Consider the following 115343-nt stretch of genomic DNA (forward strand, 5'->3'; position numbering starts at 1 on the left):
CCTATATCCTGGTATTCCGTTTCCTGTACCAGGTGAGCTTCCAGCAGTTCGCGGACAATCTTGGTGATACTGGCCGGCGCCAATTGCGCCCGCTTGGACAGTTCAATACGCGATATCGGGCCATACTTGTCGATCAGTCGGTATACCGCCCCGGTATTGATTTGCTTAATTTGATCGATATGTCCTGGCTGACCGTCGGCAATCACAAACCTGGCTCCTACTCTTTATGGTTATCGCTGCTACCGCATTTCTATTTTTCACGCTGCAAAATAAAAAACTGAGGGCATGGTGGGGCTTTTCATCAAAGCCGTCAAATATTTGCTTCGTTATGTGATTTAATGCACAAACTGCAAATATTATCTGTTAAGCATTAACGAAATCAGCGTCTGTGCCGCGGATTTTAACGGCCGATTACGGGCGGTAACCAACCATACCTCGGTAATCGCATCGCTCTCGGCCAGCGGCAGATATTTCACCCCGTCGACTTTGATGCGCATAAAAGAGGCGGGAAGAATGGAAACGCCCAGCCCGGATGAAACCAGACCGACAATGGTCATGGCTTCGCCGACTTCCTGGGTGATATAGGGGTGAATACCGTACCGTTTCAATAACGTCAGCGTTTCATCATATAAAGCCGTGCCGACGGTGCGCGAAAAGAAAACGAAAGGCTCATTAGCCAATTGGCGAATACCGAGCGGCCCGTTTGACTGCCCGGCCAGCGGATGTTCCTCATGCACTACCGCAACCAGTGCCTCGTGCAGCAACAGTTGATGTTCAAGGGCGTCCGGAAGCGGATTATTACGCATCACGCCAATATCGAGCTTGCCGTTCAACAAGGGTTCGATCTGCTGCTTGGTGTTCAGTTCCATCATTTGGATATGCACCTGCGGAAAGGATTGGCGAAAGCGCAGCAGACTGCGGGACACTTTTTTGATAAAGGGCGCCGATGAGGTAAACCCAATCGTCAGCTCCCCTGTTTCACCGCGCTCGATGCGCGCGGCGCGCTCCGCCGCCTGGTTGACCTGAGCGATAATGGACCAGGCTTCTTTTAAAAACATGTCGCCCGCCGGCGTCAGACGCACATTACGGTTATTACGCTCCAGCAATCTGGCCCCCACCTGCTCTTCCAGAATCTGTATTTGCTGGCTGAGGGGCGGCTGCGAAATCAGCAATTTCTCCGCCGCGCGGCCAAAATGCAGTTCTTCGGCAACGGCAATAAAGTAACGCAGATGGCGTAATTCGATATTCATATTTTATAAGTATCAATTATGATTATTAATATATTATACAAAATAATATAGCTCTTCTATGATCGCCGTATTCATTCTTTTCCTAAATCTGGATTTATTTTGAGTACCCCGTCATCTCCGGCATCGCCCGCTATGCCCATTTCTATTAACACCGATGTGGAAGCGCTTTCACCCAAACCTATCGCACCCGGCAAATCACCTTATATCAAACGCGGCACGCCGCAGTTTATGCACGTTACCTTGGCGTTATTTTCCGCCGGCTTCGCCACTTTCGCCCTGCTTTACTGCGTACAGCCCCTATTGCCGCTTCTTTCGCAGGATTTCGCCATTTCTCCGGCCGCCAGCAGTCTGTCGCTTTCGGTATCAACGGTCACGCTGGCGATTGGGCTGCTGTTTACCGGCCCTCTTTCCGATACCGTAGGTCGCAAGAACGTGATGGCGGTCTCGCTGATGCTGGCCGCCGCCTGCACGCTTATTTGCGCCTTTATGAGCAGTTGGCAGGGGGTGCTGATTATGCGGGCGATGATCGGCCTATCGCTCAGCGGCGTGGCGGCCGTCGCCATGAGTTACCTGAGCGAAGAGATCCACCCCAGCGTGCTGGCTTTCTCCATGGGGCTTTATATCAGCGGTAATTCCATCGGCGGCATGAGCGGACGTCTGGTGAGCGGCGTATTGAGCGACTATTTTCCCTGGCGGGTTGCCGTGGGGACGATCGGCGTTCTGGCGTTAATCGCCGCATTAACCTTCTGGAAAATTTTACCCGACTCCCGTCATTTCCGCGCCGGCTCTTTGCGTCCCAAAACCCTATGGCTGAATACGAAACTGCACTGGCACGACGCCGGATTGCCGTTACTGTTTTTGCAGGGCTTTCTGCTGATGGGCTCGTTCGTTACCCTCTTCAACTATATCGGCTATCGCCTGCTGGAATCGCCTTACCTGCTTAATCAGGCGATTGTCGGCCTGCTGTCGGTGGTTTTCCTGACCGGCAGCTACAGCTCTCCTAAAGCAGGGGCATTGACTTCCCGCTACGGCCGCGGGCCGGTGCTCGGCATTTCCATCGGGCTGATGCTGCTGGGACTGGGCGTTACCGCCCTAAGCCCTTTGCCGTGCGTGTTTATCGGCATGATGCTGTTCGCCGCCGGCTTCTTTGCCGCTCATGCCGTCGCCAGCGGCTGGATTGGTCAGCGCGCGCGCCGGGCCAAAGGCCAGGCTTCATCCATGTATCTGTTCTGCTACTATCTCGGATCCAGTCTGGCCGGAACGCTGGGCGGCGTATTCTGGCACGCTTACGGCTGGGCGGGCATCACCGCCTTTCTGAGCACCCTGCTGCTGGTCGCCCTGGCGGTCAGTTTCCGCCTGAAACACTTGGCCTGATCTCACCCCCTACTCGATTAATCCTGCCAGGCGAACCAAATCACGGTTGCCGCCGGCGGGGATTGGTATTATAACCATTAGTATGTTGTAACTAAGATGGATAGTGTCATGGATCGCTATACGCTGATTGACCGCATGCACCGTTGCTTTACTACGCTGGAAGAAAAACTGGCCCTGATGCAGACGCAGTTTGCCGGGTTCAGGCTGTTGGTAGGCCGGGTTTATTCCCTGCCCGATATCGCAAAAGGCGCCGAGCACGACGCCATCACGCAAATCTCCGTACAACAGTACGTCGGCCAGCAAGCGCGTGAATTAGGACTGGCGCATTTTCGACGCCTGTTTATCCACCACTACCCGGAGACCATCAGCAGCAAAGCCGCCATCCGGCTTCCCGGCGCGCTCTGTTTTTCCGTCGATCATCGCCAGTATCAACAGGCGCAACGCCTTATCGCCGATATCAATGAGCTGAAGAAAGCGCTGGAGCAGATAGTGACCGTAGAGTCGGGGCTGGAACCTGAACAGCGCTTTGAGTTTGTGCATACCCATCTGCGCGGGCTGATCACCCTAAGCGCCTACCGAACGCTGACGCCGATCGTCGACCCGACGTCGGTACGCTTTGGATGGGCGAATAAACATATCATCAAAAATATGTCGCGCGCCGAACTGCTGGAGAAACTGCAAAAAAGCCTGCAAGCCGGCAGAGGCCCGGCGCCGTACAGCAAGGAACAATGGGCGGGATTAGTGGAGCAAGAGATCGAAACCCTATTGCGATTGCCGCCACGGGCGGCGCTAAAAATAAAGCGCCCGGTTAAAGTCCAGCCCATCGCCAGAGTCTGGTACGCGCAACGGCAAAAGCAGGTGCAGCATCCCTGCCCGTCTCCGCTGTTAGTGCTGTGCCGGCAAGAGAGCGGCGGCGAAGTTCCGGTTATCGGCGGGCTGAATAACTATGACGCCGACAACATCAAGCATAAACATAAACCGCAGGCGACGCCGCTGCGTTTGCTGATCCCCCGTCTGCACCTGTATACCGACGCGCCGTAAACGACGCCTGCCGCAGATCGCTCCCCGGCAGGCAGGCAAACAAACGAGTAGCGCAATCAGCTTTTCAGGCTGCCGACCATATCCTCAGGCCGTACCCACTCATCGAACTGCTCTTCGGTGAGATACTCCAGCTTCAGCGCGGAGGCTTTCAGCGTCAGCCCTTCCTTATGCGCCTTTTTGGCGATTTCAGCGGCTTTGTCATAACCGATATGGGTATTCAGCGCCGTAACCAGCATTAGCGACTCGTTCAACAGTTGGTCGATACGCTCACGATTCGGTTCTATGCCGACGGCGCAGTGGTCATTGAAGCTTTTAATGCCGTCAGCCAGCAGACGGACGGACTGCAGGAAATTATGAATCACCAGGGGGCGGTAAACGTTGAGTTCGAAGTTGCCCGAAGCGCCCCCGATATTGACGGCGACGTCATTTCCCAGCACCTGGCTACTCAGCATGGTAACCGCTTCACACTGCGTAGGATTGACTTTACCGGGCATGATGGAGCTGCCGGGTTCATTTTCCGGAATGCTCAGTTCGCCGATGCCGCAGCGCGGCCCGGACGCCAGCCAGCGCACGTCATTGGCAATCTTCATCAATGACGCCGCCAACCCTTTCAACGCGCCGTGTCCGTGAACCAGCGCATCGCAGGTGCCCAGCGACTCGAACTTGTTCGGCGCGGTGACAAACGGCTGGCCGGTGAGGCGCGCCAGTTCGGCGGCGACGCGCACGGCATATTCCGGATGGGTGTTCAACCCGGTGCCGACGGCGGTTCCGCCCAGCGCCAGTTCGGCCAGATGGGGCACGCTGTCCCGGATATGCTTCAGGCTGTGTTGCAGCATCGCCGCCCAGCCGGAAATTTCCTGTCCCAGGGTTAACGGCGTGGCATCCTGCAGATGGGTGCGGCCGATTTTCACGATGTCTTTAAATTTTTCCGCTTTCGCCGCCAGCGTCTGATGCAGTACCTTCAATTCAGGGATAAGGTGTTCATTAATCGCCACCACCGCCGCGACGTGCATCGCCGTAGGAAAAACGTCGTTGGAACTCTGGCTTTTATTGACGTCGTCATTGGGGTGGACCAGCCGGTTGCTCCCCCGCTCCCCGCCCAGCAGTTCGCTGGCGCGGTTTGCCAGCACTTCATTCATATTCATATTGCTTTGGGTGCCGGAACCGGTTTGCCAGATGGCCAACGGAAACTCGCCGCCATGCTTGCCGGCCAGAACCTCATCGGCGGCCTGTATAATAGCGTTGCCGCGATCAGCCGGAAGCAGTTTCAGGTCGATATTAACGCTGGCGGCGGCGCGTTTGGTCTGTGCCAGCGCATAAATCAGCGCCCGCGGCATTTTTTCTTCTGAAATGCGAAAATGCTCAAGCGATCGCTGCGTCTGAGCGCCCCATAAGCGGTCGGCAGGAACGTCAATCGGCCCCATTGAGTCTTTTTCAATACGCGTCGTTGTCATTACCTTTTCTCCTTATCATTCTGAATGATGAAAGTTGCACTGCCTGGAATAGTGACACATAAAACATTAACATGGTGTGAGCCGATGCCGCGTATTCATCACCAATCACTTTATTAACTATTGGAATTATTTTAATCGGCGGTTATATAACCTCAGGAATCCATCATGCAAAAAATGCTCAATCGCGTCCAGCACTACGCCTGGGGCAGCAAAAACGCTTTAACTGAGCTATATAGCATTGAAAATCCTAGTAATTTACCAATGGCTGAATTATGGATGGGCGCCCATCCGAAAAGCAGTTCCCACGTCATTGATGAAAAAGGCAACGAGCGCAATCTGCGCGAAGTGATTGCCGCAAACCTCCCCTCGCACCTTGGCGCGGCCGTGGCGCGGCGCTTCGGCGAATTACCGTTTTTATTTAAAGTGCTGTGCGCGGAGCAGCCGCTTTCCATTCAGGTGCACCCCAGCAAATCCGCGGCGGAACAGGGCTTTGCCAGGGAAAATGCGGCGGGTATTCCATTGGATGCCGCCGAAAGAAACTATAAGGATGCCAATCACAAGCCGGAACTGGTGTTTGCGCTCACCCCTTTTCAGGCGCTGAACGGCTTTCGAGAATTATCTGAAATTGCCGCGCTGTTAGCGCCGGTCGCCGGCGCTCATCCCTCTATTAGCGCTTTTTTGCAACAGCCGGACGACAAAAATCTCGCCATGCTGTTTGCCAACCTGCTGAGCATGAGCGGCGAGCAAAAAGAGCGCGCGCTGGGGGTATTAAAAGCCGCGCTGAACAGCCAGCAGCATGAACCCTGGGCAACGATTCGGGACATTACGCGCTTTTATCCGCACGACAGCGGTCTGTTTTCCCCCCTGTTGCTCAATGTCATTACGCTTCAGCCGGGCGAGGCGATGTTTTTATACGCCCAAACGCCGCACGCTTACTTAAACGGCGTGGCGCTGGAGGTCATGGCGAATTCCGACAACGTGCTGCGGGCAGGTTTAACGCCGAAGTACATTGATATTCCAGAGTTATTGGACAACGTGGATTTTGTCGCCAAACCCGCCGCCGATTTATTGACCTCCCCCATCAGACTGGGAAATGAGCTAAGCTTCCCTATTCCGGTGGACGATTTCGCCTTTTCGCTGCATAACCTGAGCGATGAAACGCAAACGCTCAGCCAGAGCAGCGCCGCTATTGTCTTCTGCGTCGACGGCCAGGCGTTACTGCAAAACGATCGGCAGCAAATCAGGCTCAAGGCGGGCGAGTCCTGCTTTATTTCCGCCGGTGAATCGCCGGTATGGGTTCAGGGACAAGGACGCATCGCCCGCGTATTTAATCGGTGATGACCGGTATATATACCCTCTCGCCTTGAAGAATCGGGGCGTGTTTTTAAATAAAAGGATAAATAAAAATGAAGAAGTCGTTAATTGCCGCCGGCGTTATCATCGCTCTGGGTGCCGTCTGGACAGGCGCATCCTGGTACACCGGTAAACAGCTGGCTCAGCATATTGATGAATTTACCGACGATATCAATGCACAACTCAAATCCGCCTATCCGGACGCCGGACTGAAACTGGTGTATCGCGATTATCAGGGCGGCATTTTCAGCAGTAAACTGGCCTATGTGCTGCAAGCCGACGGTTCCGCCAAAGGGACGCGGCTACTCGCCCCCGGCGAGGAGATTGTTCTCAATGAGTCGGTTTCTCACGGTCCGTTCCCGTTAGCGCAGCTCAAGCAGTTTAATCTGCTGCCGGCGATGGCGTCGGTGCATAGCGAACTGGCGAATACGCCGGTGGTTAAACCGCTGTTCGATCTTACCGGGAATAAACCGTTTATCTCCGCTGAAACCCGCGTGGCCTACAGCGGCGATACCCGTTCAGAGGTGACGCTGCTCCCGGTCGAGCATCAGGTCGACGATCGGAAATTTTCCTTTAGCGGCACCGAACTCCGGTTGGACGTCGCCAGTGACTTGCGCAGCAGCGCGCTGGCGGGAACCGTTAATAACCTGCTGGTGGAAAAGAAAAATCCATGGGGTGAAACCGAGCAGGTCATCATCAATGATTTTTCGCTTGATACGGCCAACCGCAAAGGTAAATTCGACCTTAACCTGGGCGACGGCAAGGTGACCGTCAAGAGCTTGAAATTTACCGTTGAAGGCGGAGAACCGGTTACGCTGAATAATTTCGCGGTACAAAGCAGCGTCACTGAAGATGAGAAGAATCTGGCGGGGAAATTGTCCCTGACGCTGGAATCACTGACCGTCAGCGAGCGTAATCTCGGCTCGGGGAATCTGCATCTCACCTTCTCCGGACTTGACGGCGAAGGCACCAAGCGTTTTGCCGCCGAGTATCAGAAAAAAGTTCAGCAACTTTTGCAGAATGCGCAAATCCTGGATCCTGATAGCTACCAACACGAAATAGCCATGGTTTTTCTGCAACATTTGCCTGATTTACTGAAAGGCAACCCCAATATAACCCTCTCCCCGGTCAGTTGGAAAAACGCCAAAGGAGAAAGCACCTTCACGCTGGCGCTGGACTTGACCGATCCCTTGCAGAACGCGGCGAAAGCAACCGATCCGACCGCTTCCGATGAAGAAAAAATCATCCGCCAGTCGCTCAACAAGCTGGATGCCCGATTGAACGTGCCGTTGGCCATGCTGGCGGAGCTGATGGTGCAGGCCGGGCAACAACAACCGGTAAACGATGAAGAGAAGGCGCAAGCCGATAAAATGGCGCTGCAACAGGCGCAGATGATGGCAAGTATCGGCCAGATGAATCAGGTTACCGTCACCAAGGACAATGCCATCACCAGTTCGTTGCAGTATGCCGACGGCCAGGTTGATTTCAACGGCAACAAAATGTCCCTGGCGGACTTTATTGCGCCCTTTATCACCATTCCCGGCGAAAGCGATGAAGCGCCGCAGGAACCACAGGTGCCGCCCCTCGCGCCGCCCGCGCAGTAACCGGCAAAACCGGTGGCGGCTTTAGGCCGCCGCCGGCGTTGTTGTCCGCCCCGGCTGTTCCCGTTAAGAGATTAAGCATGCAAAAATACCAAACATTGATGGAAGAACGTCAGAGCGCCATCTACTTTAGCGCGGTTATCGCCGCAGGCGTGACCGCCCTGTTGCTGCCCGGTACGGAAAAACTGGACGTGGCGATCAATCCGGCGCTGGCATTGATGCTGTTCGTCACTTTCCTACAGGTGCCGTTAACGTCGCTAAAACGCAGTCTGACCCGGGTACGCTTTCTTGGCGCCCTGCTGGCGGCCAATTTTATCGTTATACCGCTGTTCGTGGCCTGCCTTATTCCTTATTTCCCCGCCGACCCGCTTATCCGACTGGGCATGCTGCTGGTGTTGCTCGCCCCTTGTATCGATTACGTGGTGACCTTCTCTCATCTCGGCCGCGCCGATGCGCCGAGTTTGCTGGCCGCCACCCCCGCGCTGCTGGTGGCGCAAATGCTGGCATTGCCGTTTTACCTCGGACTGTTTCTCGGCCGGGAAGCGGCCGGGCTTATTCATATCGCGCCGTTTTTCCACGCCTTTATCTGGCTGATTGCGCTTCCCCTGCTGCTGGCCGGACTGGTGCAATGGGGAGCGTCCCGCCTGCCGGCTGTGGATAAGTTCGCCGACCGCCTCGGTTTTCTGCCGGTTCCCGCCACCGCGCTGGTGTTATTCGTGGTGGTGATTTCCGTTATTCCCCAGCTAAAAACCACCTGGCCGATGGTGCTGAGCGCCGTTCCGTTCTATGCGCTGTTCGCTATCATCGCTCCCGTATTGGGATGGTTGACGAGCAAGGTATTCCGCCTTGCGCCGGCTGGCGGGCGGGCGGTGGCCTTCAGCGCCGGGACGCGGAACTCTCTGGTGGTTTTGCCTTTGGCGCTGGCCATCCCCGGCGCCATCCCGCTGCTGCCGGCCATTATCGTCACCCAGACCCTGGTGGAACTGTTAAGCGAGCTGATTTATATCCGGGCGATCCCCAGGCTGACCGCGCCGCCATCCCGCTTATCCGACTGAATTTGCCGTTGCCGGCATTTGTTTTTATACTTCACCGCACTTAACGGGCCACGGCCCGGCTTACTGATACCAAGAGTACTCCATGATTGATTTGCAACTCCCGCTAACGGATCTTCACCGCCACCTGGATGGTAATATCCGGGCACAGAGCATCCTGGAACTGGGCCGCCAGTTCAATATCGCCTTACCCGCCAATGACCTGGCCTCACTGCGCCCTCATGTTCAAGTGACCAAAACCGAACCGGATTTGCTGAGTTTTCTACAAAAGCTGGATTGGGGCGTTGCCGTTCTGGGATCGCTGGATGCCTGCCGCCGCGTCGCTTATGAAAATGTTGCAGACGCCGTCAACGCCGGGCTGGATTATGCGGAGCTGCGTTTCTCCCCCTACTATATGGCGATGAACCATCGGCTGCCGATTGCCGGCGTGGTGGAAGCCGTAATTGACGGCGTGACCGCGGGCAGCCGCGATCTCGACATTGATATCCGTCTGATTGGCATTCTGAGCCGCACCTTCGGCACCGAGGCCTGCCAGCAGGAGCTGGATGGCCTGCTGGCCCATCGCGACCGTATTGTCGCCCTCGATCTGGCCGGCGATGAGCTGGGGTATCCCTGCGAGCTTTTTTCATCGCACTTCCGGCAGGCCCGTGACGCCGGCTGGCGCATTACCGTGCACGCCGGAGAAGCCGCCGGTCCTGAAAGTATCTGGCAGGCCATCAACCAGCTGGAAGCCGAGCGGATCGGCCACGGCGTTACCGCGATTATCGATACCGGACTAATGGCGTATATGGCGGAAAACGGCATCGGTATTGAATCCTGCCTGACCTCCAATATCCAGACCAGTACGGTGGAGTCGCTGGATCGGCACCCGCTGTTGCATTTTCTGCGTCACGGTATTCCCGCCACGATTAATACCGACGATCCTGCCGTACAGGGCATCGAAATCCGCAACGAGTATCAGGTTGCGGCGCCCTTGGCCGGGTTGACCGCCAAAGAGACCCGGCGGGCGCAGGAAAACGGATTGGATATCGCCTTTATCAGTGAACAGGAAAAGCAACGGCTGCGGGAGAAAGTACTGCGTAAACGGGGCGCGGCGGCGTCCTCGCGGGCATAACGCATCACCGTCGTCCCCGCGGTTGTAGGCGGGGACCTGCTTGTGCAAGCGGTTCGGTGTCGCTGAGATCCCCGCCTGCGCGGGGATGACGGATTTGGAGTGGCTACTTTGTCAACGCTCTGTGGCGGCATAGGCCGCCCTATTTTTGCTCCACTCCGCTCGCCGTTTTTCCCGTCGCAGCGGATGCCTGTTCGGCGCGCGTTATCCTATTGGCGTAGCGCTGCGCCAGCGCCGCGCACACCATCAGTTGGATTTGATGGAAAATCATCAGCGGCAATACCATCACTCCCACCGTCGCCGCCGGAAACAGTACGCTGGCCATCGGAATGCCATTCGCCAGGCTTTTCTTCGAGCCGCAGAATACGATGGTGATCTCATCGGCGATATTAAAGCCCAGCTTGCGCGCCGCCAGCGTATTCACCACCAGCACGATGGTCAGTAAAACGATGGAAATCCCCACCACCGCCAGTAACGACCAGCCGTTAATCTGGCTCCAGATCCCCTGCACCACGGCTTCGCTGAAAGCGACGTAAACCACCAGAAGAATTGATGACCGATCGGTAATATTGATTAATTTACGATGGCGATCCACCCATCGGGCAATCAGCGGGCGGGATAAATGACCCGCCGCAAAGGGCACCATCAGTTGCATGATAATGGAACCGATGGCGTGCAGCGTATCGGTCTCCGCGCCGCCCTGCGTATGCATCAGCAGGCCGACCAGAATCGGCGACAGAAATACGCCCAGGATACTGGAAGCCGAGGCGCTGCAAATCGCCGCCGCGACGTTGCCCCCGGCCATCGAGGTGTAGGCAATGGCCGACTGTACGGTCGCCGGCAAGGCGCACAGGTACAGAAAACCGAGGTAGAGCGTCGGCGTCAATACTGCCGGCACCAGAACACTCATGCCCATCCCCAGCAGCGGGAAGAGTAAAAAGGTGCTGGCGAACACCACCAGATGCAGACGCCAGTGCCCCATCCCGGCGGTAATGGCTTCCCGCGACAGTTTTGCCCCGTGCATAAAAAACAGCAGCGCGATGGCGGCCGTGGTCAGGTATTCAAAAAAGACCTTTGCGGCGCCTTCGCAGGGGAAAAACGACGCGGTGATCACCACTAAAACCAAAACCAGCAAAAATTTGTCGATACGCAATCGCTGTAGCCACCCCATTATTCATCCTTTTCTTTTTTACGCCCGATTGAAACAGCACAGGCGATCCTGAGATCGCCTGCTTAAACCGAACGTTAACTATCTGCGATAAAAATCGACAAATCTAGCTATTTTTCAGCGTCATCACTTTTTTCTGCTGATGGGATATCAACCCCACTTCTATCAGTTCCATTACCTGGATAGCCTGGTGAACCGTTACCGGATTCTCTCCCTTGCCGTTTAACGCATCGCGGATCGCCGCATAATAAGCCGGGTAGTCGCCGGCAAGGGTCGGCACGGCCTGATCGGCCACCACGCCGTCATGATGCAGCGTCAACACCCCGTCGCGCCGATCCTGTCCCCAGTTTTCCTGCGGCGGACGCTCACCGGCTTTCAGCCGTTCTTCCTGCGGATCGAGGCCGAATTTGACGAAGCTGCCGCGCGTGCCGTGGACGATATAACGCGCCGACGGCGCCGCCGCCAGCATGCTGGCATGCAACACCACCCGGCGCTGAGGATAAATCAGGATGGCGTGGAAATAGTCCGTCGCTTTACTGCCGGGGCGCAGCTGCGCCAGATCGACCTGAATGGCGACGGGCAGTCCAAATAGCTGCAAAGCCTGATCCAGCAGGTGCGGCCCCAGGTCGTACCAGATACCGCTGCCTTCGCTGCCGTCTTCGCGCCAGCGCTGACGGACTTGCGGCCTAAAGCGGTCAATATGGGACTCCAGGTAGACCACATCCCCCAGCGACCCGTTATGCAGCAAATGTTTCAGCGTCAGGAAATCGCTGTCCCAGCGGCGGTTATGAAACACCGACAGCAGCCTGCCGGTATGCTCCGCCACCAGCCCCAGCTCATGGGCCTGTGACAACGTCACGGTAAACGGTTTATCCACCACCACATGCTTGCCCGCTTCCAGCGCCTGCTTGGCCAGTGGGAAATGGGTGTCATTCGGCGTGGGAATAACAATAAGATCGATATCCGGATCGTTGAACAGCGTTTGCGGATCGCTAGCAACCCTGATTGTCGACCAGTCGGCGCGGACTTTATCCGCATTGCTGCTGGAAATCGCCGCCAGCTCCAGGCCGGGCGTCCCGGCGATAAGCGGCGCGTGGAACGTTTTACTCGCATAGCCGTATCCCAGTAACCCGACACGAACGTTATCACTCATGAATCTTCCCCCTTGGCCGCTTCAATTGGTGATGTGAACTCAGTATAGCACCGCGAAGACGGCCCATTTAACGGGGATTTTCTCATTTCGCCCCTTGACTACCTCCCGGCGATTTTTGTCGTTCGGTCCTCCCACGGCGTCGTTTCCGGCGTTTTCGCCGCGGGATAGTTGATTTCGCTGCTGCGGCGGCGGAAATCGCTCGGGCTGACGCCCACACGTTTACGGAACACTCGTGAAAAATAGAGCTGGTCGTCATAGCCGACCACCCGCCCGATATTGGCGATGGACTCCTGCGTGGTTTGCAACAGTAGCTTAGCGCGGATCACCCGCTGATCTTCCCGCCAGCGCAAAATATTGATGCCGACCTGCTCGCGAAACAGGTGCGCCAGCCGCGACGGCGACAGGCAGACGTGCCGGGCCACCTCGTCGATACGCAACTCTCCCGCCAGATTGCCGGTGATAAACTGGCAGGCTTCGATGATGCGCGGGTCGATGATTTTTTGCGGGCTCTGCGGATCTTCTTCCATCGCCCTTAACAGCAAGCGCTCAAGCAGGTTCATCCCCAACTCTTGCGAGAAGCGCCGCCCTGAACGCTGCGTCTGTTCAATATTGGCGAACAGGCGATCGAACTCCAGCAACAGCGGGTTATTTGGCAGGCTCAGACGCCCGACGCCGCAATGCCGGGTATGCCATTCCAGCCAGTCGGCCCAGTAGGCCCGCGGGCGGAAATAGACCCAGCGGTGATACCAGCAGTCGCTGTCCGGCGAGCGGCCGTAAAAATGCGTCGATTTGGGTGGAAACAACAGCAAATCGCCGGGATTGCAATAAAAGGCGTCGTCACCGGCAAAAACCTGTCCCTGCCCTTTGATGGTGAGATTAATGATGTAGCCCTTCATGCCGTCAGGACGATCGATAAAGAAGTCGAGCGGACCATCCGCCAGGATCGGCGTCAATCCGGCGACCAGGTAGGCGTTAAATGCGTAACCCGGCAGTAACGGATTAGACTGGGATTCATGCGCCACACGGTGATACATCCAACCTCCGGAACTTTATCCAACGATGGGTCGCGCAAGCGCGCCCGCCTGCGCGGGCATTGCGGCGGCGCTTACAGGGTCTTCTTGGCCAGCTGTTTGTAGCGGTCGAAAATCACCGCCGTCAGCAGAATCAAACCGCGCACCACGTATTGCGAAAACGGCGAAATATTCAACAGGTTCATCGCATTTTCCACCGTCCCCAAAATCAGCACCCCGGCGACGACGTAGGAAATCTTGCCGATGCCGCCTTTTAACGACACGCCGCCCAGCACGCAGGCGGAAATCACGATCAGTTCATAACCGATGGAGGTCATCGGCTGGCCGCTGGTCATGCGCGATGCCAGAATAATGCCCGCCGCCGCGGAGACCAGACCGGAAAGCGCGAAGATGATGATTTTGGTGCGCACCACCGGCACCCCCGCCAGACGCGCGGCTTCTTCATTTCCGCCGATCGCCAGCGTATTGCGCCCGAAAGTGGTTTTATTCAGCAACAGCCCGAAGAGGATCATGCAGATCGCGGTGATCCAGATGGGCGCCGGCAGCCCCAGCCAGTTGGCGTAGCCCAGCGCAAAGAAACGTTCGTCTTCAATGCCGACCGCTTTACCGTCCGAGATAATATAAGCCAGTCCGCGGGCGATCTGCATCGTGGCCAGCGTGGTGATCAGCGCGTTGATCCTGAGCCGGGCGATGATAAAGCCGTTAAGCAGGCCGAACGCCACGCCCAGCAACAGTCCGGCGCCCACGCCCAGCCACAGGCTTTGCGTGATATTGATCGCCACCGCCGTGGTCACGCCGGCGCAGGCGATAATCGAGGCGACGGAAAGGTCAAAATCTCCGGAAGCCAGGCAAAACAACATGCCGCAGGCCACCATGCCGGACATGGATATCGCCAGTCCCAGACCTTTCATATTGATAAAACTTGCGAAATTGGGCACAAAAATCGCGCACCCCAGAAACAGTACGGCAAAAACCACCAGCATGCCGTAGTTATCCCAAATGCGGGATATCCCGGAACCGGCTTTCCCCTTCTCCGGGGTCGTCGCCGCATCCTCATTGGACGGCAGAATTTTACTTGTTGGCATAGCTTTACTCCTTGGCGGTCAGGCAACCGCGGCTTCGATATCGGGGGTTCGCAACATTGCCAAACTCAGCACTTTCTGCTCAGTGGCCTCATCGTGGAGCAGTTCGCCGGATACCGCGCCTTCCCGCATCACAATAATGCGGTCGGCCAGTCCGAGCACTTCCGGCAGGTCGCTGGAAGCGAACAGCACGGCAATGCCTTGCTTCGCCAGCTCATAAATGACGTGATAGATTTCGTGCTTGGCGCCGACGTCGATGCCGCGCGTCGGCTCGTCCAGCAGGATGACTTTCATCTCTTCCGACAGCCAACGCCCCAGAATGGCCTTCTGCTGATTACCGCCGGAAAGATTCATCATTAGTTGCGCCGCGCTGGGGGTTTTAATATTCAGCGCCTGAATGCGCTTGGCCGCATTCTCCTTTTCCCAGCGGTTATTAATGATAAAGCCGGCCTTCAGGCTTTTGCGCCGCGCGCTGATGTTGATATTGTCGCGCACCGAATGCACGGCGATGATCCCCTCGGACTTGCGATCTTCCGGGCACAGCATCACCCCCTGGCGGATGGCGTCAATGGGCGACGTCACCGTCAGCGGTTTGCCATCCAGCAGCACCTGTCCGCCGGTGATGCGGGTCGCGCCGAATATCCCCTTCAGCAGTTCGCTGCGCCCGGCGCCCACCAGGCCGAACAGCCCGACGATTTCCCCTTGCCGCACCTGCAGCGACACCGTCGATTTCACCCCAGGCGCTTTAACCTCCCTCAGCGTCAGCCGCTCCTCGCCGTGAGGACGCGGCGCATAGCCGTAGATATCCCCCAGGTTTCTGCCCACCATCGCCTGCACCAGCGATTGATGATCCACCTGGCGCATATCGTCGAAGGTGCGCACATAGCGGCCGTCTTTAAACACGGTGATGGCGTCCCCCAGGGCGAAAATCTCCTCCATGCGGTGCGACACGTACAAAATCACCCGCCCTTCGCCGCGTAATTCGGCGATCACCCGAAACAGTTGTTCGATTTCGCGGGCGGATAACGAACTGGTGGGTTCGTCAAAAGCGATGATTTTGGCGTTACGGGCCAGCGCCTTGGCGATCTCCACCATTTGCCACTGGCCGATGGAAAGGTATTTAAGCGGCGTGTCGGGATCGATATCCAGTCCCAGGTGTTCAAGCTGCAGTTTGGCCTCATAACGCAGTAGCGAATAATTCACCATGCCGTACTTGTGCGGCAGTTGGCCAAGGTAAATATTCTCCGCCACCGTCATTTCCGGCACCAGATGCAACTCCTGATAAATAATCGCCACGCCGGCATTCAGCGCATCCATGGTGTTATTGAAGCGCGCCGGCCGCCCCTGGATATGGATTTCCCCGGCGGAAGGCAAATAGTTACCGCTCAGGATTTTCAACAGCGTGGATTTACCCGCCCCGTTTTCCCCCATCAAACCGTGGATCTGCCCCGCCTGGCAGGAAAAGCTGATATCCGCCAGCGCCTTGACGCCGGGAAACTCCTTGCCGATGCCGTGAAACGACAAATAGGGTGACTGTACCGTCATTTTCGTTTCCTCATAGTTAACCACTCGCCGTCGCGCCGGTCGTCCCCGCCGCAGCGGAGACGGAAACCGGCGGCAAACGCACGGACCTCCCTGTCCCGCCGGCCGTTACAGCAGACCTTTTTTCTCCAGTTCGACCTTGAAGTTGTCGCGGGTGATCAGCACCACATCGGTAACTTCGGTGAATTTTTGCGGTTCCACGTCTTTGGTTACCCACTCATTCAGCATCTGGATGCTTTTATAACCGTGGATATCCGGGCTGGGCAGCAGTGAACCGTAGAAACCGGTGGCCTGTCCTTTCGACAGTTCGCTCACCGCATCCACCCCGTTGATACCGATGCCGATTACGTTAGGCGCCTTGAACCCCTGACCTTCCGTCGCCCGCACGCCGCCCAGCACGGTGTTATCGTTCATGCCGACAATCAGCCAGTTCTTCACGCCGGGATGCTGAACCAGCATCGAGTTGGCGGCGTCAAACGCCCCGGGAATATCGTTGGATTTGGTGGGAACCTGATAGATTTGCTTTTCCGGGAAACCGGCGGCTTTCAGCGCCTCCATCGAACCGGTGGTGCGGCGCCGGGCGGTATCCAGCTCATTGGAGGTAATCGCCATCACCGCGGTTTCCGCCACCTTCCAGCCGCGTTTATTCATTTCGTTCCACAACTCCTGCCCCTGGCGCTCGCCAATTTTGCTGGCCGCCATCATAACCAGCGGCACCGAGTCCATCGGCTCGCCTCTGGCATTAACGAACTGATCGTCCACGGCGATGACCTTCAGGTCGTAGCTGCGCGCCTTGGCGACGATCGCCGCTCCTAATTTGGGGTCGGGGGTACAGATCACGAAACCTTTCGCCCCGCTGGCCGCTAGACTATCAATGGCATTAAGCGTTTTTTCGCCGTCCGGCACGGCGATTTTGATCACCTCGAAACCGAGATCTTTTCCCGCCTTGTCGGCAAATTTCCATTCCGTCTGAAACCAGGGTTCTTCCGGCTGTTTAACCAGAAATCCCAGCTTCAATGTGTCGGCGATAGCCGATTGTGACATAACTGCGGCCAGCCCAATCGTCGCCAGCAGCTTAGTGAATTTATGCATGATGTTCTCCGCTATAGTTATTTTTTACACGTCAGAGGATCCTGGATGTGTAATCGGTTCCATTAAGGCATTTCCGGTCGGGGTAAAGGAAAAGCACGGCGTTGGTGGCACTCCTTTACTCAGCAGCATTCAGACGCTGTATGTTTTAGCGGTTATTTTCAGCAAGAATATCGAGCGTTATCACATCCCCGAACAACGACAGGTTTGTGCATATATTTAGCAAATTTAACCGGTCATTAACTTTTGACGAACATCACACAATGACGGCGAGCGGCAGAAAAATGCATACTTCCAGCTAACCGCTCCTCACGCCCCTCGTTATGCCCGCCTATCGTATACGGCTATAAACAATGGCGGAATTGACGGGAGCGGAGCGATGAATGCGGACGCGATTACTTTGGGACTCGACTTTGGCAGTGATTCGGTACGCGCATTGGCCGTTGACTGCCGGAGCGGGCAAGAATTGACCACTGAGGTGGTGTATTATCCGCGCTGGCGCGCCGGGAACTATTGTCAGCCGGCGAATAACCAGTTCCGCCACCACCCGCTGGATTATATTGAGTCGCTGGAGCAGGCCGTGCGCGCCGTGGTGGAACGACTGAGCGCGGCGCAGCGCCGGCGGATCGTCGGCATCGGCGTCGATTCCACCGGCTCCACCCCCGCCCCCATCGACGAACAAGGGACTGTTCTGGCCTTGCGCCCCGAGTTTTCCGCCAACCCCAACGCCATGTTCGTGCTGTGGAAGGATCATACGGCAATAGAAGAGGCGGAAGCGATCACTAGCCTGTGCCGCAGCGGCCGGTTTGCGGATTACACCCGCTATATTGGCGGCGTCTACTCATCGGAGTGGTTCTGGGCCAAAATACTGCACGTTTCACGCCAGGATGCGGCGGTGCGGCAGGCCGCCGTCTCCTGGATCGAACTGTGCGACTGGGTGCCCGCCCTGCTCTCCGGCACCCTGGCCCCCGGCGACATCAGACGCGGCCGCTGCGCCGCCGGGCACAAATCGCTGTGGCACCCCGACTGGGGCGGCCTGCCGCCCAAAACCTTCCTGCACGCGCTCGATCCCCGCCTGAGCGAAAAACTGCAATACCCGATGTTTACCGACACCTGGACCGCCGATGCGCCCGTCGGCGCCATCACCGCCGAATGGGCCGCGCGGCTCGGCCTGCCGGAAAGCGTGGTTATCGCCGGCGGCGCCTTTGACTGCCACGTCGGGGCCGTTGGCGCCGGGGCGCAGCCCTATACCCTGGTTAAGGTGATCGGCACCTCGACCTGCGACATCCTGATTGCCGATAAAGCGCGCATCGCCGATCGCACGATCAAGGGGATCTGCGGCCAGGTGGACGGCAGCGTGGCGCCCGGCCACATCGGGCTGGAAGCCGGGCAGTCCGCCTTTGGCGATATGTACGCCTGGTTCGGCCGCCTGTTGAGCTGGCCGCTGCGCCAGGCGATCGCCGATGACCCGCAGTTGAAGCTCCCTTTGCAGGCCGCAGAAGCCGGCCTGCTTGAGCGGCTCACCCACGCCTGGGCCGAAAACCCCTCGCTGGATCATCTGCCGGTGGTGCTCGACTGGTTTAACGGACGCCGCACCCCTTTCGCCGACCAGCGGTTAAAAGGCGTTATCGCCGACCTTAACCTGGGCACGGACGCGCCGACGCTGTTCGGCGGCTTTATCGCCGCCACCGCTTTCGGCGCCCGCGCCATTATGGAGTGCTTTGAAAGCCAGGACGTGCCGGTCGACAACATTCTCGCGCTGGGCGGCATCGCCCGCAAATCCCCCGCCATCATGCAGGTGTGTAGCGATGTGATGAATCGCCCACTGCAAATTGTGGCCTCCGACCAGTGCTGCGCGCTGGGAGCGGCCATCTTCGCCGCCGTCGCCGCGGGCGTCCATAGCGATATCCCCAGCGCGCAGCGGCGGATGTCCAGCGGCGTCGAGCAAACGTTGACGCCGGATAGCCGGCGCGTCGCCCACTATCAGCGGCTTTATGAGCGCTACCAGCAGTGGTGCCGCGCCGCTGAACCGGCTTACGGCGCCCGGTTCAATACCGACGCGTAATGTCTTCATTTCCCGCCGGGAATAAACAGGAGTAACCATGGATCACTTTACATCCCTTGAAGTCTGGTTCGTTATCGGCAGTCAGCACCTTTATGGGGCGGAAACCTTACGTCAGGTAAAGGATAATGCGGAAAAGGTCGTCGCCGGTCTGAATCAGGACGCGCGCCTGCCGGTCAGGCTGGTGCTTAAACCGCTGGTAAAAACCGCGGACGAAATCGGCGCGCTGTGCCGCGACGCCAACCATCAGGATAGCTGCATCGGTCTGCTGGTCTGGCTGCATACCTTCTCCCCCGCCAAGATGTGGATCGGCGGGCTCAGCATTCTGCATAAGCCGTTACTGCAATTCCATACCCAGTTCAACGCGCAAATCCCCTGGGACACCATGGATATGGATTTTATGAACCTGAACCAGACCGCCCACGGCGGCCGGGAGTTCGGCTTTATCGGCGCGCGCATGCGTCTGCCGCACCAGGTGGTGGTCGGCCACTGGCAGGATAGCCAGGCCCATCAGCGCATCGCCAAATGGATGCGGGTGGCGGCGGCGATCCAGGAAAGCAAAGGGCTGAAGCTGGCCCGCTTTGGCGACAACATGCGCGAAGTGGCGGTCACCGAGGGCGATAAGGTCGGCGCGCAGATCCGCTTCGGCTATTCCGTCAGCGCCTGGGGGCTGGGGGATTTGACCAGCGTGATTGATGCCGTCTCCCAGGGCGATATCGCTACGCTTATTGAAGAGTACGAAGCCAGCTATCAATTGACGGATGCGGTAAAGCTCCATGGCCCCAATCGGCAAAACCTGTTGGACGCGGCGCAAATCGAGCTGGGGATGCGGCGTTTTCTGCAGCAAGGCGGCTATAAGGCCTTCACCACTGATTTTGAAAACCTGTATGGACTAAAGCAGTTGCCGGGGCTGGCGGTACAGCGCCTGATGCAGCAAGGCTATGGTTTCGGCGGCGAAGGCGACTGGAAAACCGCCGCCCTGTTGCGCATCATGAAGGTGATGGCGGAGGGCTTGCCCGGCGGCACCTCGTTTATGGAGGATTACACCTACAACTTCCAAAACGGCAACAATCTGGTGGTCGGTTCCCATATGCTGGAAGTCTGTCCCAGCATCGCCAAAGAGCAGAAACCCATTTTGGACGCACAGCATCTGGGCATCGGCGGCAAAGCCGATCCCGCGCGGCTGATTTTCTCCACGCCGCCCGGTCTCGCCCTCAACGCCAGCGTTATCGATATGGGGGGACGCTTCAGAATGCTGGTCAATCTGGTGGATACCGTAGAACAGCCCCATCCGCTGCCGAAACTGCCCGTGGCGCGCGCCATCTGGCAGGCCCGTCCGTCGCTGGAGGTGGCGGCGGAAGCCTGGATATTGGGCGGCGGCGCGCACCACTCGGTGTTCAGCCAGGCGCTGGAGGTGGATTATCTGCGCCTGTACGCCGAAATGCAGGATATTGAATTACTGGTGATTGACGACGATACCCGGCTTCCGGCTTTCAAAGACGCGCTGCGCTGGAACGAGGCGTATTACCGGCTCGGCGGTCGCTATTAGCCCGCTGCCTGCACTGCAATCTGCAACCTTCTGCCATTATGCCCGCGTAAGCGGGCCTTTTCCCCCCTCGTACCGCCGCTTATCCCCCACCTCGCTATTTGCCTGAGTTTCAGCAAGGCGGCCTCTCGCCCTGAACTTAAGGCCGCACCTGGAAGAATTGGCTTCTGGCGGCAGGCGATTTGCTTTAGGATGGCCCTTTGCGCCTCTTTTACGGCTCGGACGGCAAATTTACTCAGGTTTCGCCTATATACCTACTTTGGGTATGTTGTCGAAAGCCTGATAATACCCGATAATATGCGGGTTTTATTTTTTAGGCAGAGTAATGACCGAATTCGCATTGTTATTCGTTAGCGCCCTTCTGGTGAACAATTTCGTCCTGGTGAAGTTTCTGGGGCTGTGTCCGTTTATGGGCGTTTCCAAACGGTTGGAGACGGCCGTAGGCATGGGTCTGGCCACCACCTTCGTGATGACGCTCGGCTCCATGTTCTCATGGATCGTCAACGAATTCGTCCTGGTGCCGCTCGATATCCTTTACCTGCGCACCATGGCGTTCATTCTGGTGCTGGCCGTGGTGGTGCAGTTTTCCGAACTGGTGGTGCGCAAAACCAGCCCGGAGCTTTACCGCCTGCTGGGTATTTTTCTGCCGCTGATCACCACCAACTGCGCCGTGCTGGGGGTGGTATTGCTCAACGTCAATATGGCGCACGGTTTTCTGCAATCAACCGTATACGGCTTCGGCGCCGCGGCCGGTTTTTCTTTGGTGATGGTGCTGTTTGCCGCCATCCGCGAACGGCTGACCGTTTCTGACGTTCCCGCCCCGTTCCGCGGCTCTTCCATCGCCCTGATTACCGCCGGGCTGATGTCGCTGGCCTTTATGGGCTTTACCGGCCTGGTGAAATTCTGATGACGGCTATCTGGATCGCCGTTGCGGCACTCAGTTCGCTGGCGCTGTTTTTCGGCGTCGTCCTCGGCTACGCGTCGCGCCGCTTTCAGGTGGATGAAGATCCGGTGGTGGAACAGGTTGAAGCCATGCTGCCGCAAAGCCAGTGCGGCCAGTGCGGCTACCCCGGCTGCCGGCCCTATGCCGAAGCGGTTTCCCTGAACGGCGAAAAAATCAATAAATGCGTGCCCGGCGGCGAAGCGATGATGCTGAAACTGGCCGAGAAGCTGAATATCGATCCCCAGCCGCTCGACGGCGACGGCAGCGTGCTGAAGCCGCAACGAAAAGTGGCCTGGATTGACGAAAGCAACTGTATCGGCTGCACCAAATGCATTCAGGCTTGCCCGGTGGACGCCATTGTCGGCAGTACCAAAGCGGTGCATACCGTGGTCAGCGATCTGTGCACCGGCTGCGATCTGTGCGTCTCACCTTGCCCTACAGACTGCATTGAACTGCGGCCCGTTGCCCCGACACCCGAAAACTGGAAATGGGATCTCAATACTATTCCGGTACGCGTTATTCAAGTAGAACACCATGCTTAAGCTGTTTGCCTCCCTGAGAAAAGACAGGATCTGGGACTTCAACGGCGGAATTCATCCGCCGGAAATGAAAACGCAGTCCAGTCAGGTTCCGCTGCGCGCCATACCGCTGGCGGAGCAGTTTATTATTCCGCTCAAACAACATCTCGGGCCGGAAGGCGAGCTGTGCGTGCAGGTTGGCGACCGGGTGCTGCGCGGCCAGCAACTCACCCGGGGAAAAGGCCGGACGCTGCCCGTCCATGCGCCGACGTCGGGCACGGTAAGCGCCATTCGTCAGCATATGACGGCGCATCCGTCCGCGCTGCCGGAGTTAAGCGTGATCCTTAGCGCCGATGGCGAAGACCGCTGGTGTGAGCGCCATTCCTTGAGCGATTATCGCCAACGCTCCGCGGCTGCCCTGCTCGCCCACCTGCATCAGGCCGGGATTGCCGGCCTGGGCGGCGCGGGGTTTCCTACTGCGGCCAAATTGCAGGGCGGCATGCGCGGCATCGAAAACCTGATTATCAATGCCGCGGAGTGTGAGCCCTATATCACCGCGGACGATCGTTTGATGCAGGAGCATGCGGATGAAATCGTTCAGGGCATCGATATTCTGGCTTATCTGCTGCAACCGCAGCGCATCCTGCTGGGCATCGAGGATAACAAACCCGAGGCCATTGCGGCGCTGCGCCGGGCGCTGCGCTCGCGTGGCGATATCCTGTTGCGCGTTATCCCGACCAAATACCCTTCCGGGGGCGCCAAACAGCTCACCAAGATTCTGACGGGCAAGGAAGTCCCCTTTGGCAAACACTCCGCGACGATTGGCGTACTGATGCAGAACGTCGGCACCGTCTTTGCCATCAAGCGCGCCGTTATCGACGGCGAACCGCTTACCGAGCGGGTGGTGACGCTGACCGGCGAAGCATTGCGCCGGCCGGGAAACGTCTGGGCGCGCCTGGGCACCCCGGTACGTCATTTGCTGAACCACGCCGGATTCCACGTCACTCATCGGCCGATGGTGGTGATGGGAGGTCCGTTGATGGGATTTACGCTGCCCTCGCTGGATGTGCCGGTGGTTAAAATCAGCAACTGTATTCTTGCGCCGTCGGAGGCGGAAATCGAACCGACGGCCAAAGAGCAGTCCTGTATCCGCTGCAGCAAATGCGCCGATGCCTGTCCGGCGGGATTATTGCCGCAGCAGCTGTACTGGTTCAGCCGCGGGCAGGAACATGAAAAAGCGCGCGATCATCATCTGTTCGACTGTATCGAATGCGGCGCCTGCGCCTATGTTTGCCCCAGCAACATCCCGCTGGTGCAGTATTACCGCCAGGAAAAGGCGGAAATCCGCGCGAGTGATGAGGAAGCGCGGCGCGCAGCGCAAGCCAAGATTCGTTTTGAGGCCAAACAGGCGCGGCTTGAACGTGAAAAACTGGCGCGCGAGCAGCGGCATAAGCAGGCCGCCGCCGGCGTGACCAACAGCGACAAGCAGGCCGTTCAGGCCGCGCTGGAAAGAATACGCAATAAGCAGTCGGCGGAACAAGCCCCCGCCCAATCGGTTATCGAGATCGTGCCCGACCAGCAGCCGGATAACAGCGCGGTGATTGCCGCCCGCGCCGCCCGCAAGACACAGGCGCAAGCCAATCAGGCTGCCTCCTCAGAGGCAGCCGACCCGCGCAAAGCCGCCGTCGCCGCAGCCATCGAGCGGGTGAAAGCCCGCAAGGCCGCCCAGCAGGCACAGGCCAACGGCGCACCGCCGCCCGAAACAACAGACGACGCAGCAGAGCCGGTCGACCCGCGCAAAGCCGCCGTCGCCGCGGCCATCGAACGAGTGAAAGCCCGCAAGGCCGCCCAGCAGGCGCAGGCCAACGGCGCACCGCCGCCCGAAACAACAGACGACGCAGCAGTTGAGCCGGTCGACCCGCGCAAAGCCGCCGTCGCCGCGGCCATCGAACGAGTGAAAGCCCGCAAGGCCGCCCAGCAGGCACAGGCCAACGGCGCACCGCCGCCCGAAACAACAGACGACGCAGCAGTTGAGCCGGTCGACCCGCGTAAAGCCGCCGTCGCCGCGGCCATCGAACGGGTGAAAGCCCGCAAGGCCGCCCAGCAGGCGCAGGCCAACGGCGCACCGCCGCCCGAAACAACAGACGACGCAGCAGAGCCGGTCGACCCGCGCAAAGCCGCCGTCGCCGCAGCCATCGAACGGGTAAAAGCCCGCAAGGCCGCGCAAGCTTTATCGAAGTCTCAAGAGGAATAAATGGCTTTCAAGATCGCGAGTTCACCGTTTACGCATAATCAGCAGCGCACTCAGCGCATTATGCTGCTGGTGATCATTGCCTGTATTCCCGGCATGCTGGCCCAGTATTATTTTTTTGGTTACGGCAATCTGATTCAGGTACTGCTGGCGGCGGCCACCGCCCTGGTTAGCGAGTCAGTGACATTGTCACTTAGGAAGTTTAACGTTCGCACCACGCTGGCCGACAATTCGGCGTTACTGACGGCCATTCTGCTCGGCATCAGTCTGCCGCCGCTGGCGCCCTGGTGGATGGTGGTTATGGGTACCGCGTTCGCCATCGTCATCGCCAAGCAGCTCTACGGCGGCCTGGGCCAGAATCCGTTTAATCCGGCGATGATTGGCTATGTGGTACTGCTGATCTCCTTTCCGGTGCAGATGACTAGTTGGTTGCCCCCCGCGCCGCTGCAAAGCTTTCCGCTCGGCTTCCATGATACGCTGCTGACCATTTTTAGCGAGCATACGCCGGCGGGATATACGGTGTCACAGCTGATGCAAACGGTTGACGGCGTCAGCCAGGCGACCCCGCTGGATACGTTTAAAACCGCGTTGCGTTCGGGCCATTCACCCGAGGATATTTTTCGGCAGCCGCTATTTTCCGCTACCGTGGCCGGGATGGGCTGGCAGTGGGTTAACCTCGGTTTTCTGCTTGGCGGGCTGTTCCTGCTGCAACGGGGAACCATCCGCTGGCATATCCCGGTCAGCTTTTTGCTGACGCTGACGCTATGCGCCTCGCTGGGCTGGATACTGTCGCCGGAAAAATGCGCGCCGCCGCTGCTGCACCTGCTTTCCGGCGCCACCATGCTGGGGGCGTTTTTTATCGCCACCGACCCGGTTACCGCCTCCACCACCAATCGAGGCCGGCTGATTTTTGGCGCGTTGATCGGCCTGCTGGTCTGGCTAATCAGAACCTACGGCGGTTATCCTGATGGCGTCGCCTTTGCGGTACTGCTGGCGAATATCACCGTGCCGCTGATTGATTATTACACCAAGCCGCGCGCTTACGGTCATCATCGCTAAGGAGTTATCATGTTCGCTACGATGCGCCGCCATGCGACCACGCTGGCCATTTTCGCCGCCGGCACCACCGCGCTTACCGCCGTGGTCAACAGCCTGACCGCGCCGACCATCGCACAGCAGACGGCATTGCAGCAAAAGAGGCTGTTGGATCAAGTGGTTCCCGCCGAGTTATATAATAACGACATGCAGCGGGAATGTTACATTGTCACTGATTCGGCCCTTGGTACCGCCTCCGCCCAGCGGGTTTTCATTGCCCGCAAAGACGGTGCGCCCGTCGCGGCGGCGGTGGAAAGTATTGCCCCGGACGGCTATTCCGGCGCCATCTACTTACTGGTCGGCGCCGATTTCAACGGCAACGTGCTGGGCGCCCGCGTTACCGAACATCACGAAACGCCGGGATTGGGTGATAAGATTGAGGTGCGCATTTCAGACTGGATTACGCGCTTTAGCGGCCAAAGCGTGCAAAATAGCCATGATGCCCGTTGGGCGGTGAAAAAAGAGGGCGGCGCGTTCGATCAGTTTACCGGCGCCACCATTACGCCGCGCGCCGTGATCAACAGCGTAAAACGCAGCACGCTGTACCTGAAAACGCTGCCTGCGCAGCTTAATTCCCTGCCCGAATGTGGAGAGAATCAATGAGTGAAGCCAAACATCTGCTGATCCAGGGATTGTGGAAAAACAACTCGGCGCTGGTGCAGTTGCTCGGACTGTGCCCGCTGCTGGCGGTCTCCTCGACCGCCACCAACGCCCTGGGGTTGGGACTGGCGACGACGCTGGTGCTGGTTCTCACCAACGTCGCCGTTTCCGCGCTGCGGCGCTGGGCGCCGGCTGAAATCCGTATTCCGATTTACGTCATGCTGATCGCCGCGGTGGTCAGTACGGTACAAATGCTGATCAATGCATACGCCTACGGGCTGTACCAGTCGCTGGGCATCTTTATTCCGCTCATCGCCACCAACTGTATCGTTATCGGCCGCGCGGAGGCTTTCGCGGCTAAAAATCCGGTGGGGATTTCGGCGGTGGACGGTCTGGGTATGGGGCTGGGAGCCACCAGCGCCTTGTTTGTCTTAGGCGCCCTGCGCGAGGTTCTCGGCAACGGCACCTTGTTCGACGGCGCCGATTTGCTGCTGGGTGACTGGGCCAAAGCGTTGCGCATCGAGGTGATGCATCTGGAGTCGCCGTTCCTGCTCGCCATGCTTCCTCCCGGCGCCTTTATCGGACTGGGGCTGCTGCTGGCGGCCAAATATCTGATTGATGAAAAAATGAAACAGCGCAAGGTTAACGCGGCGACAGAGGTTAAAGCCGCATCGACGGGAGTAATCAGGGAAACGTTATGAATAAACTCAAACGGATTGAGATTTTAAGCCGGCTGCGCGCCAATAATCCCCACCCCACGACGGAGCTGAAATTCGCCACGCCGTTTGAACTGCTGATTGCGGTTTTGCTTTCCGCGCAGGCGACCGACGTCAGCGTCAATAAAGCGACCGCCAGGCTCTACCCCGTAGCGAACACCCCGGAGGCCATGCTGGCGCTGGGGGTTGACGGCGTAAAGGCCTATATTAAGACCATCGGCCTGTTTAACGGTAAAGCCGAAAATGTGATTAAGACCTGCCGCATACTGATAGAACGGCACCACGGCCAGGTGCCGGAAGATCGCGCGGCGCTGGAAGCCTTGCCCGGCGTGGGCCGCAAAACCGCCAATGTGGTGCTCAATACCGCGTTCGGCTGGCCGACCATCGCCGTGGATACGCATATTTTCCGCGTCTGTAACCGCACCGGCTTCGCGCCGGGCAAAAACGTCGAACAGGTTGAAGAAAAGCTGCTTAAGGTGGTGCCGGCCGAATTCAAGGTTGATTGCCACCACTGGCTGATCCTGCACGGACGATACACCTGTATTGCCCGTAAGCCGCGCTGCGGCTCCTGCCTGATCGAAGATCTGTGCGAATACAAAGATAAGGTTTACGCCTGAGTAAATGCCCGCCTGAGCGGGCATGACACTCCGGCTGCCGGTTACTTCACCGGCAGCGCGATATCTTTAAACATCGCTTCGATTTCGTCATTGGAACGCAGCGCCACCGCGCTATCCACCACGTCGCGCGTCAGGTGCGGCGCGAATCGCTGAATAAAGTCATACATATAACTGCGCAGGAAGGTGCTGCGGCGGAAGCCGATTTTGGTGGTGCTGTAGCTAAAAATACCGTTCGCGTTAATGGTCACCAGATCCGTTTCTATCTGCGGATCCACCGCCATATTGGCGATCACCCCGACCCCCAGCCCCAGACGAACGTAGGTTTTAATCACGTCGGCGTCCGTAGCGGTAAACACGATGCGCGGCGTCAGCCCGGCGCGGTTAAAGGCCGTATCCAGCTCCGAACGCCCGGTAAAGCCGAAGGTGTAGGTCACTATCGGATAAGCGGCCAGCTCTTCAATGGTGATATCGGTCTTAGAGGCCAGCGGATGGTCCGGCTTCACCACCACGGCGCGATTCCAGTGGTAACACGGCAGCATGATTAAATCATCATAGAGGTGCAGCGCCTCGGTGGCGATGGCGAAATCCGCCGTTCCCTTGGCCACGGCTTCCGCTATCTGCGTCGGCGACCCCTGATGCATATGCAGCGATACCCGGGGGTAACGTTCGATAAATCCTTTAATCACGGCGGGTAACGCATAGCGCGCCTGGGTATGGGTGGTGGCGACATACAGCGAGCCTTTGTCCGGGTATGTGTGCTCCCCGGCGACGGCCTTGATGGCGTCAACTTTTGACAGGACTTCACGCGCAATACGAATGACTTCCTGTCCGGCCGGGGTCACCTGCGTCAGATGCTTGCCGCTGCGGGCAAAGATCTGAATCCCCAGCTCATCCTCTAACATTCTGACCTGTTTGCTGATCCCAGGTTGAGAGGTGTACAACCCTTCCGCGGTAGAAGAAACATTCAGGTTGTGATTAACAACTTCAACAATATAACGAAGCTGTTGCAGTTTCATAATTTATCCCATTATTAATTGAATTATGCGCACGGCATCCAAAATTCTGACGATGTTCCCTTTTCTGAAATATGCTGTTGCACCGTTGTCGTCTGGTGCATATTTTCATCAATTAATGTCATTTAATCATAAAAATAGTTTTTATATAACCACCATCGGATGGTGTTGCGCAAGAAAGCGTCGGTTCAGGAAAATTATCACCGATGGCGCAAGAAGCCAACACGCCGCCACGCGCAAGAATAGAGGGTATCGCAGCGGATGATTATCCTCTCGGATAAATCGCGCTCTCCTTACCCAGATCAAAAAAGCCAGCCTAAAAAGGCTGGCTTGGTACGCAATAAGCGGCTAAGGCGTGACTATTTCTTGCCTTCCACCCACTTGCCGTCGATATAGAACGCCGACCATCCGGTCGCTTTGCCCTCTTTTTCCGAGGAGACATATTGCTGTTTGGTCTTACGGCTAAAGCGCACCACCGTCTTGTTGCCGTCTTTATCGGCAACCGGCGCATCCGCCAGGTAACGCAGTTTCTCCGGCAGGCGATCTTTAAAGCGTTTCAGCTCTTCTACCAGCGGCGCGCGCGTCTCGCGGGATTTCGGGAACGTATTGGCCGCCAGAAAAACGCCGGCCGCACCGTCACGCAACACGAAATAGGCATCGGACTTTTCACACGGCAGCTCCGGCAACGGAACCGGATCTTCTTTCGGCGGCGCCACTTCGCCGTTGCGCAGAATTTTGCGCGTGTTGCTGCAGGCGTCGTTGGTGCAGGCCATATATTTACCAAACCGGCCCATTTTCATATGCATTTCCGCACCGCATTTTTCGCACTCCACCACCGGGCCGTCATAGCCTTTGATGCGGAACTCGCCGGCTTCGATTTCGTAGCCGTCGCACACCGGGTTATTGCCGCAGACGTGCAGCTTGCGTTGATTATCAATCAGGTAGCTGTCCATCGCCGTGCCGCATTTGCCACAGCGCCGCCGGGCGCGCAGCGCATTGGTTTCGGCCTCATCCCCTTCCAGCACGTTAAGCACTTCCGCTTCCGGGATCAGGTTGATGGTGGTTTTGCAACGCTCTTTCGGCGGCAGCGCGTAACCCGAACAGCCGAGGAACACCCCGGTACTGGCGGTACGGATACCCATTTTGCGTCCGCAGGTCGGGCAGTCGATGCTGGTCAGAACCATCTGGTTGGGGCGCATACCGCCTTTTTCAGGATCCTGCTCCGCCGTTTCCAACTGCTGGCTGAACTCGGCGAAAAACGCGTCCAGCACCGCTTTCCACTGCGCCTGATTATTCGCCACCTGATCCAGGCTGCTTTCCATGCGCGCGGTGAAATCGTAGCTCATCAGTTCACGGAAGTTCTCTTCCAGACGGTCGGTGACGATCTCGCCCATTTTTTCCGCATAGAAGCGACGATTCTCCACCCGAACGTAGCCGCGATCCTGAATGGTCGAAATAATCGAGGCGTAGGTGGATGGCCGGCCGATGCCGCGTTTTTCCAGCTCCTTGACCAGCGACGCATCGCTGTAGCGGGCGGGCGGCTTGGTAAAATGCTGCCCCGGCAACAGCTTCTGCAGCGCCAGTCGCTCGCCGACGGCGACGGTCGGCAGCGTGCGATCTTCATCATTCTTGCGCAGCGCCGGCATCACTTTCGTCCAGCCGTCAAAACGCAGGGTGCGCCCTTTGGCGCGCAGTTGATAACCCGCCGCCTCAACAATCAGCGTGGTGGAATCGTATTGCGCCGGCGTCATCTGACAGGCCACAAACTGCCGCCAGATCAGTTGATACAGCTTCTGCGCATCCGCTTCCATATCCTTAAGATGCTCGGCAAGCACTTTCACATCGGAAGGACGGATGGCTTCGTGCGCTTCCTGCGAATTCTCTTTGCTACTGTAGTGATTGGCGGCGTCCGGCAGATAGCGTTTACCGAATTCATCGCCGATATAGCCGCGCACCATGCTCAGCGCATCCTGGCTAAGGTTGGTCGAGTCGGTACGCATATAGGTGATGTGGCCCGCTTCATACAGCCGTTGCGCCATCATCATGGTTTTTTTCACCCCGAAGCCCAAACGGGTGCTCGCGGCCTGTTGCAGCGTGGAGGTAATAAACGGCGCCCCCGGCTTGCTGCTGGTGGGTTTGTCTTCCCGCTCCGCCACCGCATAATCAGCCTTTTCCAACAGGCTGACGGCGGCTTGGGTCTGGGTTTTATTGACCGGCTTGAACGGCTTGCCGTTATAATGCGTGACCTGCATCTGCAGTTGGGTGTCGCTGCCCGCCAGTAGCTCGGCGTGCAGCTCCCAGTACTCTTCCGGCACAAAGGCCTTGATTTCACGCTCGCGGTCGACCACCAGCCGCACCGCCACCGATTGCACCCGTCCGGCGGATAACCCGCGGGCAATCTTTTTCCACAGCAGCGGCGAAACCATATAGCCCACCACCCGATCCATAAACCGGCGGGCCTGCTGCGCGTTAACGCGGTCGATATTCAGCTTGTCCGGATTCTCAAACGCCTGGCGGATCGCATTCTTGGTGATTTCGTTAAACACCACGCGGCTGAAACGCTTATCGTCGCCGCCGATGATTTCCCGCAGGTGCCAGGCAATGGCTTCCCCTTCGCGGTCAAGGTCGGTCGCCAGATAGATATGACTGGCGTTTTCCGCCAGCGTTTTCAGTTCGGAAACCACTTTTTCCTTACCGGGCAGAATTTCGTAATCGGCTTTCCAGCCGTGATAGGGATCGACGCCCATGCGGTTCACCAGCGCGGACTTCTCATCCTTTTTGACGGCTTTTTTGGTTTTGTCTTTGGTTGAGTCCGCGCTCTTTTTACTGGCTGAGCCACTGGTCGGCAGATCGCGCACATGACCGACGCTGGATTTAACCACGTAGTCATTGCCTAAATACTTATTGATCGTTTTGGCTTTTGCCGGGGACTCAACTATAACGAGAGCTTTACCCATATGTACTATTACCTGCTGGATTCTTCTGAAAATCAGATATCTTTTGGAGGCACCCGCCGCAGTGACAAGGGCGGATACTCGATTAATTATCGGTTACGGCGCCGTTCGCTTATCCGTTACAGGTGAGCGTTTCCACCCAAATAATCTTCCGTAACCCGCATGTTCGGTCTGAATAGTAACGCCTTTATTGCAACAACGGATAAACACGGACTGCTTTGACGTAAAGAATTTATTCCACTGACCGCGCAAAATCCCACACTCTACCTGATAAATGTCGTCACGCAACTTAATTAGCATGGAAAAGCGGTTTTAGCCACCCGACGGTGAACTCAGTATCGGCAGGCAAGTGACTAAAACTTAGTGCATTTGTGATAAAATCCGCCGCAGAAGCACCATTTTGGATAGCGTTCGAACCGTTATGGCGTCCTCTTTTCCATAACCTGGACGCAGGCCCGATACACGCGCTATCGCTTTAAAAGCGACCTGGGAGTAGGTAATAAATGTCCGATGAAATGCAGTTTAGCGTAGAAAAATCACCTATCGACCGCCAGACCCTGCTGGCCGAAGCCAATGCCATTATCAAGAGTCATGACGACTATCTGCACGGCATGGCGGCCGATGATGTCGAGCAGAAAAACGGCGTGCTGGTTTTCCGCGGCGAATTTTTTCTCGATGAAAACGGTTTGCCGACGTTAAAAACCACCGCCGTGTTCAATATGTTCAAGCATCTGGCGCATGTGCTGTCGGAAAAATACTATCTGGTCGATTAACGACGGCGCCCGCGATAACCCGCGGGCGCCGGACGGTAACATTATGCGGCCGCCTTGATTACAACAGCGGATTATTGCCGCGCTGCCACCAGCGCAGCATCAGCCGTTCAAGGGTGTCGCCGCTGCTGCCGGTCAGCCGATCCAGCAGGCGCTTACGCCGCGTGTAGCGCACGCTAAGCACTTCGTGATTGGCCATTTCGGCGATCAGCAGATCGTCGCTGGTGCCGATCGCGTCAACCAGCCCCAGATCTTTGGCCTGCGTACCAAACCAGTGCTCGCCGGTCGCCACCGCGTCAATATCCAGCGAGGGGCGCATCTGATGAACAAACTGCTTGAACAGGCCGTGGGTAACATTTAAGTCTTCGCGGAATTTCTCCCGTCCCTGCTCGGTATTTTCACCGAACAGCGTCAAGGTACGTTTAAACTCCCCGGCGGTGTGCAGCTCAACGTCGATATCCTTGTTTTTCAGCAAACGGTTGAAGTTGGGGATCTGGGCGACCACGCCGATTGACCCGACCACGGCGAAGGGCGCGGCGACAATACGGTCGGCGACGCAGGCCATCATATACCCGCCGCTTGCCGCCACTTTATCCACCGCCACCGTCAGGCGAATGCCGCCCTGGCGCAGCCGTTGCAGTTGCGAAGCGGCCAGACCGTAGCCATGAACCACCCCGCCCGGACTTTCGAGGCGCAACAACACCTCATCCTGCGGCTTGGCCACCGCCAACACCGCCGAGACCTCCTCGCGCAGCGAACTCACTTCGCCGGCGTCCATGCTGCCGTTGAAATCCAGCACGTACAGGCAGGGTTTGGCGCTTTTTTCCTCGCCGCGCCTGGCGCGCCGTTTTTCTTGTTTGGCCCTGGCTTTTTCTTTCTTCTTTTCTTGTTTGGACAACAGCTTGCGCTCAGCGTCGCCCAGGTACGCCATGCGCATCTCCCGCTGCATATCGCGGTACTGCTCGCCCAGGTTAACCACCTGTAATTCGCCTTTGCGCTGACGTTTACGCTGTGTCGCACCGACGGCCAAAATCACCAGCGCCGCAATAAATACGACGATGGTGAGCACTTTAGCCAGGAATAAACCGTACAGAGAAAGTAATTCCACAAATACCGCCCTCATTGACTGAGTATTAATATCATCTTGATTATGCTAACCAACCTGGTGGCCGGCATCATACGCCAAACCTTTAAGCTAGCGTAAGACAGGCAATATGGCGATGTTATTCACCCTATCGCGCCGCTTTCCGCTGCTTTTTAACGCAACCGCGCCAAGAAATGGCGCCAGTCTCATTGAAAATACCGGCTATTTAAGGCATAAAACCCGTCAACTCATCCTATTTATCGGATGCCTTTTCAGCCAGATGCCGTGGCTGCGCGTTAACGATTCGCTTTACCAAAGGTATCCGCTCCGTCTGTAAGAGGAATTACCCTTGTACTACACGCCTCAAAACGACCTGCTGCAACAGAAAATCATCCTGGTCACCGGCGCCGGTGACGGCATCGGTCGTGAAGCCGCGCTTACCTACGCCCGCTTCGGCGCCCGCCTTATTCTGCTGGGCCGTACCGAAAGTAAACTTCAGGCGGTTAAGCAACGAATTCAGGAAGAAAACGGCGCGCAAGCGCACATTATCGTCTGCGATATGTTAACGACCAATTCGGCGCGGTTCTTTCAGCTAGCCGATGAGTTGGCCCAGGTGACGCCCCGTCTGGACGGCGTACTGCACAACGCCGGGCTGCTGGGGGAGATTGCGCCGATGGCGCGGCAATCGGCGGATATCTGGCACGATGTAATGCAGGTGAACGTCAACGCCACCTTTATGCTGACCCAGGCGTTGCTGCCTCTGCTGCTGAAATCCCCCGGCGCGTCGCTGGTGTTCACCAGTTCCAGCGTGGGCCGCCAGGGGCGCGCCGACTGGGGCGCCTACGCGGTATCGAAATTCGCCACCGAGGGCATGATGCAGGTATTGGCGGACGAGTACCGCCAGCAGAATCTGCGGGTAAACTGCATCAATCCCGGCGGGACGCGCACCGGCATGCGCGCAGCGGCATTTCCCGATGAAGACCCGGAGAAACTGAAGACCCCTGCGGATATCATGCCGCTCTACCTTTATCTGATGGGCGACGACAGCCGCCGTAAAACCGGTATGAGTTTCGATGCGCAGCCGGGCAGAAAATCAGGCCCGGCCGAATAGTCAGGAGAAAATGCGGCATGAGTGATGAACGTCACCAACAACGTCAGCAACGTATAAAAGAAAGGGTCGATGCCCGCATCGCCGCCGCCAGCGAAATACGCGGCATCCTGATGATTTTCACCGGCAATGGCAAAGGGAAAACCACCGCGGCTTTTGGCACCGTTACCCGCGCCGTGGGGCATGATTTACGGGCCGGGGTTATCCAGTTCATCAAAGGCGAGTGGCCGAACGGCGAAAAAAACCTGCTGCAAAAACACGGGGTGGAATTTCAGGTTATGGCTACCGGCTTTACCTGGGAAACGCAGAATCGCCACACCGATACCGACGCCGCGCACAAGGTTTGGCAGCACGGCAAACGCATGCTGGCCGACCCGCAGTTGGATCTGGTGGTGCTGGATGAACTGACCTATATGATCAGCTACGGCTACCTGGAACTGGAAGAGGTGGTGAACGCCCTGCGCCATCGCCCGGCGGGACAAACGGTCATTATCACCGGGCGGGGATGTCATCGCGATTTGCTGGAGATGGCGGACACCGTCACCGAGATGCGGCCGGTAAAACACGCCTTTGAGGCCGGCATCAAGGCGCAGCAGGGGATCGATTGGTAACGAACCAGGCGGTTGCCGGCGAACCGTCGCCCTGTTCCCCTCCCGGCCTTACCCTTGCCCTGTCTCTTAGTCACATATACTGTTAACGGTATATGTGAGTTCAGCGCTATTTCGTGCGCTAGAAGGCCGTCATTTCTCTGCTATATCGCAGCACGCGCCCGACGCAGGGTGGTTCAAGCGCCACCACCCTCCGGACCCGGGCTGTGGCTGAAATCACGTCGCTGACGCGATGCCTTCGGCGGTCGCCCCCTTTCCCGAACCGCCAGTGACGGAATACTCGTCTCATCCCTGAGACTCGCCCTACCGGGCCAGCGCAAGCGCTGTTCAAAAACGCTCCCGGCGTTTTTGTCCGACGCGGCACTGGCTTGCGCCGCTTCCCTGCGGCGCATTCGCGGGGTCGTCCACCTCAGCGTGATTTCTTACGCCGACGAAAAGCAAAAAACAAAGAACCAAGAATGAACCCAAGACCAGAATACACATGGCCGCTAAAGATTCCTTGGATTTGTGTATAAGAGACAGCCCTTGCCAGGGGGAGGAGCCTGACTCCCTCCCCTGCGAAGGAGAGGGTTGGGATGGGGTCATAATGACGGCTGGTGGAATTTCTTAAGATTGACCGCTACGCTTCGGCTTGGGCGAGGCGCGCCGCGTCGGCGCCACCTGGCTGTGGCGTTTTACCGCCCGGCGGATCTGATTGGCTTTCACCCGCCGGCGCTCGCGTTCGACCGGCAGCTTGGTCTCCGTTTCCGGCGGCAACTGCACCAGCGCGCGCAGATAGTTCACCTTCTCCAGCGCCATCTCCGACCAGCCGCCGCGCGGCAGGCCTTTCGGCAACTGGATATCGCCGTAGCGTACGCGAATCAGGCGGCTGACCTGCACGCCGACCGCTTCCCACAGACGGCGCACCTCGCGGTTGCGCCCTTCCGTCAGCGTAACGTTATACCATTGATTCAGCCCTTCGCCGCCTTGATAACGAATGGTGCGGAAAGAGGCCGGGCCGTCTTCCAACTGCACGCCTTTACTCAGTTGTTTAATCTTCTCATCGTTGATTTCACCGAACACCCGCACGGCATATTCGCGTTCCACTTCATGGCTGGGGTGCATCAGGCGATTCGCCAGCTCGCCGTCGGTGGTGAACAGCAGCAGCCCTGAGGTATTTACGTCCAGACGGCCCACGGCCACCCAGCGCGAACCCTGTATCTTGGGCAAACGGTCAAATACCGTCGGGCGACCGTCGGGATCGCTGCGCGTACACAGTTCCCCTTCCGGCTTATAGTAGATAAGCACGCGGCACACGGTCTCTTCGGTTTCTTTCACGGAAACCACATGGCCGTCAATGCGGATTTTGGTGGCTTTGGTCACTTCGACGCGGTCGCCCAGCGTGGCGATTTTTCCATCAATGCTGACGCGACCGGCCTGAATGATACCTTCTATTTCACGGCGCGAACCATGACCGGCGCGCGCCAATACTTTCTGTAACTTTTCGCTCATTGAGCAACCTCTGAGTGCCGCCTTCACAGGCGTCATGTTATTCTTCAAGAACAACGGGTTATAACAAAAAATCAACCTAACCCGTTGATATAGAAATATTTACCGATAAACGGCATGGTAAGCAAATATGTCACGCGCAATACCGCGCGGGCGGACATACTACACGAATTTTAGAATAAATGGTCATCTAGTTTAATAGCGGCGCGCGGGAAATATCGCGGATACGGCTCAGTACACATCCCGCAGATAGCGTTTATCCTGCGCCATCTTTGCGACATAGGCCGCCGCGTCCTCGGCGCTCAGCGCGCCGTGCCGCTGCGCCACCTGCCTGAGCGCGACGTCAACGTCCCTGGCCATACGGCCGGCGTCTCCGCAGACATAAAAGTGCGCGCCCTCCTGCAACCAGCGCCACAGCTCGGCGCCCTGTTCAAGCAAGCGATGCTGCACATAGATCTTTTCGTCCTGATCGCGCGAGAAGGCGGTATCCAGTCGATGCAGATAGCCGTCGCGCCACATCGCCGCCAGGTCTTCCCGATAGTAGAAATCGGTCGCCGCCCGCTGTTCGCCGAACAGCAGCCAATTTGCGCCCTTTGCGCCCGTGGCCCGGCGTTCCTGCAAAAAGGCGCGGAAAGGCGCGATGCCGGTGCCGGGACCCACCATGATCATGGGCGTATCCGGGTCGTTCGGCGGCCGGAAATGGGCCGATTTGTGAACGAAAATCGGCACCGCGACGGAACCCGCGCGATCGGCGAGAAAGGTTGAACAAACGCCGCCCCGTCGCTGGCCGTCGCGGCCATAACGTACGGTCGACACCGTCAGGTGAACCTGATGCGGCGTAGCTTTCGGGCTTGACGAGATCGAGTACAGACGCGGCTGGAGACGCTTGAGCACCGCCAGCCATTCATCGGCCCGCGTCCGAATCGGATACGCCTGTAGCAGGTCGATAATCTGCCTTCCCCACAGCCACCGTTTCAGCTCGTCCTTGCGTTCCTCCTGCAACAACCCAGCCAGCGCCGCCTGCCCCGATCGCTCGGACACGAACTGCAGCACCTCCGGCGTGATGCGCGCAATCTCGCAATATTGCGACAGCGCCTCCACCAGCGTTATGTCACCGCGATCCCCGAGCGTGACCCGCGTCGAGGGCGCAAGCCTGAGAAGCGCCAGCATATCATTCACCAGATCAGGGCAATTGGTCGGCCAGACGCCGAGCGCATCGCCGGCTTCATAGCTAAAATCCTGGCCGCTCAGGTCGAAAGCGAATTGTCTGGTCTCTTTCTGCCCGCCGGGCGCGTTGAGGCGCCGATTGAGCACCAGACGCGTGCGCAGCGGCGCATTACGGCTGAAACCATGTGACAGTGTAACTAAAGAGGCCGTGATTTTTTCCGCGCCCTCGCCTGCCGCTATCGCCGCCGGGGCGGCGGCCATCCCGGCGCCCGCCAGCGCCGCGACAACCTTATCCAGCCAGGCTTTGGCGGCGTCCTGATAGTCGGCGTCACAGTCAATCCGCGCCGACATCCGCCGGGCGCCCAGCGCCGCCAGTCGCGCATCGAGCCTGCGGCCGAAACCGCAAAACTGGTCATAGTTCGCATCGCCCAACGCCAGCACGGAAAACGCCAGCTTATCCAGTTTGGGCGCGTCCTCCGCCTGTAGCGCCGTCCAGAAGGCGGCGCCGTTGTCAGGGGGATCGCCGTCGCCGAAGGTGCTGACGACCAACAGCACGCGCCGCGCCGCGTTTAGCGCCGCCACGTTAAAACCGGCCATGCCCGCAAGCGCGACGCAATGGCCCTGCGCCGTCAGCCGCTCGGCGCACCGCGCGGCAAAGCCTTCGGCATTACCGGTCGATGACGCCCACAGCACCAGAATAGAGGACGATGCCGCAGTAAGGGCCGCGGCCGGCGGCGATAGCGCGCGCTCCTCGCGGACCGGCGGGCGCAATAACGCTCGTGGTGCGACGCGCGTCAGGGCGACGGCGCAGAACTTGAATTCCGGCTGCAGGGAGATCGGGTCAATCGCATCGCTGGTGACGGCGTTGATGGCCAGATTCTCGCCAAAGAGATCGTTCCAGTGGAATGGCGCAAAGCAGTTGCCGGGACGCACCCGATCGGTCACCGCCGCCGGCAGCACCGCGCGCCCGCGCCGCGAACGCACTTCCACCCAATCCTTATCGCGGATGCCGAGCGCGGCGGCGTCTTCAGGATGTATTTCAACGAATGGCCGCGGATTGAGCTTATTAAGCATCGGGATCCTGCCGGTCTTGGTCATCGTGTGCCATTGGTGCTGCAAGCGACCGGTGTTCAGCACCAGGGGGAACGCGTCGTCCGGCATCTCGGCCGGTTGCCTATCCGGCCGGGGTAGAAAAACGCCTTTACCGCTTTGGGTGGCGAATACGATGCGCGGCCGCGCGCCGTCCGGCGTTTCTTTCAGCCTCTGGCTTACGCCGTCGTTGAGATAGCGAATAGGATGGCGATCGCTGTCATCGTCGGGCGGACAGGGCCACTGCACGGGCGTCCGGCGCAAACGCGCATAGCTTGCGCCGCGGATGTCGTAGCCGGTGTTCGGGTTCCAGGCGCGCTTGATCTCTTCAAATACCGCCTCGGAGGAGTCATAGCTGAATGCCTGTTCATACCCCATCTCGCAGGCCACGGCGGCGATGATTCGCCAGTCCGCCATCGCCTCGCCGGGCGGGTCGACGACCTGCCGCATCAGCGTCAGATTGCGCTCGGAATTGATCATCACGCCTTCGGCCTCGGCCCACAGCGCGCCGGGCAGCAAAATATCCGCGTAACGGTTGGTTTCGGTATCAAGAAAAGCATCCTGGGCGATGACCAGCTCGGCGGCCCGCAGCCCCTCGATCGCATTGTGACGATTAGGCAGCGTGGCGACCGGATTGGTGCAGATAATCCAGCACGCCTTGATCTTGCCGGCCTTCATCGCCTCGAACATCGCTACCGTGCCGCCGCCCAGATCGCTGCGTAGCGTCCCGGCTTTTACCCCCCACAATGCCTCGATAAAAGCGCGATCTTCATCCGCCAGCACCGAGCGCTGGCCCGGCAGTCCCATGCCCATATAACCCATCTCGCGCCCGCCCATGGCGTTGGGCTGCCCGGTAAGGGAAAACGGCCCGCTGCCGGGGCGGCAAATCGCGCCGGTCGCCAGATGCAGATTGCAAATCGCATTGGTGCTCCAGGTGCCGTGCGTGCTTTGATTCAGCCCCATGGTCCAACAGCTCATCCATTCGGGCGCCGTGCCGATCCACGCCGCCGCTTTACGGATATCGTCCTCCGCCAGTCCCGTTATCCGCGCCACCCTCTCCGGAGGATAGTCGGCAAGAAACGCCGGCATTTCCTCCCATCCTTCGGTAAATTCGGCGATAAAGGCCCGGTCGAGATGACCGTTTTGCACAATCAGGTGCAGCAGGCCGTTGAGCAGGGCCAGATCGGTGCCCGGTTTGATCGGTAAAAACAGATGCGCCTTGTCTGCCGTGGCGTTACGGCGCGGATCGACCACGATCAGCTTCGCCCCCGCTTTGACCCGCTCCATCATGCGCAGGAATAGTATCGGGTGACAATCCGCCATATTGGCGCCAATGACGAAAAACAGATCGGCGCGATCGAAATCCTGATAGGAGCCAGGCGGCCCATCCGCTCCCAACGAGAGTTTGTAGCCGCTGCCGGCGCTGGCCATGCACAGGCGCGAGTTCGACTCAATGTTGTTGGTGCCGATAAAGCCTTTGGCAAGTTTGTTCGCCAGGTACTGGGCCTCCAGCGACATCTGACCTGAGACGTAGAGCGCCACCGCATCGGGGCCGTGGTTATCGATGATGGCGCGCAGCCGACGCGCGCTTTCCCTGATGGCCTGCTGCACATCGACCCGCGCCGGTTCGCGCAGACGTTGCGCCCGCAGGTAGGCGTGTTCCAGCCGCCCCGATGCGGCAATCGCCTGAGCGCAGCTATTGCCTTTGGTACACAGCCGGCCGAAGTTGGCGGGATGCGTCTTGTCGCCCGTGACCTTGATCACCCGATTATCCTGTATCTGCATCACCACGCCGCAGCCGACGCCGCAGTAGGGGCAAACGCTCTTTACATCAGTGGTGGGTTTGGCATCCATCACCTATTCCCCGCCAGGCTGGTTACCCAAAGCGGGTCAGACAGGTTCAACGGCCGGCGATTGACCCAGACCTGCCCCGCCACCACTTTTACCGGCCAGGCGCGTACGCGCAGCGCGGCGTTATCCGGGCAGACGCCGTCGCGCAGTCTGAAACGCTTCTTGTATAACGGCGAGATTACCACCGGTTCGCCGCCGACGTCGCCCAGCAGGCCGCGGGACAGGACGTTCGCCGCGCTGCCCGGCTCGTGGTTTTCCAGCGCGTAAACCTGTTGCTCGCCGGCGGGAAGATGGAACAGCGCGATCTGCTGCCGGCCGAGGCGCGCCGCCATACCGACATTGGCGGGAATATCCTGCAACGCGCCGATGCGAACCCACTCCGTTTCCAGCTCCGCCGGTTGCGGGCTGCGCGCCGTCGGCGGCTTTTCATGCTGCTGCGCAGGCCGGATCTGGCCGCGCGTCGGCACCATCACCACCGCTTCGTCCGGGCTATCGCTGTTGAGAAAGGCGCGGAACAACGCCAGACGATCCGGGCTTTCCAGCGTGGTTTGCCATTCGCACTGGTAGGTATCCGCCACGCGCTGCATCTCCTTATCCAGTTCCTCAACGATATGCAGGCTGTCTTCAAGAACCACCTGGCGCAGGTAGTCGATACCGCCCTCCAGATTATCCAGCCAACTGCTGGTGCGCTGGAGACGATCGGCGGTGCGGATATAGAACATCAACACGCGATCGATGGTGCGGATCAGGGTTTCGCTATCCAGATCGCCGACCAACAAATCGGCGTGACGCGGCTTCATACCGCCATTGCCGCACACATACAGATTCCAGCCCTTATCGGTGGCGATGACGCCGATATCTTTGCCCTGCGCTTCCGCGCATTCTCGGGTACAGCCGGATACCGCCATTTTGATTTTATGCGGCGAGCGCAAACCCTTGTAACGGTGCTCCAGCGTAATGGCCAGCGCGGTGGAGTCCTGCACGCCGTAGCGGCACCAGGTCGAACCGACGCAGGACTTCACCGTGCGCAGCGATTTGCCGTAGGCGTGACCGGTTTCAAACCCGGCGTCGATCAGTTCGCGCCAGATAGCGGGCAATTGCTCCAGCCGCGCGCCGAACAGATCCACGCGCTGACCGCCGGTAATCTTGGTGTACAGGTTGTAGCGCTGCGCCACCTGGCCGATGGCGATCAGTCCCGCCGGCGTGATCTCGCCGGCCGGTACGCGCGGCACCACCGAATAGGTGCCATCCTTCTGGATATTGGCGAAAAAGCGATCGTTGGTATCCTGCAACGGCAAATGCTGCGGTTGCAGCAGATAGTCATTCCAGCAGGACGCCAGCATGGAGGCCGCCAGCGGTTTACACACTTCGCAACCCAACCCGCGCCCGTAACCTGCGATCAACTCGTCGAATGAACGAATTTGATGCACGCGGATCAGGTGATACAGCTCCTGACGCGACCAGGCGAAGTGCTCGCAGACATCTTTTTTCACTTCCACGCCCAACTGCGTCAATTCGTATTCCATCACCTGCTTAAGTAAGGGAACACAGCCGCCGCAGCCGGTGCCCGCCCTGGTGCAGGACTTGAGCGCATCCAGTTCGTTACAGCCGCCGGCCACCGCCGCCGCGATATCGCCTTTACTGATGTTATGGCAGGAGCAGATCTGCGCGCCGGCGGGCAGCGCCGCCACGCCCAGCCCTTGCGGCGCATCGCCAAAACGGGCCGGCAAAATGAGACTCTCCGGATGCGCCGGCAACGGCATGTCGTTAAGCATCATTTGCAGCAGCGTGCTGTAGTCGGCGCTGTCGCCGATCAGCACCGCGCCCAGCAGGCGTTTGCCGTCGGCGGACACCACGATTTTTTTATAAACGTCGTGCGGACCGTCCGTCCACTGATAGCTCTGGCTGCCGGCGGCGCGGCCGTGCGCGTCGCCGATGGAGGCCACCTCCACCCCCAGCAGTTTTAGCTTGGTGCTCATGTCCGCGCCGGTGAACGATGTATCGCGCTGCGCCAGCGTATCCGCCACGCTGCGCGCCATCTGGTAGCCGGGCGCCGCCAGCCCGAAGATTTGCCCCTTCCACAACGCGCATTCGCCGATGGCGAAAATGGCGTCATCCGAGGTTCGGCAGCGGTCGTCAATTACGATGCCGCCGCGCGGCCCTTTCGCCAGATCGCAGTCGTGCGCCAGATTATCCCGTGGGCGAATTCCCGCGGAAAACAGCACCAAATCGGTCTCCAGCGCGCCGCCGTCGGCAAAAAGCAGCCGGTGCCGCGCCTGCTCGCCGTCGACGATTTCCCGCGTCTCCTTACCGGTGTGCACCCGCACACCCAGCGCCTCTATCTTACGGCGCAGCATCGCCGCGCCGCCCTCATCCAGCTGTACCGCCATCAGTCGCGGCGCGAATTCGACGACGTGCGTTTCCAGCCCCAACTGGCGCAGGGCGTTGGCTGCTTCCAGCCCGAGTAAGCCGCCGCCGATCACCACGCCGGTTTGGGATTTTTGCGCCTGTTCGGCAATAGCGTCCAAATCGTCCAGCGTACGGTAAACCAGACAGCCCGGACGCGTATTGCCCGCAATCGGCGGGACGAATGCATAGGAGCCGGTCGCGATGACCAATTGGTCATAGGCGGTTTCGCCGCCCTGCGCATCAATAACGCGCTTACGCCGGCGATCGATGGCGGTAATTTGACCGCCGCGGCGCAGTTCGATGCCGCTGGCGGCAAAAAATCCCGCTTTAACCAGCGACAACGATTCCGCCGTCCGGCCGGAAAAATAGTCGGAAAGATGGACGCGATCGTAAGCTTCCCGGCGCTCTTCGCCAAAAATCACGATGCGATAACGCTGGTGCAGATCGCGCTCGACCAGTTGCTCAAGAAAATAATGACCGACCATGCCATGGCCGATAACCACCAAAACTGGCTTGTTCATTAGATCAATCCCTACAGCCGCTGGCTGTGAAGCAAAATCAGGGGAAAAAAGGCCGCATAGCGGCGGCGCGGACGAGTGTCGCCTGTCCGCGGCGGATGCGCTTTCGTTATGTTGATTTAGCGTTTCCCGTCAGGCGGCGTACGACTGTTTTTCGTATAAGAAATGCAGTACCCGCTGCCGGTACTGGTGATAGCGGGGATCATCCGCCAGCGCGACGCGCGAGCGCGGGCGCTCCAGTTCCACCGTCACGATCTCCCCGACCGTCGCCGCCGGGCCGTTGGTCATCATCAGCACCCGATCCGACAGCAAGACCGCTTCATCCACATCGTGGGTGATCAGCACGATGGTGGTGTGCAGCCGCTGCTGAATGTCCATCACCGCATCCTGCAAATGGGCGCGGGTCAATGCATCCAACGCGCCGAACGGCTCGTCCATCAGCAGCACTTTGGGCTTTATCGCCAGCGCGCGGGCGATCCCTACCCGCTGTTTCATCCCTCCGGAGATCTCATTCGGCCGTTTGTCCGCCGCGTGCGCCATATTCACCAGCGCCAGATTGTGGGTGATCCACTCATGCATCTCGGTTTTGCTCATCCGGCCGCGAAACACCTGACGCACGGCCAGCGCCACGTTTTCATAAGCCGTCAGCCACGGCAGCAACGAATGGTTCTGAAACACCACGCCGCGCTCCGGGCCGGGGCCGTCGATTTCCCGGTTGTCGCACAGCAGGCCGCCGCCGCTCGGCCGGGTCAGACCGGCGATCAAATTGAGCAAAGTGGATTTGCCGCAGCCGGAATGGCCGATCAGACTGACGGTTTCCCCGGCGTAGATATCGAAGCTCACCTGGTCCAGCGCCAGAAACTCGCCGCCGGCGGTATGGAAACGCTGGCTGACCTGTTGGACCTGAATAATCGGATTGGCGCGCATCGTCGGCTCCTTAGCGGTTGTCATAGTTAAAACGTTTGGCGATCAACATCAGGCCCTGCTCCAGCAGCAGGCCGATCACCCCAATCACCACGATGGCGATAATGATGTTTTCCACGTTCAGGTTGTTCCACTCATTCCAGATCCAGAAACCGATGCCGATGCCGCCGGTCAGCATTTCCGCCGCCACAATCACCAGCCAGGCGATGCCGATGGATAAGCGCACGCCGGTCAGGATGTTCGGCAATACCGCCGGCAGCAGAATCTTGCGCATCACGGTGAACTCGGACAGCTTAAGCACGCGCGCCACGTTCAGGTAATCCTGCGGAATCAGTCTCACCCCTTCGGCGGTGTTGAGGATCATCGGCCAGATGGAGCAGATAAAAATGGTCCAACTGGAGGCCGGTTCGGCGCGCTGAAACAACAGCAGGCCGATAGGCAGCCAGGCCAGCGGACTGACCGGTCGCAGCAGGGAAATAATCGGATTCAGCATATCGGCCACGAAGCTGAAGCGGCCTATCAGGAAGCCGGCGGGAATACCCACCAGCGCCGCCAGACCAAAACCGATGCCCACGCGCTGCAACGAGGCCATCACGTTCCAGCCGATGCCCTGATCGTTCGGTCCGGCGATATAGAACGGATCGGCGAAAATCTCCAACGCCGCCAGCCAGGTGGCCCACGGCGTCGGAAAGTTTTCGCTGTGCAGTGCCGCTGCCTGCCAGATACAGAGCAACAGGCCCACGCCCAACAGTGCGGGGAAAATTCGCTGCGCCGCTTTACGCAACAGAGGACGATAGCGGCGCGGCGCCGGAACCGCGTAAGATGCCGGTTTTTCCGCCGCCGCTCTGGCCGGCAGCGGCATAATCTCCGCGCCCTGTTCAGCGCCGGGTGCGTTATCCGGCGCGATGGGAATAACCTGAGCCTGGTTTTTCATCATTGCCTCGCTTATTTCTTCACGCTAAAACTGTCGGCATAGCCCGCCGGATCGCTGCCGTCCCAGCGCACGCCGTCGATCAGCACGCTGCTGCGCATCTCGCTGTCCGGCAGCGGGACATCGCCTACCGCCGCGGCGGCCTGCTTATAGATATCAATCCGATTGACCTTTCTGGCGACGGCCAGATAATCCGGATCTTCCGTCAGCAGACCCCAGCGTTTATGCTGGGTCAGGAACCACATGCCATCGGACAGATAGGGATAGTTCACCGAACCATCGTGGTAGAAACGCATTGCATGTTCGTCCTGCCAGCTTTTCCCCAATCCGTTTTCATAGCGGCCCAGCATCCGGCCGACGATGGTCTCTTCCCTGGTATTGATGTAGGCGCGTCCCGCCACCACGCCGGCGGTTTCACGGCGATTCTCGTCAGAGGCGTCAATCCAGCGTGAAGCCTCCAGTATGGCGGCCGTGAGCGCGCGGGCGCCGTTTGGATTGGCATCAACCCAGTCGGCGCGCGTGCCGAGCACTTTTTCCGGGTGATCGGGCCAGATATCCTGCGACGCGGCGGCGGTGAAACCGAGCTTGTCGCTGATGGCGCGCTGGTTCCAGGGTTCGCCGACGCAACAGCCGACCATGTTGCCAATCTTCATATTCATCACCATTTGCGGCGGCGGCACCACCACCGTGCGCACATCGTTCAGCGGATGAATGCCGGCGCAGGCCAGCCAGTAATAAAGCCACATGGCATGGGTGCCGGTGGGGAAAGTCTGGGCAAAGGTGTAAGTGCCCGCCGGGCTGGCGGCGATATGTTTTTGCAGCGTGCCGAGATCCGTTACCCCCGCGTCGCGCAACTGGTTGGCCAGCGTAATGCCCTGTCCGTTCTGGTTGAGCGTCATCAGGGCGGCCATGTTGCTCTGCGGCCCGGATAATCCCATTTGCAGGCCATATAGCTGGCCGTACAGGATATGCGCGGCGTCCAGCTCGCCGGACACCAGCTTATCGCGCACCGCCGCCCAACTGGCTTCCTTGCTGGGGATAATGGTAATACCGTATTTCTTGTCGAATCCTTTTATCGCGGCCATCACCACCGATGCGCAGTCCGTCAGCGGAATGAAACCAACGCGGATCTCCTGTTTCTCCGGCGCGTCAGAGCCGGCGGCCCAGGCGCTGTTCATCAACCCCGGCAGCATAAAACCGCCGCCCAACGCCGCACCGCCCAGTAAAAACTGACGACGGGAAACCGTCATGTCCTTCGTTTTGGAATCACTCATTCACGACACCTTTCAGCCGATCGCCGTTTCCGGCGGTCAAAAAACAAAACGGCGTCCATAAGCACATGCAAAAAATGCACGCTTATGGACGCCGTTATCCGTTTAACCCGCAACAAACCGCCGTTGGCCTATCACCGATTAATGATGTTGATTAGTTACCGTCAGTTTTAAAGCAAGGTGTGTGCCAGAAGTTATATTTCTGGGCGTGATGGTGAAAATTGGGCTGATTGTAACCCCACCCCGGCCCTCCCCTTTGCAGGGGAGGGAGAACCACCACCCTGCGGCAAAGGCTGTCTCTTATAAACAAATCCAAGGAATATTTAGAGGTCATGTGTATTCTGGTCTTTGGCTCATTGCTGATTCTTTTTTTGCTTTTGAGCGGCGTAAGAAATTACGCTGAGGTGGACGCCCCCGCGAATGAGCAGCATGGATGCTGCTCAAGCCAGTGCCGCGTCGGGAACGCGTCACTGGCGGTTCGGAAAAGGGGGCGACCGCCGAAGGCACCGCGTTAGCGGCGTGATTTCAGCCACAAGCCCGGGTCCGGAGGGTGGTGGCGTTTGAACCACCCTGCGTCGGGCGCGTGCTACGACATGGCAGAGAAACGACGGTTTTATCGCGCACGAAATATTCTCCGATGTAGCATATTCCAATTTATGGGGAACCCTCACCTGGGAGGCGTTGAAGACAAAACACAGCGAGGATACATCTCCCTTTGCACTGCCGCCGGGCAAAGCACGCACCCTTTGTGTGCATATGACGCCTACGGCGTATCCTGAAAAACGTCGGCCACCGCCAGCATCGCCGTGGCGATTTCAATCAATTTTTTATTTTGATTCATCGCCATCTTGCGCAGGGTTTTGTACGCCTCTTCCTCGCTTAAACCGCGATGCTGCATCAGCAGACTCTTTGCCCGGTCGATATGTTTTCTTTCATTCAGGGTATCGCGTAACGCCGACAGTTCATGATCCAGCGCCTGTAAACGCCGCGACTGCCGTTGTACCAAAGAGAGCAGCGAGCGTCCGAGCTGAGGGCGGACGCCATCGCTATTCAGCCAGCCATGCGACGCGCTTTGCCCGTCCGACGCCGCGCTTGCTATATCATGACCGGCGATAAAGACCGAGTATCCCGGATCGTCGTTTTCCGTCGGCGACATCAGGCTTGCTATATCCGCCATTTGCTCGCTATTCGCCTGCTCGGCGGCGGCGATGCGATCGCGGCAAAGTTGCATCAACGTCTGCTCCAGACTGTCCTCCAGCCGTTTCATTTCATCAATACGCTGCGTGGCGATGGCAAACCAGCGCAGGCTGCCCTCGTCTTCCCGCTTTTCCGTATTGCTTCGGGTGCAGGCAATACGGCGCAAACGCTCAAACTCGCTATCCGTCGTTATCCGTAACCAGCGTTGCCGGTTTTGCTCATCGGCGAAATCCGCAAAGGTGGCGAAACACCGCTCCTGCCGTTCGATCAGATCCAGCAACTTTTGCTGCGTATCCTCATTGAAGACGCCGGAGGCGAAGGCCGCCGCGCCGATCGCCCGCTCCTGGCCGGCAAACTCCTTGCCCTGCATAAAGCTGAACATGGCGATCAGCGCCCGTGAAATCACCGGCTCCGCCGCCGTATCGGAGACCTCGAACACCAGCGAGAGCAGGTTGCGGATAATGTCGTTAAAAAAGGTCATAGCCTGCGGCAGCGGCAATATGCGCCGGCGAATGTCCTGACGCAGTGAAGGCAGCAGGCTCAGCGCATAGACCACGCTGGCGACGCGGCTGAACAAACGGCTGGCCTGCGGCAAATCGGCCGTCATGGTTTCCAATCGATCCAGATGCGCCATCAGCGGTTCCTGCGCCCGCGCCACTTCCTGCTCCCTGAGCCTTAGCTCATCGGCAAACAGCCGGCCGTCAGAGCAGAGAAACAGATTGGAGGTTCCTCGCTCCCGTTGCAGCATATGCACCAGTTGGCTGATCTTTCCCACCAGTTCGCCGCTTTGCAGCAAATAGCGCAGACTGTTCAACTCGCACTGACGCGAAGCAAGCAGGAAACGGATCGTTGTTGAAGGATCTGCCGTCATCATTCTCACTCCCGAAACATCACTGGTGGGGATATGCAATTAACACGCCAGTGACAAAAATGGTCCGATACGGTTAAATATCTACAGAAAAGGGGTGATATCCCCGATTCCTTCGCGGACAATTTGCGGGGTGGATTCGGTCAAATCGATAACCGTGGTGGGCTGCTGGCCGAGAAAACCGCCGTGAATCACCAAATCGACCTGCTTCCCCAGCGTTTCCTGAATCTCCTCCGGGTCGGACTCGGCAAAGTCATTGCCCGGCAGCATCAAGGTGGTCGACATCAGCGGTTCGTCCAGCGCGGCCAATAACGAGAGCGCAATGGGGTTGGAGGGGACGCGCAGCCCGATGGTTTTACGTTTTTCGTTCATCAGGCGGCGCGGCACTTCTTTGGTGGCCTTGAGGATAAAGGTGTAGTTGCCCGGCGTATTGTTTTTGATTAGCCGGAACGCCGCATTATCGACGTAGGCATAGGTGGACAGCTCGGACAGATCGCGGCACACCAGGGTGAAATTATGGTTGTTGTCCAGATCGCGGATACGACAGATACGCTCCATCGCATTCTTGTCGCCCAGCATGCATCCCAGCGCGTAGCCGGAATCGGTGGGATAGACAATCACCCCGCCCTTATGGAGAAAATCCACCGCTTGCTTGATAAGCCTGGGCTGCGGATTCTGCGGATGAATATAGAAAAACTGACTCATGACACTACCTCTTGCATCTGCAATACGGGAGAAAACACCGCATCTCCCGCGTAATCGGCAACGCCATTATTTTACTGGCAGGCGTTAACCGTGATACCCAATAAATTATTGCGCCAACGCCCGGTGATGCCATACCGGCTCCACGTCGGCGGGCAGCCACAGCTTGCGCCCCAGTTCAATCCAGGCGCACGGCTGATGAAAATCCGACCCCTGCGACCCCAGTAGGCCAAACTCTCTGGCGTAGCGGGCCAGCTGCGTGCGTTCGTCCGGCGCCTGCTGGCATTGCGCCACCTCCATGGCTTCACCGCCGTTATCGGCAAACGCGGTCAACAAACGCTTCAGCCACTTGGCGGTCAAATCATAACGTCCGGGATGCGCCAACACCGACACGCCGCCAGATTGATGAATAGCATCAACCGCTTGCCTTATTGTACACCACTGCGGCGGGACGTATCCGGTTTTCCCTTTCGCCAGATATTTCCTGAACACCTGATTGATATTCGGCGCGGCGCCCTGCTCTACCAGATAACGGGCGAAATGCCCGCGGGTGATTTGACCGCCGGCCGCCAGGCGGCTAGCGCCGGCCAGGGCATCGGGAATGCGCGCTTTTTCAAGCCGGATGGCGATTTGCTCCGCTCGCGCCAGCCGGGATTGCGCCTGTTGTCGTAAAAGCGAACAGAGGGCCGGGTGTTCAATATCCATGCCCAGCCCGACAATATGAATTTCATGGTTTTCCCACTGGGTGGAAATCTCCACCCCGGGAATCAGCCGTAATGGCAGCGACTGGTCATTAATCGTCCGTTGAGCGGCGGCCAGTCCGCCGGTGGTATCGTGATCGGTGATGGCCAGAATGCCGACCCGCATCGCCGCCGCACGGGTCACCAGTTCGCCGGGGGTCAGCAACCCATCCGAGGCGGTGGTGTGGCTATGCAGATCGTAAAGCGCGAAAGACGGTGGGGTTTGAAGTTCTTGTGGCACAAATAGTGTCCCGTTGCTGGCTGAGTTCATGGCTTGAGCGCGCTATGATGCCACTAACTCAGCCGGAATAGTAACGAAGTTCCAGGCCATCGGGGTTAACGCACGCCTTGCGGGCGTTTTGCGCGCATCGATAAAATAATATTATTCCCGTTGTTGACTTTCGAACCGCGAACTAGTTTACTAGTACGCAGTTCGGCATACCGATAGCGAGATGATGATAATGGCAATGCAAAACACGATGAAACTTGGCTGGTGGCGCTCTTCCCTTAGGCGGGTGGAGTAATCACGCATAGCAATTGTCATTATATGCAGATTTCCCAGGCCCGCTTACCCAGCGGGCTTTTTCATGGGCAAAAAAACAATACAGGTAACAATAATGCACATATCACCACCAAAACTGGCGCTGCTGCGTACCGAGGCCGTCTACCGCAACGACCCCAGCGCGATATTTCACCAGCTTTGCGGCGCCAGACCCGCCACGCTGCTGCTGGAGTCGGCCGAAATCGACAGTAAACAGAATCTGAAAAGTCTGTTGATTATCGACAGCGCGCTGCGCATTACCGCTCTCGGCCAGCAGGTTTCCATTCAGGCGCTGACGGCCAACGGCGCGAATTTGCTGCCGCTGCTGGATCAGGCACTCCCGCCGGAGGTAGTGGTGGAATCCCGCCCCAACGGCCGCGAACTGACCTTTCCGCCGGCCGATAACCAGCAGGACGAAGACTCCCGTTTGCGCTCGTTGTCGGTATTTGACGCTCTGCGCAGCATCCTGACGCTGGTTGAGTGCCCGGCGGATGAACGCGAAGCCATGTTTTTGGGCGGCCTGTTCGCCTACGATCTGGTCGCCGGTTTTGAAGCCTTACCCGCGCTGAGCCAGCAGCAGCGCTGCCCGGATTTCTGCTTTTACCTGGCGGAAACGCTGCTGATACTCGATCATCAACGGCAGGCCACGGTTCTTCAGGCCAGCCTGTTTACGCCGGACGGCGCGGAACGGCAGCGGCTGCAGCAGCGCCTGACGCAGCTGCAACAGCAGTTGGAACAGCCGGCGCCGGCGCTGCCGCATCAGTCCATCGACAGCATGGAGCTCAACTGTAACCAGAGCGATGAGGCATTCGGCGAGGTCGTCAGTCAGATGCAGCAGGCGATTCGCATCGGCGAGATCTTTCAGGTGGTGCCGTCGCGCCGCTTTTCCCTGCCCTGTCCCTCGCCGCTGGCGGCCTACCAAACCCTGAAGGACAATAACCCCAGCCCCTATATGTTTTTTATGCAGGATCAGGACTTCACGCTGTTTGGCGCCTCGCCGGAAAGCTCGCTGAAATACGACGCCGACAGCCGCCAGATTGAAATCTATCCCATCGCCGGAACCCGCCCGCGCGGACGCCGCGCCGACGGCTCGCTGGATCGCGATCTCGACAGCCGTATCGAGCTGGAAATGCGCACCGACCATAAAGAGATGGCCGAGCACCTGATGCTGGTCGATCTGGCGCGCAACGATCTGGCGCGCATCTGTAAGCCCGGCAGCCGCTATGTGGCCGACCTGACCCAGGTCGACCGCTACTCTTTCGTGATGCATCTGGTCTCCCGCGTGGTGGGCACCCTGCGGGAAGATTTGGACGTCCTGCACGCCTATTGCGCTTGCATGAATATGGGAACGCTGAGCGGCGCGCCGAAAGTGCGCGCCATGCAACTGATTGCCGACAGTGAAAAAACGCGGCGCGGCAGCTATGGCGGCGCGGTGGGCTACTTCACCGCCCACGGCGATCTGGATACCTGCATCGTTATCCGCTCCGCCTACGTTGAAGACGGCATCGCCACGGTTCAGGCCGGCGCCGGCGTGGTGCTGGATTCCGATCCGCAGGCGGAAGCCGATGAAACAAGAAATAAAGCGCGGGCCGTTCTGCGGGCCATCGCCAGCGCCCACAACGCGAAGGAACTGTTCTAATGGCTGATATCCTACTGCTCGATAATATCGACTCATTCACCTACAATCTGGTGGATCAACTGCGCGCCAGCGGGCATCAGGTGGTGGTTTACCGTAACCATCTGCCGGGCGGCGCCATTATTCAGCATTTAAAGAACATGGAAAGACCGGTGCTGATGCTCTCTCCGGGTCCGGGAACCCCGGCCGCGGCTGGCTGTATGCCGGAGCTGCTGCGCAGCCTGCGCGGCCAACTGCCGATTATCGGCATCTGCCTGGGGCATCAGGCGATTGTGGAAGCCTACGGCGGCCATGTGGGCCAGGCGGGTGAAATTCTGCATGGCAAAGCGTCCATCATCGATCATGACGGACTGGCGATGTTCGCCGGACTGCCACATCCGTTGCCGGTGGCGCGCTATCACTCGCTGGTGGGCAGCAACATCCCGGCGGCGCTGACCGTTAACGCCCATTTTAACGACATGGTGATGGCGGTTCGCCACGATGCCGACCGCGTTTGCGGTTTCCAGTTTCATCCCGAATCCATTTTAACCACCCACGGCGCGCGTCTGCTCGAACAGACGCTGGACTGGGCATTGGTATAGTAAAGGACTAAATCATGCAAAACATTCTTGAGAAATTATACCAGGCTGAAATCCTCGACCGGCAGGAGAGCCAGGCGCTGTTTGGCGCCGTCGTGCGCGGCGAGTTGGAAAACAGCCAGTTGGCGGCGGCGCTGATCGCCATGAAAGTTCGCGGCGAACGCCCGGAAGAAATTGCCGGCGCGGCAACGGCCCTGCTGGAGGATGCCCAGCCGTTTCCTCGTCCCGACTATCCGTTTGCCGATATCGTCGGCACCGGCGGCGACGGCACCAACAGCATCAACATTTCCACCGCCAGCGCCTTTGTAGCGGCCGCTTGCGGACTGAAAATCGCCAAGCACGGCAACCGCAGCGTCTCCAGCCGTTCGGGATCGTCCGATCTGCTGGCCGCGTTCGGCATCCGGCTGGATATGCCCGCCGAACAGTCCCGCCAGGCGCTGGATGACCTGGGCGTGTGCTTTTTGTTCGCGCCGCAGTATCATCCCGGCTTCCGCCACGCGGCGCCGGTGCGCCAGCAGTTGAAAACCCGTACGCTATTTAACGTGCTGGGGCCGTTGGTCAACCCGGCGCGTCCGCCGCTGGCGCTGATTGGCGTTTATCGCCCTGAGCTGGTGCTTCCTATCGCCGAAACCCTGAAGGCGCTGGGCTATCAGCGCGCGGCGGTGGTGCACGGCGGCGGGATGGACGAAGTCTCCATTCATGCGCCCACGCAGGTCGCCGAGTTGCACAGCGGCGATATTGAAACCTACCAACTGACGCACAGCGATTTCGGACTGGAAAGCTTTCCGCTGGCGGCATTGCAGGGCGGTTCGCCGCAAGAAAACCGTGACATTCTGGCCGCCCTGCTACAAGGTAAAGGAGAACCGGCACACAACGCGGCCGTGGCAGCCAACGTGGCGGTACTGCTGAAGCTGTTCGGACAGGAAGATTTGCGCCAAAATGCGCAGCAGGCGTTAGAAGTGATTTACAGCGGACAGGCCTACCAGCGCGTTACCGATCTGGCCGCGAGAGGATAAAGCAGTCATGCAGGAAACCATTCTGAATAAAATAGTGCGCGATAAAGCCGTATGGGTTGCAGCGCGCCAGAAAAAGCAACCGCTGTCGACGTTTCAGCATGAGGTGATGCCCAGCCAGCGGGATTTTTATCAGGCTCTGCGCCAGAATAAGCCGGCGTTTATTCTGGAGTGCAAAAAGGCCTCCCCTTCAAAGGGATTGATTCGCGACGATTTCGATCCGGTAGCGATCGCCCAGGTTTATCAAGACTACGCCTCAGCGATTTCCGTGTTGACCGATGAAAAATATTTCCAGGGCGACTTCGCTTTTCTGCCGCAGGTCAGCGCGGCGGTTCATCAGCCTGTGCTGTGCAAAGACTTTATTATTTCGGAATACCAGATCTATCTGGCACGCTATTACCAGGCCGACGCCATTCTGCTGATGTTATCCGTTTTGGACGATAGTCAATACCGCCAGCTGTCCGCCGTCGCCCATAGCCTGAAGCTGGGGGTTCTGACCGAGGTCAGCAATGAGGAGGAGCTACAGCGCGCGATCCAGCTGGAGGCGCGCGTGGTGGGGATTAACAACCGCGACCTGCGCGATCTTTCCATCGATCTTGATCGCACCCGCCGGCTGGCGCCGCGCCTGCCGGAGGGCGTTAGCGTTATCAGCGAGTCGGGGATTCACCGTCATGCGCAGATCCGCGAACTGAGCCGCTTTGCCGACGGTTTTCTTATCGGCAGTTCATTGATGTCCGAGCCGGACCTGACGCTGGCGGTGCGCCGCGTTATCCTGGGGGAAAACAAAGTCTGCGGCCTGACCCGCGCCGAAGACGCCCAGGCGGCCTATCAGGCCGGCGCCGTCTACGGCGGTCTGATTTTTGTCGCGTCCTCGCCGCGCCATGTGTCGCCGGAACAGGCGCGCCGCCTGACCGCCAGCGCCCCGCTGCGTTATGTCGGCGTATTTCGCGACGAGCCGGTCGAGCGGATTGTCAGCCTCGCCGGCGAATTAAAGCTGGCGGCGGTGCAACTGCACGGCAACGAAGACCAGCTCGTCATTTCGCAGTTGCGTGAACAACTGCCCGCCGACTGCCAAATCTGGAAAGCGCAGAGCGTAACCGGCGAGTGTCCGGCCAGAAACTTGCCGCACATCGATCGCTATGTGCTGGACAACGCCCAGGGCGGCAGCGGCCGAACCTTTGACTGGTCGCTGCTTCAGGGCGAGAATCTGGACAACGTGTTATTGGCCGGCGGTTTGAATGCGGACAACTGCGGGCAGGCCGCCCAGTTGGGATGCGCCGGACTGGACTTCAACTCCGGGGTGGAAAGTCAGCCCGGTCACAAAGATCCACAGCGAATCGCGGCTGTTTTTCAGGCGTTACGGACGCTATAACTCCTTACCCGTAAGCGCACTACGCCATTTAAAATCGATAAAAGACAGGAATATTATGACGTTACTTAATCCATACTTTGGCGAATTCGGCGGACAGTATGTACCGCAGATCCTTGTCCCGGCCCTACGCCAACTGGAAGAAGCCTTTGTCGGCGCGCAGCAGGATCCCGGCTTTCAGGCCGAATTTACCGACCTGCTGAAAAACTATGCCGGACGCCCCACCGCGCTGACCCTATGTAAAAACCTGACCAAGGGCACGCGCACCAGGCTGTACCTGAAGCGTGAAGACTTGCTGCACGGCGGAGCGCACAAAACCAACCAGGTGCTGGGACAGGCGCTGCTGGCCCAGCGGATGGGGAAAAACGAAATTATCGCCGAGACCGGCGCCGGTCAACACGGCGTCGCCGCCGCGCTGGCCTGCGCCCTGCTGGGATTGAAATGCCGTATCTATATGGGCGCCAAGGACGTTGAACGCCAGTCCCCCAACGTATTCCGTATGCGCCTGATGGGCGCCGAAGTCATCCCGGTTCACAGCGGTTCCGCCACCCTGAAAGACGCCTGCAACGAAGCGCTGCGCGACTGGTCCGGCAGCTATGAGAAGGCGCACTACCTGCTGGGCACGGCGGCGGGTCCGCACCCCTTCCCCACCATCGTGCGCGAATTTCAGCGCATGATCGGCGAAGAAATAAAATCCCAGATGCTGGAAAGAGAAGGTCGCCTGCCCGATGCGCTGCTGGCGTGCGTGGGCGGCGGCTCCAACGCCATCGGTATGTTCGCCGACTTTATCGATGACAGCGCCGTCCGCCTGATCGGCGTCGAACCCGCCGGGCTGGGGATTGAAACCGGACAACACGGCGCGCCGCTCAAGCACGGACGCGTCGGCATCTACTTCGGCATGAAATCGCCGATGATGCAGACCGCGGACGGGCAGATCGAAGAATCCTATTCGATTTCCGCCGGCCTGGACTTCCCGTCCGTCGGCCCGCAGCACGCCTATCTGAACAGCATCGGCCGGGCCGACTATGTGTCGATTACCGATGACGAAGCGCTGGAGGCGTTTAAGGAACTCTCCCGCCATGAAGGCATTATCCCGGCGCTGGAGTCCTCCCACGCGCTGGCCTATGCGCTGAAAATGATCGAGCAGGAACCGCAGAAAGATCAGATTCTGGTGGTCAACCTATCCGGCCGCGGCGATAAAGACATATTTACCGTTCACGATATTTTGAAAGCTCGGGGAGAAATTTAATGGAGCGCTATCAACACCTGTTCAAACGTCTGGCCGGCAATAAAGAAGGCGCATTCGTCCCCTTTGTCACGCTGGGCGATCCGTCGCCCGAGCAGTCGCTGAAAATCATTGATACCCTGATCGCCGCCGGCGCCGACGCGCTGGAACTGGGTATCCCCTTTTCCGACCCGCTGGCCGACGGACCGACGATTCAGGATGCCACGCTGCGCGCCTTCGCCGCCGGCGTCACCCCCGGACACTGTTTTGAAATGCTTGCCGCCATCCGCCAGAAATACCCTGATATCCCAGTCGGCCTGCTGATGTACGCCAATCTGGTGTTCAGCAACGGCATCGACGAGTTTTATCAGCGTTGCGCCCGGGTCGGCGTCGACTCGGTGCTGGTTGCCGACGTGCCGGTTGAAGAGTCCGCCCCGTTCCGCGCCGCCGCCCAGCGTCACGGCATCGCGCCGATTTTTATCTGTCCCCCCAATGCGGATGACGACCTGCTGCGCGAGATTGCCTCCTACGGCCGCGGCTATACCTATTTATTGTCGCGCGCGGGGGTAACCGGCGCGGAAAAACGGGCGCAGCTGCCGCTTCATCACCTGATTGCCAAACTGCATGAATACCATGCCGCGCCGCCGTTGCAAGGGTTCGGCATATCAGAACCCTCGCAGGTGCGGGAATCATTGACCGCCGGCGCCGCCGGTGCGATCTCCGGTTCGGCAATCGTCAAGATTATCGAAAAAAATCGCCATCAGCCCGACGAAATGCTGGCGCAGCTCCACGCTTTCGTCAACGCCATGAAAGCAGCGACGCGTTCATAAGCACCGCGCCATATACGGACAAAGACTTCACCACCTCCATAGGAGGTGGTTTAACAGCGACAACAATAACGGCGACACCAAAACCGTGTTGCCATTTTATTAAAATCAGAAACGGTAGCCGACGCCAAACATAAATACCCAGGGATCCAAACGGGTGCTGACGTTTTGCTGTTCCCCACCGGCTTTAAACTTCACCTCGGTGTCAATATCCATCCACCACAGCGAGGCGTTGATCAGCCAGTTTTTATCCAGGTTGTAATCCAGACCGGCCTGCGCCGCCACCCCCCAGGAGTTTTTCAGACTCAGATCGCTCAACCCTGCGTCTTTGCCTCTTTGATTGAATTTTTCATCATAAAACATGGTGTAGTTTATGCCCACGCCGAGGTAAGGCCGCAGTTTGTCGGCCTTGTCGCCAAAGTAATACTGCGCCACCAGCGACGGCGGCAGGTGGCTTACTTCGGCAATATTGCCAACCCCATTCAGCCCGACCTTGTGGGTAAACGGCGTCGCCGCCAATAGTTCCACGCCAATGTTGTCAGTCACCAGATAGCTGAACGTCAGACCCAACTGGGTATTATTGTCAACCTTGAACGAACCCAGGCTGCCCAGCACATTGTCGGACCCTTCAACCGGGCGCACGGTTGCCGTGCCGCCACGAACAATGATATCCCCCGCCTGATGAGCCTGGGTCAAGGCCGGCATAAGCGCTACAGCCAGTAATACAAAAGACGCCTTTTTCATTATCCACTCCCTTTATATGGTTTAATTTCGAGCGAAATATACCTTTATGCCATCATTCTTGTTTTAAGCCAGATCACATCTTTAAAGAGTTTTTTGCACATTTCACCTCCTATCAAATTCACATAAACCATTAAAAAAACAAGAATTGATTGTGGGGGAGTGATCATTTTTACATAGCTAAGAGAGAGAGTCTGAGAGAGTCTGGAGCCTTGAATGACGGGGCTTGTGGGCGAATTCAGGGATTTTGCACGGCTCAGAAAAAAATGCGAAAAAATAGTGTTTTTTGTGTTTAAAACTGCACAGGTATGAGCATCGTTTGATCCGTTTTAAGCGGCGTTTAAACGCTTCTTGGTAAAGCTACTTTCCAGCACCCTTGCGAGCGGGAAAATCAAGCTATATAAACACCGCCATTGAACGTTATCTTTTTCCCCACACAGTTTGATAAAGCTGTTGTAATTCAGCATCCGTGAGCTCTGTCATAGATGATTTTTGAAATTTTTCGGACATGTGAGTCTTCCGCCATTCCTGCCATCCGTTTTTAGAACATCTTGTTTGAATTGATTTTATGGTTTCTTTTCTCCAGTCTGTGACCTTTTTGGGAGCTGATGCCATGTTACGCAAGATGCCGATTTGTGAACGTAGATATTTGATAGCTTTAGGAAAATCATCTGATTTTATTTCATGATAGCTGTTTACTTTCATGTTTTTATTCAATCGAATCCATGCAGCATTGTGTGTTATTACTGATTTTTTTATAGCGTTATGAATATCAACCCATTCATAAATAAGGGTTTTTATTTGGTGTTTTTGGTTGGCATCTACAACACCATCACCAGTTTTGACTTGTACTCGAGGTTTTTTGCTGGGGCTGCTGAGATTAATGACATTGCTAACAGTGTTTCCATTACCTACAACGTTTCCTGTTCCAGAAACATAAATTGATGATTTATCATCATTTTCCTTATCGTCTGCACCTTCTCCATTGATTAGCTGTGCTATTTCCAAAAGCTCATCTTCGAGGGATCGCTTATTCTTACCTATATGTACGATTTTATCGTCCTTCATAACATGTCCTCAATATTAAGCCACAAGATCAACTGTTTCTTTGATTAACTTTATGTCTATGAAATTACTAGATTTAAAGGCTCTATAAAGTATTGCTACAACTTTAGCTTTCGTCGCAGGTGAAATCTTTTTTGCCCGACTAGCTAATAAGAGCTCAACAGATTCAATAATCTTTGATAGCGCTTCGATATCGATATCCCCCTCATCAGAGACTACGGACTCTAATCCTAGAGCCTCCTGCGTCTCCGTTGGCAGCGAGGATATATGGAACTCGAACGCGACTCCTTTAACCCCTTTCTTCTGACGTTTCTTCCATTCCTCCTTATTAGCTTTTCTGTTAACGCTGCTTTTATCCCCTGGTAGTCCAGGTAGTCCCGCGAGTTCACTAGCAGAAAACCATTCATTTAATGCCATCACAAAGCACTCCGTTTGATTGCGACTTACGTTGCATTAATGGTTGCGCAACGAAAAAATAAGTTTATAAAAATCAGCAACATAATAAAAACAGTGAAATCACAAGGATTTTATTTCGTTGCAATCATTGCAATGACAACGCAATGAAAGTATTGTTTACAGTAACTAGATGGCTACTTGCGGCGCTAGCTAGTCGGTTAACTTTTAAGGATGGCATGAAATGAGTGGTGAAAAAAGAGTAAACATGCATAGGGCGGACATAGTAGCCGCACTCCGTAAAAAGAACTTATCCCTTTCAGGTTTGGGGCGTGAGCACAATCTGTCTCCTTACACATTGAAAAACGCATTAGATAAGCCTTACCCCAAGGCTGAAAAAATTATCGCTGATGCTATTGGAATGACTCCTCAGGAAATTTGGCCAGGGAGATACTGAAATGATGTCGATTGGTAATTGGGTAACCGCAAAGGATATAGCAGGACTTCCAGGGCTCCCATCAGCTATCAGTTCTGTACTTAGAAAAGCCAAAAAGGAAAATTGGGTCTTTAGGCAAAAAAGTGGAGTTAAAGGCGTTGCCTATGAATTCCAGTTTGATTGTCTGCCATCTGGTGTGCAAAACGCTATCCGGCAGCGCTACTACGAGCAGTTGCTACAGCAGCAACCAACCAAATCCCCGGCTAAGGCAAAGACCACCGCATCCTCCAGCCAGTTATTGGAGATCGTGCGCCAATGCCCTGCCGTACTGGAGCAAAAAACGGCCGAACTGACGCAGAAACAGCGCGATATCGCCGATGCCCGGATGGTGCTGGTCGTCGAAGTCCTGCGCCTGGAAGATACCGGCCTGTCACGCATTAAGGCGATTAACTTTATCTGTGACCGGTCACGCTCCGGAGATCTTCCCGAACACCTGCAAAAGTATGTTTCCCTTGCTAATGCGCGCAAAGGGCAACGCGTCGGGGTCAGCGTTCGCTCTCTTAATCAGTGGGTTGTTGATTACCTGCGGGCAAAAGACAGCGCGGAGCGCCTGGCGCTGCTATCGCCGGGGCATAAGAAGGTTAAAAAGCCGGAGCAAATCGCATGGGTGCCAATGTTTATGTCGCACTATCGCAATCCGAACGGCCCTTCCGTTGCCGAAGCCTACAAGGATTTTTACGGCGACTGGCAGCATCGCTATGCCGATCAGCCCGCAATGCGCGATGCGGTGCCGTCTATTTATGCGGTTTATCGCGCCCTGGACAAAATGCCGAAGATTGTCCGCCAGCGCGGACGCGTTACCGGTTCGGCCATGACGGCGTTGCAAACTTACGTTAAGCGTGACTGGTCACAGATGCCGGTTAACGGCGTGTGGATCGGCGATGGTCACAGCATGAAAATGAAGGTTCAGCATCCCGATCATGGGCGCCCATTTACGCCGGAAATTACCCTGGTTATCGATGGCCGTACCCGTTATGTGGTGGGCTGGAGCCTGGGACTGGCGGAGAACGTGATCGCCGTCGCCGATGCGATTCGCCACGGCATCGAACGCCACGGCGTGCCGCTGCTGTACTACTCCGATAACGGGGCTGGTGAAACGGCCAAGCTGTTGGACGCCGACCTGACCGGTATTCTGCCGCGTCTTGGCATTGAACACCCGACCGGTATTCCCGGCAACCCGCAGGCGCGCGGCATTATCGAACGTTTAAACCGTGAGATACCGGCCCGCATCGCGCGTAAGTTTGCCACTTATAACGGTAAATCAGCGGATAAAGAGACGGTGCGTATTACCAGCCGTGCCATTGATTCCGCCGCCAACGCGATTAACCAGAATAAAGACCTGAATCCGGTTCAGAAAGCCGCTATCGCTAAGTTGCCAACCTGGAATCAGTTGATAGACGCCATCGAAGACGAGATCAACGCCTATAACACCCAACATCGGCATAGCGAACTGCCGCGCCGGGATGATGGCAAGCACTATACCGCCGCCGAGTATCGCTCTGAATTGCTGGCGGATGCGGATATTGACCGCTTATCCGAGGCTGAATTGCGCGAAATGTTCCGGCCGCAGGTTAAGCGCGTCGCCCAGCGCGGCTGGTTGTCCGTCTTTAATAATCAGTATTTTGCCGAGGACTTAATTCAGGTAGATGGCGAAGAGGTACTGGTGGCGTTTGATATTCACGATGCCGGTAGCGTTACCGTTCGTCGCCTCGACGGCTCCTTTGTTTGTACTGCGATAGTGAACGGTAACACTCGCGCCGCCTTCCCCGTTGACTATATCGAGAAGGTCAAGAAAGACCGTCACGCCCGCCGTATGTCGCTTGTTAATAAAAAGGCAGAGGAAATCGACGCCGAGCTTAATCCGGTACGCACCATCGAGCATACGCCAGATTTCGGGGCATTGCTGGGGGATGAAATTAACCAGATTAATGATGACCGGGAACCGATGTTTTTATTTGAATCCGAGCGTGAAGAGTATTTACGCCGGAAAAATAAAGCAGTCTGACTGCAATCAGACTGCCTTTAGAGACTGGAGAATATAAATGACGATTAAAGAGCAATTAATAGAAGTTATGGAGCGCAAGGGATTAACACAATCTCAGGTTTCCCGCGCCATCGGTAAAAGTACCGCTGTCGTTAACCAATACCTGCAAGGTAAGTATGCCGGTGATGTTGACGGCGTCAACCAAATTGTTGCCGATTTTATTGAGCGTATTCGTGAGAAAGACAAATTAAAACGCATTGAGGCGCGTTTTGTTTCAACTTCTACCTCACGCAAGGCGCTGGAAATCATCCGTCTGGCCCACGTAGATGCTGAAATCAATGTGATTTACGGCGAGGCCGGGCTGGGTAAAACAATGGCGCTGAAAGCCTATGCGGCGGCGAATTCGACGGCGATCCTTATCGAAGCCGACCCCAGCTACACCGCCCGCGTATTGCTGGAGGAAATTTGTTCCCGGCTCAACCTGTCCACTCGCGGCAATATGCATGAACTGTTTGAGCTTTGCGTCAATAAGCTGCGCGACTCCGGTTATCTGCTGATGATTGACGAGGGCGAACTATTGCCGCACCGGGCGTTGGAAGTGCTGCGCCGCATCCACGACAAAAGCGGGATCGGCATTGTTCTGGCGGGTATGCCTCGCTTGATTCTGAATCTAAAAGGTAAGCGCGGGGAATTCGTACAGCTATATAGCCGCGTCGGTTTTGCGCTAAATATTGGTAATGCATTGCCACAGGATGATACCGACACTATTGCGGAAAGCCTTATTCCCGATGCCTTTACACCGGATATGGGCGCAGTGCTTTACAAAGAGAGTAAAGGTAATGCCCGCCGTTTATTTAAATTGCTGCGCGGTGTGGTTCGCACCAGCCACATTAATGACAGACCGGTCAATATTGCTACCGTCCGTCAATTCGCTGAAATGCTGATTAATTAACGAGGTATTTATTATGTGCCAATTACCCATTAATAACCCCGTATTAATGAAGCCCATTAATCGTTTATTGCAGGCCGGTATTAAAGTCGTGGAATTACATGTTAATTTCCGCCGCCCGGTCATTGAAGTCGATCGCCCTTTTAAAGCCTGGGAACAGGGGGCGGTTGAAATAACGGAAACCCGTAACGGCGTGCAGCGTATCGTCAAAATGACGATATGGCGTGGCGCTCACATTATCTGGAGGTAGAACGGATGGCGAAAATCGTTATCTATGTGCGCGATCATTCTCGCGGTCTGAGTGTTGATTGCCGTTTTGAAGGGGAAAACGGCGACAGCGAGTTAGCGCAGCGCGTCGCAATAAAAACGGCAGCAGGTCTGGCCGGTCATGTATCGGTGAAAGTGAATGATGCAGTCAAAAAATCACGTAAGGGGAAAGTGAATGTCCACTAAAAACAAACAGTTTACCGAAGCAAAAGCCCCTGAGGGGTATTGGGTTGACGCGAAAGGCGTATTAACGCCGGAACATCTGATTAAGCCGATTGATATTGCGCGTGATGAGCTGGTCGCGGATTTAATTGGTCGTGCGCTGGCCGTTAATAAGGCGCTGGCCGAGTTTAAGTTGTCTGGCTTTGCCGATATCGCGGCGTTCGTGGCCCTGTCCGGGGATGAATACGGCGTTAATCTCGGCGGTAAAAAAGGCAACGTCACGCTGTATAGCTACGATGGCCGTTACAAGATCCAGCGTGCCATGCAAGACCGCATTGATTTTGATGAGCGCTTGCAAGCGGCTAAGGCATTGATTGATGAGTGCCTGGCGGACTGGGTTGAAGGTGCGCGGCCAGAGGTTCACGCCATTATCAATCGCGCGTTTCAGTCTGAAAAGTCGGGCGAAGTCAACACGGGCGCGGTGCTGGCGTTGCGTCGCCTGGAAATTGCCGACGAACGGTGGCGGCGAGCGATGGATGCGATTGGCGAGGCGGTGCAGGTTGTCGGCAGTCGTTCGTATATTCGCGTCTATGAACGTATCGGTGATTCTGACCAGTATCGTGCTATTTCTCTTGATATTGCGGGGGTGTGATGTGAACGCAGTCGAGTTTAATAAAAAGCATAAAGTTGGGAATGCGTTTTTTCATCGCGCCCCTCCCATACGCGGCAGTCGCATGGTTAAAACTGTCGATGTCGCCCGCGATTTTAATTGCGGCGCTATCGTGGAAATTAATCTTGAGCCTTATTTCGTCAAGATTAATACGTTGAAACCAGTAAGCTGATTTAAACCGAATTTAAAACATCTTTAAAAATGGCGTAAACCCGCCAGGGGCGCGCTTACGCCTAAATTTGGAGAACTGAAAAATGTCGACCGTAATAAAAGAAGGTATTCAGGTTAAATGCACTCGTTGCCGTAATACGCATTTTGAGTCTGAGCGGATATCAAAACGCGATCCTGCATATAAGGGAATATCGGTATTCACTCAAGTTTGCCCCTGCTGTGGTTGTAAGAATTTTTATGACCTTACACCCCAGTTTGCCTGGTGCTGGGCCAGCGGTCTTATCGAAATTGGTGATTATCCGCCGTCGCCGGAGCAGGACGGTTCAGGCGCGATCATGATCGCAACCGGCCCTAAGTATGCACTGAAAGGTTTTCTTGATGTGGTCGCCAGGCATGGAAAAGGCGAAAGCGCCGGGAAATTGCTGGTGCCTGGAGTGCCGGAAGCGCCGGACGGCGACGCGGCGATAGATGCCCTAACGGCATGGCTGGCATGGTGCGAACCTCGGAAAGCCGCGAAACGTGACGGTATTAAAATCTGCTTTGGGGAGGCTAACTAATGGCTATGCAAAACATCGCTAAAGTCGCCTTGCTGCGCGAAGCGTTACGGAACGGGCCGTGTACCTCTGCGGAGCTTAACGCTTTGACCGGCGTCCGTATCGCGCTGATTGGCGCATTGCTGGGGCGGGATATTCGGCGCGGTACTGTTGTTCGCGGCACGATGAATAAACACCGTGTCTATGGGCTTGCCGGTTCTATTGAACCTCAGTTCCTTAAAAAGGAAAAACTCTGTCAGCACGCCATTACCCCCGCCCCGTCCAGGGCGGACTTTCCCAGCATCACCCGTTACGCCGCCGAGCTTGAGCGCCGGAAACAGTTTATCCAGGCGCATCGCGTCTGGCTGTCTGCCTCATCAATGGCCCGGACTCATGAAAACCGGAACTGGTGCGAAGTTCGCGCCCAGGTCTGTTCCAACTCAATGCGCGGGGTGTGATATGGCGATGGTAAGCAGTTGTGAATACCTGGAAAACGGCGCGAAACGCATCTACCGACTGAACGATGGTTCGCAGGTAAAAGAACGCCCGGCCCTGCCGGGTAAATCCCGATTTGAGTTCTACGATGCGCGCGGCAATCGCATCTATAAAGCGTCTGCCCAGCAGGCAATGAAACAGGCCGTTGAGCGCCATAAGAAACTGTGGAGAGTGTCATGAGCAGAAAACCAACCGTATTTATCTCCGGCCCGATGACCGGGCGCGAAGACTACAACCGCGACGAGTTCAATTTCGAAGCGAAGGAGCTGGAGAAACAAGGCTTTATCGTTCTTAACCCCGCGATTCTGCCGGATGGTCTGGAGCATAAGCATTATATGGCGATGTCGTTAGCGATGCTGGAACAGGCCGACGCGATTTATCTGCTGGAAGGATGGGAAAAAAGTACCGGCGCAACGCTGGAGTTTGATCGCGCCAAACAGCGCGGGCTGCTGTTTATGTACCAGAGTACCGAGGTGTTTACGGCGGCTGTCGCACGCTTTCGGCAGCAGAAAGGTGAATTGCGTGAAGAGGTTGAATACTAATGGAAAATATCAATTTAGCTACTGACAACACATTACTGGTACGCCTTTTGGAGTTGCGAATCGCATATATCAACGGTAGCACTGACGTAGCGCCGTGGGACGATCTGGCTTGTGACTTGTTTAGACAACTGAGTAATCAGTGCATCAAGGTTGCAGACCTTGAGAAGACGTTAGCGGCATATCGGTCGCGGGCTGTGAAGTTGCCATCTTGTCTTGATGATAAGTTCAGGTTCGGTTGTGACTTCATGGAGGTTACGTATCAGAACGCCGTTATTGCTGCAATTCGCGATGCCGGCATCCCTGTTGAGGTGGAAGACAATGCGAATTAGTAAACGAGAGGCCAAGTTTATTCATCCCGCCGTTGTCTATCGCTGGGAAATTAACATTCAACATTGGCGTAAATCGGCGATGTGGGATGATGATCCGTTAATGCCAGTAAAAATAGGGGCGCTAGCTGAAGGACTCATCGAAAAAGGGATATTGGAACGCGTGGATATCGGTATGAATTGTGCTCGTATACGTCTTACTAGGCTCGGAGCGTCGTTCAGTTGCTTAAAATGCTATCGCGGAACTGTTTTTATCGATGCTGAAAATTCAGATGAAACCAAACCATGTCCATATTGCGTGAATGGTGTGCGCTTGGATAACGGTATCCGGGGTGAGGGAGAATGACGCATGACCGACATAACCCAACAGACAGCGGCGCGTACGCGCCGCCAGTTAACGGCAGGCAATAGCGGGAGCGCCATCACCAAAGAACAATGGGCGAAGATTGCCGAAGAATTGCAAAGCTACTTCCCTCGCGTTCAGTTCAAATACCAGGATACGGTAATTACTGTCACGCGTGAGCGAGACGGCGAGAGCCGCACCGTTTTAGTTGTCTATTTTGATGGGAAATGGCGCGGTGCATGGGGGGATGAAAAGCACAAGGATTACAACCCTGCCACCCGCTTGTTCTGGTTCGAAAAGAAGAAGCGACTTTATCCCGCGAAACGAGCGGCAAAAATTGAAAAGGAATTGGGAAAGCGCAGAGCCAGAGAATATTTCCCCAGGCTATATGATTCAATTAGCGCTTGGCTACCATTCTTTTCCTCATCCACAAGTCTTATTCGGCAGTTCAAGAAGGCTGAGGGGCTGGTCTGGCTGCGTGAACAGGAGGAAGAACAGTGACCAATCTTAACCAGAAACAGCAGGCAGCGGCGCGTAAGCGCCGCCAACGCGCCCGCCAGTCTTCACAGTTTGGGCAGCATCGGTTAGAGCTTCAATTGTCAGATTTTGAGTGGCAGAAGCTCGACGAGAACTGCAAGCGCCGCAATCCTGGCCGTGAACCGTATAGCAAAGCGGATTATGTTTCCCTCCTGATACTTTGCGATAGCGAACGGCTGGCCCGCCAGGAGGCTACGCTGGGAACCTGCCAGCGCTGCGGAACGGCGTTACCGAAGGGATGCGATGGCGTGTTTAATGGCGAGGCTGCATGTTGGTTTACGCGTGATGCCCGGTCGTTGAACTTAACAGGCGTGACCGGTCACGCGCAGATAGATGATGAAATTCAGGAGCCGCAGCCATGAATATTCAGCAACGCCGTATGATTGGCGCGATAAAAGCGGGCCAGGCGCATTTAGGCTGGGACGATGAGACTTATCGCAGCGTTCTGGCCCGGTTGACGGGTAAAGCCTCATCGACCCTTTGCACCATCACCGAACTGGAGCAAGTGAAGGAGTATATGCACCAGCAGGGTTATCCACGGAAGGCTAAAAAGTATGGCCGTAAACCCAGCGTTCCCGCCAGTAAGAAATCGGTACTCGGCAAAATAGAGGCGTTGCTTGCCTCTGCGGGGCGTCCGTGGTCGTATGCGGAGACTATGGCACAGCACATGTTTGGTGTACGATACGTTGACTGGCTGGATATACAGCAGTTAACTAAATTAATGCAGGCGTTAATTATCGACGCCAAACGTCGCAAAAAAGCCGAGGAATAATTATGGAACTGGAGCGCGTTGCCGGGCTGCTGCCCGATGTGGTACTACAGATTGCCGACTTGATCGGCTTTCCGGCAACCGCTCGGTTACTGGAGAAATTCGGCGGCACAACCTTCCCTATCGGGAAAGGGCTACGGGCGCTGGGCGCTCATCGCGCAGAACTGCTGCGTGAGACGGTCGGTGATGATAATGCGGCTCTGCTTGTTAAGGATTTCGGCGGCGAAGTGCTTTATCTTCCACGCTGTGATCGCGCTTTGCGTGAACTGCGTAACCAGCGCTTTCTTACTGAGTTTGCCGAACTGCGGGACGGTGGTACATCATCACTGATGGTTATGACGCAGCTCTGCCCTAAATACGGCTTTTCCGACCGTTTCGCCTGGGAGTTGGTGCGGGAGAGCAAAAGTTCAGTTACACATACACAGCAATCACTTTTTTAAAGGAATTGTAATGAGATATGCTGCTTTGATTTTTCTGGTCATGAGTTCCTATGCTGGGGCTGGTATGGTTGAGAATACAGATATGATTAATCTTTATTCAGAGCAAAGGCCTCAAACTCGTGTGCTAATGTCCGAATTGAACGAGGTGATGAAAATTACTGATCCTGTGCTGGGATTGTATAAGCATATGAATGGCCTAACTCCTGAAGTTGTTGCTGTAAGCCAGCATCTGCTACAAATAAAGGATCGAGCAGATGAGCTTTATGGGAAGAGTCCTACAATCACCCCCTTTTCATCATGTAGAACTGTAACTGGGATGGCTTATAGCTACTGGCTTGCAAAGCTTCACGCTATAACATCGAAAAATGATAAACATTTAGATGAGGCGTTAAGACAATACAATAAATCGGCTAACGAATGCTCAAAGCAGATAAAAACACCGCCACCCAAAATGGTAGAAGAACTGCAAATCATTGATGTTCCATAACCCACTGAGCCCCTTCCACTGACTCAAAATCCCTCATAATCGAATACTGGCACCATCTTTTACTTTGAGATGGTGTCATGTCACTGATAACCCCTGTTCAATTACAATTTGCGGCCCGCATTCGGCCTGATCTGGCTGAGCGTTGGCATCCCCACATTGATGCGGCGTTGCAGATGTTCGCCATCAACACGCCGAAACGGATTGCCGCATTTATTGCCCAGACCGCCCATGAGTCCGTTGGCTTTACCCGCGTCATTGAGTCGTTCAACTACTCAGTCGGCGGTCTGTCGGTGTTTGGCAAGAGACTCAGCGCTGCCCAACGTGAAGCTCTGGGGCGGCATTCGGGTGAAAAGTATCTACCGCTGGAGCGCCAGCGGGCAATCGCCAATCTGGTTTATGGCTCACGCATGGGCAATAAGGCATCCAGCGACGGCTGGACATTTCGTGGCCGTGGACTGATACAGATCACCGGCCTTGAAAACTACGTGAACTGTAGTCGGGCGCTGGGTATCGATTTTGTTCTCAAGCCGGAATTACTGGAGACAGAGCAGTATGCCGCGCTCTCTGCCGGTTGGTTCTGGGCCAGAAATTGTTGCAACGAATTTGCTGATATCGGCGATATCGTGGGCATGACGCGGCGAATCAATGGCGGTACGAACGGGCTGGATGAGCGCCTGGCAATCTACAAAATCGCCTGTTCTGCGCTGGGGGTGTCGGCATGAGCCTGCGCGATCTGATTACCAACCCCGCATCTGGCCGTCTGTCCACGTCCGATACGCTGGTCGTCGCCGCGTTCGTCGCGACTACGGTTGTTCTTCTTTGGTATGCCTGGACGGGGCAACTGACCGAATGGCTATTCGTCGGTTATATCGCCGCCTGGGTTACCCAGTCCCAGGCATCAAAATATAACTCAATCAAGCGTGATTCGCTGACGCAGCAGCAAAAGGAGCAGACCGATGATAGCGCTCCTTAAATCTCTGTTCTCCCTGCTGCGGGCCTATTGGCCGCAGATTGTGATGCTTCTGGCCGTCGCCTTAATTGGCTATAAATTCGGCCATAGCGCGGGCCAGCAGGCCCATCAATCCGAGTTGCAAAAAACCATCACCACCCTGCAAACGGATAACAAACGGCAGGCCGCGCAGCTCTTTGACTATGAGCAGGAAAAGCGCATCGCAGCCGAGCAGCAAGTCGCGGCTCTGAAAAAGGCGCGGGAACAAGAAGCCGCACAACGCGCCCGCGCCGACAAGTTGGCCGCCGATTTGCTGGATGCTCAAACCGAGCTGGAACAAACCAAGAAAGAACTAAAAAGGATGATTCCTTATGCTGTTACGAACGATGGTACTGCTTTTACCGGCATTGGCCCTGACAGCCTGCGGCTCTACAAAATCAGTCTCGGTTATCCCGCCGACAGCTTGCCCGGCACCGGAGAAGCCCCCCGCAGAGCTGCTGTATATCCCGCCGATGCCATCCGCGCCAGCGGCGGACTTTCTCCTGCCGGGATCATCACCCACGCTGCCGACTACGGCGAATGGTGTCTCACCCTAAAAGGGAAGCTGGAAAAGCTGAATCAGTTCTATGACAAGGAGGCCGTTGAATGAGCATGGAATGGGTGCTGGGTGTAGCGCTGACGTTGATCTCCACACTCGGCAGTCTGTTTATTCGTTCGATGCAAAAGGACATCACTGATTTGGAAAACGCAGTGGAACGCATCAAAAACGATTATCAACGCCGCGAAGATGCCCGGCGCGATCAGGATTCATTAATGGACGCCTTGCGCGACCTGAAAAAAACCATTGAGCGTATCGATACCAAACTCGACAGGAAGGTAGATAAATAATGAAGGCAAGGCAGAAACGACGCGATCGTCGCGTTAACCATGTTGTTTCCGGGATTGATAACGCCGCGCTGAATGGCATCAAGAAGCGTCTGGATGAATTGCAAGTTCCTATCGCCCCCGCTGATGGATTAACGGAAATATCCGGTCAGTTAGACCGTATCGAGCGCCGCATGGACAGCATCGAAGCCGCCGCCGTGCGCCAGGGAGCGATAGCAGGCAGCGTGGCGGGCGGCATTACCGGTGGTCTTGTCACCACCACCATTTTGTTAATCAAAGCACGTTTGGGGCTGTAATGGCGCATCCGCAGGAAACCCGCGACAAGCTGCGCCGCTCTTACATATTCGGTCAGATGTCGCTTGAAATTGCCTCCGCGCAGTCTGGCGTGGCATTCGCCACTGCCCGGCGATGGAAGAAAGACGCGCAGGACGCAGGCGATGACTGGGACAAACTGCGTGCCGCCCACGTTATCGCAGGCGGCGGTCTGGAAGATATCGGCCGCGCTGTGCTTACAGGGCTGGTAACGCAATATCAGACCACGCTGGAAATGCTTAACGGGGCGGCGGATATCCCGGCAAGGGAGCGTGTCGAACTGTTGGCAAGCCTGGCGGATGCATTTAACAAAGCGACGTCGGCCAGTAAGAAGATCCTGCCGGAAACCAGCGAGCTATCCGTTGCGTTGGACGTCCTCCAGTTGTTTTCAACCTTCATTAGCGAGCATCACCCGAAGCAACTGGCAGCGTTCGTGAACATCCTGGAATCATTTGGCGAGGTGATAGAGAAACGTTATGGCTGACAAATTAATTCGCATTAACAATGAAAACGCCGTAATGGCAAGTCAGATTACCCGTATAGAACGGGGATGCTACGGCGATGTTTTCGTCTGGGCCGATGGCGTAAAACACCATCTGTTACCGGGCTACGGCGAAGCCTGCTATCAAGCCGAGACGCGCATTATCAATGAGATTAACGCGGCGTTAAGCGGGGATTAAATGGCGCGTAAATCGAACAAACTCACTGCTAAAGACTTTGCCAAAGAGCTGGAAGAGCTGGCGGCAACGCTACGCCGCACCATTGAGGCGGAATGCGTTGGCTTTGACCCGTCCCCGGCTGCTGTTGCTGAGCGCCGCGCCCAGGTGAATAACCCGGTGACGGGCTATGAGTATTTTGTCGGGCAATATTTTCCACATTACGTGCGCCATGCCGACAAAAGCGAACTGCATAAGCATCTTTTCGTCCGCTTGCCTGAAATTGTCGCCAGTCCTAAAAGTGAGAATGACGCGATAGCCGCGCCGCGTGGTGAGGCCAAGTCAACGCTGGTCAGTCAGTTGTTTGTGTTGTGGTGCATTATCCGGGGTATTAAACATTACCCGGTCATCGTAATGGACTCCATTGATCAGGCTTACCCGATGCTGGAAGCCATTAAAGCGGAACTGGCGTTTAATCCCCGGATTGAAATGGATTTTCCCGAAGTAGCGGGCGGTGGCCGCGTCTGGCAAGCCGGGACTATCGTCACTAAGAACGATATCAAGGTGCAGGTTGCCGGTAGCGGTAAAAAACTGCGTGGCTTGCGTCATGGCCCGTACCGCCCTGATTTAGTGGTGCTGGATGATATTGAGAATGACGAGCAAGTACGCAGCCCGGAGCAGCGCGACAAAGTCGATAACTGGCTGAAAAAAACGGTGCTACCGCTGGGCGGTGCCGGGGCAAAGTTCGATGTCGTCTATATCGGGACTATCCTGCATTACGATTCCGTTCTGTCCCGCACGCTGAAAAATCCCCTGTGGAAAGCCGCCCGCTTTAAAGCCGTGATCCAGTGGCCGGTCAATATGTCGCTGTGGGACGAGTGGGAAGAAATTCTCCGCAACAACGGCAGCGATGGCGAATGGATGGCGACCGGGTTCTACCAGAATCATAAAGCCGAAATGGACGAGGGCGCGGCGGTGTCCTGGTCTGCGCGCCCGATATTGACGCTGATGTTGATCCGGGCGCGTGACGGTCACAGTACCTTTGATTCCGAATACCAGAATGACCCGGTAAGCGGCGAAGATGCGCCCTTTGCCAATTGCATCCAGTTTTGGGTGAACCGACTCAACGAGTGGATCTTCTTTGGCGCATGCGACCCCAGCCTGGGCAAGGCCGGTTCCAGCCGCGACCCCTCGGCGTTACTCGTCGGCGGCTTTAACCGTCATACCGGTATTTTGGATGTAGTCGAAGCGGCTATCCGTAAGCGTCTACCGGACAAAATCATTTCTGATGTGATTGAGTTACAGCGCATTTATCGCTGTCTTGTCTGGTCAATTGAAACCATCCAGTTTCAGGAGTTCCTGCGCACCGAACTGGTGAAGCGCAGCGCCCAGGCGGGTGTCCCGGTTCCGGCGCGAGCGGTGCAGCCGCATAGCGATAAATTACTGCGTATCGAGTCGCTACAGCCGCATATGGCAAACGGCCTGATACGGCTGCATCCTAGCCAGACGACACTGATTGATCAGTTACGTCATTTCCCGATGGCCGATCATGACGACGGCCCGGATGCGCTGCATATGTTATGGGCGCTGGCCGTGTCCGGCGTTGCTTCTTTTTCTTTTACTCCCGTTCCCCGCCGTAGTTCTGATGACCGGGGCAGTCGTTTTAGCTCTGGAGGCTGGTAATATGGCTCAGATTGTTGATCAGTATGGTCGCCCGCTTAACCGCGAGGTGTTGAAGTCCCCGCAGACGGCGCGAGTCGCGCAAATTGTCCGTAACTATCCTGAACATCCCTCGCTCGGCCTGACTATCCGTCAGTTGCCGCGTATCCTCGAAGCGGCCGAGCGCGGCGACTTTTCCGCGCAGGCGGATTTATTCGAAGATATGGCGGAGAAAGACGGCCATATCTTTTCCGAAATGGCAAAGCGTAAAAACGCGCTGTTGGGGCTGGACTGGAGTATCGAACCGCCGCGCAATGCGACGGCAGCGGAGAAGAACATCGCGGCGATGGTGGCCGAATGGATGGACGATATTCCCAATTTTGAAGATATTATTCTCAACGCCGCCGAGGCTATCGGCCACGGTTTTGCCGCGCAGGAGATTGAAGGTTGGGAACTGGAAGAAAATGTCTGGCTGCCGACAAAAATAACGTTGCGCCCGCATCGCTGGTTTTGCACTAACCCGGACATTGACGATACGGTGCGGCTGTCAGATGGCACGATGAACGGCGCCGAGTTATGGCCGTTCGGCTGGATGGTGCATGCGCATAACGCAAAATCGGGCTATATCGCCCAGTCGGGTTTATATCGCGTGCTGGTCTGGCCGTATCTATTCAAAAACTACGGCGTGCGAGATTTTGCCGAATTCCTGGAAATCTACGGCCTGCCGGCGCGTATCGGTAAATATCTGGAAGGCTCGTCGGATGAACAGAAAGACGCGCTGCTGCATGCGCTGGTAGCACTCGGCCATAATGCGGCGGGCATTATCCCGCAAGGTAGCGATATCACCTTTGAAGCAGCGGCGGATGGTCAATCAGACCCATTTATGGCAATGATTGAATGGTGTGAGCGAACCGAGTCTAAAGTAATCCTCGGCGGTACGTTAACCAGCCAGGCGGACGGTAAAACGTCAACCAATGCGCTGGGTAACGTTCATAATGAAGTGCGGCATGACATTCTGGTCGCGGACGCCCGGCAAATCGAGGGGTTCTTTCGTAATCAGATCCACATGTTGTTGTCGATTAACGGTTACAGCGTCAGCCGCCGCCGTCTTCCGCGTTTTTCGTTTGATACGCGCGAAATTGAAGATATCGGCACGTTCTCGACGGGCGTGTCGACTCTAGTTCAGGCTGGGATGAAGACTATCCCGGTATCCTGGATACACAAGAAAGTCGGTATCCCGGTTCCCCAGAACGATGAGCCTGTGCTGGAAGGTGCGGCAAAAACGCCGATCGCCGGTCTGTCGCTTTCTCCCTACCGTTCTTTTGCCGCCCTGAGCACTAACGCCCAGGACGAAATCAGCGATCCAGCCCAGGTGGCGCTGGATAACGCCCGCTCAACGCCGGAGGCCATCAACGATGCGATGCAGGCATTGGTCGCGCCCCTGGTAACGGCATTACAACAGGGCCAGACGCCGGACGATGCGCTGGACATTATCGCCGCAAGTTATCCGGCGCTGGATGATTCACAGCTCCAGCAGCTATTAAGCCAGTCTCTATTCGTCGCTGATGTCTGGGGGCGATTGAATGCCGACGCCTAACGATGTCAACCTCGGCTATGCCATCGGTCTGAAACCCGAAGAAGCGATCAAGTATTTTGAGTCGAAGGGCTACACCATCGGTTTCAACTGGCATGATGTCGAGGCACGCGCTCACTCTACTGCGTTTACCGTCGCCGGTATTCTCAAGCAAGACGTGTTAGAGGATATCCGGGGTGGATTGGATGCGGCGCTGAAGAACGGCGAAACGCTGGAACAGTTCCGGCGTCGGTTAACCCCCGTTATGGTGCAAAAAGGCTGGTTCGGCAAGGGGCTGAAAGCGGATGAGGATGGCGTGCTGGAGGGGAAAAAACTAACCCCACGCCGTCTGAAAACCATTTTTGAGACCAATATGCAGGCGGCATACAGCGCCGGTCGTTACGAAGAGCAGCTCGCTAACGCGGAGTTCCGGCCATACTGGACGCGAATCGGCGTAATGGATATCCATATCCGCCCCAGTCATGCCGCATTGAATGGCTATACGGCCCGCTATGACGATCCCGTATGGCAATTTATGTATCCGCCCGATGGCTACGGTTGCCGCTGTCGTATCCGCGCCCGTACCCAGGCGGATGTTGACCGTCTGAAAATTACCGTACAGCACAGCGAGATTGTCGAGGTCGAACAGGCATGGGGGCCGAATGACTCCCGCATTGTGAAAGCGATCAAGTGGAACGGCGAACTGTATACCCCCGACGCTGGTTTCGGCCACAACCCCGGCCAGGGCTATTTATCGGCTCTCGGCCAGCGGCTACTTGACCGTTCTGCGGTGGCAGAGCCGAAACTCGCGTCGTTGGCCGTGCAGCAGACGATGAGCGATAAAACTCTGTTAAATGCGGTTTCAACGGACGTTAATGCATTCGTTAATAACACGCTGCTGAATAAGCAGGCGCGCGGTCAGTTGCGCCACGTCGGGGCATTGCCCCCGCAGGTTGTTGATCGTCTGGCAGAGAAAGGCGTCGCGGTGGAGTCATCCGTTATCACATTGACCGATGATAATTTGCTGCACGCCATTCGTGACAGCAAAGACGCACAGCTTCCTGAATCGCTGTGGCAACACCTGCCTGAGTTCATCCTCAACCCTAAAGCCATCCTCTACAACACACAGAAAGCCGATGCGGCGTTGACCTACGTTTTAGATTTACCGGATACATCCGGCAAGCTGGTCGTTTTTATTGATCGGGAGCTAAAAGCCCGACCGCCGGAAGGTGGGAAAAAAGAGAGAATAAAAACCAATCTGATAAGAACGGGGAAAATCCTGGCGAATGACGAGTCGCTGAGAAACAAGGGGATTAATGAAGTGCTGTGGGGCAGTCTTGATTAAGCGGCGGGATGAGAAGCGCCGGACTCGAACCGGATCATACTCAAACGCTCGTGGCGTAGTAGCAACCGTTACCTATTGGAAACAGCCCCCCATCCCTCACCGCCATTTAAGTATACACCGAGTGATTTATGAGCGATAGCTACGAAATAAAATATGACGTTACCGACTTTGAGCGCGGCCTGGGCGACTTGATCAAGAAGCTGGAAAACCGTCAGCCGTTAATGCGCGAAATGGCTGCGGCCATGCATGACGCCGTCGAGGAAAACTTTGCCCAACAGGGGCGGCCAGAGTGGGCCGGATGGAAAAGCAATGCGTATTGGGCGAAACGTCGGGGCGGGAAAATCCTGCAAAAGTCCGGGCGTCTGGCGAGTAGCATCAACGAATACAGCGATAACGACAGCGCAACTGTCGGGACGAATGTTGTCTACGCCCGAATTCACCAGGAAGGCGGCACCATCAATATCCCCGCCCGCAGCCAGCGGGCCTACTACAAACAGCACAAGGATGGCAGCGTCGGTAATCGGTTCGTGAAAAAATCGCAGTCGAATTTTGCACAGTGGAATACGATGGGCGAGTATAAAATCACTATTCCCGCCCGTCCGTTTCTGCATCTCACCGAGTCGGATGTGGATGGAATGGAAAACACGGTGCAGACCTATCTGCAACGCGTCATTGATGGTTAGTCCCCGTATTTGCTAAACGCGCCTGTACGCCGTCGTAATGTGTCAACCGGTGTCATTGCCGCATCGCATCCCCTTAAAACGCTTAAAATCGTTTTTAAACGGGTTTTAAAAATGGTTGTATGCGTTGCCAGTGACCCGATTAGGGTGGCAAGATAAGTAAACCGCCTTTTTCTTTCCCACTGAACCCCTTCCACTGATTACCTTTTGCCGCGCACCGTAATCTGGCGGCATGAAAAAGAAATTGCTTGTCGCCGCCCTGTCGGCAGAAATCAATAAAGCCTCCCTCGGCGTCATCCAGTTGTTTCCGGCTGGCGAGTTCCGGGCGCGTGATGGCCGTCCCGAGGAATGCGATGCCTGGATTATGACCGCCGAAGTGGCGCAGACATTGATCGCGGCGGCAAACGCGCAGCAAACCCCTTACGTCATCGACTATGAACACCAAACCTTGCGGGCGGCTAAAAACGGCCTGCCCGCGCCCGCAGCCGGATGGTTTAAAACGCTGGAGTGGCGTGAGGGTGAAGGTCTGTTCGCAACAGATGTCACCTGGACAGACAGCGCCGCGCAGATGATTGCCGATGGTTCTTATCGCTTTATTTCCCCGGTTTTTTCATACGACAAGTCGGGCCGTGTCGTGCAGCTCTTGCACGCCGCGCTGACGAATACCCCCGCCGTTGACGGTATGGACGAGGTCATGCTTGCCGCTGCCTCTCTGCTGGCCGTCGCATCATCACCCCAAGAGGACACTATGGACGAACTACTTGAACGTCTGCGTTGGATGCTGAATTTGCCGGTTACGGCAACAGCTGAAGACATTATCGCCGAGCTGAATAAGTTGATTGATCAACTGACTACCAGCGCGACAGGCACAGCGGCCGCGTCATTCCAGACGTTATCCGCCACGCCGTTTAATTTGATTGAAAAGTTGACCCAGGATGCCGCTAACGTCGCCGCTCTCACTGCGCAAGCCGCCAACCCCGACCCAGCCAAGTGGGTTTCTGTCGCGGTGATGCAGCAATCCGTTCAGGAAGCGCTGGCGACGGCCAACAACAATCTGGCGGCATTAGCTCAGCAGGAATGCACCGGGCTTATCACTGCCGCGTTGTCTGACGGCCGTTTACTTCCGGCGCAAAAAACGTGGGCGGAGCAGTTGGCAATATCGTCCCCGGACAGCCTGAAATCTTTCCTCAATTCTGCGCCGAAAATTGCCGCATTGACCACGACGCAGACCGGGGGCCAGCCGCCCGCTGGTACTAAACCCAAACCGACCACCGAAACCGACGACGATGCTGTGGTTGATGTCGCCATCTGTAATCTGATGGGCGTCGATCCCGCCGAAGTCACCAAGTTTGTAACAGGAGAAGGCAATGAGTGATCGCAATACGCCCCACCGCGCCGGGCAACTGTTTGCCGTGCCGATTGCGCAGGCAACGGAAATTTTCGGCGGGCATCTGATTGCCGCCAACGCGGGCGGTTTCGCCGTTCCTGCCACCGCCACCGCCGCCCAGGTCACGCTCGGCGTCAGCGATGGCTGGGTGGACAACAGTACCGGCGAAAATGGCGATGCCGATGCCATCGTTCGCCGTGGCCGAGCCTGGCTGTTCGCTAACTACGGCGGGGATGCGGTGACGCAAGCCCAGGTCGGCCAGGACTGTTTTGTCGTGGACAGCCAGACCGTGGCGAAAACCAGTAATGAAAATGCGCGCCCGATTGCCGGGAAAGTCCAGGCTATCAGCGCCGATGGCGTCTGGGTTCTGATTTAAGGAGAAATACCGTGTTAGTGAATGTAAAAAACGTCAAGGCTGTTTTCGTTAATCTGAAAACAACCTTTCAAAAAGCGTTTACGCAAACGCCGTCAGACTGGAAAAAGGTAGCGATGGTCGTGCCGTCGACCGGCAAAGAAAACGATTATTCCTGGCTGTCGCGCTTTCCGAAGATGCGCGAATGGGTGGGCGATAAAGTCGTAAAAGCGCTGGCCGCGTTTAACTACACCATCCGTAATAAGGACTGGGAAGCCACAATCGAAGTCGACCGTAATGATATGGAAGACGATCAGATTATGGGGCTTGCCATTCAGGCGCAGGCGGCGGGCCAGTCTGCGGCGGAGCTGCCCGCTGATATTGTCTTTGCCCTGGTCAGCGATGGTTTTAAAAACCTGTGTTATGACGGCCAGCCGTTCTTTGATACCGATCACCCCGTTCGGGGCCAGTCTGTATCGAATAAAGGCACGAAAAAGCTCTCTGTCGCCAGCCTGGCAGCCGCGAAAGCCAGCTATGGCGAAGCGCGTAAGACCTTGCGCAGCCTGAAAGACGAGGAAGGCGCATCCCTCAAGATTATGCCTAATCTGCTGGTTGTGCCGCCTGCGCTGGAAGATGACGCCAACTATCTGATGACCGCCGACCGCTTCCCGGATAACACGCCGAACCCGTACAAAGGTACGGCGGAGGTACTGGTCGCGCCGGAGCTGAAAACGGATACCGAATGGTTCCTGTTTGATACATCCAAACCGGTTAAGCCGCTGATTTACCAGGAGCGTAAAAAACCGGAGTTTGTCGAACAGACGGACTACAACAACGATAACGTCTTTATGCGTAAGAAATTCCACTTTGGCGCAGAAGCCCGCGCCAACGGCGGCTACGCGTTCTGGCAGATGGCGTATGGCTCTACCGGGGAGGACGCATAATGCCGGTGCAAATTACTGCGAAGCGTGACGGTTTCCGCCGCTGTGGCATCGCCCATAGCGAGAAAACCCAAACTTACCCTGATGACCATTTCACCGCTGAGCAACTGGCGACGCTGGAATCTGAACCGATGCTGGTCGTGGTTCGCGTCAGCGATAAGCAAGCCTCCGGCAAAGATGCGGTACAGGATTTAGCCGCCGCTCAGGCTCGCATTGTTGAACTGGAAACCGCGTCGAAACAGGCCGTAGCGGATAACGATGAGCTTAAAGCTGAATTGGCTACCGTGCAGGAAAACCTTACTGCCGTGACGGCCGAACGCGATGCTTTATCCGCGCAGTTAGCGGCGACCGATACCGATAAGGCGAAAAAATAATGTACGCGGCCCGTGACGATATGGTGCTGGCATTCGGTGAGCGCGAGTGTGTTTCACTCACCGACCGTGACTTTACCGGCGATATTGACGACGCGGTGCTGAATGGCGCGTTAGACCGCGCCAGTGCGGAGATCGACAGCTATCTGGCTGGGCGCTATCCGGTGCCCTGGCCGGATACGCCGCGCATTCTTGTCGGCCGCTGCTGTGATATCGCCCGCTATCTTTTGTGCGGCGCGGGTACGCAGATGACCGATGAAATCCGCGCTCGTTATGAAGATGCGATCCGCTATCTGGAGCGTGTCGCAGATGGGCGCATCACATTGGGCCGCACCGCCGACGGTCAAGTTGTACAACAGTCCAGCTCAGGGGCGCGTTTCCAGTCTGCTGGTCGCGCATTTGACCGGGATTCTACGCGTGGAGGCGCATTTTGATTATCAGGGATATTGAGCAGGCTATCGTTGATCGCCTCAAAAAAGGGCTGGGACGCATGACGCCTAACGTGTGCTCGTATGGCGGCGAATTGGACGGCGAACCTGCCGAGGTTGCCCGCGCCATGCCTGCCGTGTGGGTGACGTTCGGCGGCGTCCAGAACACGCAAAACGCCAATATCGGCAAACGGAAGTACAAAACAGCCGGGCGTTTTGTGGTGATTGTCGGCGAGCGCAGCGTACGCAGTGAAGAGGCCTCGCGCCACGGCGGCGCACGGCTTGACGAGGTCGGCACTTATCGCATGGTCGAAGCGGTGCGCCGGTTGCTGGCCGGGCAGGACTTGACCGAGTCGGGAGTGAAGATAGCGGCGTTGATGCCCGGCCGGGTGCGCCCGCTGTTCAACACCAAACTGGAGAGCCAGGCGCTGTCGGTCTTTGCGTGTGAGTTCGATACGGTGTGGATGGAATCGGCGCTGGAAAACGGCAAATACCCGCTGGAAGGCCCGTCGCCGTTCCACCCGGACAGCATCTTCAACGGCTACCACGGCGCGGTCAGTGAGGACGATCCGGACTGGCTGCGTACCCATATCAGCTATGACATTCCACAGACGGCTACATTGCCGGATGCAGAGGACATGATTAACCATGAGCAAAATAACGGTTAAAGCGGCAGCGGGGGTAACGGTGCCGCGCGAAGATAATCCCCGCCGCTATATCGACAGCGCCAACGGCGTAACGGTTGAACGTTCGGCGTATTACCTGCGCCGACTCGCGGATGGCGACCTTATCGACGTCACCGCCAAACCAGCGGCAGCAGCAAAGGGCGAGACTAACGAGGGGGTGACCAGTGGCAAGTCCTAACGTCAGCTTTGACAATATTCCCAGCAGTATCCGCAAGCCTGGGAAATATTTTGAGTTCAATACCCGCCTGGCGGTGCGTACCTTGCCGACCAACCAGCAAAAAGTATTGATCATCGCCCAGATGCTGGATTCCGGCACTGCCGAACCGTTGCAGGCCGTTAATATTTTCTCCGATGATGAGGCGGCGACGTTGTTCGGGCAAGGCTCGATGGCGCACATCATGGCCGCCGAGGCGATCGGTTGTTACAGCTATTTGCAGCTACAAATCATCGGGATTCGTGATGCGCAGGCGGCGCTGAAAGCCACGGGCAAGATTACCATCACCGGCCCGGCAGGCGGCGCGGGAACACTTAGCGCCTGGGTGGGTTCGACGCGTATCGATGTCGCCGTATCGGCGGACGATACCGCCGACGTGCTGGCCGATGCGCTGGTGACGGCGATCGGCCAAAAAACCGCGCTACCGGTCACGGCTGCTGCTGCCGCTGGCGTCGTGACGTTGACCGCCAAAAATGGCGGCGCAGCGGGTAATGATATCGTTCTGCGTACCAGTACCACCGCCACGGGCATTACCGCCGCCGTAACCGCGATGGCGGGCGGCGAAAATGACCCGGATATCGCGCCGGCGCTGGCGGCGGTGTTTGCGGCCGGACACAACATCATTGTTTGCCCGTACGCCACCCAGGACGCATTAACGGTATTGCGTACCCATATCGATAATGTCAGCGGCCCGATGGAGCAGCGCGGCGCAGTCGGTATTGCGGGCTGGCGTAAATCGTTGTCTACCGGCACCACGTTAGCCTCATCAATCAATAAAGGGCGCATTACTATCGGCTGGCATCCCGGCTCGGTAAAAACGCCCGCGCAGATTGCGGCGGCATATGGCGCGGTGATGGCAAGCGAAGAAGATCCGGCGCGGCCATTGAATACGTTGGCTATGACGACGCTGGATGTGACCGCGCTGGAAGACCGCCTCGGCCGTACAGAACAGGAAAATGCGCTGTATAACGGCCTGACGCCGTTTGAAATCGGCCCCGGCGACACGGTGCAGATTGTGCGGGCTATCAGTACCTACACCAAAAACGCCGAGGGCGTGGACGATGTTTCACTGCTGGATATCACCACCATTCGCACGCTGGACTATGTGCGTAAAGCCTGCCGTGAGCGCATCGCCTTGCGATTCCCGCGCGACAAGTTAAGTTCGCGCACGCCTGACCGCGTTCGCAGTGAGCTATTGGACGTGCTCTATAAGCTCGAAGAGCTGGAGATTGTCGAAGAAGTTGAAGCCAACAAGGCGATGCTGATTGTCGAGCGCGACTCTCAGGATGTTAACCGCCTGGATGCGGCAATCCCCTGCGACGTCGTTAATGGTCTGCATGTGTTCGCCGGCCGCATTGATCTGCTGTTGTAAGGAGTCCTGATAATGGCATTAGAAGAATATGTCGGCGCGATTGTCCTGGAAGTTGACGGCCAGGAAATCGAGTGTACCGACCTGAAGGAAGACACCAACACCGGGCGTAAGCTGGTAAAGACCATGAACCGCACCGGGCGCTCAAAAGGCTTTTCTCGCGGCATTGCCGAGTACCAGGTCACGGTATCGGTGGTGATCCCGCTGAGCGGCGATCTGGACTGGGAAGGCATGGAAGGCGTCAAAATTACCCAGTATCCGGTCAGCGGCAGCGGCGGTAAGCGGGTGTCGTTCCTGGATTGTTTCAGTACCCAGGTCGGCGCTCAGTACACCGTTGATAACGAAGCGAAACGCGATATCACGTTCAACGCGTTGCGCCGGATTGAGGAATGATGATGGAAAAGAACAACTTACTACACGGCATTGAGGTAGACGGCCAGCGTCATTTCGGTTTCTCTGTTCGCCTTCCGGTCGTCGGCGATACCATTGCGGCGCTGGAAGAAACTCAGGAAGAGAAAGGCACCACGGAAGGCGCGGCGGCGTTGATGCACTATCGTGTCGGCATCCTCTCCAATGTGCTAACGCTGGATGGCGTAGAGAAAGACAAAGTCACCACCGAGTTGCTGTTAAAGCAGCTATCAGATGATGACTTTGATCTCATCGATGCGCAAATCTCCGCCGTTAAAAAAAAGCTGATGGAATCGAGAGCGCCCTTGTCGGATACCGCACCATCATCCTCGCCCTCGGCCGATACGGCATCAAAAGGCAGCAAATAGAAGCGATGAGCCGTTCTGAACTGGACGGCTATATCAACGCGCTGGCCCGGCTGCATGGCAAGAAGCCCACAGCCGGGGATGCCAAAACCTCCCGTAAAGTGAAGTCCCTACGCCAAAAACGCCCGACAAAGAAACGGAGAAAGTAAGCAATGGCCCGCAATCTGCAACTGGCGCTGACATTATCGGCGCGTGATACCGGCTCTAAAGTGCTGCGCAAAGCGATGCAGGATGCCGTCGCGCAGACCAAAGCGGCGGAGAAAGCCGGTGACGAGCTGGCGAAGTCGCAGCAGCAGAACAGCCAGCAAGGCATCCGGGCGTCACGCTCCTTGAGTGAGGAGTTTCGACGGGCCAATAGCGCCCGTTCTACGCTGGGCATTCGCTCCGAGCGCGAGATCCAGCGTGAAATCCAGCAGACTATCGCGGCATACAGCCGGTTAACCCGGACGGGGGTAATGTCGGCCAACGAGCAGGCGCGGGCGTTCGATGCGATGACGCAGCGCGTTAGCCGGTTGCGTGGCGAGTTGGGCAGTACGGCGCAAACCGTCAGCCGGATGGATAAGCTGCGGGGCATTGGCTCCGGTGCGATGGCCGTGGCGGGGGGCATTGCGGCCGGGGCGGCGGTGCTGATGCGGCCGGTCAGCAATACCATGACGTATGAGCAAACGCTTGCAAACATGGCGAACACGGCGTTTTCAGACAGAAAGACCGTGGCCGGGCGGCGTAGCGGTATGCAAGAAATGGATTCGTTGATCAGGAATTCCGTGAAGACTGGCGGCGGGACAAAAGAAGATGCGGCCAATACATTAAATGAAATGCTGGCATCTGGCGAGGTCGATATGTCATCGGCCAAAACGCTATTACCGCTGTTGCAGAAATATTCAACGGCCAGCGGAGCCAGTTCGACGGACTTGTCCCAGATAGCGATCCGCTTAAAGCAAACGTTCGGTGTTGAAGACAAGGACATGGGTAAAGCCCTGAACATGGCTATTGCCGCCGGACAATCGGGCGGTTTCGAATTGTCGGATATGGCTAAATGGTTGCCGCAACAGTTAGCTGCGGCAAGCAATAACGGCATGAAAGGATTGGACGATTTTGCCGTTTTACTGGGTGTTAACCAGGCGGCGAAAATCACCGCAGGTACGAGCGATGAGGCCGGGAACAATGTGGTAAACCTGCTGGCGAAAATTACCAGCCAGGATGCAGCGAATGCTGCCGCTAAAGTCAAGGTGAACGGTAAAGGAATAGATTTACCTGGCAGCTTATCTAACGCTCAGGGGAAGGGATTGAATTCCCTTGATGCGTTTGTCGCTATCATTGATAAAGTCGTTGCCAGTAACCCCGCGTACAAAAAGCTGGATGCAAAACTGGCATCTTCTACCGGTGATGATCGTCGTCAAATTATGGAGTCTCAGGCAAAGATTCTGGAAGGTTCGGCCGTTGGGCAGATCATCGCAGACCGACAGGCGCTGATGGCCTTAATTGGGTATCGCAGCAATCGGCAGTATGCTCAAGGTGTTATCACCGACGTAAACGCTCAGCGCAATCTTCCGGCCGGAGAAACCGCTGGCGATCTTAACTTCTCCCTCATGTCAGATACCGCTGGTTTCAAAGCGCAGCAATTAAAAAATACCGCCGATTTCGCGCAAATAGATAGCACTGGTGGGTTATCTAAGGCACTTGGCGATGTCTCTGACAAGTTGGTCAAATATGCAGACCAATACCCTGGGTTAACCACTGCACTATCGGGGGCTACTACGGGGATCCAAGTGCTGGGAGCAGGTGCGGCCACGGCTGGCGGGATATTGGCCGCATGGAAAATGCTGGGAGGTAATGGAGGTATAAATCCGCCGAGTATTCCACCTGGCCCTACTGCCCCGCCAAATGTTCCAGGCGTACGCCTTCCTCCCTGGCTAAGCCGCTTGGGCGGTTTGGCTCGATTTGCTGGTAAGGCATTGGTTCCACTTGGTGTTTATCAAGCCGCCGAAGATGCCCCGCTTGTGAAGGTCGAACGCGGTGATGCAACGGCGCGCGCCCGTCTTAATGCTAATCAATATTCTACTGACTTAGCGCGTTGGCAGGATAGTCAGCGCGCGATTCCCGGCGCTCTGGATGCCTGGGATGAAATCAAATCATGGTGGGCCAGACCGACAACCATCGGCGCAGACAATCCGGCATTTCAGGGGGTTCCTTCTTATCTCATGCCGCCCCAGTCGCCACAAAATAATCAGCAAATCCAGATAAATACAAAACTTGAGCTGGATGGTCGGGTCATCGCCGAAGCGGTTAACGAAGTCAACGGCCAGCAGGCCGCGCGCGGCTCTAACGGGGGGTATTAATGTCCTGGGCTGACAGTTTACAAGAAGCGTCGTTCCGTGGCGTGCCGTTTGACATTATCAATACCCGCGACAGCGCTCAGCGTGATTTGGCGCAGCACGAATACCCCTATTTGAACGGCGCAGATATTCAGGATTTGGGCAGCAAACCGCACAGTTTGCAGACTCAGGCCGTGTTCTGGGGTGATGATTACGAAAGCCGCTTGCAGACCTTTCTTGAAGCGCTGCGCAAGTTAGGCTCCGGCGACCTGATACACCCGGTTTTCGGTTCCATGCCAAACATGCAGGTTGCGGTCTGGCAGGTCAATCACGACGCGGAAAACGTGGATTATTGCACTGTCGATATCCAGTTTGTGCAGTCGAAAACCGGCAACCCGTTTTTTGTTAATGACTACCCGCTATCGAAAGCGGATGTCATTTTCAACAAGGTGCAATCGCTGATTGATGATGCCAATACTCTGATTGAAGGGGTGACCAAGCCGCTGCGCACGGTTAAAGCCACGATGAAACGGGCGCGGGCAATGGCGACAACGGCGCTCAATATGGTCACTATTTTTCGCAGCGAAATCACCGGTTTTATCAGCAGCACAACGGATTTCATTAACTACCCGTCCGCTTTCTTTAGTGACCTACGTTCCGCGCTCAGCCTGAAATCGGCTACGTCAAAGAGTAGCCTGGGCAGCAGTTACAACAGCGCCGCCGCATCGGGTGATGTTTCGTCAACGCAATCCGCGTCATCGGAAAGCGACGTCACTAACTACGTGGCATCCCCGGCGATTATTGTCGCCGACTGGTCGAATACATACACGGCATTGCAGGACATGGCGGATTTGCCAGTATCGTTGTTAACGGGCGCGACCGATGCGCCGGTCGAGATGCCAGCGTTAGCTGATGAGTCGGATATCGCCGAGCTGGTCGCCTTAACGTCGCTCGCGGTATCGATGGAATCCGCGCAAGCCGCCAGCGAGCTGCTAAGCGATGAAACGATTATGGCGGTGCTGACGCCGGTCGATATTGAGCAGATCGTCAATGACGCCCGCAGCATGATCCAGCAATCTATTGCGCTCCACCGGACGCTGTACACCGCATCAATGGAAACGATCAGCAGCAGCGAAATTCCTACCGGGCTGGCATTTCAACCCATCATTAATGGACTGGCCGATATCGCGCTGGAACTCCAGCAGATGGGCGCGGCATTAATCAATCAACGTCCGCAACTGATATCGCGGGCGGTGCAGGCGCAGGGCAATCTGCATCTGGTCGCTCATCTGTGGTATGGCGATTACTCGCGAGCTGATGAGCTGCGCCGCCTGAACCCGCAGCTACGCGACCCGAATAACCTGCAACCCGGAGACGTGCTAAATGCCTACGCAGAGTAATCCGGCGACGGACAACGCCACGGTTTCCGTCATTATCAACGGCAAGGTGCATAGCGACTGGTCACGCTATCAGATTGATTCTGATTTCCTGATCCCCGCCGATGCCTGGAGCGTAAGCCTCGGTCTGCCGGATGGGACATTCCCGGCAGATATCGTGCGCGGTGCGCCGGTACAGGTAAAAATCGGCGGCGATACGGTATTAACCGGGCGCGTTGACAGCGTTCAGCGCTCAGTCGCACGTAACGGCGTAACGCTCTCGCTCTCCGGGCGGGACAGCGCGGCGATCCTTGTTGACTGTTCCGCCCCGATACTGACGTCCCGGCAAGTGGGTCTTGAGGATGTGGTCGCGCAGATTGTCCGACCGCTGGGCATTACCAAAATCCGTCTTGAAGCCGAAAGCGCGATACGCAGCGATAAAATCAGCGCCGAGCCTGGCGAACGGGCGTGGGACATGCTGCTGCGGGCGTGTTCCGGGCGTGGTCTGTGGCCGTGGTTCAGACCGGACGGGACGCTGGTTATCGGCGGCCCTGACTATACTAAACCGCCCGTTGCGACGTTGATCATGCGCGTCAGCGGCCAGGGCAATAACCTGCTTTCTCTCAGCGACAGCAGTTCTATCGAACGGTCGTTCTCCGAGTTAACCGTACTGGCGCAGGGCCACGCCCATTCAACAAAATCAGAGACGGCGATCGTCGATGTCGGTGATGAGTCGGCGACGTCAGAAGATATCGAGATAAATACCGGCACGGCGGAAACCGGGCAGCACGGTATGAAAGCCGTGGTGAAAGACCCGACAGTCAGTTATTACCGGCCGCAGATTGTCGTTGTCGGTGACGCCGACAACCAGGAGCAAATCAATTACCGCGCCCGAAAATCCATGTCTGACGCCCGTTTATCGGCTTACAGCCTGACGGCCATTGTTCAAGGCCACCGGACGTCTGACGGCGTACTGTGGGAGCCTGGGCAACGTATCCACGTAATCAGTGAACCGCATGGCATTGATGATGTGTTTTTCCTGATGGGGCGCGAGTTCAACGGCGGACGTCCGAACGGGACGACAACGACGCTCAGGCTCAAAGAAGATGGCGTCTGGATACCAGATGCGTATCCGAAGAAGAAAAAACAGCGTAAACGTAAAGGCAAACAGGAGACGGCGATAATCGATGTGGGCTGATATTGAAAGGCGCATTAATAGCGCATTAAATCGCATTAGACTGGCGTTTAGAGTGCGTTTAACCCGCGTGAACAGCGCCGCGCCGGTGCAAACATTCCAGGCAAAAGGGATGGCGTCGGAATCTTTGCAGGATAGCGAGCTGTTCCAGCACTACGGCTTTACCTCCACACCTTTGCCGGGAACGATGGGGATCGTGTTGCCGCTGGGCGGCAGAACGTCGCACAGCATCGTCATTGCGACCGAGCACGCGACCTATCGCCTTCAAGCACTCGAAGCCGGGGAAGTGGCGCTTTATACTGATGAGGGGGCGAAAATTGTACTCAAGCGCGGGCGTTTAATTGAAACGGATTGCGACGAGTTCCGCGTCAACTGCAAACAATTTGTTGTCAATGCCGAAGAAAAAGCGGATTTTAATACGCCTATGGTCACCGCCAGCCAACAGGTTACCGCACAAAACAAGATTACCGGCAACGGCGGTATGGCGATCCAGGGTGGCGATGGCGCGACATTCGACGGCAATATCAAACAGTCATCCGGGGATTACCAAACAACCGGGGATGTTACAGCCGGAGAGGTTTCGCTTAAAGGACATATCCATAACGGCGATTCGGGTGGCGTTACTTCTCCGCCATTAGGCTAACCCACTGAACCCCTTCCACTGATTCCTTGCCAGCCATGCTGCCATTCTGGCGGCATGGATAATTTACTTGATCCCCACACTGGCGACTACGCCGGAACCTCTACCACCACGTTAGCGAATGCGGTTTACCTGCGTTTGATGACGCCGCTCGGCTCTTATTGGGCCGCGCCGCAACTGGGTTCCAAACTGCATTTATTGCAACGTGAAAAGGACGTTGCTCGCGTGTATGCGCTGGCAAAGCAGTATTCAGAAGAGGCTCTGGCCCCGCTGGTTGATGATGGCCGCGCCAGCGCCGTATCTGTTACCACTGAGCGCGGTAGCATTGGGTGGTTAATTTTGCTGATAGAAGTCACAACCGCCCAGGGACGCACTGAGACGTTTAAACATCCGGTGAGGGTTATCTGATGCCGCATATTACCCCCTCATTCTCAGCAATTCGTACAGACATATTGCGTGATATCCGCAATCAGTTACCGGCTGCCGATATTTCGGAAGACAGTGATTATTATGTCCGTGCCTCATCCGTTGCCAGCGCAATCGCGGGCATCTATCAATATCAGGGCTGGATTGTCCGACAGATTTTCCCCGATACCGCAGACACTGAATATCTGGAATGGCATTGCAGGATGCGCGGTTTAACGCGCAAACAAGCCACTACGGCCACAGGTACAATTACGGCCACTGGCGAGCCTGGCTCTACGGTAGCTGCGGGTCTGGTCATTAACCGCGATGACCTGTCATATACCACTACCGCTGTCGTTAAGGCCGGGAGTGATGGCAAAGCTGCCGTACCTGTTATTGCCGCGCAAAGCGGAGCCAGCGGCAACACGCTCGCCGCCGTATCCGGCACGTTCGCCAGTGCGCCAGTCGGTTTTGATAGCACAGTAACCATCGGCGTGATGGCGGGCGGAACCGACCAGGAAACCGATACTGAGATGTTGGCCCGGCTGCTTGAGATTATTCGACGTCCTCCTGCGGGGGGAAATAAATATGATTACAAACGTTGGGCGCTTAGCGTTGAGGGCGTGACAGCGGCCTACGTTTACCCATTACGCCGCGGTTTTGGCACGGTAGATATCGTTATCACTTCTGCTGACGGTATTCCGTCGCAAGAAATTATCGACGCGGTACAGACATACATCGATGACGTTCGTCCTGTTACGGCCAAAAATACAGTAGTTTCCGGCCCAACAATAAAAGCTATCGATATTGATGTTCGTATTTCATTAAACGGCGTGACGTTGGCTACTGCTGTAGAAAATATTACCGCTGTTCTTAATGAATATATTAATCAATTACCACCCGGCGAGCCGTTTATTCGCAGTCAAGCCGAAATGTTGGTATCTCAAGTATCTGGCGTGGTTGACAGAAAAATTATCACACCGGGCGACAACGTTTATCCATTAGTCGATGAGTCTTCCGTTGAATGGATACGGGCAGGCCAAATAACGGTGAAAACGCTATGAGTACCGTCTATAAAACCCTGCTTGGCTTATTGTTGCCATCCCCATACGCCACGAAGGAAGAGCGACTCGCGGCAGAATTGAATGCGGAAGCTAATGCGCTAGAGCTATCGAATGAGTTAGCCAGTACAGTTTTAAATGGCGTGACGCCCTTATTTGCTCAAGGGTTGCTCCAGGACTGGGAGCGCGTTCTGGGACTTGCTCCATCTTCAGATAGCAGTTATCAGCAGCGTCTGGATAATGTTCTGATAAAAATCGCCGAAACTGGCGGGCTGAGCATTCCCTATTTTACACGCCTCGCTAGTCGTCTTGGATACAAAATCGCTATAGAAGAACTGCAACCCTTCCGGGCCGGTGTGAGCCGGTGCGGGCAAAGTATTTTACAAGAAGATTTTATCTGGGCGTGGAGGGTAAACGTCAGTGGTTCAGCCGTAAAAAAATATTATTTCACAACAGGTATATCGCTTATTGGCGAACGCCTGATGACGTTTGGTGATTCCATCATCGAATCTGTCTTTAACGATTTAAAACCCGCTCATACCTATTGCTATTTTGCTTATCAGGAAAGCTGATCATGAAACAACTTATGCCGCCCATTGATACATCGTCAGACAATACTTTTCATGACGGAAATCCCCTAACCGGGGAACTGGGGACTATTGTCTCGGCGTTGTTCATGAATAATGTTCAAGGCGTGATACGAAACTTGCAGAGCGAGCTTATTAACGTCATGAAAGAAGCTGGTGTCGATGTTGATGACAGTAATGAGAGCCAGGTTCTTTCGGCTCTGCAAAAGCTATTTTTAACGCAAAGTTTAAAATCGCTGGCTACGGAAGATTTAAACACCATTACTACGCCAGGGCGTAAATTTCAATCGGCCATCGGTAATGCAATGGAAGAGCGGAACTATCCAGTCGAAGCTACGGGCATGTTGGACATTATAAAGACGTCAGAAACAGGCATACGACAGGCGTACTATCCGTCCAATAGTTCGAGTGTGTATCACCGTTTCTGTGATGATATTAGCTCTGTACAACCAGTATTTAGCAAGTGGGAAGACGCGATTAATAAGCTATCTGCTAGTTCTGGTGCTTTTAGCGTTGGTTTTTTACGTGAATCGGTCTATTCGGGTAGTGTCGGTGAATATTTACACAAGGCTGTTTTATATCTTACCCCAGAGATGTTCGGGGCTTTAGGGGATGGTATTTCAGATGATAGAAAGGCAATTCAAGATGCTATTGATAAAGCTAATGAAATTTTCTTAACTAGTGGAAAAATGGTGGATTTATATATCGCTGGATTCCATCTAGTAAAACTGAATCCCAATTCTTTAGGTATTGGTGGGGAAGTTGCCGCAGGTAGGGGGGTATTATGTATCAAACCGGGTGTTCGTATATGCGGATTTGGGACAATTAAGCTCGATCCATCATTTTCAGGTGGTTCATCAGGAGCAATAATCACTAACTGGGCTGGCCCTGTCGATAACTGTACTATACAAGATATTACATTAGATGGATCTTATGGTGAATCAAGTGGTAGTGGCATCACGGCTATTAACATCGTTGACTCAGAGAATGTTACTATCTCAGGTGCCCGAATAATTAACTCCACTTCTGGTGGTGTTTACCTAAGAAAATCAAGTGGTTCATCAGGTGATTATGGTTGTAAAAATAGTAAGATTATTGGTTGTAATCTCAATAAGTTAGCCTATATTGGAATTCAGTGTGAGAAACCAAATGGCGTAATAATTTCACAAAACACAATTAACGAAAGTACTGATAACTCGATTGATATTGAGGGCAATAACTCATCGAGTACAACTGTAGGGTTTTCTGAGCGTATTATCATATCAAACAATAGTTTATCTTCATTAGGTCACGGTATTTTTCTTGAGTCATGTGGAAATGCCATTATATCTGGGAATTCGATGAAATCGAAAGGTGATGGTATTATTTCTAATAGAATAAACTCATCATCAGCGTTTAACCAAATAACTAACAATACAATTTCAGCATACTCAGGTGACGACGCGTCGTCAGCTATTAGATTCATCAATAGCGTGGGCGGAACTGCGGTTTTTGGTAACTTCATCAAAAATAAACACTCGGCTTTTAAGTTTGAATCGGGTATTGATGGCCTTGATATTGGAGTTAATTATCTAACTGGAATCTCTACGTTTATTTTTAATGTGGCTAAATATGCATCTAGTCTTGTAAGAAGCCGTTTAGGTGCGCAATTTGTCTACGGGAATCAGGCGGAGGGAAAACCGTACACCACATCACCGAGAAATAGCCCAGGGAACTATCCAGCCCGCATGTCATACCGTGTTTCATATTCCCAGCCCCACTTCTCGGAAATTGCCGGAAATGGTGAAGATAATATGGTGTATAAAACGGGTGTGTTACAACTAAACTCAACGTGGAGTGGCTATGCCGTTTATACGTCCGGAAACACGGTGTTAAACGGCTCATTAGGGAGCGCTGGGGAGTTCCTGGCAATTAATGGCAAGTACTACAAGATCTCATCGGTAACCGCATCAGAAACAACGGTAACTAAGTGGGATGGCACTGGCTATACTCCGGGCGATTTCACCAGTGATTTCGACCTAGCTTACGCATACTCTACGCATAGGGCAGAATGGGGGAATTTATAATGAGTGACGGTGTTGACTGGAAAGATGTGGAGAATGGAATTCAAGAAGAATTAGATGGTCGTGTTTTTAACAGAGTTCCAACCGAAGTTAGCATTTTATTGTCTGATAAATTGCAGGCTATAGTTGGCGCCGATAGCGGCTCACAACCTTCCGAGGGTTAGTATCTGTTGGTTGAAATCAAAGAAGTTATGCTTATGGCGTCATTCTCGCCGCCTGCGGGCAATGACGCTATTTCAGCTCTCAGATTAATGTTCCTTAATCCCTCACAAATCATTTTGCACAACGCAAAATGAACTTTTGACAGCCTCTTAATGCAATGCAAAATGATTCGTCAATCCATGCGAAAAATTTCGCGATGCTACATGATCTACATCAAAAACAGCCAATAAGGACATAAAATGTGTGCATAGGAAAAATACTCGGCAAAGGGAGAATTCAGCGGTAAATTTTTATCCCGACTACTATGATTCAATACCTGTTCAGGGCGGCGGGTAATCAAATGAGTGATAACGTCTGTATGCACTGCGGCGCCTGTTGCGCCTATTTCAGAGTCTCTTTTTACTGGGCCGAGGCGGATGACGGCGGCGGCGTGGTGCCTGTTCTGCTGACCGAACCACTTTCGCCTTTTTTACGCTGTATGCAGGGTTCAAGCAGCAAAAATCCCCGCTGCCGCGCGTTGCGGGGAAATATTGGCGAAAACGTAAGCTGTTCGATTTATGCCGACCGCCCCTCCCCGTGCCGCGAATTTACGCCATCCGGCGCAAACGGCCAGGTAAACGATGCCTGCAACCGCGCCCGGGCCCACTACGGGTTGGCGCCGCTGGCCGTCAAGATTGAAACACCGCAGGCCGAAAGATAAGAAATGCGCGCATCGCAGTATAGACAGGGTGCCACAGTCTGGCGTAACAGGTTACAATCACAGGCTAAGTACCATTGGCCATCTTTTTTCAAGGAGCTTGCATGCCTATCACGGCTAACACTTTGTACCGTGACACAATGAATTTTACGCGCAACCAGTTCATCACCATTTTAATGATGTCACTGCTGACGGCGTTCATTACTGTCATCCTGAATCAGGCTTTCGCTCCCGGAAGTGAAGAGTTGCAAACGCTGAATAATGCGGGCGGCGATCTCTCTTCCTCCGTCGAGTTGGGTTTGATGGATTTGATACAGCAGATGACGCCGGAACAGCAAACCGTGCTGCTTAAGATGTCTGCCGCAGGCACCTTTTCCGCCTTGATCGGCAACGCCCTTCTCACCGGCGGCATAATTATGCTTATCCAGACGGTGTCCGAAGGAAACCGCACCAGCGCATTGCGGGCGATCGGCGCTTCGGCTCCCGTTTTACCGCGTCTGTTTCTGCTGATCCTGCTCTGCACCCTGTTGGTTCAGCTCGGTATGCTGTTTCTGGTCATTCCGGGCGTGCTGCTGGCTATCGCCTTAAGCCTCTCCCCGGTTATTGCCGTCACCGAGAAACGCGGCGTGTTCAGCTCCATTAAAACCAGCGTAAAACTGGCTTATGCCAATTTGCGCGTGACGGCGCCGGCGGTAATTCTGTGGTTATTGACTAAAATTGCCCTTCTGCTGCTGGTGAGCAAGATCACGGTATTTTCACCCACCGTGATGGCCGTGTTGTTAAACGGCCTGAGCAACCTGATATCCGCTATCCTGCTGGTTTATCTGTTTCGCCTGTATATGCTGCTGCGCGCGTGACATATATAGCGTGCCGCATACCCTGTGCGGCGCGCTTCCTCCTGTTTATCCTGCACCTGCCGTCAGTCGCGCCCAAGCGTAATTTTCTGCAAATTATTGGGATATCAAGGGAACAGTGCATCACAATAAAGGATAATACGGTCAGTTATCAGATAACCATGGGGTTATCGCCAACAAATTATTGAGTGACGGATTGATATAATGAAGCAACTTCTTGATTTTCTTCCACTGGTGGTTTTTTTTGTTTTTTACAAACTGTATGACATCTATGTGGCTTCAGGCGCTTTGATCGCCGCAACCGCGCTGGCGCTGCTCGTCACCTGGGTGATTTATCGCAAGATAGAGAAGATGATGCTGGTGACTTTTGCCATGGTCGCCATTTTCGGCACGCTGACGTTGGTATTCCATAACGATCAGTTTATCAAATGGAAAGTGACGATTATTTATACCCTGTTTGCGCTGGCGCTGCTGTTTAGCCAGTTCGTGATGAAGAAAACGCTGATTCAGCGCATGTTGGGCAAAGAGTTAACCTTGCCGCAGAGCGTATGGGGAAAACTTAACTTCTCCTGGGCCATGTTCTTTCTGGTATGCGGATTGGTAAACATCTATATTGCTTTCTGGATGCCGCAAAGCGTTTGGGTTAACTTCAAGGTCTTTGGTTTGACAGGCGTTACCCTGCTGTTTACGTTGGTCTGCGGCGTTTATATTTACCGGCATTTACCTGGGGAGGGGGAAAAGTCGGAAGAAAATGGCGGCGAGCGCTAATGGAGCACGCCTGATAAAAAAGGTATAGCGTTATAATTCAACCTAACTGATTGATACCATAATGAGCAAAAAAGACGTGTTACCTCATGGCGAACTGGTACTTCGCACACTGGCAATGCCCGCAGATACCAACGCGAACGGGGACATTTTCGGCGGTTGGATCATGTCGCAGATGGATATGGGCGGCGCTATTCTGGCAAAAGAGATTGCGGAAGGCCGCGTCGTGACCGTCCGGGTTGACGGGATGTCGTTTCTGAAACCGGTGGCCGTGGGCGACGTGGTGTGCTGCTACGCGCGCTGCGTGAGCACCGGTCGCAGCTCCATCAATGTCAACGTTGAAGTGTGGGTAAAAAAAGTGTCATCCGAACCGATCGGCCAGCGTTATCGTGCGACCGAGGCGTTGTTTACCTATGTCGCCGTTGATGAAGACGGCCGCCCGCGTGAATTGCCCATGGGCAAAAGTCATTTTACCCCTGGGGAAGCCTGACGAACCTTTGTGTTCGGACCCCGCTCCAACCCTCCCCTTCACAGGGGAGGAAGAAGGCTTCGCCTACTCCATCGCCGCCCCGCCGTCGATCCTGAATACGATCGTCACCATCAGGTCCTTGCCGGGTTTATTGGCTTCATAGCGCCATTTGCGCATCGCCTGTTTGATATCGCGTTCAAACATATTGCGCGGCTCCGCAGAAACCACCCGCACATTCGCCACCCGGCCGGAACTATCAACGTCAAACTGCATTTTCACCCGGCCTTCAACCCGCAATGAAAACGCCCGCGCCGGATACTGCGGCTGAGCGCGGCTGAGCGGCCGCGGTCCCGTTGACTGTGAACTTGCCATCGGCGCAGGCGCCTGCCTGACCGGCGCATTCTTCACATTTTGCGTTGGCTCTGTGTTGGTAAAAGGCGCCGGCGGCTGTTTTTCGACCGCCTTCTCGCGCTTGACCGGCTTCGGCTGTTCCACTTTCTTCACCGGTTTCGGCTTGGGTTTAGGTTTAGGCTGAGGCTTGGGTTCGGGAAGCGGTACGGGAACCGGCTCCGGAATCGGTTCAGGCTCCGGAATCGGTTCAGGTTCAGGTTCAGGTTCAGGCTCGGGAATCGGTTCCGGGGTCGGCTCCGGGACGGGGTCCGGCTGTTTTACCGGTTCCGGCTCGGCGTGCGCGGGCTGGGCCGCAGGCGCCGCTTCAAACGCGGCCGGATTGACCATAACCACGCTTATCGGTTTGGATTCCGGAGGCAATCCGATCGCGTTATTGAACGACGCGTACAGCAAACCGGCGATCAGCGAACCGTGAACACCAACGGAAAGTATAAATGGCCATGAATAACGGCGGGTCAGGAGAAACGTGTTTTGCGGCATAGTATTTCTTCATCCTCTGATACCGCCAAGTTTAAATGCAAATAGCAATCATATTCAATAACAACACGCCCAATTGTTAAAAAAAACCGACGCGTAACTTTATTTATCTGACAAATCAGCCTATTGCCTCCGCGGCCTCATCACGTATGATAAAGTCCGTTCGTTTTTACTTTCCAACCTGCGAGGCCCGTGATGTTGTACGTTATTTATGCTGAAGATATCGCCGATTCACTGGAGAAACGACTGGCGGCACGACCCGCGCACCTTGCCCGCCTGCAACAGCTACAGGATCAAGGACGGCTGCTGACCGCCGGTCCTTTGCCGGCCGTCGACAGCGAAGATCCCGGCAAAGCCGGTTTTACCGGTTCGGTAATCATTGCCGAATTCCCTTCCCTGCAAGAGGCAAAATCCTGGGCGAATGAAGATCCCTACGCTGCCGCCAACGTTTACCGGCAGGTAACGATAAAACCTTTCAAAAAAGTTTTTTAATTTCGCCTATCTCTTACTCTTACGGTCATGGCGGCGACATCGGCCATGGCCCGCCACCTTCCCTACCCGCTCGATAAAACCTGAAATATTCTAGTCATTTAACAATGATAAGTTGACCGCTTTGCATCTGTAGAGAGTCATATCCTATGTTAACGTTCGCTACGCCACGTTTGGGAATACTCACGGCATACCGCCGTCGCCGGTTGGGCATCCTTTCGGGCTTACTGCTGGTCATCGGGCTATTTTCTTTATTGCAGCTGATTTCGGTGGGAATGATTACCCAAACCATGACCCAGGTAAGGCTGGATATTTCCGCCAATGAAAACCTGAGTCAGCAACAGGCATTGATGGATCAAGCCAGAATGGCGGTCATGAACGCCAGCGATAAACTTAACCGCGCCGGAATTTACCTATTGGTCGATCAGGAAACGGGATCGGTCGGCAGTTGGCACAGTTTGATGGAGGAGGCCGAAAGCTCATTAAAACGGGCGGAGGCCCACTATCAATTGCTGGATACCTTATCGGGCGCGGCTGCGGATGCTGAGCTGAAAACTTTTGTCGAATTGAAAAAGAGTTATCAACAGCTCTACGCGGGATTGGTAGAACTCGCGCAGGGCATCAAAGCCAGCAATCAAATCGATATTTTCTTTGCCGTTCCCATTCAGGCCTATCAAAACGATTTCGCCGAGAAATATTCGCGCTACCTGCAAGATAACGATACCCGGCAAAAACGGCACGGTCAGCAATTCCTGCGCTCCATCGACCGGGCGCATACCGTTTTGATTATCGTTTTGGGGCTGCTGCTGGGGATATCGGTACTGGTTTGGAGTGGCGTCAACAAGGTGATTATCCGCCCGCTGACGGGCATTATCGATCATCTACGGCTTATTGCGGCGGGCGATCTCTCACATACCGTCGAACCGGGGAAGCACGGCACGCGTGAAATAGAGCTGCTGAATAACAGCGTTATTCAGATGCAAAGCGGTCTGGCGGCGTTGGTGAATCAGGTTCGGCAGAGCGTTGAAAGCATGGTGGATCAGGTTGATAAAGTGGCGGCCGATAACCAGACGCTGTCGCAGCAGGCAAACCGGCAATCCCTCGAACTGAAAGCCACCACCGAGCATATCATTCAGTTGAGCCAGCATCTGGAACAACACACTCTGCGCACCCAGCAGGCCGGGCTGCACGCGGAAGACACCAGCAATATCGCCGCTCAGGGCGAGAGGATGATGAACGAGGTAAAAACGGCCATGTCCGATATTGCCGGCCGCACCAGGGAGATGACGGAGGCCATCGGCATGATTGAAAACGTGGCCTTCCAAACGCATATTCTGTCGTTGAATGCGGCTATCGAGGCCGCCCGCGCCGGGGAAACGGGCCGGGGATTCGCCGTCGTGGCGCGCGAGGTCGGTGCCCTGGCTGCGCAAAGCAGCCATTCAGCGCACAATATCAATATCCTAATCCGTGATTCGGACAACAGCGTCGCGACGGGAACACATTTAGTCAAGGCACTGAATGATAGCCTGCAGGAAATTATTCAGGCAGCGAAAGGCACCAGCACCTTTCTCAGTGAGATATCGGCAATATCAGACCAGCAGAACCAGAGTATCCATGAGGTCACCAGCCGTATCAGCACCTTGAACGATACCGTCCGCCAGAATGCGGGCCAGGTCGAGGCGACGGCGCTGACGTTTTCATCCCTGCTGGAGCAAACCGAACGGCTCGACGCCGCAGTCTCGCGCTTTCTGCTGCCGTCCGCGGCGCAGACATCGCCGGCGGACGCCGACGGCGGGCTGATACCGGCGTTACCCTGAAAAATGAGCGGTCGTCCCGACACGGCCGCTCATTTTTTCAGCAGTTCACCACTCGTAGGCCACCGCATATAACAGCGCGCGCCGTTGATGCTTTTGTTGCAAATAGCGGGCGTAGTGAATATGGCGGTAAGTGCGCGATTGTGCTTCCAGCCAGCGGCTTCTTCGACGCTGAACCTGACGCAACATCCGCCAGCGGCTGACTTCATTCCGGCTGCGTTTCATGGCATGACTCTTCTATCGATAACTCGCGGCGCATATTATAACCCCTTCATAGCGCGATCCAAGCAGTGTTTCCCCTTCCCGTACCGTCGGAAAAACGTCATTGCGCAAGCGGATTCGGCGCAAAGGCGTTTCCTCTTTCAGCAAACTATGCGTACACTTTGGCAATGATTTACAACAGGAACCCATGCCGCGTTTATGACAACATTTTATGCCGTAATCAGTTGGTTACTCGTTTTCAGTTATTGGTTGATGATCGCAGGCGTTACGCTGCGAATTCTGATGAAACGCCGGACTGTACCCTCGGCAATGGCCTGGTTACTGGTTATCTATATTCTGCCGCTTGTCGGTATTTTCGCTTATCTCTCCTTCGGTGAATTACATCTTGGCAAACGCCGGGCGGAACGGGCCAGTAAAATGTGGCCGTCAACGGCGAAATGGCTGCGTGAGCTGAAAGAGTACCGGCGTATTTTCGCCACGGAAAACAGCGAGGTCGCCAGCGCGCTATTTCAACTGTGCGAACGCCGTCAGGGCGTGGGCGGCGTAAAAGGCAACCAGCTGCAGCTGCTGACCACCTTTGACGACACCATTAAAGCCCTGATCCGTGATATTGAACTGGCCCATAACAATATCGAGATGGTGTTTTATATCTGGCAATCCGGCGGGCTTGTCGATCAGGTGATGTCGTCGCTGATTGCGGCCGCCCGGCGCGGGGTCAACTGCCGGATATTGCTCGACTCCGCCGGCAGCGTTAAGTTTTTCCGCAACCACTACCCGGAGCTGATGCGCACCGCCGGCATTGAAGTGGTCGAAGCGTTAAAAGTGAATTTATTCCGCGCCTTTCTGCGGCGGATGGATTTACGCCAGCATCGTAAAATTATCCTGATCGACAATCGCATCGCCTATACCGGCAGTATGAATATGGTCGATCCCCGCTATTTCAAACAGGACGCGGGCGTCGGTCAGTGGGTCGACCTGATGGCGCGCATCGAAGGCCCGGCGGCGACAACGCTGGGGATTATCTATTGCTGCGACTGGGAAATGGAAACCGGTCAGCGGCTATTGCCGCCCGCCCCTGACGTCAATATGATGCCGTTTGAACAGGAAAGCGGGCACACCATTCAGGTTATCGCCTCCGGACCGGGCTATCCGGAAGATATGATCCATCAGGCGCTGTTAACCTCGGTTTACTCCGCGCGCAAGCAGTTGATTATGACCACTCCCTATTTCGTTCCCAGCGACGACCTGTTGCACGCCATCTGCACCGCCGCGCAGCGCGGCGTGGATGTCAGCATTATTGTGCCGTATAAAAACGATTCGGTGCTGGTGGGCTGGGCATGCCGCGCATTCTTTGCCGAACTGCTGGAGGCGGGGGTAAAAATCTACCAGTTTAAAGACGGGCTGCTGCATACCAAGAGCGTGCTGGTGGATGGGCAATTAAGCCTGGTGGGCACCGTTAACCTCGATATGCGCAGTCTGTGGCTGAACTTTGAAATTACCATCGTGATTGACGACGCCGGTTTCGGCAGCGACCTTTCCTGCGTACAGGAGGATTATATTGCCCGCTCGACGCTGCTGGACCCGACGCAGTGGCAAAACCGGCCTTACTGGCAGCGGCTGGTGGAGCGGCTGTTTTACTTTTTCAGCCCCTTGCTATAAATGCGCGGTTCCTCGTGTTCTAATAGCGCCATTACCGATTAACAGGATATTTGATATGGACTTGAATAACCGCCTGACCGAAGACGAAGCGCTCGAACAGGCCTACGATATCTTTCTCGAGTTGGCCGCCGATAACCTTGATCCCGCGGATATTCTGCTGTTTAACCTCCAGTTCGAGGAACGCGGCGGCGCCGAGTTATTCGATCCTGCCGAAGACTGGTCCGAGCATGTGGATTTCGACCTCAACCCGGATTTCTTCGCGGAAGTGGTGATCGGGCTGGCGCAGCAGGACGGCGAGGATATTACCGATATTTTTGCCCGCGTCTTAATCTGCCGGGAAAAAGACCATAAGCTTTGCCATATTCTGTGGAAAGAATAAGCCATCTCCTCTTTTGCCCCGCCGCCTCGTCATACCTTCCCCGGCGCGACGGAGACGGCGATCACGCTTTCGCCGGCAGCAACGCCTGCGGATCAACCTTCAGGCAGGACACCGCATGCGTGAAATCGCCCTCCAGCAACGGCCGGGTTTTGACGCACTCGGGTCCGACAATCGGGCAGCGAGTGCAGAACACGCATCCCGACGGCGGGTCGATAGGCGAAGGCAGTTCCCCCTCCAGTATCTGTACGCGCTTATTTCTCTCTTTATCGGGGTCCGGGATGGGTACCGCCGACATCAATGCCCGGGTGTAAGGGTGCTGCGGATGGCGATAAACCCGATCGTAAGTGCCCAGCTCCACCGCATGCCCCAGATACATCACCAGCACCCGATCGGAAATATGCTTCACCACCGATAAATCATGGGCGATAAAAATCAGCGACAGCCGCATTTCACGCTGCAACTGCCGCAGCAGGTTTACCACCTGCGCCTGTATGGAGACGTCCAGCGCCGAAACCGGCTCGTCGCAGATCACCAGCCGCGGCTCCAGTATCAATGCCCGGGCGATGCCGATGCGCTGACACTGCCCGCCGGAAAACTCATGGGGATAGCGATTAATCAGATTGGGCAGCAACCCCACCTTCAGCATCATCTCCTTGACGCGATCCTTCACCGCCTGGCGCGACAGTCCGGGGTTATAGGTTTTTAGCGGTTCGGCGATGATTTCACCGATGGTCATGCGCGGATTCAACGACGCCAGCGGATCCTGAAAAATCATCTGGATATCGCTGCGCGCCGCGCGCCACTGCGCATCACTCATGCCCGGCAAATCCTTCCCCAGCCAGCTGATGCGCCCGGCGCTGGCCTTAACCAGACCGATAATGGCGCGCGCCAGCGTGGATTTGCCGCAGCCGGATTCGCCCACCACGCCCAGCGTTTCCCCTTCATATAAACGAAAGGTCACGCCATCCACCGCTTTCAGCGTCTTAGGCGGCTGCCAGAACCACTGTTTATCATCGCGGACCGCAAAGTGCACTTTCAGATCGTCCACTTCCAGCAATGCGACCTTTTCCGACGCCTTATTCATAGCCCCTCCCCAACCGTTCTGAAGCAGGCGCGCAGGCGGCCGCTATCAAAAGACTCCAGCGCGGGCGTTTTATGGCAGACCTCCATCGCATAAGGACAGCGCGGCCGAAACGGGCAGCCTGGCGGCAGGCGCAGCAGATTCGGCGGATTGCCCGGAATGGTCGCCAGCGACTCATCCTCGGCGTCCAGGCGGGGAACGGCATGCAGCAACCCGACGGAATAAGGATGGCTGGGATGATAAAAGACCTCGCGCGCGGAACCATACTCCATGGTGCGCCCGGCGTACATCACCAACACCTTGTCACAAATCCCCGCCACCACTCCCAAATCGTGGGTGATCATAATGATGGCGGTGTTGAATTCGCGTTTCAGCTCATTCAATAACGCCATAATCTGCGCCTGCACCGTCACGTCCAGCGCCGTTGTCGGCTCATCGGCAATCAGCAATTTGGGACGGCACAGCAGCGCCATGGCGATCATCACCCGCTGCCGCATGCCGCCGGAAAATTCATGCGGATACATTTTCATGCGTTTGCGCGCTTCCGGCATTTTTACCGCATCAAGCATGCTGACCGATTGGTTAAAGGCTTCGCTTCTGCTCAGCCGCTTATGCAGCATCAGCACTTCCATTAGCTGCTCGCCGACCCGCATATAGGGATTGAGCGACGTCATCGGATCCTGAAATATCATGGCGATCTCTTCCGCGCGCAGCTTGTTCAACTGACGTTCGGGCAAGTTAAGGATCTCGCGGCCATGAAAACGCGCCGAACCGCTGATATGGCCGTTTTGCGCCAGCAGCCCCATCAGCGCAAAGGCGGTTTGTGATTTTCCCGAACCGGATTCGCCGACGATACCCAGCGTCTCGCCGGCGTTGAGGGTAAAATCAAGATCGTTGACCGCGGTGACCTCGCCATCCTGCGTGCGGAAGATCACCCGCAAATTCCGTACCGTCAGCAGAGCTTCGCGCCCTGCGGTTGAATCAATCCCGTTCATCAGGCCACTCCTCATCGATCTTTCGGATCGAGGGCATCACGCAGGCCGTCGCCGATAAAATTAAAACAAAACAGCGTCACCACCAGAAACGCGGCGGGATAAAACAGCAGCCAGGGAGAAACCTCCATGGAATTGGCGCCGTCATTCAACAGAGCGCCCCAGCTGCTTAACGGTTCCTGGGTGCCCAGCCCCAGAAAGCTCAGAAACGATTCAAACAGGATCATGCTCGGCACCAGCAATGAGGCGTACACCACCACCACCCCCAGCACATTCGGTACAATGTGGCGCAGGACGATGCCGCGCGTCGATACGCCGGAAACTATCGCCGCTTCTATAAACTCCTTGCGTTTCAGGCTGAGCGTCTGCCCGCGCACGATACGCGCCATATCCAGCCAGGAGACCATGCCGATCGCCACAAAGATCAGCAACATGTTCTGCCCGAAAAAGGTCACCAGTAAAATAACGAAAAACATAAACGGAAATGAGTTGAGGATCTCCAGCAAACGCATCATCACCGAGTCCGCTTTGCCGCCAAGATAGCCGGACAGCGCCCCGTATAAGGTGCCGACGCTAACGGCGACCAGCGCGGCCGCCACCCCCACCATCAGCGAAATCCGCCCGCCAATGGCCACGCGAACCAGCAGATCGCGTCCTGAGGAGTCGGTGCCGAAATAGTGCCCGGACGTCATATCCGGCGGCGCCGACATCATGGCCCAATCCGTATCCGCATAATTGAACGGCGACAATAGCGGCGCCGCGATGACAAACAGCGTAATCAGCCCCAGCACGACCAGGCTGGCCAAGGCGGCGCGATTGTGGATAAAGCGCCGGCGGGCATCCTGCCACAGGCTGCGCCCTTCAATTTCCATCTGCTCGCTGAAATTATCCAGGGTCTCAATATCTCTTCGGTGCCAAAACATAGCGTTCCCCGGTTGATCAGTAGCGAATTTTCGGATCGATAACGGCGTATAACACGTCAATTATCGCGTTAAATAAAATCGTTAATCCGCCAACTAAAATCGTCAGGCTGAGCACTAACGAATAATCGCGATTCAGCGCCCCATTAACAAAAAGCTGCCCGATACCCGGTAAACCAAAAATCGTTTCGATGACCATTGAACCGGTAATAATGCCGACAAACGCCGGCCCCATATAAGAGAGCACCGGCAACATGGCGGGTTTTAAGGCATGGCGCAGAATAATGCGCCGCAGCGGCAACCCCTTGGCGCGCGCGGTGCGAATAAAATTGGAATGCAGCACCTCAATCATCGATCCGCGGGTAATACGCGCGATACTGGCGATATAAGAGAGCGACAACGCCACCATCGGCAAAATCATATATCTGGCCTGTCCGCCATTCCAGCCGCCCCCCGGCAGCCAGCGCAACGTAATGGCGAAGATCAGCACCAGTAGCGGCGCCACCACAAAACTGGGGATCACCACGCCGGTCATGGCGAATCCCATTACCGTATAGTCCCATTTGCTGTTTTGATGCAATGCGGCCATCACCCCGGCGCCGACGCCGAAAACCACCGCCAGCAAAAATGCCGCGGCGCCCAGTTTGGCGGAAACCGGAAACGACGCCGCCACCAAATCATTGACCGAATAGTCTTTGTATTTAAATGACGGGCCGAAATCCCCCTGCGCCAACTGCAATAAATAGTTGCCGTATTGCGTTATGACCGGGTCGTTAAGGTGATATTTGGCTTCGATATTGGCCATCACTTCGGGAGGCAGATTGCGCTCGCCGGTAAAAGGACTGCCCGGCGCCAGGCGCATCATAAAAAATGAAATGGTGATCAGAATAAACAGCGTCGGAATCGCTTCCATACAGCGGCGAAAAATAAATTTTAACATTGCCCGCACCTATTAACCCTGCCAATAAAAGCGGGCGGCCCATGCCACACGCCCCCGCTGTATTATCAGTGCTTAATAATATAAAGATCTTTTACGTAGATATTATCCATCGGATCTTTACCGGTTAAACCGCCGACATACGGCTTCACCAACCGGGTATTGGCGTAATAGTAAACCGGAACGATAACCGCGTCTTTATCCAGCAGCTCTTCGGCCTGTTGATAAACGGCGGCGCGTTCTTCTTCCGTTTTCACCTGCAGCGACTTGGCTATCAGCGCGTCAAAATCGCCGCTCTTATAATGCGAGGTATTACTGCTGCTGTCGGACAACATGCTATTGAAAAAGGTGGATGCCTCATTGTAATCGGCACACCATGAAGCGCGGGCGACATCGAAACTGCCCTGATGGCGGGTATCCAGAAAGGTTTTCCACTCCTGATTTTCCAGTTTTACGTTTACGCCGATATTCTGTTTCCAGATGGAGGCCGCGGCAATCGCCAGCTTTTTATGCAAATCGGAAGTGTTATACAGCAGGTTGAAGGTCAACGGCTTCTCCGCGCTATACCCCGCCTCCGCCAGCAGTTTTCTGGCTTCCTGATTGCGTTTTTCCTGCGGCCAGCCAACCCACTCCGGCCGCACGGTGATTATGCCGTCGATATAGGGCGGCACAAAACCATAAGCGGGAATATCCCCCTGATTTTTGACCTTATTGGTTAAAATATCCTGGCTCAGCCCCAGGCGCAGCGCGGTTCTTACCCGAACGTCGTCAAACGGCGCCTTCTGGTTGTTCAATTCATAGTAATAGGTGCACAGATAAGGGTTAATCTTTACTTCCTGCGGGATCTCTTTCTTTAACTTCTGGAACAGTTCTATCGGCAGGTTGTTATAAGTCATATCGATTTCACCGCTGCGATAGCGGTTAACGTCGGTGACTTCGGAGACAATTGGCAAATAGGTAACCTGGTTAATCACGGTGCGGGCGTTATTCCAATATTGCGGATTGCGCGCCAGCACGATTTTTTCATTCACCACCCACTCCTTCAACTGATAGGCGCCGTTCCCCACCCAGTTCTGCGGCTGCGTCCACTTTTCACCGAACGTCTCCACCGCCGTTTTGTTTATCGGCGACAGCGCGGCATAAATGGGCAGTTTGTAAAAATAGGGAACCTCCTCGCTGAGCGTCACTTCCAGCGTATGATCGTCCAGCGCTTTTACCCCCAGGTTTTCAGGACTCTGCTTGCCGGCGATAATGTCGTCGATATTCAGCACATGACCGTATTGCAGGTAGCCGGCGTAAGGGGAAGCGGTCTGCGGATCGGCCAGACGCCGCCAGCTATAGACGAAGTCCTGCGCGGTCACCGGCTCGCCATTCGACCAGCGCGCGTCCCTGCGCAGATGAAAGGTCCATACCCGGAACTGGTTATTATCCCAGCTTTCCGCCACACCGGGGATCACCTTGCCGTTGACATCGGTTATCACCAGCCCTTCCAGCAAATCGTGCAACACATTGGATTCAGGCACCCCTTCTATCTTGTGGGGATCCAACGATGCCACTTCCGCGCCGTTATTGCGCACCAGAGTCTGCTCTTCCGCCAGTTCAACCCCGGGAGGAACCTCTGCCGCCCAGCCACTGGCACATGACGTCATAGCCAGCATTGCCATCATTCCGGCGACAACGTTTTTTTTCGTTTTGTCATTTCCCATCATTTATCCGCCCCTGTTTTTATACTGCGATATAACCTGCTATTCACAGATACGCCTTAACCCTGTGCGAACCCTTAACGCGAAATGTGATAACCTATATCCCACTCGCATGATAAATAAGAAAAACTTACCAATAGGCATGACAACGAACATAGCCTGAAGCAATTGATAAGAACAATGCGCCCGCCAATTTAATAAAACCAACCGGCGCTAACCGCACCAGATTGATGCTGGCGCATAAAAGTGACGCCAAATAAGAACGAGCACCGCCCCCCAACTCGCAATGTGATGAATGTCATTAATTTCACAAAATAACACATAAGCAGACATGGTAGAAAGGGGAACCGAGTCACGATTATGGATAACGCCAGAACGCAAACACGCCTAAAGACATAAGTATTATTTATGCAAAAATCAAATTAAGGAGAAGATGTGCGGGTTATGAATAAAGATGAGAATCATTCCTAAAAACACCATGCTGAAAGGAGTCAGCATAAGAAAAAATAGAGGGAGATCACAAAAAAAATCCTCTCAAGGGGGTATGCTGTCACCTATCCAGTTGAACCGACAAGCCACCGCGGGTTTGTGTATTGTCAAACTGTGAACAAGCTCTTTGAGTCAATGAAATAAAAGAGAGTTGATAGACCCTCAAGTTTGGTTGCCCGAACAGGATATACGTTCATTTAGCTATACTTCTTACTGAGCAGACCATTGACTGAAAGAGTTTAACATTATCAGGAGAGCATTATGGCCGTAACCAATGTTGCTGAACTTAACGCACTGGTCGCAAGAGTAAAAAAGGCACAGCACGAATTTGCCAATTTTACCCAGGAACAAGTCGACAGAATCTTCCGGGCGGCCGCACTCGCTGCTTCCGATGCCCGGATCCCCTTGGCGAAGATGGCTGTCGCCGAATCCGGGATGGGGATTGTAGAAGATAAAGTGATTAAAAACCACTTTGCTTCCGAATATATTTACAACGCCTATCAGGATGAAAAAACCTGCGGCATCCTCTCCACCGATGACGCATTCGGCACCATTACCATCGCCGAACCTATCGGTCTGATTTGCGGTATCGTGCCGACCACCAACCCCACTTCCACCGCGATTTTTAAAGCCCTGATCAGTCTGAAAACCCGTAACGGCATTATCTTTTCCCCGCATCCGCGGGCAAAAAACGCCACCAACAAAGCGGCGGATATCGTGCTGCAGGCGGCTATCGCCGCCGGTGCGCCCAAAGATATCATCGGCTGGATCGACCAGCCTTCCGTCGAACTTTCCAATCAATTAATGCACCACCCGGATATCAACCTGATTCTGGCGACGGGCGGACCGGGTATGGTTAAGGCCGCATACAGCTCCGGTAAACCGGCCATCGGCGTAGGTGCCGGCAACACGCCGGTGGTTATTGACGAAACCGCGGATATCAAGCGCGCCGTCGCTTCCATCCTGATGTCCAAAACCTTCGATAACGGCGTGATTTGCGCCTCGGAACAATCCGTGATCGTGGTCGACAGCGTTTATAACGCCGTCCGTGAACGTTTTGCCTCCCATGGCGCATACATGCTGAAAGGCAAAGAGTTGCAGGCCGTTCAGGCTATTTTGCTGAAAAACGGCGCGTTGAACGCGGCGATTGTCGGTCAGCCGGCGCCGAAAATCGCTGAACTGGCGGGTATTACCGTGCCGGCGAACACCAAAGTGCTGATCGGCGAGGTCACGGTGGTTGATGAAACCGAACCCTTCGCTCACGAGAAACTGTCGCCGACGCTGGCGATGTATCGTGCTACCGACTTTAACGATGCCGTGATCAAAGCGGAAAAACTGGTGGCGATGGGGGGTATAGGCCACACATCCTGTTTATATACCGATCAGGACAACCAGACAGCTCGCGTAAATCACTTCGGCGACATGATGAAAACCGCCCGTATCCTGATCAACACACCGGCTTCTCAAGGCGGAATCGGCGATCTGTATAACTTCAAACTCGCCCCTTCCCTGACGCTGGGCTGTGGCTCCTGGGGGGGTAACTCCATCTCGGAAAACGTCGGTCCGAAGCACCTGATCAACAAGAAAACGGTAGCCAAGCGAGCAGAAAATATGTTGTGGCATAAACTCCCCAAATCAATCTATTTCCGCCGCGGTTCATTACCGATCGCCCTGGAAGAAGTCGCTTCCGACGGCGCCAAACGCGCATTCATCGTGACCGACCGTTTCCTGTTCAATAACGGCTATGTCGATCAGGTCGCCAACGTACTGAAAAACCAGGGACTGGAGACCGAGGTATTCTTTGAAGTTGAAGCGGATCCAACCCTGAGCATCGTGCGTAAAGGCGCGGAACAAATGAACTCCTTTAAGCCGGACGTCATCATTGCGCTGGGCGGCGGTTCCCCGATGGATGCGGCAAAAATCATGTGGGTTATGTATGAACACCCGGATACGCATTTTGAAGAGCTGGCATTGCGCTTTATGGACATTCGCAAGCGTATTTACAAGTTCCCGAAAATGGGCGTAAAAGCCAAGATGATCGCCGTTACCACTACCTCAGGCACCGGCTCCGAAGTGACGCCGTTTGCCGTGGTGACCGACGATGCGACAGGCCAGAAATATCCACTCGCCGACTACGCATTAACCCCGGACATGGCGATTGTTGACGCCAATCTGGTGATGAATATGCCGAAATCGCTGTGTGCGTTTGGCGGTCTGGATGCCGTTACGCATGCACTGGAAGCCTATGTTTCCGTACTGGCGAACGAATATTCGGACGGTCAGGCGTTGCAGGCGCTGAAGCTGCTGAAAGAAAATCTGCCGACCAGCTATCATGAAGGCGCCAGAAACCCCGTAGCCCGAGAACGCGTGCATAACGCCGCGACCATTGCCGGTATCGCGTTTGCCAACGCCTTCCTGGGAGTCTGTCACTCTATGGCGCATAAACTGGGTTCGGAATTCCACATCCCGCACGGTCTGGCCAACGCCATGTTGATTTCCAACGTTATCCGCTATAACGCCAACGACAACCCGACCAAGCAAACCACCTTCAGTCAATATGACCGTCCGCAGGCTCGCCGTCGCTATGCCGAAATCGCCGACCATCTGGGCCTGACGGCGCCAGGCGACCGTACCGCGCAGAAGATCGAGAAATTGCTGAAGTGGCTGGAAGAGATCAAGGCAGACCTGGGTATTCCGACGTCTATCCGTGAAGCCGGCGTACAGGAAGCCGATTTCCTGGCGAAAGTGGACAAATTGTCCGAAGACGCATTCGACGACCAGTGTACCGGCGCCAACCCGCGCTATCCGCTGATTTCAGAGCTGAAACAGATTCTGTTGGATGCCTATTACGGACGCAAGTTCTCGGAACATACCGTGCAAGAGACTGCCGAAGTCGCTGCCGCACCCGCAGCAAAAGCGGCGAAGCAAGCCAAGAAAGTGACCAACTAACCCATTGGCAACCGCAGTCAGTAGGCGGGGAGCTGCTCGGTGATGCTGGGATGCCGCTTTCGCGGGCATGGCGGAGATGGATTCGCTATTTGCGCATGGCTAGTTTGTCAACGCTCTGAGACCCTGACGGTTATACCGCCAGGGTATTTTTTCGCCCGCGCCGGGGCAAAGCCGCAGTGGCGGATGACGGTATCCACCCATAGCCGCTTTCAATCCCGTCTCCTGGCGCCTCAGCGCGTATGCAGAGCTTCCCAAGTTCTCCCTCAGCACACGCACAATAGCCCGACAATCTTACTGACGGGATTTATTAGGCGCCAAAATCAAATACTGAAATAGCGGGATAAGTGGCTGAGGGCGGGTATCGCTTTCCCTATTCGATTTCACCTCTGATCAATCCTAACGCCATTTTATAATGCTTTCTACACACGGAAACATAGCTTTCATTACCGCCGATAACCACCTGTTCCCCTTCATGAAGAGGATTTCCCTGCGCGTCGAGCCGTAATACGCGGTTCGCTTTACGACCGCAATGGCAAATCGTTTTGAGTTCAATCAGCTTATCCGCCCAGGCTAATAAGTAGTGACTGCCCGAAAACAACTCAGCGCGAAAATCCGTACGCAAGCCATAACACAATACCGGGATATCCAATTGGTCCACCGCATCGGAAAGATCGCCGACCTGTTCACGAGTCAAGAACTGGCATTCATCAATTAGTACGCAATGAACCGGCTGGCTACGGTGTTCTTTCACCAGCAGATTAAATAGCGATGTCCGCGGATTGAACAATAGTGCCGGAGAGGAAAGGCCGATGCGTGAACTTACCACCCCTACCCCATTTCGGTTATCTATCTCTGCGGTGAAAACCAGCGCCCGCATACCTCGTTCCTGGTAGTTATATGCCGACTGTAATAGCGCAGTGGATTTCCCTGCATTCATTGATGAATAATAAAAATAAAGTTGAGCCATACCCGGATGCTCCAAAAGAGAGGCTATATCACGCATGCGAAAAAATTTATTGTAACAACTCGGCGTTGGCTCATGCAACGGACTATTACTTGCACAAACTCGCCAGATTAGCGCAATTGATAGATGCGGCGGGATAAAAGATATAAACAATCCTTATAAGGCAGACCGCAACGCAATATCTCAGCGAGCAGATGGGAGTTGAAAAAATGACGGATTAAATGTATTTTTAGCGCGGTCTAGGTTTTTATATTCCTGTAACAACGCGTGTGATATCTGTTTTAAAAATGGCAATTTTTAACAAACTTACAAATTTGACTATTGCAGAAAAGAAAATAGCACTCTATTATCACACTACACGCCACCAATAATATAAATTTGAGATTATCACAATGAGCGAAGCACTAAAAATTCTAAACAACATCCGTACTCTGCGTGCCCAGGCAAGAGAATGTAGCCTGGACACTTTGGAAGAAATGCTTGAGAAACTGGAAGTCGTGGTAAATGAACGCCGCGAAGAAGAAAGCCAGGTTCAGGCAGAAGTTGAAGAACGTGCACGTAAATTGCAGCAGTATCGCGATATGTTGATTGCCGACGGTATTGACCCTAACGAGCTATTACAATCTTTAGGTTCAGTCAAAGTCGCCGGTAAAAGCAAGCGTGCCGCCCGCCCTGCCAAATATCAATATACCGACGAGAACGGCGAAGTAAAAACCTGGACCGGCCAGGGTCGTACTCCGGCGGTAATCAAAAAAGCGATCGAAGAACAAGGCAAATCTTTAGACGATTTCCTGCTCTAATCCGTTTTCGAAAAATACAAAACGCAGATACCCTTGATTTTTATCGAGGGTTTTTTTGTGAAAAAAAACAGTTATAGTGGTGAAGTTTTATGCTCTCCGCCTTTGGTAATATAACGGAGAGCCATCTTTACCATATATTATTTTTCTTCCGCTTCAATCGTTTCCTGCAGCCATTGGGTGAGTTCGCCGCCCAGGCTGTCATGGCGCATGCCATATTCCACGAAAGCCTGCATATACCCCAGTTTGTTGCCGCAGTCGTGACTAACGCCTTTCAGGTGATACGCTTCTACCGTCTCTTTTTCCATTAACATGGCGATGGCGTCCGTTAACTGAATTTCATTGCCCGCCCCCGGCGGTGTTTTTTCCAACAGGGACCAAATTTCAGCTGAGAGAACATACCGGCCGACAACGGCTAAATTAGATGGCGCTTCAGAGACCTTCGGCTTTTCTACTACGCCGACCATTGGCGCGCTATCACCGGCTTTTAATTCCACCCCTTTGCAGTCTACTACGCCATAGCTGCTAACATCCTCAACCGGCTCGACCATAATCTGACTATGCCCGGTATCGGAAAAACGTTGCAACATTTCGCTCAGATTATCTTTCTGCAGATCCGATTCATATTCATCAATAATCACGTCTGGCAAAATAACAGCCACAGGTTCATCACCCACTAATGGATGCGCGCATAATACGGCGTGCCCTAACCCTTTAGCCAGCCCCTGACGAACCTGCATAATGGTAACGTGCTTCGGACAAATAGATTGAACTTCTTCCAGCAACTGACGTTTAACACGTTTTTCCAGCATGGCTTCCAGCTCAAAGCTGGTATCAAAATGGTTCTCAATTGAATTCTTGGATGAGTGAGTGACCAGAATTATTTCATTGATTCCCGCAGCGATGCACTCATTGACAACATATTGAATTAGCGGTTTATCTACCAACGGCAGCATCTCTTTGGGAATAGCCTTGGTGGCGGGCAACATGCGCGTTCCCAATCCCGCTACCGGGATAACCGCTTTTTTTACTTTTTTATTAAAAATCGACATAAACAACCTCTTATATATCGTTCAAATAATGAACTTTATTTGTCTGGCCTAAAACAGGATAAGTATACCAGTTTAGCCGGGCCACGCTTTCCCACCGTATGGTTCAATAAAAAATAAGGTAACAGGTTACATAGTAGAAAATAAAAAATAATAACGGAAGCCGAACGCCGCCCGAAGAGAGTAATCGTCACAGCTATCAGACTATTCTGTAGCAAGCATTAGCCGTAAACGACCTCCGCCTCCCCATATCTGACACTGCCAGGCATCACAATGGTGGTTTAACTGATTAAGGTAGGCTTCATCAAGCGTTCCCAATGGCACGCCGCTATTGAGCGCGATCTGACGCTCATTGACGTTCAGTGTGGCATTTAAACCGGCGGATATCAGTATCAGCTGTTTTAATTCCCGATGATAATATCCGACCAATAGGGGGAAACGGCCTTCCAGACTTGCCTGACGCAGCAGATGATTAACCTGTTTTAATAAAATCGGCAAATGAGGCAAACGGTGCTGTTGATTTGCCAAATGCTCCTGAAGCACCCCGTTGAACAGCGTACGCAGTAATAATGCGGCCAGCGTGCCGTTATTGTTTACCGCCTGGGTAACATCCAGGCAATAGAACGCCAACTCATCTTCAGAGAGCGCGGCAATATCGAGTACCAGCCCCGGTTGCTCGGCAACGGTAAGCTGGCGGTAGTTTATTCGGCAACGCGCAAGCGTTTGCTGCACCGGCGGCTGCAGTTGCGCCAACAGCTTCGCAACGGTTTCAGGCGACTGATTAAGCGAATCCATATCCAGCATTAGTTGCTCAAGCTCATTTGCCGGGGAAGTAAACAAATCCGGATACAGACATGACATAACCGACTCACGCAAGCGGGCATAGTCACGGATGGGCTTCAGCAATACGTCCTGTACGCCAAGCCGCAGAACTTTTGCCACATCCGCCATTTGACTGGTCGCGGATATCACCAGTATCGGGGTATTGTTATCTTTTAAACGCAGATGTTCGAGGAACTCAATGCCGCCCATCATCGGCATTTTCAGATCGCAGATGATTAAATCAGGATAATGATGCTCCAAAACGCTTAACGCCTCCAAACCATGGATAGCCTCCAAAACTGTAGCGCCAAGCGAAGTCAGATAACCGGAAAGCACCGAGCGGAAAACGGCTTCATCCTCAATAACCAAAATAAGTTTACCCGCCAATGGTTGTTCCATCAGTTACCCCTTACTTCAAACTCTGCATTGTCCAGATTTGCGTTATCGCCTACGTTCATAAGGTCTGACGCCGTGTGCGCAGGATATTCAGTGCGACTTGTTGACCAAAGGCAGCAATTCATCACGTTTCTTCTCCACGGCCTGGCGACCGGCCTCTATCGCTTCCTGCGCCCGATGAAAATCCAGAGTGGCGATCTGCGGGCAATAAGGCTGTAAGATCACATCAGGCGGGTCGCCCGCCATCCGGGTCATCTTCAGTCTGTTTTCAAGAATCTGAATTGATGTGCTCATGATTTCCATCGCCGTTGGCGAGACCTCGGTGCGCTGGCGATGCCCCCTTAACAAACGCTCACGAATTTTACCGCGCCAGTTATTGGCAACCACACCCACTTCAGGTTCCGGCGCCGTCGGTTTAATTGATAGAAAATCGTGATGGTTAAGGCTGGCCTCCTGCTGCAAATCAACGGCAATCACAATATCGGCCCCCAGTGCCCGGGTCAACGATACCGGCACCGGATTCACCACCGCGCCATCCACCAGCCAATAGCCATTAAAGCGAACGGGAGACAACAGGCCGGGTATGCTGCAAGATGCTCTGATAGATTGATGCAAATCCCCTTTCGTCAACCAAAGCTCCCGCCCGGTGCTCAGATTGGTCGCCACTGCGCCATATTTAATATCACAATCCTCAATCCGTTGCGTACGTAACAGATGCTTTACA

General features: G+C 55.5%; 116 protein-coding genes, 1 pseudogene and 1 other annotated feature (2 of these 118 cut by a window edge). Of the genes and pseudogenes, 82 read left to right on the forward strand and 35 right to left on the reverse strand.

From position 1 onward, the window contains the following. Both mlc and EH206_RS10670 read right to left on the reverse strand, forming a co-directional pair. Positions 1–206, reverse strand: the 5' portion of a protein-coding gene (gene mlc / locus EH206_RS10665; protein WP_009112774.1) for a sugar metabolism global transcriptional regulator Mlc. The gene continues 1012 nt to the left of window position 1, outside the view; the window shows 206 of its 1218 coding nt (coding positions 1–206); its start codon is at positions 204–206; its stop codon lies beyond the left edge, outside the window. Positions 207–356: 150 nt separating this feature from the next. After that, on the reverse strand, positions 357–1250 hold the full coding sequence (locus EH206_RS10670) for a LysR substrate-binding domain-containing protein (protein ID WP_009112775.1): 894 nt from the start codon (positions 1248–1250) through the stop codon (positions 357–359). Positions 1251–1382: 132 nt separating this feature from the next. On the opposite strand from EH206_RS10670, the gene EH206_RS10675 reads away from it, so the two are divergent. Together EH206_RS10675 and tus are read left to right on the forward strand one after the other, a co-directional pair. Then, a complete protein-coding gene (locus tag EH206_RS10675) occupies positions 1383–2624 on the forward strand; it encodes an MFS transporter (protein ID WP_009112776.1) in 1242 nt (413 codons plus the stop codon). Positions 2625–2732: 108 nt separating this feature from the next. After that, a complete protein-coding gene (gene tus / locus EH206_RS10680) occupies positions 2733–3665 on the forward strand; it encodes a DNA replication terminus site-binding protein (protein ID WP_009112777.1) in 933 nt (310 codons plus the stop codon). A 56-nt stretch (positions 3666–3721) separates the two neighbouring features. On the opposite strand, the gene fumC is transcribed toward tus, so the two are convergent. Continuing rightward, positions 3722–5119 (reverse strand): class II fumarate hydratase, encoded by a 1398-nt coding sequence (fumC, locus tag EH206_RS10685; protein WP_009112778.1) that lies wholly within the window; start codon positions 5117–5119, stop codon positions 3722–3724. A gap of 165 nt (positions 5120–5284) precedes the next feature. On the opposite strand from fumC, the gene manA reads away from it, so the two are divergent. The 4 genes from manA (at position 5285) to add (ending at position 10239) form a co-directional block, all read left to right on the forward strand. Further along, the gene (gene manA, locus EH206_RS10690) at positions 5285–6457 is read left to right on the forward strand and encodes a mannose-6-phosphate isomerase (protein ID WP_009112779.1); all 1173 of its coding nucleotides are present in this window, start codon (positions 5285–5287) and stop codon (positions 6455–6457) included. Positions 6458–6525: 68 nt separating this feature from the next. Continuing rightward, entirely contained in the window at positions 6526–8076 is a 1551-nt protein-coding gene (locus EH206_RS10695) for a YdgA family protein (RefSeq protein WP_009112780.1), read from the forward strand. Positions 8077–8153: 77 nt separating this feature from the next. Beyond that, positions 8154–9128, forward strand: a complete 975-nt coding sequence (locus tag EH206_RS10700; protein ID WP_009112781.1) for an arsenic resistance protein — start codon at positions 8154–8156, stop codon at positions 9126–9128. A gap of 82 nt (positions 9129–9210) precedes the next feature. After that, positions 9211–10239 (forward strand): adenosine deaminase, encoded by a 1029-nt coding sequence (gene add / locus EH206_RS10705; RefSeq protein WP_009112782.1) that lies wholly within the window; start codon positions 9211–9213, stop codon positions 10237–10239. A 139-nt stretch (positions 10240–10378) separates the two neighbouring features. On the opposite strand, the gene EH206_RS10710 is transcribed toward add, so the two are convergent. The 6 genes from EH206_RS10710 to EH206_RS10735 all read right to left on the reverse strand — a co-directional run bounded on the left by EH206_RS10710 (position 10379) and on the right by EH206_RS10735 (position 17304). Next, the gene (locus EH206_RS10710) at positions 10379–11407 is read right to left on the reverse strand and encodes a bile acid:sodium symporter family protein (protein WP_009112783.1); all 1029 of its coding nucleotides are present in this window, start codon (positions 11405–11407) and stop codon (positions 10379–10381) included. Between the two features lie 103 nt (positions 11408–11510). Further along, on the reverse strand, positions 11511–12557 hold the full coding sequence (locus tag EH206_RS10715; protein WP_009112784.1) for an oxidoreductase: 1047 nt from the start codon (positions 12555–12557) through the stop codon (positions 11511–11513). A 98-nt stretch (positions 12558–12655) separates the two neighbouring features. Next, positions 12656–13591, reverse strand: coding sequence for an arabinose operon transcriptional regulator AraC (gene araC, locus EH206_RS10720; RefSeq protein ID WP_009112785.1), 936 nt, complete (start codon positions 13589–13591; stop codon positions 12656–12658). 71 nt (positions 13592–13662) lie between these two features. Beyond that, the gene (araH, locus tag EH206_RS10725) at positions 13663–14673 is read right to left on the reverse strand and encodes an L-arabinose ABC transporter permease AraH (RefSeq protein WP_009112786.1); all 1011 of its coding nucleotides are present in this window, start codon (positions 14671–14673) and stop codon (positions 13663–13665) included. Between the two features lie 18 nt (positions 14674–14691). After that, positions 14692–16215 (reverse strand): L-arabinose ABC transporter ATP-binding protein AraG, encoded by a 1524-nt coding sequence (gene araG / locus EH206_RS10730; RefSeq protein WP_009112787.1) that lies wholly within the window; start codon positions 16213–16215, stop codon positions 14692–14694. 105 nt (positions 16216–16320) lie between these two features. Next, complete coding sequence (locus EH206_RS10735; RefSeq protein ID WP_009112788.1) at positions 16321–17304, reverse strand: arabinose ABC transporter substrate-binding protein; 984 nt, start codon at positions 17302–17304, stop codon at positions 16321–16323. Between the two features lie 376 nt (positions 17305–17680). Between EH206_RS10735 and EH206_RS10740 the strand changes: the two genes are divergently transcribed. The 9 genes from EH206_RS10740 to nth all read left to right on the forward strand — a co-directional run bounded on the left by EH206_RS10740 (position 17681) and on the right by nth (position 27649). Beyond that, complete coding sequence (locus tag EH206_RS10740) at positions 17681–19366, forward strand: ribulokinase (protein WP_009112789.1); 1686 nt, start codon at positions 17681–17683, stop codon at positions 19364–19366. 37 nt (positions 19367–19403) lie between these two features. Continuing rightward, positions 19404–20912, forward strand: a complete 1509-nt coding sequence (gene araA / locus EH206_RS10745) for an L-arabinose isomerase (protein WP_009112790.1) — start codon at positions 19404–19406, stop codon at positions 20910–20912. Between the two features lie 322 nt (positions 20913–21234). Beyond that, the gene (gene rsxA, locus EH206_RS10750) at positions 21235–21816 is read left to right on the forward strand and encodes an electron transport complex subunit RsxA (protein ID WP_009112791.1); all 582 of its coding nucleotides are present in this window, start codon (positions 21235–21237) and stop codon (positions 21814–21816) included. Further along, positions 21816–22394, forward strand: a complete 579-nt coding sequence (gene rsxB, locus EH206_RS10755) for an electron transport complex subunit RsxB (protein WP_009112792.1) — start codon at positions 21816–21818, stop codon at positions 22392–22394. The genes rsxA and rsxB overlap by 1 nt, the downstream gene beginning before the upstream one ends. Beyond that, the gene (gene rsxC, locus EH206_RS10760; protein WP_137739232.1) at positions 22387–24624 is read left to right on the forward strand and encodes an electron transport complex subunit RsxC; all 2238 of its coding nucleotides are present in this window, start codon (positions 22387–22389) and stop codon (positions 24622–24624) included. Before rsxB ends, rsxC begins: the two co-directional genes overlap by 8 nt. Beyond that, positions 24625–25680 carry an electron transport complex subunit RsxD gene (gene rsxD, locus EH206_RS10765; RefSeq protein ID WP_009112794.1) on the forward strand — a complete coding sequence of 352 codons (1056 nt, stop codon included), beginning with the start codon at positions 24625–24627 and terminating at the stop codon, positions 25678–25680. Positions 25681–25689: 9 nt separating this feature from the next. Continuing rightward, positions 25690–26319 (forward strand): electron transport complex subunit RsxG, encoded by a 630-nt coding sequence (rsxG, locus tag EH206_RS10770; protein ID WP_009112795.1) that lies wholly within the window; start codon positions 25690–25692, stop codon positions 26317–26319. Next, positions 26316–27017: an electron transport complex subunit E gene (locus EH206_RS10775; protein ID WP_009112796.1), complete on the forward strand. Its 702-nt coding sequence runs from the start codon at positions 26316–26318 to the stop codon at positions 27015–27017. The genes rsxG and EH206_RS10775 overlap by 4 nt, the downstream gene beginning before the upstream one ends. After that, positions 27014–27649: an endonuclease III gene (gene nth / locus EH206_RS10780; protein ID WP_009112797.1), complete on the forward strand. Its 636-nt coding sequence runs from the start codon at positions 27014–27016 to the stop codon at positions 27647–27649. The genes EH206_RS10775 and nth overlap by 4 nt, the downstream gene beginning before the upstream one ends. Positions 27650–27690: 41 nt before the next feature. On the opposite strand, the gene cysB is transcribed toward nth, so the two are convergent. Then, positions 27691–28665 (reverse strand): HTH-type transcriptional regulator CysB, encoded by a 975-nt coding sequence (cysB, locus tag EH206_RS10785; RefSeq protein ID WP_009112798.1) that lies wholly within the window; start codon positions 28663–28665, stop codon positions 27691–27693. A 356-nt stretch (positions 28666–29021) separates the two neighbouring features. Next, the gene (gene topA / locus EH206_RS10790) at positions 29022–31619 is read right to left on the reverse strand and encodes a type I DNA topoisomerase (RefSeq protein ID WP_009112799.1); all 2598 of its coding nucleotides are present in this window, start codon (positions 31617–31619) and stop codon (positions 29022–29024) included. 500 nt (positions 31620–32119) lie between these two features. On the opposite strand from topA, the gene EH206_RS10795 reads away from it, so the two are divergent. Beyond that, positions 32120–32389 (forward strand): YciN family protein, encoded by a 270-nt coding sequence (locus EH206_RS10795; RefSeq protein WP_009112800.1) that lies wholly within the window; start codon positions 32120–32122, stop codon positions 32387–32389. A 58-nt stretch (positions 32390–32447) separates the two neighbouring features. Here EH206_RS10795 and sohB read toward each other — a convergent pair whose 3' ends face one another. Then, positions 32448–33494 carry a protease SohB gene (gene sohB / locus EH206_RS10800; RefSeq protein WP_009112801.1) on the reverse strand — a complete coding sequence of 349 codons (1047 nt, stop codon included), beginning with the start codon at positions 33492–33494 and terminating at the stop codon, positions 32448–32450. Positions 33495–33819: 325 nt separating this feature from the next. Between sohB and EH206_RS10805 the strand changes: the two genes are divergently transcribed. Further along, complete coding sequence (locus tag EH206_RS10805) at positions 33820–34581, forward strand: YciK family oxidoreductase (RefSeq protein WP_009112802.1); 762 nt, start codon at positions 33820–33822, stop codon at positions 34579–34581. Positions 34582–34598: 17 nt separating this feature from the next. After that, positions 34599–35189, forward strand: a complete 591-nt coding sequence (gene cobO, locus EH206_RS10810; protein WP_009112803.1) for a cob(I)yrinic acid a,c-diamide adenosyltransferase — start codon at positions 34599–34601, stop codon at positions 35187–35189. A 603-nt stretch (positions 35190–35792) separates the two neighbouring features. On the opposite strand, the gene rluB is transcribed toward cobO, so the two are convergent. The 9 genes from rluB to rnm form a co-directional block, all read right to left on the reverse strand. Further along, positions 35793–36677, reverse strand: coding sequence for a 23S rRNA pseudouridine(2605) synthase RluB (gene rluB, locus EH206_RS10820; RefSeq protein WP_009112804.1), 885 nt, complete (start codon positions 36675–36677; stop codon positions 35793–35795). 228 nt (positions 36678–36905) lie between these two features. Further along, on the reverse strand, positions 36906–40784 hold the full coding sequence (locus tag EH206_RS10825) for a sulfite reductase subunit alpha (protein WP_009112805.1): 3879 nt from the start codon (positions 40782–40784) through the stop codon (positions 36906–36908). After that, entirely contained in the window at positions 40784–43711 is a 2928-nt protein-coding gene (gene nirB / locus EH206_RS10830; RefSeq protein ID WP_009112806.1) for a nitrite reductase large subunit NirB, read from the reverse strand. The genes EH206_RS10825 and nirB overlap by 1 nt, the downstream gene beginning before the upstream one ends. Positions 43712–43840: 129 nt before the next feature. Next, positions 43841–44635 (reverse strand): ABC transporter ATP-binding protein, encoded by a 795-nt coding sequence (locus EH206_RS10835; RefSeq protein WP_009112807.1) that lies wholly within the window; start codon positions 44633–44635, stop codon positions 43841–43843. A gap of 10 nt (positions 44636–44645) precedes the next feature. Next, complete coding sequence (gene ntrB / locus EH206_RS10840) at positions 44646–45566, reverse strand: nitrate ABC transporter permease (protein ID WP_009112808.1); 921 nt, start codon at positions 45564–45566, stop codon at positions 44646–44648. A gap of 11 nt (positions 45567–45577) precedes the next feature. Next, complete coding sequence (locus EH206_RS10845; RefSeq protein ID WP_009112809.1) at positions 45578–46837, reverse strand: CmpA/NrtA family ABC transporter substrate-binding protein; 1260 nt, start codon at positions 46835–46837, stop codon at positions 45578–45580. Positions 46838–47597: 760 nt separating this feature from the next. Continuing rightward, entirely contained in the window at positions 47598–48902 is a 1305-nt protein-coding gene (locus EH206_RS10855; RefSeq protein ID WP_040343860.1) for a nitrate regulatory protein, read from the reverse strand. Between the two features lie 81 nt (positions 48903–48983). Beyond that, positions 48984–49604: an L-threonylcarbamoyladenylate synthase gene (locus tag EH206_RS10860; RefSeq protein WP_009112811.1), complete on the reverse strand. Its 621-nt coding sequence runs from the start codon at positions 49602–49604 to the stop codon at positions 48984–48986. 105 nt (positions 49605–49709) lie between these two features. Next, positions 49710–50612 carry an RNase RNM gene (gene rnm, locus EH206_RS10865; RefSeq protein ID WP_009112812.1) on the reverse strand — a complete coding sequence of 301 codons (903 nt, stop codon included), beginning with the start codon at positions 50610–50612 and terminating at the stop codon, positions 49710–49712. 214 nt (positions 50613–50826) lie between these two features. Next, positions 50827–50930: a sequence feature (Trp leader region), on the forward strand. 28 nt (positions 50931–50958) lie between these two features. Between rnm and EH206_RS10870 the strand changes: the two genes are divergently transcribed. The 5 genes and pseudogenes from EH206_RS10870 (at position 50959) to trpA (ending at position 57533) form a co-directional block, all read left to right on the forward strand. Then, complete coding sequence (locus EH206_RS10870; RefSeq protein ID WP_009112813.1) at positions 50959–52521, forward strand: anthranilate synthase component 1; 1563 nt, start codon at positions 50959–50961, stop codon at positions 52519–52521. Continuing rightward, positions 52521–54112 (forward strand): annotated as a pseudogene (gene trpD, locus EH206_RS23405) (bifunctional anthranilate synthase glutamate amidotransferase component TrpG/anthranilate phosphoribosyltransferase TrpD). The gene EH206_RS10870 and the pseudogene trpD overlap by 1 nt, the downstream one beginning before the upstream one ends. Before the next feature lie 7 nt (positions 54113–54119). Continuing rightward, positions 54120–55481: a bifunctional indole-3-glycerol-phosphate synthase TrpC/phosphoribosylanthranilate isomerase TrpF gene (gene trpCF / locus EH206_RS10885; RefSeq protein WP_009112816.1), complete on the forward strand. Its 1362-nt coding sequence runs from the start codon at positions 54120–54122 to the stop codon at positions 55479–55481. A gap of 52 nt (positions 55482–55533) precedes the next feature. Next, positions 55534–56727, forward strand: coding sequence for a tryptophan synthase subunit beta (gene trpB / locus EH206_RS10890; RefSeq protein ID WP_198008349.1), 1194 nt, complete (start codon positions 55534–55536; stop codon positions 56725–56727). Next, entirely contained in the window at positions 56727–57533 is an 807-nt protein-coding gene (gene trpA / locus EH206_RS10895) for a tryptophan synthase subunit alpha (RefSeq protein WP_009112818.1), read from the forward strand. Before trpB ends, trpA begins: the two co-directional genes overlap by 1 nt. A 105-nt stretch (positions 57534–57638) precedes the next feature. On the opposite strand, the gene ompW is transcribed toward trpA, so the two are convergent. The 3 genes from ompW to EH206_RS10910 all read right to left on the reverse strand — a co-directional run bounded on the left by ompW (position 57639) and on the right by EH206_RS10910 (position 59753). Further along, complete coding sequence (ompW, locus tag EH206_RS10900) at positions 57639–58274, reverse strand: outer membrane protein OmpW (protein WP_009112819.1); 636 nt, start codon at positions 58272–58274, stop codon at positions 57639–57641. Positions 58275–58691: 417 nt separating this feature from the next. After that, positions 58692–59339: a hypothetical protein gene (locus EH206_RS10905; protein WP_009112820.1), complete on the reverse strand. Its 648-nt coding sequence runs from the start codon at positions 59337–59339 to the stop codon at positions 58692–58694. A 15-nt stretch (positions 59340–59354) separates the two neighbouring features. Next, positions 59355–59753 (reverse strand): DNA-binding protein, encoded by a 399-nt coding sequence (locus tag EH206_RS10910; protein WP_009112821.1) that lies wholly within the window; start codon positions 59751–59753, stop codon positions 59355–59357. A gap of 220 nt (positions 59754–59973) precedes the next feature. Between EH206_RS10910 and EH206_RS10915 the strand changes: the two genes are divergently transcribed. From EH206_RS10915 to yciA, 53 genes are all read left to right on the forward strand, one after another. After that, entirely contained in the window at positions 59974–60186 is a 213-nt protein-coding gene (locus EH206_RS10915; RefSeq protein ID WP_009112822.1) for a helix-turn-helix domain-containing protein, read from the forward strand. Positions 60187–60190: 4 nt separating this feature from the next. Next, positions 60191–62230 carry a Mu transposase C-terminal domain-containing protein gene (locus tag EH206_RS10920; RefSeq protein WP_136163887.1) on the forward strand — a complete coding sequence of 680 codons (2040 nt, stop codon included), beginning with the start codon at positions 60191–60193 and terminating at the stop codon, positions 62228–62230. A 37-nt stretch (positions 62231–62267) separates the two neighbouring features. Next, on the forward strand, positions 62268–63161 hold the full coding sequence (locus tag EH206_RS10925; protein ID WP_009112824.1) for an ATPase: 894 nt from the start codon (positions 62268–62270) through the stop codon (positions 63159–63161). A 13-nt stretch (positions 63162–63174) separates the two neighbouring features. Continuing rightward, on the forward strand, positions 63175–63408 hold the full coding sequence (locus EH206_RS10930; protein ID WP_009112825.1) for a hypothetical protein: 234 nt from the start codon (positions 63175–63177) through the stop codon (positions 63406–63408). A gap of 5 nt (positions 63409–63413) precedes the next feature. Further along, a complete protein-coding gene (locus EH206_RS10935; RefSeq protein ID WP_009112826.1) occupies positions 63414–63611 on the forward strand; it encodes a hypothetical protein in 198 nt (65 codons plus the stop codon). After that, positions 63601–64239 (forward strand): DUF3164 family protein, encoded by a 639-nt coding sequence (locus EH206_RS10940; protein ID WP_009112827.1) that lies wholly within the window; start codon positions 63601–63603, stop codon positions 64237–64239. The genes EH206_RS10935 and EH206_RS10940 overlap by 11 nt, the downstream gene beginning before the upstream one ends. A gap of 1 nt (position 64240) precedes the next feature. Continuing rightward, positions 64241–64429: a hypothetical protein gene (locus EH206_RS10945; RefSeq protein ID WP_040343176.1), complete on the forward strand. Its 189-nt coding sequence runs from the start codon at positions 64241–64243 to the stop codon at positions 64427–64429. 82 nt (positions 64430–64511) lie between these two features. Next, complete coding sequence (locus EH206_RS10950; RefSeq protein WP_009112828.1) at positions 64512–64985, forward strand: hypothetical protein; 474 nt, start codon at positions 64512–64514, stop codon at positions 64983–64985. After that, on the forward strand, positions 64985–65419 hold the full coding sequence (locus EH206_RS10955) for an ANR family transcriptional regulator (RefSeq protein ID WP_009112829.1): 435 nt from the start codon (positions 64985–64987) through the stop codon (positions 65417–65419). Before EH206_RS10950 ends, EH206_RS10955 begins: the two co-directional genes overlap by 1 nt. 1 nt (position 65420) lies before the next feature. After that, positions 65421–65636: a hypothetical protein gene (locus EH206_RS10960; protein WP_009112830.1), complete on the forward strand. Its 216-nt coding sequence runs from the start codon at positions 65421–65423 to the stop codon at positions 65634–65636. Continuing rightward, positions 65633–65998, forward strand: coding sequence for a DUF4406 domain-containing protein (locus EH206_RS10965; protein ID WP_009112831.1), 366 nt, complete (start codon positions 65633–65635; stop codon positions 65996–65998). The genes EH206_RS10960 and EH206_RS10965 overlap by 4 nt, the downstream gene beginning before the upstream one ends. Further along, positions 65998–66327 carry a hypothetical protein gene (locus EH206_RS10970; RefSeq protein WP_009112832.1) on the forward strand — a complete coding sequence of 110 codons (330 nt, stop codon included), beginning with the start codon at positions 65998–66000 and terminating at the stop codon, positions 66325–66327. Before EH206_RS10965 ends, EH206_RS10970 begins: the two co-directional genes overlap by 1 nt. After that, entirely contained in the window at positions 66317–66670 is a 354-nt protein-coding gene (locus EH206_RS10975; protein WP_009112833.1) for a hypothetical protein, read from the forward strand. Before EH206_RS10970 ends, EH206_RS10975 begins: the two co-directional genes overlap by 11 nt. Before the next feature lie 3 nt (positions 66671–66673). Next, on the forward strand, positions 66674–67168 hold the full coding sequence (locus EH206_RS10980; protein WP_009112834.1) for a hypothetical protein: 495 nt from the start codon (positions 66674–66676) through the stop codon (positions 67166–67168). Further along, on the forward strand, positions 67165–67566 hold the full coding sequence (locus EH206_RS10985) for a hypothetical protein (protein WP_009112835.1): 402 nt from the start codon (positions 67165–67167) through the stop codon (positions 67564–67566). Before EH206_RS10980 ends, EH206_RS10985 begins: the two co-directional genes overlap by 4 nt. Further along, complete coding sequence (locus tag EH206_RS10990; RefSeq protein ID WP_009112836.1) at positions 67563–67976, forward strand: gp16 family protein; 414 nt, start codon at positions 67563–67565, stop codon at positions 67974–67976. Before EH206_RS10985 ends, EH206_RS10990 begins: the two co-directional genes overlap by 4 nt. Before the next feature lie 2 nt (positions 67977–67978). After that, positions 67979–68413: a Mor transcription activator family protein gene (locus EH206_RS10995; RefSeq protein ID WP_009112837.1), complete on the forward strand. Its 435-nt coding sequence runs from the start codon at positions 67979–67981 to the stop codon at positions 68411–68413. A 10-nt stretch (positions 68414–68423) separates the two neighbouring features. Beyond that, entirely contained in the window at positions 68424–68900 is a 477-nt protein-coding gene (locus EH206_RS11000; RefSeq protein WP_009112838.1) for a hypothetical protein, read from the forward strand. A gap of 86 nt (positions 68901–68986) precedes the next feature. After that, positions 68987–69622 carry a glycoside hydrolase family 19 protein gene (locus tag EH206_RS11005; protein ID WP_369750667.1) on the forward strand — a complete coding sequence of 212 codons (636 nt, stop codon included), beginning with the start codon at positions 68987–68989 and terminating at the stop codon, positions 69620–69622. After that, complete coding sequence (locus tag EH206_RS11010) at positions 69619–69873, forward strand: hypothetical protein (RefSeq protein ID WP_009112840.1); 255 nt, start codon at positions 69619–69621, stop codon at positions 69871–69873. Before EH206_RS11005 ends, EH206_RS11010 begins: the two co-directional genes overlap by 4 nt. After that, positions 69857–70498 (forward strand): hypothetical protein, encoded by a 642-nt coding sequence (locus tag EH206_RS11015; protein ID WP_009112841.1) that lies wholly within the window; start codon positions 69857–69859, stop codon positions 70496–70498. The genes EH206_RS11010 and EH206_RS11015 overlap by 17 nt, the downstream gene beginning before the upstream one ends. After that, positions 70495–70737 (forward strand): hypothetical protein, encoded by a 243-nt coding sequence (locus EH206_RS11020; protein ID WP_009112842.1) that lies wholly within the window; start codon positions 70495–70497, stop codon positions 70735–70737. Before EH206_RS11015 ends, EH206_RS11020 begins: the two co-directional genes overlap by 4 nt. After that, complete coding sequence (locus EH206_RS11025; protein WP_009112843.1) at positions 70737–71030, forward strand: hypothetical protein; 294 nt, start codon at positions 70737–70739, stop codon at positions 71028–71030. The genes EH206_RS11020 and EH206_RS11025 overlap by 1 nt, the downstream gene beginning before the upstream one ends. Then, the gene (locus EH206_RS11030; RefSeq protein WP_009112844.1) at positions 71030–71530 is read left to right on the forward strand and encodes a DUF1804 family protein; all 501 of its coding nucleotides are present in this window, start codon (positions 71030–71032) and stop codon (positions 71528–71530) included. The genes EH206_RS11025 and EH206_RS11030 overlap by 1 nt, the downstream gene beginning before the upstream one ends. Further along, positions 71523–71726 carry a hypothetical protein gene (locus tag EH206_RS11035; RefSeq protein ID WP_009112845.1) on the forward strand — a complete coding sequence of 68 codons (204 nt, stop codon included), beginning with the start codon at positions 71523–71525 and terminating at the stop codon, positions 71724–71726. Before EH206_RS11030 ends, EH206_RS11035 begins: the two co-directional genes overlap by 8 nt. Further along, complete coding sequence (gene terL, locus EH206_RS11040; RefSeq protein ID WP_009112846.1) at positions 71727–73385, forward strand: phage terminase large subunit; 1659 nt, start codon at positions 71727–71729, stop codon at positions 73383–73385. A gap of 1 nt (position 73386) precedes the next feature. Then, positions 73387–74958, forward strand: coding sequence for a DUF935 domain-containing protein (locus EH206_RS11045; protein WP_009112847.1), 1572 nt, complete (start codon positions 73387–73389; stop codon positions 74956–74958). Then, positions 74945–76279, forward strand: coding sequence for a phage head morphogenesis protein (locus EH206_RS11050; RefSeq protein WP_009112848.1), 1335 nt, complete (start codon positions 74945–74947; stop codon positions 76277–76279). Before EH206_RS11045 ends, EH206_RS11050 begins: the two co-directional genes overlap by 14 nt. A 128-nt stretch (positions 76280–76407) precedes the next feature. Continuing rightward, on the forward strand, positions 76408–76962 hold the full coding sequence (locus EH206_RS11055) for a phage virion morphogenesis protein (protein WP_009112849.1): 555 nt from the start codon (positions 76408–76410) through the stop codon (positions 76960–76962). A 229-nt stretch (positions 76963–77191) separates the two neighbouring features. Further along, entirely contained in the window at positions 77192–78334 is a 1143-nt protein-coding gene (locus EH206_RS11060; RefSeq protein WP_009112850.1) for a phage protease, read from the forward strand. After that, entirely contained in the window at positions 78327–78722 is a 396-nt protein-coding gene (locus EH206_RS11065; RefSeq protein WP_009112851.1) for a hypothetical protein, read from the forward strand. Before EH206_RS11060 ends, EH206_RS11065 begins: the two co-directional genes overlap by 8 nt. Before the next feature lie 11 nt (positions 78723–78733). Beyond that, entirely contained in the window at positions 78734–79642 is a 909-nt protein-coding gene (locus EH206_RS11070; RefSeq protein ID WP_009112852.1) for a Mu-like prophage major head subunit gpT family protein, read from the forward strand. Further along, positions 79642–80013: an HI1506-related protein gene (locus EH206_RS11075; RefSeq protein WP_009112853.1), complete on the forward strand. Its 372-nt coding sequence runs from the start codon at positions 79642–79644 to the stop codon at positions 80011–80013. The genes EH206_RS11070 and EH206_RS11075 overlap by 1 nt, the downstream gene beginning before the upstream one ends. Beyond that, the gene (locus EH206_RS11080; protein ID WP_009112854.1) at positions 80013–80444 is read left to right on the forward strand and encodes a gp436 family protein; all 432 of its coding nucleotides are present in this window, start codon (positions 80013–80015) and stop codon (positions 80442–80444) included. Before EH206_RS11075 ends, EH206_RS11080 begins: the two co-directional genes overlap by 1 nt. Next, on the forward strand, positions 80441–81106 hold the full coding sequence (locus EH206_RS11085) for a DUF1834 family protein (RefSeq protein WP_009112855.1): 666 nt from the start codon (positions 80441–80443) through the stop codon (positions 81104–81106). Before EH206_RS11080 ends, EH206_RS11085 begins: the two co-directional genes overlap by 4 nt. Continuing rightward, positions 81087–81302: a DUF2635 domain-containing protein gene (locus tag EH206_RS11090; RefSeq protein WP_009112856.1), complete on the forward strand. Its 216-nt coding sequence runs from the start codon at positions 81087–81089 to the stop codon at positions 81300–81302. The genes EH206_RS11085 and EH206_RS11090 overlap by 20 nt, the downstream gene beginning before the upstream one ends. Next, positions 81289–82710, forward strand: a complete 1422-nt coding sequence (locus tag EH206_RS11095) for a phage tail sheath C-terminal domain-containing protein (protein WP_009112857.1) — start codon at positions 81289–81291, stop codon at positions 82708–82710. The genes EH206_RS11090 and EH206_RS11095 overlap by 14 nt, the downstream gene beginning before the upstream one ends. A gap of 12 nt (positions 82711–82722) precedes the next feature. Next, entirely contained in the window at positions 82723–83100 is a 378-nt protein-coding gene (locus EH206_RS11100; RefSeq protein ID WP_009112858.1) for a hypothetical protein, read from the forward strand. Then, entirely contained in the window at positions 83097–83483 is a 387-nt protein-coding gene (locus tag EH206_RS11105) for a hypothetical protein (RefSeq protein ID WP_232216586.1), read from the forward strand. The genes EH206_RS11100 and EH206_RS11105 overlap by 4 nt, the downstream gene beginning before the upstream one ends. Positions 83484–83488: 5 nt before the next feature. Beyond that, positions 83489–83629, forward strand: coding sequence for a hypothetical protein (locus tag EH206_RS23055; protein ID WP_168709096.1), 141 nt, complete (start codon positions 83489–83491; stop codon positions 83627–83629). A 3-nt stretch (positions 83630–83632) separates the two neighbouring features. Next, the gene (locus EH206_RS11110) at positions 83633–85819 is read left to right on the forward strand and encodes a phage tail tape measure protein (RefSeq protein WP_009112860.1); all 2187 of its coding nucleotides are present in this window, start codon (positions 83633–83635) and stop codon (positions 85817–85819) included. After that, positions 85819–87195, forward strand: coding sequence for a DNA circularization protein (locus tag EH206_RS11115; protein ID WP_009112861.1), 1377 nt, complete (start codon positions 85819–85821; stop codon positions 87193–87195). Before EH206_RS11110 ends, EH206_RS11115 begins: the two co-directional genes overlap by 1 nt. Next, on the forward strand, positions 87179–88369 hold the full coding sequence (locus tag EH206_RS11120; RefSeq protein ID WP_009112862.1) for a phage baseplate assembly protein: 1191 nt from the start codon (positions 87179–87181) through the stop codon (positions 88367–88369). Before EH206_RS11115 ends, EH206_RS11120 begins: the two co-directional genes overlap by 17 nt. Beyond that, the gene (locus tag EH206_RS11125) at positions 88359–89009 is read left to right on the forward strand and encodes a phage baseplate assembly protein V (protein WP_009112863.1); all 651 of its coding nucleotides are present in this window, start codon (positions 88359–88361) and stop codon (positions 89007–89009) included. Before EH206_RS11120 ends, EH206_RS11125 begins: the two co-directional genes overlap by 11 nt. Positions 89010–89063: 54 nt before the next feature. Continuing rightward, complete coding sequence (locus tag EH206_RS11130) at positions 89064–89414, forward strand: phage GP46 family protein (RefSeq protein WP_009112864.1); 351 nt, start codon at positions 89064–89066, stop codon at positions 89412–89414. Then, positions 89414–90475 (forward strand): baseplate J/gp47 family protein, encoded by a 1062-nt coding sequence (locus EH206_RS11135; RefSeq protein ID WP_009112865.1) that lies wholly within the window; start codon positions 89414–89416, stop codon positions 90473–90475. Before EH206_RS11130 ends, EH206_RS11135 begins: the two co-directional genes overlap by 1 nt. Continuing rightward, the gene (locus EH206_RS11140; protein ID WP_009112866.1) at positions 90472–91044 is read left to right on the forward strand and encodes a YmfQ family protein; all 573 of its coding nucleotides are present in this window, start codon (positions 90472–90474) and stop codon (positions 91042–91044) included. Before EH206_RS11135 ends, EH206_RS11140 begins: the two co-directional genes overlap by 4 nt. A 2-nt stretch (positions 91045–91046) precedes the next feature. Further along, positions 91047–93125, forward strand: coding sequence for a NosD domain-containing protein (locus tag EH206_RS11145; protein WP_009112867.1), 2079 nt, complete (start codon positions 91047–91049; stop codon positions 93123–93125). Further along, positions 93125–93286 carry a hypothetical protein gene (locus EH206_RS23060; protein ID WP_156803276.1) on the forward strand — a complete coding sequence of 54 codons (162 nt, stop codon included), beginning with the start codon at positions 93125–93127 and terminating at the stop codon, positions 93284–93286. Before EH206_RS11145 ends, EH206_RS23060 begins: the two co-directional genes overlap by 1 nt. 338 nt (positions 93287–93624) lie before the next feature. After that, positions 93625–93984 (forward strand): YkgJ family cysteine cluster protein, encoded by a 360-nt coding sequence (locus EH206_RS11150; protein WP_009112869.1) that lies wholly within the window; start codon positions 93625–93627, stop codon positions 93982–93984. Between the two features lie 101 nt (positions 93985–94085). Continuing rightward, positions 94086–94838 carry a YciC family protein gene (locus EH206_RS11155; protein WP_009112870.1) on the forward strand — a complete coding sequence of 251 codons (753 nt, stop codon included), beginning with the start codon at positions 94086–94088 and terminating at the stop codon, positions 94836–94838. Between the two features lie 201 nt (positions 94839–95039). Further along, the gene (locus EH206_RS11160; RefSeq protein ID WP_009112871.1) at positions 95040–95603 is read left to right on the forward strand and encodes a septation protein A; all 564 of its coding nucleotides are present in this window, start codon (positions 95040–95042) and stop codon (positions 95601–95603) included. 61 nt (positions 95604–95664) lie between these two features. Next, positions 95665–96090, forward strand: a complete 426-nt coding sequence (gene yciA / locus EH206_RS11165; protein ID WP_009112872.1) for an acyl-CoA thioester hydrolase YciA — start codon at positions 95665–95667, stop codon at positions 96088–96090. Positions 96091–96153: 63 nt separating this feature from the next. Here yciA and EH206_RS11170 read toward each other — a convergent pair whose 3' ends face one another. Continuing rightward, complete coding sequence (locus tag EH206_RS11170) at positions 96154–96960, reverse strand: energy transducer TonB (protein WP_009112873.1); 807 nt, start codon at positions 96958–96960, stop codon at positions 96154–96156. A gap of 192 nt (positions 96961–97152) precedes the next feature. On the opposite strand from EH206_RS11170, the gene EH206_RS11175 reads away from it, so the two are divergent. Together EH206_RS11175 and EH206_RS11180 are read left to right on the forward strand one after the other, a co-directional pair. Then, entirely contained in the window at positions 97153–97449 is a 297-nt protein-coding gene (locus EH206_RS11175) for a YciI family protein (RefSeq protein WP_009112874.1), read from the forward strand. Between the two features lie 146 nt (positions 97450–97595). Further along, positions 97596–99263, forward strand: a complete 1668-nt coding sequence (locus EH206_RS11180) for a methyl-accepting chemotaxis protein (protein WP_009112875.1) — start codon at positions 97596–97598, stop codon at positions 99261–99263. 45 nt (positions 99264–99308) lie between these two features. Here EH206_RS11180 and EH206_RS11185 read toward each other — a convergent pair whose 3' ends face one another. After that, a complete protein-coding gene (locus tag EH206_RS11185; protein ID WP_009112876.1) occupies positions 99309–99485 on the reverse strand; it encodes a YciY family protein in 177 nt (58 codons plus the stop codon). 195 nt (positions 99486–99680) lie between these two features. On the opposite strand from EH206_RS11185, the gene cls reads away from it, so the two are divergent. Continuing rightward, positions 99681–101141, forward strand: a complete 1461-nt coding sequence (gene cls / locus EH206_RS11190; RefSeq protein ID WP_009112877.1) for a cardiolipin synthase — start codon at positions 99681–99683, stop codon at positions 101139–101141. A gap of 55 nt (positions 101142–101196) precedes the next feature. Further along, positions 101197–101520, forward strand: coding sequence for an HI1450 family dsDNA-mimic protein (locus EH206_RS11195; protein WP_009112878.1), 324 nt, complete (start codon positions 101197–101199; stop codon positions 101518–101520). Between the two features lie 61 nt (positions 101521–101581). On the opposite strand, the gene oppF is transcribed toward EH206_RS11195, so the two are convergent. The 5 genes from oppF to oppA form a co-directional block, all read right to left on the reverse strand. Next, the gene (gene oppF / locus EH206_RS11200; protein ID WP_009112879.1) at positions 101582–102604 is read right to left on the reverse strand and encodes a murein tripeptide/oligopeptide ABC transporter ATP binding protein OppF; all 1023 of its coding nucleotides are present in this window, start codon (positions 102602–102604) and stop codon (positions 101582–101584) included. After that, a complete protein-coding gene (oppD, locus tag EH206_RS11205; RefSeq protein ID WP_009112880.1) occupies positions 102601–103596 on the reverse strand; it encodes an ABC transporter ATP-binding protein in 996 nt (331 codons plus the stop codon). The genes oppF and oppD overlap by 4 nt, the downstream gene beginning before the upstream one ends. Before the next feature lie 11 nt (positions 103597–103607). Further along, on the reverse strand, positions 103608–104516 hold the full coding sequence (gene oppC, locus EH206_RS11210; RefSeq protein ID WP_009112881.1) for an oligopeptide ABC transporter permease OppC: 909 nt from the start codon (positions 104514–104516) through the stop codon (positions 103608–103610). A gap of 16 nt (positions 104517–104532) precedes the next feature. After that, complete coding sequence (oppB, locus tag EH206_RS11215) at positions 104533–105453, reverse strand: oligopeptide ABC transporter permease OppB (RefSeq protein WP_009112882.1); 921 nt, start codon at positions 105451–105453, stop codon at positions 104533–104535. 65 nt (positions 105454–105518) lie between these two features. Beyond that, complete coding sequence (gene oppA, locus EH206_RS11220) at positions 105519–107117, reverse strand: oligopeptide ABC transporter substrate-binding protein OppA (protein WP_425456678.1); 1599 nt, start codon at positions 107115–107117, stop codon at positions 105519–105521. A 786-nt stretch (positions 107118–107903) separates the two neighbouring features. On the opposite strand from oppA, the gene adhE reads away from it, so the two are divergent. Further along, on the forward strand, positions 107904–110591 hold the full coding sequence (gene adhE / locus EH206_RS11225) for a bifunctional acetaldehyde-CoA/alcohol dehydrogenase (RefSeq protein WP_009112884.1): 2688 nt from the start codon (positions 107904–107906) through the stop codon (positions 110589–110591). A gap of 370 nt (positions 110592–110961) precedes the next feature. Here the strand turns inward: adhE and EH206_RS11230 are convergent, their stop codons facing one another. Next, positions 110962–111558, reverse strand: coding sequence for a thymidine kinase (locus EH206_RS11230; RefSeq protein ID WP_009112885.1), 597 nt, complete (start codon positions 111556–111558; stop codon positions 110962–110964). A 389-nt stretch (positions 111559–111947) separates the two neighbouring features. Here EH206_RS11230 and hns point away from each other — a divergent pair, with 389 nt between their 5' ends. Then, entirely contained in the window at positions 111948–112355 is a 408-nt protein-coding gene (gene hns, locus EH206_RS11235; RefSeq protein WP_009112886.1) for a histone-like nucleoid-structuring protein H-NS, read from the forward strand. Between the two features lie 137 nt (positions 112356–112492). Here the strand turns inward: hns and galU are convergent, their stop codons facing one another. From galU to rssA, 3 genes are all read right to left on the reverse strand, one after another. Continuing rightward, the gene (galU, locus tag EH206_RS11240) at positions 112493–113404 is read right to left on the reverse strand and encodes a UTP--glucose-1-phosphate uridylyltransferase GalU (RefSeq protein WP_009112887.1); all 912 of its coding nucleotides are present in this window, start codon (positions 113402–113404) and stop codon (positions 112493–112495) included. 201 nt (positions 113405–113605) lie between these two features. Beyond that, positions 113606–114622 (reverse strand): two-component system response regulator RssB, encoded by a 1017-nt coding sequence (gene rssB / locus EH206_RS11245; protein WP_009112888.1) that lies wholly within the window; start codon positions 114620–114622, stop codon positions 113606–113608. Between the two features lie 87 nt (positions 114623–114709). Further along, on the reverse strand, positions 114710–115343 hold the 3' portion of the coding sequence (gene rssA / locus EH206_RS11250; RefSeq protein ID WP_009112889.1) for a patatin-like phospholipase RssA. The gene runs 275 nt beyond the window's last position; only the last 634 of its 909 coding nucleotides appear in the window; its start codon lies off the right edge, out of view; it ends in the stop codon at positions 114710–114712.

Origin of the sequence: Brenneria nigrifluens DSM 30175 = ATCC 13028 (assembly GCF_005484965.1) — a bacterium.
In the GTDB taxonomy this organism is placed as follows: domain Bacteria; phylum Pseudomonadota; class Gammaproteobacteria; order Enterobacterales; family Enterobacteriaceae; genus Brenneria; species Brenneria nigrifluens.

Excerpts from the sequence above, each read along its gene's own strand:
- EH206_RS10670 (WP_009112775.1), bottom strand. The coding sequence starts at position 1,250 with ATGAATATCGAATTACGCCATCTGCGTTACTTTATTGCCGTTGCCGAA.
- EH206_RS10675 (WP_009112776.1), top strand. The coding sequence starts at position 1,383 with ATGCCCATTTCTATTAACACCGATGTGGAAGCGCTTTCACCCAAACCT.
- tus (WP_009112777.1), top strand. The coding sequence starts at position 2,733 with ATGGATCGCTATACGCTGATTGACCGCATGCACCGTTGCTTTACTACG.
- fumC (WP_009112778.1), bottom strand. The coding sequence starts at position 5,119 with ATGACAACGACGCGTATTGAAAAAGACTCAATGGGGCCGATTGACGTT.
- manA (WP_009112779.1), top strand. The coding sequence starts at position 5,285 with ATGCAAAAAATGCTCAATCGCGTCCAGCACTACGCCTGGGGCAGCAAA.
- EH206_RS10695 (WP_009112780.1), top strand. The coding sequence starts at position 6,526 with ATGAAGAAGTCGTTAATTGCCGCCGGCGTTATCATCGCTCTGGGTGCC.
- EH206_RS10700 (WP_009112781.1), top strand. The coding sequence starts at position 8,154 with ATGCAAAAATACCAAACATTGATGGAAGAACGTCAGAGCGCCATCTAC.
- add (WP_009112782.1), top strand. The coding sequence starts at position 9,211 with ATGATTGATTTGCAACTCCCGCTAACGGATCTTCACCGCCACCTGGAT.
- EH206_RS10710 (WP_009112783.1), bottom strand. The coding sequence starts at position 11,407 with ATGGGGTGGCTACAGCGATTGCGTATCGACAAATTTTTGCTGGTTTTG.
- EH206_RS10715 (WP_009112784.1), bottom strand. The coding sequence starts at position 12,557 with ATGAGTGATAACGTTCGTGTCGGGTTACTGGGATACGGCTATGCGAGT.
- araC (WP_009112785.1), bottom strand. The coding sequence starts at position 13,591 with ATGTATCACCGTGTGGCGCATGAATCCCAGTCTAATCCGTTACTGCCG.
- araH (WP_009112786.1), bottom strand. The coding sequence starts at position 14,673 with ATGCCAACAAGTAAAATTCTGCCGTCCAATGAGGATGCGGCGACGACC.
- araG (WP_009112787.1), bottom strand. The coding sequence starts at position 16,215 with ATGACGGTACAGTCACCCTATTTGTCGTTTCACGGCATCGGCAAGGAG.
- EH206_RS10735 (WP_009112788.1), bottom strand. The coding sequence starts at position 17,304 with ATGCATAAATTCACTAAGCTGCTGGCGACGATTGGGCTGGCCGCAGTT.
- EH206_RS10740 (WP_009112789.1), top strand. The coding sequence starts at position 17,681 with ATGAATGCGGACGCGATTACTTTGGGACTCGACTTTGGCAGTGATTCG.
- araA (WP_009112790.1), top strand. The coding sequence starts at position 19,404 with ATGGATCACTTTACATCCCTTGAAGTCTGGTTCGTTATCGGCAGTCAG.
- rsxA (WP_009112791.1), top strand. The coding sequence starts at position 21,235 with ATGACCGAATTCGCATTGTTATTCGTTAGCGCCCTTCTGGTGAACAAT.
- rsxB (WP_009112792.1), top strand. The coding sequence starts at position 21,816 with ATGACGGCTATCTGGATCGCCGTTGCGGCACTCAGTTCGCTGGCGCTG.
- rsxC (WP_137739232.1), top strand. The coding sequence starts at position 22,387 with ATGCTTAAGCTGTTTGCCTCCCTGAGAAAAGACAGGATCTGGGACTTC.
- rsxD (WP_009112794.1), top strand. The coding sequence starts at position 24,625 with ATGGCTTTCAAGATCGCGAGTTCACCGTTTACGCATAATCAGCAGCGC.
- rsxG (WP_009112795.1), top strand. The coding sequence starts at position 25,690 with ATGTTCGCTACGATGCGCCGCCATGCGACCACGCTGGCCATTTTCGCC.
- EH206_RS10775 (WP_009112796.1), top strand. The coding sequence starts at position 26,316 with ATGAGTGAAGCCAAACATCTGCTGATCCAGGGATTGTGGAAAAACAAC.
- nth (WP_009112797.1), top strand. The coding sequence starts at position 27,014 with ATGAATAAACTCAAACGGATTGAGATTTTAAGCCGGCTGCGCGCCAAT.
- cysB (WP_009112798.1), bottom strand. The coding sequence starts at position 28,665 with ATGAAACTGCAACAGCTTCGTTATATTGTTGAAGTTGTTAATCACAAC.
- topA (WP_009112799.1), bottom strand. The coding sequence starts at position 31,619 with ATGGGTAAAGCTCTCGTTATAGTTGAGTCCCCGGCAAAAGCCAAAACG.
- EH206_RS10795 (WP_009112800.1), top strand. The coding sequence starts at position 32,120 with ATGTCCGATGAAATGCAGTTTAGCGTAGAAAAATCACCTATCGACCGC.
- cobO (WP_009112803.1), top strand. The coding sequence starts at position 34,599 with ATGAGTGATGAACGTCACCAACAACGTCAGCAACGTATAAAAGAAAGG.
- rluB (WP_009112804.1), bottom strand. The coding sequence starts at position 36,677 with ATGAGCGAAAAGTTACAGAAAGTATTGGCGCGCGCCGGTCATGGTTCG.
- EH206_RS10825 (WP_009112805.1), bottom strand. The coding sequence starts at position 40,784 with ATGGATGCCAAACCCACCACTGATGTAAAGAGCGTTTGCCCCTACTGC.
- nirB (WP_009112806.1), bottom strand. The coding sequence starts at position 43,711 with ATGAACAAGCCAGTTTTGGTGGTTATCGGCCATGGCATGGTCGGTCAT.
- EH206_RS10835 (WP_009112807.1), bottom strand. The coding sequence starts at position 44,635 with ATGCGCGCCAATCCGATTATTCAGGTCCAACAGGTCAGCCAGCGTTTC.
- ntrB (WP_009112808.1), bottom strand. The coding sequence starts at position 45,566 with ATGAAAAACCAGGCTCAGGTTATTCCCATCGCGCCGGATAACGCACCC.
- EH206_RS10845 (WP_009112809.1), bottom strand. The coding sequence starts at position 46,837 with ATGAGTGATTCCAAAACGAAGGACATGACGGTTTCCCGTCGTCAGTTT.
- EH206_RS10855 (WP_040343860.1), bottom strand. The coding sequence starts at position 48,902 with ATGACGGCAGATCCTTCAACAACGATCCGTTTCCTGCTTGCTTCGCGT.
- EH206_RS10860 (WP_009112811.1), bottom strand. The coding sequence starts at position 49,604 with ATGAGTCAGTTTTTCTATATTCATCCGCAGAATCCGCAGCCCAGGCTT.
- rnm (WP_009112812.1), bottom strand. The coding sequence starts at position 50,612 with ATGAACTCAGCCAGCAACGGGACACTATTTGTGCCACAAGAACTTCAA.
- EH206_RS10870 (WP_009112813.1), top strand. The coding sequence starts at position 50,959 with ATGCACATATCACCACCAAAACTGGCGCTGCTGCGTACCGAGGCCGTC.
- trpCF (WP_009112816.1), top strand. The coding sequence starts at position 54,120 with ATGCAGGAAACCATTCTGAATAAAATAGTGCGCGATAAAGCCGTATGG.
- trpA (WP_009112818.1), top strand. The coding sequence starts at position 56,727 with ATGGAGCGCTATCAACACCTGTTCAAACGTCTGGCCGGCAATAAAGAA.
- ompW (WP_009112819.1), bottom strand. The coding sequence starts at position 58,274 with ATGAAAAAGGCGTCTTTTGTATTACTGGCTGTAGCGCTTATGCCGGCC.
- EH206_RS10905 (WP_009112820.1), bottom strand. The coding sequence starts at position 59,339 with ATGAAGGACGATAAAATCGTACATATAGGTAAGAATAAGCGATCCCTC.
- EH206_RS10910 (WP_009112821.1), bottom strand. The coding sequence starts at position 59,753 with ATGGCATTAAATGAATGGTTTTCTGCTAGTGAACTCGCGGGACTACCT.
- EH206_RS10915 (WP_009112822.1), top strand. The coding sequence starts at position 59,974 with ATGAGTGGTGAAAAAAGAGTAAACATGCATAGGGCGGACATAGTAGCC.
- EH206_RS10920 (WP_136163887.1), top strand. The coding sequence starts at position 60,191 with ATGTCGATTGGTAATTGGGTAACCGCAAAGGATATAGCAGGACTTCCA.
- EH206_RS10925 (WP_009112824.1), top strand. The coding sequence starts at position 62,268 with ATGACGATTAAAGAGCAATTAATAGAAGTTATGGAGCGCAAGGGATTA.
- EH206_RS10930 (WP_009112825.1), top strand. The coding sequence starts at position 63,175 with ATGTGCCAATTACCCATTAATAACCCCGTATTAATGAAGCCCATTAAT.
- EH206_RS10935 (WP_009112826.1), top strand. The coding sequence starts at position 63,414 with ATGGCGAAAATCGTTATCTATGTGCGCGATCATTCTCGCGGTCTGAGT.
- EH206_RS10940 (WP_009112827.1), top strand. The coding sequence starts at position 63,601 with ATGTCCACTAAAAACAAACAGTTTACCGAAGCAAAAGCCCCTGAGGGG.
- EH206_RS10950 (WP_009112828.1), top strand. The coding sequence starts at position 64,512 with ATGTCGACCGTAATAAAAGAAGGTATTCAGGTTAAATGCACTCGTTGC.
- EH206_RS10955 (WP_009112829.1), top strand. The coding sequence starts at position 64,985 with ATGGCTATGCAAAACATCGCTAAAGTCGCCTTGCTGCGCGAAGCGTTA.
- EH206_RS10960 (WP_009112830.1), top strand. The coding sequence starts at position 65,421 with ATGGCGATGGTAAGCAGTTGTGAATACCTGGAAAACGGCGCGAAACGC.
- EH206_RS10965 (WP_009112831.1), top strand. The coding sequence starts at position 65,633 with ATGAGCAGAAAACCAACCGTATTTATCTCCGGCCCGATGACCGGGCGC.
- EH206_RS10970 (WP_009112832.1), top strand. The coding sequence starts at position 65,998 with ATGGAAAATATCAATTTAGCTACTGACAACACATTACTGGTACGCCTT.
- EH206_RS10975 (WP_009112833.1), top strand. The coding sequence starts at position 66,317 with ATGCGAATTAGTAAACGAGAGGCCAAGTTTATTCATCCCGCCGTTGTC.
- EH206_RS10980 (WP_009112834.1), top strand. The coding sequence starts at position 66,674 with ATGACCGACATAACCCAACAGACAGCGGCGCGTACGCGCCGCCAGTTA.
- EH206_RS10990 (WP_009112836.1), top strand. The coding sequence starts at position 67,563 with ATGAATATTCAGCAACGCCGTATGATTGGCGCGATAAAAGCGGGCCAG.
- EH206_RS10995 (WP_009112837.1), top strand. The coding sequence starts at position 67,979 with ATGGAACTGGAGCGCGTTGCCGGGCTGCTGCCCGATGTGGTACTACAG.
- EH206_RS11000 (WP_009112838.1), top strand. The coding sequence starts at position 68,424 with ATGAGATATGCTGCTTTGATTTTTCTGGTCATGAGTTCCTATGCTGGG.
- EH206_RS11010 (WP_009112840.1), top strand. The coding sequence starts at position 69,619 with ATGAGCCTGCGCGATCTGATTACCAACCCCGCATCTGGCCGTCTGTCC.
- EH206_RS11015 (WP_009112841.1), top strand. The coding sequence starts at position 69,857 with ATGATAGCGCTCCTTAAATCTCTGTTCTCCCTGCTGCGGGCCTATTGG.
- EH206_RS11020 (WP_009112842.1), top strand. The coding sequence starts at position 70,495 with ATGAGCATGGAATGGGTGCTGGGTGTAGCGCTGACGTTGATCTCCACA.
- EH206_RS11025 (WP_009112843.1), top strand. The coding sequence starts at position 70,737 with ATGAAGGCAAGGCAGAAACGACGCGATCGTCGCGTTAACCATGTTGTT.
- EH206_RS11030 (WP_009112844.1), top strand. The coding sequence starts at position 71,030 with ATGGCGCATCCGCAGGAAACCCGCGACAAGCTGCGCCGCTCTTACATA.
- EH206_RS11035 (WP_009112845.1), top strand. The coding sequence starts at position 71,523 with ATGGCTGACAAATTAATTCGCATTAACAATGAAAACGCCGTAATGGCA.
- terL (WP_009112846.1), top strand. The coding sequence starts at position 71,727 with ATGGCGCGTAAATCGAACAAACTCACTGCTAAAGACTTTGCCAAAGAG.
- EH206_RS11045 (WP_009112847.1), top strand. The coding sequence starts at position 73,387 with ATGGCTCAGATTGTTGATCAGTATGGTCGCCCGCTTAACCGCGAGGTG.
- EH206_RS11050 (WP_009112848.1), top strand. The coding sequence starts at position 74,945 with ATGCCGACGCCTAACGATGTCAACCTCGGCTATGCCATCGGTCTGAAA.
- EH206_RS11055 (WP_009112849.1), top strand. The coding sequence starts at position 76,408 with ATGAGCGATAGCTACGAAATAAAATATGACGTTACCGACTTTGAGCGC.
- EH206_RS11060 (WP_009112850.1), top strand. The coding sequence starts at position 77,192 with ATGAAAAAGAAATTGCTTGTCGCCGCCCTGTCGGCAGAAATCAATAAA.
- EH206_RS11065 (WP_009112851.1), top strand. The coding sequence starts at position 78,327 with ATGAGTGATCGCAATACGCCCCACCGCGCCGGGCAACTGTTTGCCGTG.
- EH206_RS11075 (WP_009112853.1), top strand. The coding sequence starts at position 79,642 with ATGCCGGTGCAAATTACTGCGAAGCGTGACGGTTTCCGCCGCTGTGGC.
- EH206_RS11080 (WP_009112854.1), top strand. The coding sequence starts at position 80,013 with ATGTACGCGGCCCGTGACGATATGGTGCTGGCATTCGGTGAGCGCGAG.
- EH206_RS11090 (WP_009112856.1), top strand. The coding sequence starts at position 81,087 with ATGAGCAAAATAACGGTTAAAGCGGCAGCGGGGGTAACGGTGCCGCGC.
- EH206_RS11100 (WP_009112858.1), top strand. The coding sequence starts at position 82,723 with ATGGCATTAGAAGAATATGTCGGCGCGATTGTCCTGGAAGTTGACGGC.
- EH206_RS11105 (WP_232216586.1), top strand. The coding sequence starts at position 83,097 with ATGATGATGGAAAAGAACAACTTACTACACGGCATTGAGGTAGACGGC.
- EH206_RS23055 (WP_168709096.1), top strand. The coding sequence starts at position 83,489 with ATGAGCCGTTCTGAACTGGACGGCTATATCAACGCGCTGGCCCGGCTG.
- EH206_RS11110 (WP_009112860.1), top strand. The coding sequence starts at position 83,633 with ATGGCCCGCAATCTGCAACTGGCGCTGACATTATCGGCGCGTGATACC.
- EH206_RS11115 (WP_009112861.1), top strand. The coding sequence starts at position 85,819 with ATGTCCTGGGCTGACAGTTTACAAGAAGCGTCGTTCCGTGGCGTGCCG.
- EH206_RS11120 (WP_009112862.1), top strand. The coding sequence starts at position 87,179 with ATGCCTACGCAGAGTAATCCGGCGACGGACAACGCCACGGTTTCCGTC.
- EH206_RS11125 (WP_009112863.1), top strand. The coding sequence starts at position 88,359 with ATGTGGGCTGATATTGAAAGGCGCATTAATAGCGCATTAAATCGCATT.
- EH206_RS11130 (WP_009112864.1), top strand. The coding sequence starts at position 89,064 with ATGGATAATTTACTTGATCCCCACACTGGCGACTACGCCGGAACCTCT.
- EH206_RS11135 (WP_009112865.1), top strand. The coding sequence starts at position 89,414 with ATGCCGCATATTACCCCCTCATTCTCAGCAATTCGTACAGACATATTG.
- EH206_RS11140 (WP_009112866.1), top strand. The coding sequence starts at position 90,472 with ATGAGTACCGTCTATAAAACCCTGCTTGGCTTATTGTTGCCATCCCCA.
- EH206_RS11145 (WP_009112867.1), top strand. The coding sequence starts at position 91,047 with ATGAAACAACTTATGCCGCCCATTGATACATCGTCAGACAATACTTTT.
- EH206_RS23060 (WP_156803276.1), top strand. The coding sequence starts at position 93,125 with ATGAGTGACGGTGTTGACTGGAAAGATGTGGAGAATGGAATTCAAGAA.
- EH206_RS11150 (WP_009112869.1), top strand. The coding sequence starts at position 93,625 with ATGAGTGATAACGTCTGTATGCACTGCGGCGCCTGTTGCGCCTATTTC.
- EH206_RS11155 (WP_009112870.1), top strand. The coding sequence starts at position 94,086 with ATGCCTATCACGGCTAACACTTTGTACCGTGACACAATGAATTTTACG.
- EH206_RS11160 (WP_009112871.1), top strand. The coding sequence starts at position 95,040 with ATGAAGCAACTTCTTGATTTTCTTCCACTGGTGGTTTTTTTTGTTTTT.
- yciA (WP_009112872.1), top strand. The coding sequence starts at position 95,665 with ATGAGCAAAAAAGACGTGTTACCTCATGGCGAACTGGTACTTCGCACA.
- EH206_RS11170 (WP_009112873.1), bottom strand. The coding sequence starts at position 96,960 with ATGCCGCAAAACACGTTTCTCCTGACCCGCCGTTATTCATGGCCATTT.
- EH206_RS11175 (WP_009112874.1), top strand. The coding sequence starts at position 97,153 with ATGTTGTACGTTATTTATGCTGAAGATATCGCCGATTCACTGGAGAAA.
- EH206_RS11180 (WP_009112875.1), top strand. The coding sequence starts at position 97,596 with ATGTTAACGTTCGCTACGCCACGTTTGGGAATACTCACGGCATACCGC.
- EH206_RS11185 (WP_009112876.1), bottom strand. The coding sequence starts at position 99,485 with ATGAAACGCAGCCGGAATGAAGTCAGCCGCTGGCGGATGTTGCGTCAG.
- cls (WP_009112877.1), top strand. The coding sequence starts at position 99,681 with ATGACAACATTTTATGCCGTAATCAGTTGGTTACTCGTTTTCAGTTAT.
- EH206_RS11195 (WP_009112878.1), top strand. The coding sequence starts at position 101,197 with ATGGACTTGAATAACCGCCTGACCGAAGACGAAGCGCTCGAACAGGCC.
- oppF (WP_009112879.1), bottom strand. The coding sequence starts at position 102,604 with ATGAATAAGGCGTCGGAAAAGGTCGCATTGCTGGAAGTGGACGATCTG.
- oppD (WP_009112880.1), bottom strand. The coding sequence starts at position 103,596 with ATGAACGGGATTGATTCAACCGCAGGGCGCGAAGCTCTGCTGACGGTA.
- oppC (WP_009112881.1), bottom strand. The coding sequence starts at position 104,516 with ATGTTTTGGCACCGAAGAGATATTGAGACCCTGGATAATTTCAGCGAG.
- oppB (WP_009112882.1), bottom strand. The coding sequence starts at position 105,453 with ATGTTAAAATTTATTTTTCGCCGCTGTATGGAAGCGATTCCGACGCTG.
- oppA (WP_425456678.1), bottom strand. The coding sequence starts at position 107,117 with ATGATGGCAATGCTGGCTATGACGTCATGTGCCAGTGGCTGGGCGGCA.
- adhE (WP_009112884.1), top strand. The coding sequence starts at position 107,904 with ATGGCCGTAACCAATGTTGCTGAACTTAACGCACTGGTCGCAAGAGTA.
- EH206_RS11230 (WP_009112885.1), bottom strand. The coding sequence starts at position 111,558 with ATGGCTCAACTTTATTTTTATTATTCATCAATGAATGCAGGGAAATCC.
- hns (WP_009112886.1), top strand. The coding sequence starts at position 111,948 with ATGAGCGAAGCACTAAAAATTCTAAACAACATCCGTACTCTGCGTGCC.
- galU (WP_009112887.1), bottom strand. The coding sequence starts at position 113,404 with ATGTCGATTTTTAATAAAAAAGTAAAAAAAGCGGTTATCCCGGTAGCG.
- rssB (WP_009112888.1), bottom strand. The coding sequence starts at position 114,622 with ATGGAACAACCATTGGCGGGTAAACTTATTTTGGTTATTGAGGATGAA.